General features: G+C 72.9%; 100 protein-coding genes, 1 tRNA gene and 2 pseudogenes (2 of these 103 running past the window's edge). 44 read left to right on the forward strand and 59 right to left on the reverse strand.

Annotation, left to right across the window (positions count from 1 at the left end; all coding sequences use genetic code 11):
- Together ACWC97_RS02745 and ACWC97_RS02750 are read left to right on the forward strand one after the other, a co-directional pair.
- A protein-coding gene (locus tag ACWC97_RS02745) for a DUF305 domain-containing protein (protein WP_352274832.1) crosses the window boundary here: on the forward strand, positions 1-189 show its end. It extends 426 nt beyond the left edge of the window; 189 of the gene's 615 nt are visible here — the last part of the coding sequence; its start codon lies off the left edge, out of view; it ends in the stop codon at positions 187-189.
- 289 nt (positions 190-478) lie between these two features.
- A complete protein-coding gene (locus ACWC97_RS02750; protein WP_450646997.1) occupies positions 479-3,538 on the forward strand; it encodes a Tn3 family transposase in 3,060 nt (1,019 codons plus the stop codon).
- 114 nt (positions 3,539-3,652) lie between these two features.
- Here the strand turns inward: ACWC97_RS02750 and ACWC97_RS02755 are convergent, their stop codons facing one another.
- The 5 genes from ACWC97_RS02755 to ACWC97_RS02775 form a co-directional block, all read right to left on the reverse strand.
- Complete coding sequence (locus ACWC97_RS02755; RefSeq protein WP_450646999.1) at positions 3,653-3,775, reverse strand: hypothetical protein; 123 nt, start codon at positions 3,773-3,775, stop codon at positions 3,653-3,655.
- A gap of 75 nt (positions 3,776-3,850) precedes the next feature.
- Positions 3,851-4,045 (reverse strand): hypothetical protein, encoded by a 195-nt coding sequence (locus ACWC97_RS02760; protein ID WP_450647001.1) that lies wholly within the window; start codon positions 4,043-4,045, stop codon positions 3,851-3,853.
- A 193-nt stretch (positions 4,046-4,238) separates the two neighbouring features.
- On the reverse strand, positions 4,239-4,925 hold the full coding sequence (locus tag ACWC97_RS02765; protein WP_450647003.1) for a TetR/AcrR family transcriptional regulator: 687 nt from the start codon (positions 4,923-4,925) through the stop codon (positions 4,239-4,241).
- Between the two features lie 180 nt (positions 4,926-5,105).
- Complete coding sequence (locus ACWC97_RS02770) at positions 5,106-5,432, reverse strand: hypothetical protein (protein WP_450647005.1); 327 nt, start codon at positions 5,430-5,432, stop codon at positions 5,106-5,108.
- 1 nt (position 5,433) lies between these two features.
- A complete protein-coding gene (locus ACWC97_RS02775; protein ID WP_450647007.1) occupies positions 5,434-5,949 on the reverse strand; it encodes a DUF6232 family protein in 516 nt (171 codons plus the stop codon).
- A gap of 234 nt (positions 5,950-6,183) precedes the next feature.
- Between ACWC97_RS02775 and ACWC97_RS02780 the strand changes: the two genes are divergently transcribed.
- Both ACWC97_RS02780 and ACWC97_RS02785 read left to right on the forward strand, forming a co-directional pair.
- Positions 6,184-7,230 (forward strand): tyrosine-type recombinase/integrase, encoded by a 1,047-nt coding sequence (locus tag ACWC97_RS02780; protein ID WP_450647009.1) that lies wholly within the window; start codon positions 6,184-6,186, stop codon positions 7,228-7,230.
- 78 nt (positions 7,231-7,308) lie between these two features.
- On the forward strand, positions 7,309-8,553 hold the full coding sequence (locus ACWC97_RS02785) for an ROK family protein (protein ID WP_450647010.1): 1,245 nt from the start codon (positions 7,309-7,311) through the stop codon (positions 8,551-8,553).
- Positions 8,554-8,578: 25 nt separating this feature from the next.
- Here ACWC97_RS02785 and xylA read toward each other — a convergent pair whose 3' ends face one another.
- Positions 8,579-9,748, reverse strand: coding sequence for a xylose isomerase (gene xylA / locus ACWC97_RS02790; protein ID WP_450647012.1), 1,170 nt, complete (start codon positions 9,746-9,748; stop codon positions 8,579-8,581).
- Between the two features lie 206 nt (positions 9,749-9,954).
- Between xylA and xylB the strand changes: the two genes are divergently transcribed.
- The 5 genes from xylB to ACWC97_RS02815 all read left to right on the forward strand — a co-directional run bounded on the left by xylB (position 9,955) and on the right by ACWC97_RS02815 (position 15,939).
- Positions 9,955-11,436: a xylulokinase gene (xylB, locus tag ACWC97_RS02795; protein ID WP_352274781.1), complete on the forward strand. Its 1,482-nt coding sequence runs from the start codon at positions 9,955-9,957 to the stop codon at positions 11,434-11,436.
- Between the two features lie 75 nt (positions 11,437-11,511).
- Positions 11,512-12,786 carry a VWA domain-containing protein gene (locus ACWC97_RS02800; RefSeq protein WP_352274782.1) on the forward strand — a complete coding sequence of 425 codons (1,275 nt, stop codon included), beginning with the start codon at positions 11,512-11,514 and terminating at the stop codon, positions 12,784-12,786.
- On the forward strand, positions 12,786-13,637 hold the full coding sequence (locus tag ACWC97_RS02805) for a hypothetical protein (protein WP_352274783.1): 852 nt from the start codon (positions 12,786-12,788) through the stop codon (positions 13,635-13,637). Before ACWC97_RS02800 ends, ACWC97_RS02805 begins: the two co-directional genes overlap by 1 nt.
- Before the next feature lie 218 nt (positions 13,638-13,855).
- On the forward strand, positions 13,856-15,223 hold the full coding sequence (locus ACWC97_RS02810; RefSeq protein ID WP_450647015.1) for a cytochrome P450: 1,368 nt from the start codon (positions 13,856-13,858) through the stop codon (positions 15,221-15,223).
- Positions 15,224-15,405: 182 nt separating this feature from the next.
- Positions 15,406-15,939: a DUF4232 domain-containing protein gene (locus tag ACWC97_RS02815; protein ID WP_450647017.1), complete on the forward strand. Its 534-nt coding sequence runs from the start codon at positions 15,406-15,408 to the stop codon at positions 15,937-15,939.
- A 19-nt stretch (positions 15,940-15,958) separates the two neighbouring features.
- Here the strand turns inward: ACWC97_RS02815 and ACWC97_RS02820 are convergent, their stop codons facing one another.
- Both ACWC97_RS02820 and ACWC97_RS02825 read right to left on the reverse strand, forming a co-directional pair.
- Positions 15,959-17,230: a cytochrome P450 family protein gene (locus tag ACWC97_RS02820; protein ID WP_450647019.1), complete on the reverse strand. Its 1,272-nt coding sequence runs from the start codon at positions 17,228-17,230 to the stop codon at positions 15,959-15,961.
- Positions 17,227-18,540 carry a cytochrome P450 gene (locus ACWC97_RS02825; RefSeq protein ID WP_450647020.1) on the reverse strand — a complete coding sequence of 438 codons (1,314 nt, stop codon included), beginning with the start codon at positions 18,538-18,540 and terminating at the stop codon, positions 17,227-17,229. Before ACWC97_RS02825 ends, ACWC97_RS02820 begins: the two co-directional genes overlap by 4 nt.
- Positions 18,541-18,825: 285 nt before the next feature.
- Between ACWC97_RS02825 and ACWC97_RS02830 the strand changes: the two genes are divergently transcribed.
- Both ACWC97_RS02830 and ACWC97_RS02835 read left to right on the forward strand, forming a co-directional pair.
- Positions 18,826-19,638 (forward strand): SAM-dependent methyltransferase, encoded by an 813-nt coding sequence (locus ACWC97_RS02830; RefSeq protein WP_352274788.1) that lies wholly within the window; start codon positions 18,826-18,828, stop codon positions 19,636-19,638.
- A 126-nt stretch (positions 19,639-19,764) separates the two neighbouring features.
- Positions 19,765-21,552 carry a hypothetical protein gene (locus ACWC97_RS02835; RefSeq protein ID WP_450647023.1) on the forward strand — a complete coding sequence of 596 codons (1,788 nt, stop codon included), beginning with the start codon at positions 19,765-19,767 and terminating at the stop codon, positions 21,550-21,552.
- Positions 21,553-21,574: 22 nt separating this feature from the next.
- Here ACWC97_RS02835 and ACWC97_RS02840 read toward each other — a convergent pair whose 3' ends face one another.
- On the reverse strand, positions 21,575-23,692 hold the full coding sequence (locus ACWC97_RS02840; protein ID WP_450647025.1) for a tetratricopeptide repeat protein: 2,118 nt from the start codon (positions 23,690-23,692) through the stop codon (positions 21,575-21,577).
- Between the two features lie 339 nt (positions 23,693-24,031).
- Between ACWC97_RS02840 and sph the strand changes: the two genes are divergently transcribed.
- The 6 genes from sph (at position 24,032) to ACWC97_RS02870 (ending at position 29,768) form a co-directional block, all read left to right on the forward strand.
- A complete protein-coding gene (gene sph / locus ACWC97_RS02845; protein ID WP_450647027.1) occupies positions 24,032-25,012 on the forward strand; it encodes a sphingomyelin phosphodiesterase in 981 nt (326 codons plus the stop codon).
- Positions 25,013-25,063: 51 nt separating this feature from the next.
- Positions 25,064-25,795: a response regulator transcription factor gene (locus ACWC97_RS02850; RefSeq protein WP_352274792.1), complete on the forward strand. Its 732-nt coding sequence runs from the start codon at positions 25,064-25,066 to the stop codon at positions 25,793-25,795.
- Positions 25,785-27,764, forward strand: a complete 1,980-nt coding sequence (locus tag ACWC97_RS02855; protein WP_450647030.1) for a sensor histidine kinase — start codon at positions 25,785-25,787, stop codon at positions 27,762-27,764. Before ACWC97_RS02850 ends, ACWC97_RS02855 begins: the two co-directional genes overlap by 11 nt.
- A gap of 101 nt (positions 27,765-27,865) precedes the next feature.
- Positions 27,866-28,312 carry a hypothetical protein gene (locus tag ACWC97_RS02860; RefSeq protein WP_352274794.1) on the forward strand — a complete coding sequence of 149 codons (447 nt, stop codon included), beginning with the start codon at positions 27,866-27,868 and terminating at the stop codon, positions 28,310-28,312.
- A 107-nt stretch (positions 28,313-28,419) separates the two neighbouring features.
- Positions 28,420-29,070: a class F sortase gene (locus ACWC97_RS02865; protein WP_352274795.1), complete on the forward strand. Its 651-nt coding sequence runs from the start codon at positions 28,420-28,422 to the stop codon at positions 29,068-29,070.
- A 206-nt stretch (positions 29,071-29,276) separates the two neighbouring features.
- Entirely contained in the window at positions 29,277-29,768 is a 492-nt protein-coding gene (locus ACWC97_RS02870) for a hypothetical protein (RefSeq protein ID WP_352274796.1), read from the forward strand.
- A gap of 81 nt (positions 29,769-29,849) precedes the next feature.
- Here the strand turns inward: ACWC97_RS02870 and ACWC97_RS02875 are convergent, their stop codons facing one another.
- Positions 29,850-30,656: an ATP-grasp domain-containing protein gene (locus ACWC97_RS02875; protein WP_450647033.1), complete on the reverse strand. Its 807-nt coding sequence runs from the start codon at positions 30,654-30,656 to the stop codon at positions 29,850-29,852.
- Positions 30,653-31,597 carry an ATP-grasp domain-containing protein gene (locus tag ACWC97_RS02880; RefSeq protein WP_450647035.1) on the reverse strand — a complete coding sequence of 315 codons (945 nt, stop codon included), beginning with the start codon at positions 31,595-31,597 and terminating at the stop codon, positions 30,653-30,655. The genes ACWC97_RS02875 and ACWC97_RS02880 overlap by 4 nt, the downstream gene beginning before the upstream one ends.
- A 455-nt stretch (positions 31,598-32,052) precedes the next feature.
- On the opposite strand from ACWC97_RS02880, the gene ACWC97_RS02885 reads away from it, so the two are divergent.
- Entirely contained in the window at positions 32,053-32,289 is a 237-nt protein-coding gene (locus tag ACWC97_RS02885; protein ID WP_450647037.1) for a tectonin domain-containing protein, read from the forward strand.
- A 148-nt stretch (positions 32,290-32,437) separates the two neighbouring features.
- On the opposite strand, the gene ACWC97_RS02890 is transcribed toward ACWC97_RS02885, so the two are convergent.
- The 3 genes from ACWC97_RS02890 to ACWC97_RS02900 form a co-directional block, all read right to left on the reverse strand.
- A tRNA-Leu gene (locus ACWC97_RS02890) sits at positions 32,438-32,525 on the reverse strand.
- A 188-nt stretch (positions 32,526-32,713) separates the two neighbouring features.
- A complete protein-coding gene (locus ACWC97_RS02895) occupies positions 32,714-34,075 on the reverse strand; it encodes a VWA domain-containing protein (protein ID WP_450647039.1) in 1,362 nt (453 codons plus the stop codon).
- Positions 34,076-34,142: 67 nt separating this feature from the next.
- Positions 34,143-35,093, reverse strand: coding sequence for a beta-ketoacyl-ACP synthase III (locus tag ACWC97_RS02900; protein ID WP_352281095.1), 951 nt, complete (start codon positions 35,091-35,093; stop codon positions 34,143-34,145).
- 293 nt (positions 35,094-35,386) lie between these two features.
- On the opposite strand from ACWC97_RS02900, the gene fdhD reads away from it, so the two are divergent.
- Positions 35,387-36,235 carry a formate dehydrogenase accessory sulfurtransferase FdhD gene (gene fdhD / locus ACWC97_RS02905; protein ID WP_352281093.1) on the forward strand — a complete coding sequence of 283 codons (849 nt, stop codon included), beginning with the start codon at positions 35,387-35,389 and terminating at the stop codon, positions 36,233-36,235.
- A 17-nt stretch (positions 36,236-36,252) separates the two neighbouring features.
- On the opposite strand, the gene ACWC97_RS02910 is transcribed toward fdhD, so the two are convergent.
- Positions 36,253-37,278 (reverse strand): bile acid:sodium symporter family protein, encoded by a 1,026-nt coding sequence (locus tag ACWC97_RS02910; RefSeq protein ID WP_450647041.1) that lies wholly within the window; start codon positions 37,276-37,278, stop codon positions 36,253-36,255.
- Positions 37,279-37,474: 196 nt separating this feature from the next.
- Between ACWC97_RS02910 and ACWC97_RS02915 the strand changes: the two genes are divergently transcribed.
- On the forward strand, positions 37,475-38,377 hold the full coding sequence (locus tag ACWC97_RS02915; protein WP_450647043.1) for a LysR family transcriptional regulator: 903 nt from the start codon (positions 37,475-37,477) through the stop codon (positions 38,375-38,377).
- A 287-nt stretch (positions 38,378-38,664) separates the two neighbouring features.
- Positions 38,665-40,464, forward strand: coding sequence for an AMP-dependent synthetase/ligase (locus ACWC97_RS02920; protein WP_352281087.1), 1,800 nt, complete (start codon positions 38,665-38,667; stop codon positions 40,462-40,464).
- 57 nt (positions 40,465-40,521) lie between these two features.
- Here ACWC97_RS02920 and ACWC97_RS02925 read toward each other — a convergent pair whose 3' ends face one another.
- Both ACWC97_RS02925 and ACWC97_RS02930 read right to left on the reverse strand, forming a co-directional pair.
- The gene (locus tag ACWC97_RS02925) at positions 40,522-41,646 is read right to left on the reverse strand and encodes a PQQ-dependent sugar dehydrogenase (RefSeq protein WP_450647045.1); all 1,125 of its coding nucleotides are present in this window, start codon (positions 41,644-41,646) and stop codon (positions 40,522-40,524) included.
- An 11-nt stretch (positions 41,647-41,657) separates the two neighbouring features.
- Positions 41,658-42,935 carry a glycosyl hydrolase family 8 gene (locus ACWC97_RS02930; RefSeq protein ID WP_352281083.1) on the reverse strand — a complete coding sequence of 426 codons (1,278 nt, stop codon included), beginning with the start codon at positions 42,933-42,935 and terminating at the stop codon, positions 41,658-41,660.
- A 340-nt stretch (positions 42,936-43,275) separates the two neighbouring features.
- Here ACWC97_RS02930 and ACWC97_RS02935 point away from each other — a divergent pair, with 340 nt between their 5' ends.
- The gene (locus tag ACWC97_RS02935; RefSeq protein WP_450647047.1) at positions 43,276-44,112 is read left to right on the forward strand and encodes an aldo/keto reductase; all 837 of its coding nucleotides are present in this window, start codon (positions 43,276-43,278) and stop codon (positions 44,110-44,112) included.
- Between the two features lie 79 nt (positions 44,113-44,191).
- Here ACWC97_RS02935 and ACWC97_RS02940 read toward each other — a convergent pair whose 3' ends face one another.
- Complete coding sequence (locus ACWC97_RS02940) at positions 44,192-45,142, reverse strand: class I SAM-dependent methyltransferase (RefSeq protein ID WP_450647049.1); 951 nt, start codon at positions 45,140-45,142, stop codon at positions 44,192-44,194.
- 170 nt (positions 45,143-45,312) lie between these two features.
- On the opposite strand from ACWC97_RS02940, the gene ACWC97_RS02945 reads away from it, so the two are divergent.
- Positions 45,313-46,275, forward strand: coding sequence for a LysR family transcriptional regulator (locus ACWC97_RS02945; RefSeq protein ID WP_352280701.1), 963 nt, complete (start codon positions 45,313-45,315; stop codon positions 46,273-46,275).
- A 7-nt stretch (positions 46,276-46,282) separates the two neighbouring features.
- Here ACWC97_RS02945 and ACWC97_RS02950 read toward each other — a convergent pair whose 3' ends face one another.
- Positions 46,283-46,588, reverse strand: coding sequence for a 4a-hydroxytetrahydrobiopterin dehydratase (locus ACWC97_RS02950; protein WP_352280699.1), 306 nt, complete (start codon positions 46,586-46,588; stop codon positions 46,283-46,285).
- Between the two features lie 62 nt (positions 46,589-46,650).
- Here ACWC97_RS02950 and ACWC97_RS02955 point away from each other — a divergent pair, with 62 nt between their 5' ends.
- On the forward strand, positions 46,651-47,445 hold the full coding sequence (locus tag ACWC97_RS02955) for a helix-turn-helix domain-containing protein (RefSeq protein WP_450647052.1): 795 nt from the start codon (positions 46,651-46,653) through the stop codon (positions 47,443-47,445).
- Between the two features lie 50 nt (positions 47,446-47,495).
- On the opposite strand, the gene secD is transcribed toward ACWC97_RS02955, so the two are convergent.
- The 6 genes from secD to ACWC97_RS02985 form a co-directional block, all read right to left on the reverse strand.
- Positions 47,496-49,889 carry a protein translocase subunit SecD gene (secD, locus tag ACWC97_RS02960; protein WP_450647054.1) on the reverse strand — a complete coding sequence of 798 codons (2,394 nt, stop codon included), beginning with the start codon at positions 49,887-49,889 and terminating at the stop codon, positions 47,496-47,498.
- Between the two features lie 30 nt (positions 49,890-49,919).
- Positions 49,920-50,501: a hypothetical protein gene (locus ACWC97_RS02965; RefSeq protein WP_450647056.1), complete on the reverse strand. Its 582-nt coding sequence runs from the start codon at positions 50,499-50,501 to the stop codon at positions 49,920-49,922.
- Between the two features lie 29 nt (positions 50,502-50,530).
- The gene (locus tag ACWC97_RS02970; protein ID WP_450647058.1) at positions 50,531-51,367 is read right to left on the reverse strand and encodes a rod shape-determining protein; all 837 of its coding nucleotides are present in this window, start codon (positions 51,365-51,367) and stop codon (positions 50,531-50,533) included.
- Between the two features lie 136 nt (positions 51,368-51,503).
- Entirely contained in the window at positions 51,504-53,606 is a 2,103-nt protein-coding gene (gene ligA / locus ACWC97_RS02975) for an NAD-dependent DNA ligase LigA (RefSeq protein ID WP_450647060.1), read from the reverse strand.
- Between the two features lie 38 nt (positions 53,607-53,644).
- Positions 53,645-55,696, reverse strand: coding sequence for an alkaline phosphatase family protein (locus ACWC97_RS02980; RefSeq protein ID WP_450647463.1), 2,052 nt, complete (start codon positions 55,694-55,696; stop codon positions 53,645-53,647).
- A 140-nt stretch (positions 55,697-55,836) separates the two neighbouring features.
- Positions 55,837-56,250, reverse strand: a complete 414-nt coding sequence (locus ACWC97_RS02985; protein ID WP_352280686.1) for a serine integrase family protein — start codon at positions 56,248-56,250, stop codon at positions 55,837-55,839.
- Positions 56,251-56,435: 185 nt separating this feature from the next.
- On the opposite strand from ACWC97_RS02985, the gene ACWC97_RS02990 reads away from it, so the two are divergent.
- Complete coding sequence (locus tag ACWC97_RS02990) at positions 56,436-57,218, forward strand: MBL fold metallo-hydrolase (RefSeq protein ID WP_450647062.1); 783 nt, start codon at positions 56,436-56,438, stop codon at positions 57,216-57,218.
- Positions 57,215-57,835 carry a DedA family protein gene (locus tag ACWC97_RS02995; protein ID WP_352280682.1) on the forward strand — a complete coding sequence of 207 codons (621 nt, stop codon included), beginning with the start codon at positions 57,215-57,217 and terminating at the stop codon, positions 57,833-57,835. Before ACWC97_RS02990 ends, ACWC97_RS02995 begins: the two co-directional genes overlap by 4 nt.
- Here the strand turns inward: ACWC97_RS02995 and ACWC97_RS03000 are convergent.
- The 3 genes from ACWC97_RS03000 to ACWC97_RS03010 form a co-directional block, all read right to left on the reverse strand.
- Positions 57,783-58,856, reverse strand: coding sequence for an MBL fold metallo-hydrolase (locus ACWC97_RS03000; protein ID WP_450647064.1), 1,074 nt, complete (start codon positions 58,854-58,856; stop codon positions 57,783-57,785). The two genes, ACWC97_RS02995 and ACWC97_RS03000, sit on opposite strands and share 53 nt — an antisense overlap.
- Positions 58,857-58,906: 50 nt before the next feature.
- Positions 58,907-60,142: an aminotransferase class I/II-fold pyridoxal phosphate-dependent enzyme gene (locus ACWC97_RS03005; protein ID WP_450647066.1), complete on the reverse strand. Its 1,236-nt coding sequence runs from the start codon at positions 60,140-60,142 to the stop codon at positions 58,907-58,909.
- 90 nt (positions 60,143-60,232) lie between these two features.
- The gene (locus ACWC97_RS03010) at positions 60,233-61,084 is read right to left on the reverse strand and encodes an SMP-30/gluconolactonase/LRE family protein (RefSeq protein ID WP_450647068.1); all 852 of its coding nucleotides are present in this window, start codon (positions 61,082-61,084) and stop codon (positions 60,233-60,235) included.
- A 220-nt stretch (positions 61,085-61,304) separates the two neighbouring features.
- On the opposite strand from ACWC97_RS03010, the gene ACWC97_RS03015 reads away from it, so the two are divergent.
- A complete protein-coding gene (locus ACWC97_RS03015) occupies positions 61,305-62,114 on the forward strand; it encodes a class I SAM-dependent methyltransferase (protein ID WP_450647070.1) in 810 nt (269 codons plus the stop codon).
- A 51-nt stretch (positions 62,115-62,165) separates the two neighbouring features.
- Positions 62,166-62,531, forward strand: coding sequence for a VOC family protein (locus ACWC97_RS03020; protein WP_352280673.1), 366 nt, complete (start codon positions 62,166-62,168; stop codon positions 62,529-62,531).
- A gap of 62 nt (positions 62,532-62,593) precedes the next feature.
- On the opposite strand, the gene ACWC97_RS03025 is transcribed toward ACWC97_RS03020, so the two are convergent.
- Positions 62,594-64,561: a DUF5107 domain-containing protein gene (locus tag ACWC97_RS03025; RefSeq protein WP_450647072.1), complete on the reverse strand. Its 1,968-nt coding sequence runs from the start codon at positions 64,559-64,561 to the stop codon at positions 62,594-62,596.
- Positions 64,562-64,794: 233 nt separating this feature from the next.
- Here ACWC97_RS03025 and ACWC97_RS03030 point away from each other — a divergent pair, with 233 nt between their 5' ends.
- Positions 64,795-65,148: a DUF6204 family protein gene (locus ACWC97_RS03030; RefSeq protein ID WP_352280669.1), complete on the forward strand. Its 354-nt coding sequence runs from the start codon at positions 64,795-64,797 to the stop codon at positions 65,146-65,148.
- 116 nt (positions 65,149-65,264) lie between these two features.
- On the opposite strand, the gene ACWC97_RS03035 is transcribed toward ACWC97_RS03030, so the two are convergent.
- The 5 genes from ACWC97_RS03035 to ACWC97_RS03055 are packed head-to-tail and all read right to left on the reverse strand — an operon-like array spanning position 65,265 to position 69,003.
- A complete protein-coding gene (locus ACWC97_RS03035) occupies positions 65,265-66,044 on the reverse strand; it encodes an aldo/keto reductase (protein ID WP_450647074.1) in 780 nt (259 codons plus the stop codon).
- Complete coding sequence (locus ACWC97_RS03040) at positions 66,041-66,652, reverse strand: AAA family ATPase (RefSeq protein WP_450647076.1); 612 nt, start codon at positions 66,650-66,652, stop codon at positions 66,041-66,043. Before ACWC97_RS03040 ends, ACWC97_RS03035 begins: the two co-directional genes overlap by 4 nt.
- Positions 66,646-67,248: a 3'-5' exonuclease gene (locus tag ACWC97_RS03045; protein WP_450647078.1), complete on the reverse strand. Its 603-nt coding sequence runs from the start codon at positions 67,246-67,248 to the stop codon at positions 66,646-66,648. The genes ACWC97_RS03040 and ACWC97_RS03045 overlap by 7 nt, the downstream gene beginning before the upstream one ends.
- Positions 67,245-68,423 (reverse strand): radical SAM protein, encoded by a 1,179-nt coding sequence (locus tag ACWC97_RS03050; RefSeq protein WP_450647080.1) that lies wholly within the window; start codon positions 68,421-68,423, stop codon positions 67,245-67,247. Before ACWC97_RS03050 ends, ACWC97_RS03045 begins: the two co-directional genes overlap by 4 nt.
- A gap of 19 nt (positions 68,424-68,442) precedes the next feature.
- A complete protein-coding gene (locus ACWC97_RS03055) occupies positions 68,443-69,003 on the reverse strand; it encodes a nucleoside-diphosphate kinase (protein WP_450647081.1) in 561 nt (186 codons plus the stop codon).
- A 374-nt stretch (positions 69,004-69,377) separates the two neighbouring features.
- Here ACWC97_RS03055 and ACWC97_RS03060 point away from each other — a divergent pair, with 374 nt between their 5' ends.
- Positions 69,378-70,805 carry a helix-turn-helix domain-containing protein gene (locus ACWC97_RS03060; protein ID WP_450647083.1) on the forward strand — a complete coding sequence of 476 codons (1,428 nt, stop codon included), beginning with the start codon at positions 69,378-69,380 and terminating at the stop codon, positions 70,803-70,805.
- A 38-nt stretch (positions 70,806-70,843) separates the two neighbouring features.
- Positions 70,844-72,030: pseudogene (locus tag ACWC97_RS03065) on the forward strand (dihydrofolate reductase family protein).
- Between the two features lie 84 nt (positions 72,031-72,114).
- On the opposite strand, the gene ACWC97_RS03070 reads toward ACWC97_RS03065, so the two are convergent.
- The 6 genes from ACWC97_RS03070 to ACWC97_RS03095 all read right to left on the reverse strand — a co-directional run bounded on the left by ACWC97_RS03070 (position 72,115) and on the right by ACWC97_RS03095 (position 80,479).
- Complete coding sequence (locus tag ACWC97_RS03070; RefSeq protein WP_352280665.1) at positions 72,115-72,732, reverse strand: helix-turn-helix domain-containing protein; 618 nt, start codon at positions 72,730-72,732, stop codon at positions 72,115-72,117.
- Positions 72,733-72,830: 98 nt separating this feature from the next.
- Positions 72,831-74,744, reverse strand: a complete 1,914-nt coding sequence (locus ACWC97_RS03075; protein WP_450647085.1) for an ABC transporter ATP-binding protein — start codon at positions 74,742-74,744, stop codon at positions 72,831-72,833.
- Entirely contained in the window at positions 74,744-75,601 is an 858-nt protein-coding gene (locus ACWC97_RS03080; protein WP_450647087.1) for an ABC transporter permease, read from the reverse strand. Before ACWC97_RS03080 ends, ACWC97_RS03075 begins: the two co-directional genes overlap by 1 nt.
- Complete coding sequence (locus ACWC97_RS03085; RefSeq protein WP_352280660.1) at positions 75,598-76,662, reverse strand: ABC transporter permease; 1,065 nt, start codon at positions 76,660-76,662, stop codon at positions 75,598-75,600. Before ACWC97_RS03085 ends, ACWC97_RS03080 begins: the two co-directional genes overlap by 4 nt.
- Positions 76,659-78,719: an alpha/beta hydrolase family protein gene (locus tag ACWC97_RS03090; protein WP_450647090.1), complete on the reverse strand. Its 2,061-nt coding sequence runs from the start codon at positions 78,717-78,719 to the stop codon at positions 76,659-76,661. Before ACWC97_RS03090 ends, ACWC97_RS03085 begins: the two co-directional genes overlap by 4 nt.
- Positions 78,720-78,829: 110 nt before the next feature.
- On the reverse strand, positions 78,830-80,479 hold the full coding sequence (locus ACWC97_RS03095) for an ABC transporter substrate-binding protein (RefSeq protein ID WP_352280656.1): 1,650 nt from the start codon (positions 80,477-80,479) through the stop codon (positions 78,830-78,832).
- A gap of 269 nt (positions 80,480-80,748) precedes the next feature.
- Between ACWC97_RS03095 and ACWC97_RS03100 the strand changes: the two genes are divergently transcribed.
- The gene (locus ACWC97_RS03100) at positions 80,749-81,837 is read left to right on the forward strand and encodes a hypothetical protein (RefSeq protein ID WP_450647092.1); all 1,089 of its coding nucleotides are present in this window, start codon (positions 80,749-80,751) and stop codon (positions 81,835-81,837) included.
- Positions 81,838-82,056: 219 nt separating this feature from the next.
- On the opposite strand, the gene ACWC97_RS03105 is transcribed toward ACWC97_RS03100, so the two are convergent.
- Complete coding sequence (locus ACWC97_RS03105; RefSeq protein ID WP_450647094.1) at positions 82,057-82,941, reverse strand: alpha/beta fold hydrolase; 885 nt, start codon at positions 82,939-82,941, stop codon at positions 82,057-82,059.
- Positions 82,938-83,588: a TetR/AcrR family transcriptional regulator gene (locus ACWC97_RS03110; RefSeq protein WP_450647096.1), complete on the reverse strand. Its 651-nt coding sequence runs from the start codon at positions 83,586-83,588 to the stop codon at positions 82,938-82,940. The genes ACWC97_RS03105 and ACWC97_RS03110 overlap by 4 nt, the downstream gene beginning before the upstream one ends.
- 47 nt (positions 83,589-83,635) lie before the next feature.
- On the opposite strand from ACWC97_RS03110, the gene ACWC97_RS03115 reads away from it, so the two are divergent.
- The gene (locus tag ACWC97_RS03115; RefSeq protein ID WP_450647098.1) at positions 83,636-85,054 is read left to right on the forward strand and encodes an amidase; all 1,419 of its coding nucleotides are present in this window, start codon (positions 83,636-83,638) and stop codon (positions 85,052-85,054) included.
- 157 nt (positions 85,055-85,211) lie between these two features.
- On the opposite strand, the gene ACWC97_RS03120 is transcribed toward ACWC97_RS03115, so the two are convergent.
- The 3 genes from ACWC97_RS03120 to ACWC97_RS03130 form a co-directional block, all read right to left on the reverse strand.
- Positions 85,212-85,496, reverse strand: a complete 285-nt coding sequence (locus tag ACWC97_RS03120; RefSeq protein WP_352280646.1) for a hypothetical protein — start codon at positions 85,494-85,496, stop codon at positions 85,212-85,214.
- A 383-nt stretch (positions 85,497-85,879) separates the two neighbouring features.
- Positions 85,880-86,626, reverse strand: a complete 747-nt coding sequence (locus tag ACWC97_RS03125; protein WP_450647100.1) for a GNAT family N-acetyltransferase — start codon at positions 86,624-86,626, stop codon at positions 85,880-85,882.
- 9 nt (positions 86,627-86,635) lie between these two features.
- Positions 86,636-87,496, reverse strand: a complete 861-nt coding sequence (locus ACWC97_RS03130) for a class I SAM-dependent methyltransferase (RefSeq protein WP_450647101.1) — start codon at positions 87,494-87,496, stop codon at positions 86,636-86,638.
- 168 nt (positions 87,497-87,664) lie between these two features.
- Between ACWC97_RS03130 and ACWC97_RS03135 the strand changes: the two genes are divergently transcribed.
- Positions 87,665-89,134: a N,N-dimethylformamidase beta subunit family domain-containing protein gene (locus tag ACWC97_RS03135; protein ID WP_450647103.1), complete on the forward strand. Its 1,470-nt coding sequence runs from the start codon at positions 87,665-87,667 to the stop codon at positions 89,132-89,134.
- On the opposite strand, the gene ACWC97_RS03140 is transcribed toward ACWC97_RS03135, so the two are convergent.
- Positions 89,082-89,840 carry an HAD family hydrolase gene (locus ACWC97_RS03140; protein WP_450647105.1) on the reverse strand — a complete coding sequence of 253 codons (759 nt, stop codon included), beginning with the start codon at positions 89,838-89,840 and terminating at the stop codon, positions 89,082-89,084. The genes ACWC97_RS03135 and ACWC97_RS03140 overlap by 53 nt on opposite strands.
- Before the next feature lie 2 nt (positions 89,841-89,842).
- The gene (locus ACWC97_RS03145) at positions 89,843-91,039 is read right to left on the reverse strand and encodes a serine/threonine protein kinase (protein ID WP_385208717.1); all 1,197 of its coding nucleotides are present in this window, start codon (positions 91,037-91,039) and stop codon (positions 89,843-89,845) included.
- A 315-nt stretch (positions 91,040-91,354) separates the two neighbouring features.
- Here ACWC97_RS03145 and ACWC97_RS03150 point away from each other — a divergent pair, with 315 nt between their 5' ends.
- The 4 genes from ACWC97_RS03150 (at position 91,355) to ACWC97_RS03165 (ending at position 95,626) form a co-directional block, all read left to right on the forward strand.
- A complete protein-coding gene (locus ACWC97_RS03150; protein WP_450647107.1) occupies positions 91,355-92,650 on the forward strand; it encodes an extracellular solute-binding protein in 1,296 nt (431 codons plus the stop codon).
- On the forward strand, positions 92,640-93,554 hold the full coding sequence (locus tag ACWC97_RS03155) for a carbohydrate ABC transporter permease (protein ID WP_352279614.1): 915 nt from the start codon (positions 92,640-92,642) through the stop codon (positions 93,552-93,554). The genes ACWC97_RS03150 and ACWC97_RS03155 overlap by 11 nt, the downstream gene beginning before the upstream one ends.
- Positions 93,551-94,408: a carbohydrate ABC transporter permease gene (locus ACWC97_RS03160; protein WP_352279616.1), complete on the forward strand. Its 858-nt coding sequence runs from the start codon at positions 93,551-93,553 to the stop codon at positions 94,406-94,408. The genes ACWC97_RS03155 and ACWC97_RS03160 overlap by 4 nt, the downstream gene beginning before the upstream one ends.
- A 117-nt stretch (positions 94,409-94,525) precedes the next feature.
- Positions 94,526-95,626 carry a radical SAM protein gene (locus ACWC97_RS03165; RefSeq protein WP_352279617.1) on the forward strand — a complete coding sequence of 367 codons (1,101 nt, stop codon included), beginning with the start codon at positions 94,526-94,528 and terminating at the stop codon, positions 95,624-95,626.
- Here the strand turns inward: ACWC97_RS03165 and ACWC97_RS03170 are convergent.
- From ACWC97_RS03170 to ACWC97_RS03180, 3 genes are read right to left on the reverse strand one after another with little or no spacing between them, the layout of a single operon-like run.
- Positions 95,608-96,597 (reverse strand): GHMP family kinase ATP-binding protein, encoded by a 990-nt coding sequence (locus ACWC97_RS03170; RefSeq protein ID WP_450647110.1) that lies wholly within the window; start codon positions 96,595-96,597, stop codon positions 95,608-95,610. The genes ACWC97_RS03165 and ACWC97_RS03170 overlap by 19 nt on opposite strands.
- Positions 96,594-97,154, reverse strand: a complete 561-nt coding sequence (locus ACWC97_RS03175) for an NUDIX domain-containing protein (protein ID WP_352279620.1) — start codon at positions 97,152-97,154, stop codon at positions 96,594-96,596. Before ACWC97_RS03175 ends, ACWC97_RS03170 begins: the two co-directional genes overlap by 4 nt.
- Positions 97,151-98,236: an NAD-dependent epimerase/dehydratase family protein gene (locus tag ACWC97_RS03180; protein WP_352279621.1), complete on the reverse strand. Its 1,086-nt coding sequence runs from the start codon at positions 98,234-98,236 to the stop codon at positions 97,151-97,153. The genes ACWC97_RS03175 and ACWC97_RS03180 overlap by 4 nt, the downstream gene beginning before the upstream one ends.
- A gap of 229 nt (positions 98,237-98,465) precedes the next feature.
- Here ACWC97_RS03180 and ACWC97_RS03185 point away from each other — a divergent pair, with 229 nt between their 5' ends.
- A complete protein-coding gene (locus ACWC97_RS03185; RefSeq protein ID WP_450647113.1) occupies positions 98,466-100,166 on the forward strand; it encodes a hypothetical protein in 1,701 nt (566 codons plus the stop codon).
- Here the strand turns inward: ACWC97_RS03185 and asnB are convergent.
- Together asnB and ACWC97_RS03195 are read right to left on the reverse strand one after the other, a co-directional pair.
- The gene (gene asnB / locus ACWC97_RS03190) at positions 100,079-101,986 is read right to left on the reverse strand and encodes an asparagine synthase (glutamine-hydrolyzing) (RefSeq protein WP_450647115.1); all 1,908 of its coding nucleotides are present in this window, start codon (positions 101,984-101,986) and stop codon (positions 100,079-100,081) included. The genes ACWC97_RS03185 and asnB overlap by 88 nt on opposite strands.
- 563 nt (positions 101,987-102,549) lie before the next feature.
- On the reverse strand, positions 102,550-103,107 hold the full coding sequence (locus ACWC97_RS03195; protein WP_450647117.1) for a GNAT family N-acetyltransferase: 558 nt from the start codon (positions 103,105-103,107) through the stop codon (positions 102,550-102,552).
- A gap of 173 nt (positions 103,108-103,280) precedes the next feature.
- On the opposite strand from ACWC97_RS03195, the gene ACWC97_RS03200 reads away from it, so the two are divergent.
- Complete coding sequence (locus ACWC97_RS03200; RefSeq protein ID WP_450647119.1) at positions 103,281-103,454, forward strand: hypothetical protein; 174 nt, start codon at positions 103,281-103,283, stop codon at positions 103,452-103,454.
- A gap of 140 nt (positions 103,455-103,594) precedes the next feature.
- Complete coding sequence (cutA, locus tag ACWC97_RS03205; protein ID WP_450647121.1) at positions 103,595-103,927, forward strand: divalent-cation tolerance protein CutA; 333 nt, start codon at positions 103,595-103,597, stop codon at positions 103,925-103,927.
- Positions 103,928-104,068: 141 nt separating this feature from the next.
- Here the strand turns inward: cutA and ACWC97_RS03210 are convergent.
- A pseudogene (locus ACWC97_RS03210) lies at positions 104,069-104,182 on the reverse strand (transcriptional regulator); the annotation flags it as partial.
- A 253-nt stretch (positions 104,183-104,435) separates the two neighbouring features.
- Between ACWC97_RS03210 and ACWC97_RS03215 the strand changes: the two are divergent.
- A complete protein-coding gene (locus ACWC97_RS03215) occupies positions 104,436-104,831 on the forward strand; it encodes a nitroreductase/quinone reductase family protein (protein WP_352274218.1) in 396 nt (131 codons plus the stop codon).
- 87 nt (positions 104,832-104,918) lie between these two features.
- Here ACWC97_RS03215 and ACWC97_RS03220 read toward each other — a convergent pair whose 3' ends face one another.
- Positions 104,919-106,358: a flotillin family protein gene (locus tag ACWC97_RS03220; RefSeq protein ID WP_450647123.1), complete on the reverse strand. Its 1,440-nt coding sequence runs from the start codon at positions 106,356-106,358 to the stop codon at positions 104,919-104,921.
- A 109-nt stretch (positions 106,359-106,467) separates the two neighbouring features.
- Positions 106,468-106,977, reverse strand: a complete 510-nt coding sequence (locus ACWC97_RS03225; RefSeq protein WP_352274216.1) for a hypothetical protein — start codon at positions 106,975-106,977, stop codon at positions 106,468-106,470.
- 316 nt (positions 106,978-107,293) lie between these two features.
- Between ACWC97_RS03225 and ACWC97_RS03230 the strand changes: the two genes are divergently transcribed.
- Together ACWC97_RS03230 and ACWC97_RS03235 are read left to right on the forward strand one after the other, a co-directional pair.
- A complete protein-coding gene (locus tag ACWC97_RS03230) occupies positions 107,294-107,566 on the forward strand; it encodes a DUF1876 domain-containing protein (protein WP_352274215.1) in 273 nt (90 codons plus the stop codon).
- Positions 107,567-107,625: 59 nt separating this feature from the next.
- A complete protein-coding gene (locus ACWC97_RS03235; protein WP_450647125.1) occupies positions 107,626-109,320 on the forward strand; it encodes a SpoIIE family protein phosphatase in 1,695 nt (564 codons plus the stop codon).
- A 41-nt stretch (positions 109,321-109,361) separates the two neighbouring features.
- Here ACWC97_RS03235 and ACWC97_RS03240 read toward each other — a convergent pair whose 3' ends face one another.
- From ACWC97_RS03240 to ACWC97_RS03255, 4 genes are all read right to left on the reverse strand, one after another.
- Positions 109,362-110,207 (reverse strand): GNAT family N-acetyltransferase, encoded by an 846-nt coding sequence (locus ACWC97_RS03240; RefSeq protein ID WP_450647127.1) that lies wholly within the window; start codon positions 110,205-110,207, stop codon positions 109,362-109,364.
- A 142-nt stretch (positions 110,208-110,349) separates the two neighbouring features.
- On the reverse strand, positions 110,350-110,988 hold the full coding sequence (locus tag ACWC97_RS03245; RefSeq protein WP_450647129.1) for a hypothetical protein: 639 nt from the start codon (positions 110,986-110,988) through the stop codon (positions 110,350-110,352).
- The gene (locus tag ACWC97_RS03250) at positions 110,985-112,256 is read right to left on the reverse strand and encodes an MAB_1171c family putative transporter (protein WP_450647131.1); all 1,272 of its coding nucleotides are present in this window, start codon (positions 112,254-112,256) and stop codon (positions 110,985-110,987) included. The genes ACWC97_RS03245 and ACWC97_RS03250 overlap by 4 nt, the downstream gene beginning before the upstream one ends.
- Before the next feature lie 36 nt (positions 112,257-112,292).
- Positions 112,293-112,458 carry the 3' portion of a toxin gene (locus ACWC97_RS03255; RefSeq protein WP_352274211.1) on the reverse strand. The gene runs 473 nt beyond the window's last position, so the window shows 166 of its 639 coding nt (coding positions 474-639); the start codon falls outside the window, past its right edge; the stop codon is at positions 112,293-112,295.

The raw sequence follows: 112,458 nt of genomic DNA on the forward strand, positions 1-112,458 counted from the left end.
GACGCCGAGGTGATGTACCTGAAGCTGATGACCGTGCATCACCGGGCCGGGGCCGAGATGGCCCAGGCGGCCGCCAACGCGGCGGGGACCGACGCGATCCGCGCCCTGGCGGCGGGCATGGTGCGCGGCCAGGAGTCGGAGATCGCGCTGATGGCCGACATGCTGAAGGAGCGCGGCGCGAAGCCCTGAGCGGCCGCCCGCCCCGGAGCCCCCGTCCTCCCCGCCGGGTACGGGGGCTCCAGCGCACCCGGCCGTTCGTAGGAGGGCAGCCGGAATACGCCGGAAACGTGCCGTAGGCCGGCTGCGGTGGTGATATGAAGCTCGCTGGCCCACCGGTGGGTCACCCGTTCGTGGGTTCTTCTGATGATTCGCCGCCGGGTGCCTGGACGGCTTCTTCCCTGGTCATGTGCTTATGGTGCCTGTGATCGGCTCGGCTGCGTGTGCTCCGTACGGGTGAGCGGCCGGGATCATGCGACGCATGGCTTCGGTGGAACGTACGGCGTACCCGCGGTTCAAGCGCACGATCTCCTCTCGCGAGTTGCACGAGGCGTTCACCCCCGGCACGGCCGAGGTGGCGTGGGCTCGCGGCAAGGCGCGCTCGCCGGAGCATCTGCTGGCGCTGGTGGTGATGCTGAAGAGCTACCAGAAGCTGGGCTACTTCCCGGACCTGGGCCAGGTGCCGGATCTGGTGGTCGGGCATGTGCGCGGCCTGCTGGAGCAGGACGAGAGCGTCCAGCCGCGGCACGACTCGGTGCGCACGGCCGCGCGGCAGCGGGACTTTATCCGTGAACGGCTCGGCGTGGTCTACGACATGGAGAAGGCCCGTCAGGTCGCCGCGGCGGCGATTCGGGAGGCCGTGCTGACCAAGGACAATCCGGCCGACCTGATCAACGTGGCGCTGGAGAAGCTGGTCCAGGCGAGGATGGAGCTGCCCGGCTACAGCACGCTGGACGAGATGGCCTCGGCGATCAGGACCGAGGTGAACGAGGACTTCTTCGCGGCGATCGTGTCGCGGATGGACGAGGTCGACCGCGCCCGGCTGCTGGGACTGCTGCGGGTGCCCGCGGGCGGTCGCAGCAGGTTCGACGAGCTGAAGCGCCCGGCGAAGGCGCCGACGGTCTCCCATCTGCGCGAGCACCTGGCCCACCTGGACAGGCTGGAAGCGCTGGGGGTGACGGCGACGTGGCTTCAGGGGGTTCCGCCGGGGAAGGTGGAGCACTTCGCCGGGCAGGCGAAGGTGCTGGACGCCGCCGAGATGTCCAAAGTCGGCGTGGTGAAGCGGTGTGCGCTGCTGGCGAGTCTCCTGCACATGGCGAAGATGCGGGCCCGGGACGAGCTGGTGACGATGCTGTGCAAGCGGATGGGGTCGATCACGAAGAAGGCGAAGGAGGATCTGGAGAAGATCCGTGAGCGGCACCGGGCGGAGTCCGAGCGGCTGATCGCGGTGCTGGGTGAGGTGCTGGAGGCGGCCAAGGACGCGGTCGGCTTCGACGGCGAGTCGGTCACCATCCCCACCAGTGCCCGCAGGCAGAAGGCGGTGCACGCCGGGTGCGGCAAGGCGGTGCTGGAGCGATTGGAGAAGGCCGGCGGGCTGGCCAAGCTCTCGGAGGACCACGAGCTGGTCTCCGCCCACCACGGCGACAACTACGCGCCGCTGATGCGGCGGCACTTTCGCAGCCACCGCAAGGTGCTGCTCGACCTGACCGAGACCTTGTCGATGGTCGCCACCTCCACCGACGACTGTGTGCTCCAGGCGGTGGAGTTCTGCCAGGCCATGCGGCACCGCGGCAGCCAGTGGGTGCCGGTGACGTGCGCCGTCACCGAGGAGGACGGCACCAAGAAGACGAAGATGGTCTCGGCCGACTTCGCCTCGCAGATGTGGCAGCGCATCCTGTTCGACAAGCACAAGCCGGGGAAGATCAACCGGCGGCACTTCGAGGTGTGCACGCTCTTCTACCTCACCCAGGAGCTGCGGACCGGAGACGTGGCGGTCATCGGCTCGGAGTCGTACGCCAACCTGCACGACCAGCTGCTGTCCTGGCAGGCGTGCGAGCCGCTGGTCGCCGACTACTGCGAGCAGGCCGGACTGCCCGCCACCGCCCCGGCGTTCACCGCGGCGCTGAAGCAGAAGCTCACCCAGGTGGCCGCGAAGGTGGACGCCGGGTACCCGGACAACGCGGACCTGACCATCGACGCCGCGTCGGGGAAGATCGTGCTCACCCCGCGCAAGGGCAAGGACCGCCGCAAGTCCGCGCAGGACCTGGAGGCGGAGATCCTGCGCCGGCTGCCCGAGTGGAGCCTGCTCGATGTGCTCGCCCGCACGGCGTACTGGATCCAGTGGTGGCGGCACTTCGGCCCGGCCTCCGGAAGCGATCCGAAGATCCGCGACAAACTCGCCCGCTACGTCCTGACGGTCTTCTGCTACGGGACGAACGCGGGGCCCGCGCAGGTCGCGCGGCACATGCGGCAGAAGGTCTCGGTGCACGAGCTGTCACTGGCGGGCAACCAGCACATCACCGCGGAGAAGCTGAACGCCGCCTCGGCGGACGTGATCGACATGTTCATCCAGCTCGACCTGGCGCACGTGTGGGGCGATGTCGGCAAGGCCGGGATCGACGGCTCCCAGTACGACACCTGGGAGAACAACATGCTGGCCGAGTCCCACATCCGGTATGGGGGATTTGGCGGCATCTCGATGAGACACGTGTCCGACACCTATATCGCGCTCTTCAGCCACTTCATCCCGTGTGGCGTGTGGGAGGCGGTGTATCTGTTCGAGGGCCTGCTGAAGAACCAGTCCGAGGTGACCGTGGACATCGTCCACGGGGACACGCAAGGCCAGTCGCTGCCTGTCTTCGGGCTCGCGCACATGCTCGGTGTGGAGCTGCTGCCGCGCATCCGCAACTGGAAGGACCTGACCTTCTACCGGCCCAGCCCGACGGTGAAGTACCAGCACATCGACCCGCTGTTCGGCGACCCGGAGAAGGACGTCATCAACTGGCGGCTGATCGAGAACCACTGGCAAGACCTCATGCGCGTGGTGCTGTCGATCCGCGAGGGCCGGCTGTCCTCGGCCGCGCTGCTGCGCAGGCTGGGCAACGAGTCCAAGCGCAACCGCATCTACCAGGCGTACCGCGAGCTCGGCCGGGTCATGAGGACGATCGTGCTGCTCAGGTTCTTGTCAGAGCCCGAGCTGCGCGAATCGATCCAGGCGATGACGAACAAGGTCGAGGCGTTCCACAAGTTCAGCAACTGGCTGATGTTCGCCTCCGACGTGCTCCAGGACAACGACCCGGACCATCAGGAGAAGACCATCAAGTTCAACGAGCTGCTGGCGAACTGCCTCATTTTTCATACCGCCGTGGACATCACGAAGGTGGCCAACGACCTCATCGACGAGGGGTGGGAGGTGGACCCGGTGGACCTGGCCACCGTTACCCCGTACATCACCAGCAAGACCCGCCGCTTCGGGACCTGGCACCTGGACATGGAGCCGCCCGAGAACGGGGCGGTAGGGCGGCTACGGATGGCCGCGTGACCGCTGGGTCTACGCGATGGACCGAACGCGGTCACGTTGGTACAGCCGAAAGGGGCGTCCGAAGCCACCTCCTGCGGCTTCGGACGCCCCCGCTTTTCCAGTCGGGCGGTCCCATCAGTTGGCGTCGGCCTCTTGCATCACCCCGTCAGTCTCGGCCGCGAGGTGGCGCCGGTACTCGTGGGCCTGGTCGAGGTTCACGCCCAGTTGCTCGGTGACGGTGGTGGAGTCGATGGTCAACAGCTCGACTGGGCGTGACCGGCGACGAAGATCGATTCGTACGCAGCGCAGCTCCAGCTACAGGATCGGCGCAGCTCAGGGACGTATCTGCTCGATGAGACGGACGTTGCAGGAAGCATGGCCCTTGCCGTTCTTCGGCAGCACCCAGAAGGACCCGTCGCTGTCACGTCCCACCACGGTTGAGGTGCTCTTCAGCGAGTCGGGCACATGACTCTTGGCCACGTTGCGCAGTTCGACGAGTGCCTGTTCCCGGGTCTTGTTTCCGTTCACGGTCCGAATGACCTTGATCTGCCGATGCGATGCCGCCCCATCGGCCGTGCCGGTCTCCTCTGAGATGATCAACCACGTAGACATCAATCAGCCTCCTTGTGACTGGTGTGGCGACTCGCTCATCACGAGCAGCGAACTGCATCGGGACTCGACATGACTCGCCCGGCGGTGGTGTCGATTCCAGGCCGCGGGCTTAACGGGTCGGCGGTTGATACTGGTCTTCGAGGCCCATGCCACGCATTAGTTCCTGCATCAGCAGCTCGAACATGGGCTCCTGGTCGGAGAACAGGGGGGCAAAGTGCCCGAAGACCTCCAGCGCGATCTGGCCGTAGAGCGACCGCCAGCAGCTCAGCATCACCACCATCGCGCCAGGAGGAAGGTCCACGCCGGTGTCTTCCCGGTAGGCCAGCATCTGCTGCCGCAGTCGCGGACCCATCTCGTCCTCGGCGAGAACCGGGAAGCGGCGCTCCGTCCACAGCTGTACGAAGATCGGGCCCCAGACGGCGGCGAGTCGCCGCACCCAGGTACTGGTCAGTTCGGCGTGGGCCTCGCCGGCGGCTGTGGACGGTGTGCCGAACAGCAGGTTGAATTCGGGCTGGTGCGCGATTGCCCAGCTTCGGAGCGCACGAACTGGCTCAATCATGCGCATCGCAAAGTTGTCCGCAGGATAAGAATCAGCCGCAGACTGAAGTTCTTGCAGCAGATTGTCGATGATGTCTTCGGCAACCCGGTACACAATCTCCGGGAGGCCGCCCTTGAAGTGGTGGTAGAGGGCGGCAGGGGTCACCTCCACACGCCGGGCGATCTCGGCCAAGGTGAGGGCTTCGACGCCTTGGTGCATGATGATGTGGCGGGCAACGAATCGCACTTCTGCGGACATCTGGGCCCGTAGCCGTTCACGACGCCCCGGTGTCGCCATTCACTCGCCCCTCTTGATTCTTATCTGCGCGGCTTTAGCTACGGAAACAAGACTTTTTCCGCGACAATTGCATCGCAGAAGTGCATTCACGGACCTCTGCCTTGCAGCGTGGCTGGGAAGACCGTGGCAGGCCGTCACGGATCAGGCCTCTAGGGCGGCTCTCACGCCGTTCACAGCCTCGATAACGGGGACACCGACCCCTCCGACCATCGTGGCGATGCCAGCGATGTTCGAGAGCGCCCGGCGTAGAGTGCCGCGAGGGACGTCCGGGCCGGCCTCGATCGTTTGGAGTGCGTCGTCGATGACCTGCTGGTCTTCAACAGGGACTTGGTCGTGCAGGAGCCGGACCGCTGCAACCAGCGTCTGAAGCGCCGCAGCAGGGTCAGCAGGCGCCTGGTTCTTGACGATTCCGGTGTTGTGGTCGCCGTGCTGGGTGACGGAGTCACCGATATGGAAGCTGTTGCTCACGCTACCCGACCTGCTTTCCGATGTTGTGGTTACCGTGTTGCGTGATCTTGTCGCCGATATGAGCGTTCTCGATCTGCAACTGGAACTCGACCTGTGGGTTATTGATTGCTTCCATGATTTGCTTGTCGAGTGCGCCAACCTTCATGAAGTCCGGGCTTGCTACCACAGTCTGCACCGAACTCGCCGTCTCAATGATCAGCTCGTAGAGTTCTGGTGCGCGAAGTCTTTTCACCAGCACAACGATCAGAATGACGAACATGGCCATTGCGGACAACGTGGCAAGTTCCTTGAGAGTGCCACTGACGGACTCCCCCACGATCATGGCGATGACCAGGAAGATGAACAGCGCCAAGAGGGACTTCAGGGACCTCTTTACAGCACCCCAACGGTCAGGCTCGATGACCGCTCGTCGGGTTGCCGTAACGTTGCGCAGCGGAAAGGCGTCAGTGCCGATCCACAGGACTTGCTCCTTGATCTTCGCCTCAACAAGATCAGTTTTGTAGGGCACCGCCGTCACCCCTCCACCCCCGCGATGGGGGCTAATCGCCCCAGAGTTAAACGCTCTTTAGAAAGTAGCGCATCTTTAGGCTCGCGCTCCGGCTGTGTGCAGCGTGAAGGACCGCCTTGGCGTGAACATTCAGTGGTTGCCGCAGTAAATAACGAATTTACTGCGGCAGAGCCTCTACCGTGATCACCGCGACCTGCGGCGGGCGGAACGGGGTGGGGCCGAGTGTCGGTCGAACTGCCGAGCGTGCCAGACGGCGGGGGCGTGCTGCCCTCGCCGCGCGCCCGGGTGGTGCCCCTGTCCGCCCCGCCCGCGTCGTACACCGCGGCGGTCGAGCGGTACCTCACCGGCGCGGGCATCGCGAAGTCCTCCGCACGGATCTACCGGATCTCGCTGACGACGTGGGGATGGATGCTCGCCGGCGAACCCGCGCCGACCGGACCCGCCCGCCGGGGCGCGAAGCCGCCCGTCTTCCCGGTGGCCGGGATCGACGACCCGGCGCTGCCGGAGGTGCTGGCGGAACTGGCCACCGCGCGGGCGGACGAGATGGACGCCGACACCGTCAACCGGGAGCTGTCCATCGCGCGCAAGGCGATCGGGTGGTGGCAGCGCCAGGGATGGATCGAATGCGATCCGACGATCGGCATCGAGCGGCGGCCGGCACCGCCGGACCGCACCAAGGCCCTCGCCGAGAACCAGATCGCCGCCCTGTGGCGCCTCGACGTCACCCTGCGGGAGAAGACGTTCTGGAAGATGCTCTACGAGTCCGCAGCCCGCGCCGACGAGGTGCTGTGCCTGAACGTCGAGGACCTGTACCCGCAGGACAAGCGAGGCAAGATCACCGCCAAGGGCGGGGCGACGGAGTGGATTCACTGGCAGTCCGGCACCGCCCAACTGCTGCCCCGCCTCATCGCCGGCCGCACCCGCGGCCCGCTGTTCCTCACCGGCCGCAGGGCCCCGGCAGGGACCGCGACGCTGGACGTGTGCGAGGAGACCGGCCGCGCCCGGCTCTCCTACCGCCGAGCAGAGGAGATCTTCGAGGAGTCCACCCGGCTGCTGGCCAACCCGCTCGCCCAGCCCGAGGACATCGAGGAGTTGGAGGGGTGGACACTGCACCGGCTAAGACACAGTGCGTTGACGCACGACGCGGAGAACGGCACGTCAACACCGATGCTGCTGGCCCGCTCCCGCCACGCCTCCGTCCGCTCCCTGGAGCGGTACGCCCGTCCCGGCGTCGACGCGGTCGCCCGGCACGTCGCTGAGCGCGACCCCGCCGCTCGCCGTCAGGGTTGATCACAGCGGCCTACGGCACGTTTCCGGCGTATTCCGGTTGACCTCCTCGTACGGGCGATCGCATAGGCTCGGCCCGACATGAAGAGGAACGTCACACCGCTGGGGCCCAAGGCCGACAAGGACACCGTGCGCCGGAGCAACCTCAGCCTGGTCCTGCGGGCGGTCCGCGACGAGCCCGACGGCGGCGCGACCCGGGCCACGGTCGCCGCCCGGGTGGGGCTGACCCGGGCCGCGGTCTCCTCGCTGGTCGAGCAGTTGCTGGGGATCGGTTTCCTGACCGAGTCCGGCAAGACCTTCAGCGGCCAGGCGGGCCGCCCCGGCACCGCGCTCAAGGTGGCCCGCACCGGGCCCGCGGGGCTCGGCGTGGAGGTCAACATCGACTACGTGTCGGTGTGCGTCGTCGATCTGGCGGGCACCGGACGGGTCCGGCTCACCGAACACCTCGACAACCGGGGCGCATCGCCCGGGGACGTGCTGGCGCGGGCGGCCGGGATCGCGGCGCGGACCCTGGAGTCGGCGCGCGAGCAGGAGCTGTTCCCGGTGGCGGCGACGCTCGCGCTGCCCGGTCTGGTCTCCGGGGGCACGGTGCGCCAGGCACCCAATCTGGGGTGGAACGCGGTACCGGCCGACGAGCTGTTCGCGGCCGCGCTGGCCGCCGCGCGCCCCGGCCGTCCGGCGCTGCGGGTACGGGCGGAGAACGAGGCCAATCTGGCGGCACTGGCCGAGCTGTGGTTCGGCGGGCTGGGGCCGGTCCGCGGCTTCCTCTATCTGACCGGGGAGATCGGCGTCGGCGGCGCCCTGGTCGTCGACGGCGAGCTGTGGCGCGGGGCGCACGGGTTCGCCGGGGAGATCGGGCACGTGGTGGTCGATCCGCAGGGCCCCCGGTGCCGGTGCGGCTCGCGCGGCTGTCTGGAGCGGTACGCCGGACAGACGGCGCTGCTGCGGGCCGCCGGGATCGAGGACGGCGGGGGCGGGGCCGGGGTCGCCGAGCTGGAGCGGCGGGCCCGCGCCGGGGACGGGCCCGCTGTGGCCGCCCTGACGGAGGCCGGCCGGATGCTGGGCCGGGTGCTGTCGGGGGCGGTGAATCTGCTGGACCCGGACGCGGTGGTGCTCGGCGGGATCTACCGGGGGCTGATGCCGTGGCTGGCGCCGCCCGCCGCCCGAGAGCTGACCGACCGGGTGGTGTCGGGGCTCTGGTCGCCGGGGAGCGGGCGGCTGCGTCCCTCGTCCGGTGCGGGGGACGCGGCCCGGGGCGGAGCCGCCCTGGTGCTGGCGGAGGTGCTGGCCGACCCGGTGGCGTACGCGGCCGGCCCGCCGCGCTGACCGGCCACCGGGCCCCGGCCACGGTTCAGGCGACGCCGAGCAGATGGTCCAGGGCCAGCTGGTCCAGGGCCTCGAACGCCATGCCGCGCTCCGCCGCCGCGTCCACGTCGAACTCCTCGAACGCCGAGCGGTCGGCCAGCAGCCCGCGCAGCCCGTCCTCGGCGGTGGTCCGGGCCAGGTCGTCGAGACGGGCGGCCGCGAGCGCCTCGCGGACGGCGGGGTCGGAACGGAACGCCGCGGCCCGCTCCTTGAGGATCAGATAGTTGCGCATGCACCCCGCCGCCGACGCCCAGACGCCGTCGAGGTCCTCGGTGCGCGGCGGCTTGAAGTCGAAGTGGCGCGGGCCCGCGTAACCGGCCGTCTCCAGCAGGTCGACGAGCCAGAAAGCCTGGCGCAGATCGCCCGCGCCGAAGCGCAGGTCCTGGTCGTACTTGATGCCGGACTGGCCGTTCAGGTCGATGTGGAAGAGCTTGCCCGCCCACAGGGCCTGGGCGATGCCGTGCGGGAAGTTCAGCCCGGCCATCTGCTCGTGGCCGGTCTCCGGGTTCACGCCGAACAGCTCGGGGCGCTCCAGGCGCTCGATGAAGGCGAGGGCGTGGCCTACGGTCGGCAACAGGATGTCGCCGCGCGGCTCGTTCGGCTTGGGCTCGATGGCGAACCTCAGGTCGTACCCCTGTTCGGTGACGTACCTGCCGAGCAGGTCGAACGCCTCCTTCATCCGGTCGAGGGCGACCCGGACGTCCTTGGCGGCGCCGGACTCGGCTCCCTCCCGGCCGCCCCAGGCCACGTAGACGGTGGCGCCCAGCTCGACGGCGAGGTCGATGTTGCGCAGGGTCTTGCGGAGCGCGTAGCGGCGTACGTCCCGGTCGTTAGCGGTGAACGCGCCGTCTTTGAAGACCGGGTGGGTGAAGAGGTTCGTGGTGGCCATGGGCACGACCAGTCCGGCCGCGTCCAGGGCCTGCCGGAACCTCTTCACGGTCCCCTCGCGCTCGGCCTCCGTCGCGCCGGGCGGGATCAGGTCGTCGTCGTGGAAGGTCACCCCGTACGCACCCAGCTCCGCGAGCCGTCGCACGGATTCGGCCGGGTCGAGCGGGGCCCGGGTCGCGTCGCCGAACGGGTCGCGCCCCTGCCAGCCCACCGTCCACAGCCCGAAGGTGAACCGGTCGTCCGGGGTGGGCGTGAAGCGTTCCGTCATCGTCTGGCCGCCTTCGCTGCCGTCGGGCCCGGTGTCGTGAGGGCACCCGGCTCTGATTTGTTCACTGACATGACTAATGATGCACGGGGCGCCTCCTTCTGGTAAGTACCGAGCACCGGGGTGTTCTTCGAACCTCCGCTCCCGTAATTTGTTCCGCGCACGATCGAATGCCGTGCCCCGCCCAGCGCCCCCAGGAATGAGGCCCCATGCCGCCGCGTACCGTCGTCATCGGCGTGGACAGCTCCACCCAGTCCACCAAGGCGGTCCTCGTCGACGCCGACAGCGGCCGGACGCTCGGCGTCGGCCGGGCACCGCACACCGTCACCGGGGAGGCGGGTGCCCGGGAGAGCGATCCCGAGCAGTGGTGGCGGGCGCTGTGCGCGGCCGTGCGCGCCGGGCTCGCGGAATCGGGCGCCGAGGCCCGGGAGGTGGCCGGCATCGCGGTCGCCGGACAGCAGCACGGGCTGGTCGTGCTCGACGCCTCGGGCCGCCCGCTGCGCCCCGCGATGCTGTGGAACGACACCCGCTCCGCCCCGCAGGCCGCCGCGCTCACCGCCGAACTGGGCGGCCCGGCCGCCTGGACCGCGCGGACCGGGACGGTGCCGGTGGCCTCCGTCACCGCGTCCAAGTGGCGGTGGCTGCGGCAGCACGAGCCGGAGACCGCCGCCGCGGCCACCGCGCTGCGCCTGCCGCACGACTTCCTGACCGAACGGCTCGCGGGCGCCGCCGTCACCGACCCGGGCGACGCCTCGGGCACCGGCTGGTACTCCACCGCGAGCGGCGGCTACGACCCCGTCCTCCTGGAACTCCTCGGCCTGGACGCCGACCTGCTGCCCCGGGTGGCGCGGACGGGCGCGGACCGCGCCGGCAGGCTGACCGCCGAGGCGGCCGGGGCACTGGGCCTGCCCGCCGGGATCGCCGTGGCCGCGGGCACCGGGGACAACATGGGCGCGGCGGTCGGCCTCGGCCTGGGCGCGGCCGGGCTGCTGGACCACCCCGTACTCAGCCTCGGCACCTCCGGCACCGTCTTCGCCGCCTCCCGGACGCGGCCCGTCTCACCGGCCCTGTCCGGTTTCGCCGCGACGGACGGCACCTACCTCCCGCTGGCCTGCACGCTGAACTGCACGCTCGCCGTGGACCGGATCGCCGCCCTGCTCGGTCTGGACAGGGAAGCGGCGGACCCCGGCGGCGAGGCGGTGCTCCTCCCCTACCTCGACGGCGAGCGCACCCCCGATCTGCCCCACGCCTCCGGGCTGCTCACCGGCCTGCGCCACGACACCACGCCCCGGCAACTGCTCGGCGCCGCCTACGAGGGGGCCGTCGTCACCGTACTGCGCGCCCAGGACGAGCTGGCGCGGGCCTGCGGGCTCGACCCGGCGGACCCCTCGGTGGCCGCCCGCCCGCTCCGGCTGATCGGCGGCGGGGCGCGGGGCCGGATCTGGGTGGAGACGGTACGGCGGCTCTCCGGGCGGCCGGTGATCGTGCCCGGCGGCGACGAACCGGTGGCGCTGGGCGCCGCCGCGCTGGCCGCCGCCGCGGCCGGCGGGGCCGACCCGGTCGCGGTCGCCACCGGCTGGGGAACCGGCAACGGACTCCAACTACCGCCCGTGCCGAGGGACTTGTCCACCTGGGAACGGATCGAATCGGTGCTGGAACGGGCCTCCGGCCCCCTGCTGGGCGGTTCCTGACGGTTCCCCAGCGGGCCCGGCGAGCGGCCCCACGCCGGTTTGGGGATGCGCCGCGAACTTCAATAGGATCCGGCGATGATCATAAGAAGAAGGCTGACGGTCGGGGTGGGCATTCTGCTCGCCACCCTGACCGCCGGGCTCGGTTCGGCGCTCCCCGCCGCCGCCGGCGAACCCACCGCCCAACCCTCCCCCAAGGTCGAGCTGGTGCTCGACGTCAGCGGTTCCATGCGGACCCGCGACATCGACGGCCAGTCCCGGATGACCGCCGCCAAGCAGGCGTTCAACGAGGTGCTGGACGCGGTGCCGGAGCAGGTGGAGCTCGGCATCCGCACGCTCGGCGCCGACTACCCGGGCAACGACCGCAAGGTCGGCTGCAAGGACACCCGGCAGCTCTACCCGGTCGGCCCGCTCGACCGCACCGAGGCCAAGACCGCCGTCGCCACCCTGGCGCCCACCGGCTGGACCCCGATCGGCCCGGCCCTGCTGGGCGCCGCCGACGACCTCAAGGGCGGTGACGCCACCCGGCGGATCGTCCTGATCACGGACGGCGAGGACACCTGCGGTCCGCTCGACCCGTGCGAGGTGGCCCGTGACATCGCGGCCCGGGGCATCCACCTGGTCATCGACACCCTGGGCCTGGTGCCCAACACCAAGATCCGCGAGCAGCTGACCTGCATCGCCGAGGCCACCGGCGGCACCTACACCGCGGTCAAGCACACCGACGAACTCTCCGGCCGCGTGAAGCAGTTGGTGGACCGTGCCGCCGAACCCGTCGTCACCCCGGTGGCGACCGAGGGCGCGAACAGTTGCACCGACGCGCCGCAGCTCAAGCCCGGCCTGTACACCGACCGCGAGACCTTCGGCCAGCACCGCTGGTACCGGGTGGATGTACTGCCCGGTCAGGAGCTGCGCGCCTCGGTCAGCGTCGCCGCCGACCGCGCCGTGAACAACGACTACGGCGTGCTGATGCGGGCGCTGACCGTGCACGGCCGCGAGATCGTACGGGGCTCGGAGTCCGGCACCGGACGCACCGACGTGATCTCCTCCGGTCTGCGCTACCCGAAGGCCGAACTGGACGACACCGACAGCGACAAGCCCGCCGCCGAGACGGTCTGTCTCCAGGTCGGCAACTCGTTCTCCGCCCCCGCCTCGGTGAAGACCGAGCCCGGCCTGCCGATCGAGCTGACCATCGACGTGGTGGACGGCCCGGACGACGCCGCCGACGTCGCCGCGTTCGGACTCGGCCGCGGCTGGTGGCTGCTGGGCGTGCTCGTCCTGACCGGACTGCTCGCCGGTCTGGTCTTCGGCTGGATCTCGCGCTGGCGCGTCGCCGTCTGGAGGACCAACTGATGCGTAGGACAACCCGTCTGCTCGCGGGCGCCCTGATCACCGGGCTCGCCCTGCTCACCCCGGCGGGCGCGGCGCTGGCCGACGACCCGTCGACGAGCCCGAGCCCCGGCGCCGCCGGCGACGGCTCCGCCCCCACCGAGGCCGGGACCGCCTTCCGGACCGCGACCGCCCTCCAGCAGGGCCAGCGCGCCACCGCCGAGGCATCCACCGGCGACTACCTGTACTGGGTGTTCCCCGCCGACGCGGGCCAGCGCGCCACCGTCACGGCGACGATCACCCTGCCGCAGGACACCGCCCGGCACGGTGCGTCGACCTGGCAGGTCGACGTGTACGACGGACTGCGCCGCCGCCAGGCGTGCATGTACGGCCGTCAGACCGGCAAGGCCGCCGCCGACGCGCCGACGGTCGAGCTGAAGTGCGTCCTGCGGACCGTCCGTGCCTGGTCGGAGCCGTGGGCCAACGACCCGCTGCCGGGCAGCTACTACGTCCGGCTGACGGTCGTGGACCTGCCGTCGACGGACCTCGGTCTGCCGGTGCGGGCCGAGGTCGAGGTCACCTCCGTCGACAAGGGCGGCTCCGCCGACGTGGACGGCACCCTGTCGAAGCCGCTGGTCCCCGGGATCTCCTCCGTCGCGCAGGCCGCGGACGAGTCGTCGGACGACGACGGCGACGGTTCCACCCGCACGGTCTCGCTCGGCAGTGAGCCCGAGGACGGCTGGGCCTCGGGCTGGTGGACCGACCGCTGGCTGTGGACGGTCGGCGGCGGGATCCTCGGGGCGCTCGCGGGCGTCTTCGGGTACTCCCTCACGCGCGGGCGCGGCCGCCCGTCGCACGTACCGCCGCACGTCTGACCCGCGGCTCCGTGACCGCCGGACAGCCGTCCGGCGGTCACGGACCGCCCATTCTCCGCCACCAGCCGCCCGCCCCGTCCCCAGGCGGGCGGCACGCGACTAGGCTCGTCAACCCACGTACCGCACAAGGCCGATGGTGTTTCCGGACGGCGGGCGGTGCGGCTGGATCCAGTCGCCGCGTACCGGTTCGGGCGCGCCATGAAGAGCGGAGACCTCCCATGTCCACGCAGACCGGCCCGGCCGTCGGCGGCCGGGCGCGCGAGCACCGGATCGTCCCCGGCCCGAAGGGGCTGCCGTTCCTCGGCAGTCTGCTCCGGTTCGGGAAGGACCCGCTCGCCTTCTTCGGCCGGCTGCGCTCGTACGGGCCGATGGTGAGCTGGCGGTTCGGCCCCAATCCCTGTGTGTTCGTCTCCGATCCGGAGTGCGTGGGCGAACTGCTCACCGAGACGGAACGTTCCTTCGACCAGCCTGCCCTGGGCATCGCCTTCCGCACGGTGATGGGCAACGGCGTGGTGGTCGCCCGCGGCGCCGACTGGCGGCGCAAGCGCTCCCTGGTGCAGCCCTCGGTACGGCCCAAGCAGGTGCGCTCGTACGCGGCGACGATGACGGACAGCACGGTGGAGCTGGCGGACGGCTGGTCGGACGGCGACCGGATCGACGTCAAGCGGGAGATGGCGGCGCTGACCCAGCGGATCGCCGTGCGCACCATCTTCGGGGTGGACACGGCGGCCGACGCGGAGTCGATGGGCCGGGCGATGGACGTGGCGCAGCGGGAGATCGGCAAGGAGTTCGCCGGGCTCGGAGCCGTCCTGCCGGACTGGGTGCCGACGCCGGGCCGGGCCCGGATCAGGAGGGCCGCCGCGGTCATCGACGCCGAGGTGGCCCGGGTCGTCGCCCGCCACCGCGACGGCGGGGAGGACCGCCCCGACCTGCTGAGCCGGCTGCTGACCGCCGTCGACGAGAAGGGGGCCCGGCTCAGCGACCGGGAGATCCGGGACGAGACGGTCACGCTGTACATCGGCGGGCACGAGACGACCAGTTCCACCCTGGTGTGGGCCTGGTACCTGCTGTCCCGCGCACCCCGGGTGCGTACCGCGCTCGTCGAGGAGCTGGACCGGGTGCTGGGCGACCGGGAGCCCGGGATCGAGGACTACGCGCGGCTCACGTACACGCAGTCCGTGGTCAAGGAGACGCTGCGGCTGTATCCGACGATCTGGCTGGTCACGGGGGTCGCGAAGGAGGGGGCGCGGATCGGCGGCGTCCCGATGCCGGAGGGCACCCGGGTGTGGAGCAGCCAGTGGGTGACGCACCGCGACGCGCGGTGGTTCCCGGAGCCGGAGGAGTTCCGCCCCGAGCGCTGGGACCCGGAATCCGGCGACGACATCCCGGAGTACGCCTGGTTCCCGTTCGGCGGCGGCCCCCGGGCCTGCCTGGGCACCCGGTTCGCGATGGTCGAGGCGGTGCTGGTGCTGGCCGTGCTGGCGCGCCGCTTCGAGCTGGTGGTGGACCCGGGAGTCGTCAACCCCGTGCCGTCGCTGACCCTGCAGCCGGACCGGGACGTCCTGGCGACGGTCCGCGCACGGTAACGGGGGCCTCCGGTGCGGGTGCGCGGGCGGTCCCGCACCGGGCGCGGTGGCGCACCCATGCCCGATCTGTCGCGGAGATCGGGTCCCACGGTCCACACTGTCCATGTCGGCCGCCCCGGCCTGCGGGCCGTCGACGCATGTCGATGCGTGCCGACGCATGCCGATCGAAGGGGAGAACCACCATGCGCCTCCGCTCCGCACTCACGCCCGCCCTCTGCGCCGCGGCCGCCCTGGCCCTGACCGGCACCGCGGCGGCGGCCGCCGCCGGATCCGCGTCCACCGCGACCGCCGCCCCCGAGACCTGCCGGGAGAAGAACCTCGACGTACGCGCCGCGCCCGGCGGACAGCGGAACGTCGCCCGGATCAGCGTCACCAACACCGGTGACCGGTCCTGCACGGTGGACCGCATCCCCACGATCACCTTCCGCGGACTGGACGGCTCCGCCCTGCCCGTACCGCCTTCCGAGAGCGGCCCGTACGTGCTGTCCGGCGGCGAGCGGGCCTACGCCGCCGTGCGCACCGCGGACTCTTCGGCCACCGAGGGCCGGGTCGTCGGCAGCCTGTCCGTCGCGGCGGACCCCTCCCACTACGGCGTGACCTTCGGCGCGGCGGCCGTGGGCATGCCCCGGGGCGTCCATGTGTGGGAGCCGGTCACCACGCTGTGGCAGGAGTCGGCCGCCGCGGCGGACCGTGCGCTGGGGAACGCGCCGAACTGACCCCGGGAGGGCCCCGGGCTCAGCCGTTCAGCAGGACGGGGAAGGCGGCCATGTCGTTCTGCGTCATGACCGGAAGCTTGGTCACGTCCTCGTCCGGGACGGCGGCGCGCAGCTTGGGGAAGCGGGCGAACAGCGCGGGCAGGGCGATCTGCGCCTCGACCCTGGAGAGCGCGGCGCCGGGGCAGATGTGCGGACCGTGGCCGAAGGTCATGTGCCGGATCGGGGCCGGGCGTCCGCAGTCGAAGGCGTCGGCGTCCGCGCCGTGCTGCTCGGTGTCGCGGCCGATCGCCCGGTAGGAGATGACGACCCCCTCGCCCCGGGGGATCGTGACGTCGCCGATCTGGATGTCCTCGGTCGCGAACCGCATCAGCAGATGGGTGGTGGGCGTGTCCCAGCGCAGCGTCTCCTCGATCACGTTCTCCCAGGAGATCTCCCCGTCGAGGACCCGGCGCAGCTGGTCGGGGTGGGTGAGCAGGGCGCGTACGGCGTTGAGGACGAGCCCGATGGTGGTCTCGTGCCCGGCGGCCACCATAGCCTTGAGGTTGCCGACGACCTCCTCCTCGGTGAGCGGTTCGCCGCCCTCATCGGCGAGGATCAGCGCACTGGTGAGGTCGTCGGCGGGGTGCGCGGTCCGCTCGCGCACGAGGGCGGTGTAGAAGACGTCCAGCTCGGCGAGGAGCGCGAGCCGTTCCTCCTGCGGGGTGAGCATCGAGAAGAACGCCTTGTAGCGGCTGAGCAGCATGGGGTGCTCGGTCTCGTCGACGCCCATCAGCATGCCGACGACCCGCATCGGCAGCGGCTGGGCGAAGACCGACTTGAGGTCGACCACTCCGTCCTCGCTCCGGGCGGCCTGTTCGGCGAGGGCGTCGAGGAGTTCCGCGGTGAACCTCTCGATGTCCGGACGGATCTCCTCCAGCCGGCGCGGGGTGAGCGCCTGGGAGGTCTTGCTGCGCAGCCGCCGGTGCTCGGCGCCGTCCACGGTGAACATGGACCGTCCGGCGTCGATCATGCCGATCAGGGGCCACTCGTGGGTGACCTCGCCGCGCCGCCAGAGGTCCCAGGCGTCGAGGTCCTTCACCAGGCGCGGGTCGACGAGCAGTTGGCGGGCGAGGGCGTGCCGGGTGACGGCGAGGGCCGGTACGCCGAGGAGTTCGATCCGGGCGAGCGGGCCCGCGTCACGCAGCCGGGCGGTCTCGCCGTCGAGGTCCTGGACGAGCGGGTCGATGACGACGGCACCGGTGGGGACGGCCCCGGTGGTGCCGTTCGCGGCGGCGGCGTGCGGGCAGGTCACGGCAGGTCTCCTGTCGGGCGTACGGGGGCGAAGCTCACGGGCAGGGCGGTCATCCCGCGCAGGAAGGCGGACTGCCGCCGGACCAGTTCCGGCACCGGTACGGCCAGTTCCAGGTCGGGCAGGCGGTCCAGCAGCACCTCGATGCCGGTGCGGGCGATGATCTCGGCGATCTCCTGCGCGGGGAACGGGCAGCGGTACTCGCCGTGGCTGAAGGCCAGGTGGGCGCTGTTGCCGCTGCGGCCGGAGGGGCTCTGCGCGGTGGCGAGGTGCTGGCGGATGTGCGGATCGGAGTTGGCCGCGCCGAGGCCCAGCAGCAGCATGTCCCCGGCACGGATGTTCCGGTCGGCGAGCCGGGTGTCGCGGGCGGCCCAGCGCCCGGCGAGGATCTGGGTCGGCGCCTCCTCCCAGAGCACCTCGTTCATGGCCTCGGCGACGCTGTGCCGGCCGCCGGTGAGCGCGACGGCGAACTGGTCGTCGGTGAGCATCAGCCTGAGCGAGTTGCCGATCCAGTCGGCCGTGGTGAGGTGGCCCGCGGCCGTGATGGCCATCAGGTCGAGGACGTACTCCTCGTCGGTGAACTCCCCGGCGTGGGCGAGCATGCGCGAGGTCACGTCGGTGCCGGGCGCGGCCCGGCGGGCCGCCAGCAGCCGCCCCATGTGCTCGCCGAACCGGAGATGGGCCTCCTGGGCGCCGGGGCCGCCGTCGGCCAGGTCCCGGAGCACCTCGGCGATCAGCGGGCCCTCCTCGTCGGGGAACCCGAGGAGCCGGGCGAGGACGAGCACGGGCAGCGGTACGGCGAAGTCGGCGATCAGGTCGGCGGTGCCCCGGTGGCAGAATCCGTCGACCAGCCGGTCCGCCAACTCCTCGCACCGCGTGCGGAGTTCGAATTGCTCGACCTCCTCCAGCGCCTGACCGACCATGGCGGCATGGCGCCGGTGCTCGGCGCCCGCGGTGAAGTAGATGGACGGCATCGGGCGGCCGACCATGGGCAGCAGCGGCCAGTCCTCGGGGATGTTCCCCCACTGGTTCCACAGTCCGACGTCCCGGGGGAACAACTCGCCGTCGGTGGTGACCTGGTGGAGTTCCCGGTAGCCGATGACCAGCCAGGCGGGGATTCCGCCGGGCAGTTCCACGGGCACGACGGGCCCGTGCTCGGCGCGCATCGCGCGGTGGACCTTGTGGGGTTCGGTGTGGAATCCGGGCCCGCTCAGCGGCACCCGGGACGCGTCGCCCCCCAGGGGACAGCGACCCGTGACGGGCGGCGGAAAGGCGGAAGGGTGTTCGGGCACCGCGGATGCGGGCGTCGTCATCGTACGGAATCTCCTGCAACGAGGGCTTCGCTCGGTCTGCGGTGGTCGGCCGATCAACGCGGCTTCACTATAAGGACGTTCAGTGACTCTTCGTATGCTGTTTCTGATCATTCCTTTTACTTCTTCGACCGAAGGCACCCCGAAAACTCCCCCCCCCACTCCCCGTCGGACCTCCCTTCCCGTAGGCGGAAATCGAAACCCTGAACCTGTTCAGCTCTGCCGTTCCGTCGGGCGTAGGTTGTGCGGTGAACAGATTCCATCTCGGCCGAGAGACGGGCGATACCCATGACCGACCACACAGCGGTGTCCGGCCCCGAGCGGCAGAAGATCGACACATCGGTGCCGCACTCGGCCCGGATCTGGAACTACTGGCTGGGAGGCAAGGACAACTACCCGGTCGACGAGCAGGCCGGGGACGCGTACAGCGCCGTCTTCCCGGGCATCACCACCGTCGCCCGCAGCAGCCGGGCCTTCCTGGGCCGGGTGATCACCCATCTGGTCACGGAGGCGGGGATCCGGCAGTTCCTGGACATCGGCACCGGCCTGCCCACCGTGGACAACACGCACGAGGTGGCGCAGCGGCTCGCCCCGGAGGCGAGGATCGTCTACGCCGACCACGACCCGATGGTCCTCGCGCACGCCCGCGCCCTGCTCACCTCGACCCCCGAGGGCACGACCGCCTACGTCGACGCCGACCTCACCGACCCGGACCGCATCCTGTCGCTCGCCGCCGGGACACTGGACCTGTCCCGCCCCACCGCCCTCATCCTGAGCAACATCCTCGGCCACATCGCCGACCACGACCAGGCGCGCGCCATCGTCACCCGGCTGATGGACGCACTGCCCTCCGGCAGCTACCTGGCCGTCAACGACGGTTCGCGCGGCGTCGACACCGATTACGAGCGGGCCCAGGACGCCTACAACGAGACCGGGGCCATCCCCTACTTCCTGCGCCCCGTCGACCGGATCACGGCGTACTTCGACGGCCTGGAGCTGCTGGACCCCGGCGTCGTGTCGGTCCCCTTCTGGCGACCGGACCCCGCCGCCCCCGCCGCCCGCCCGGTCGGCGAACACGGCGGCCTCGCCCGCAAGCCGTGACGCTCCCGGGCGGGCCGCCGTCCCCCTGCGGTGGCCCGGCCGCCGGATGTGCTGATTGACTGTCACGGCCGGACGAATGCCCGGAGGTCCGCCCGGCCGACCGGACGAAGGACGAGGAGCGTACGGATGGAACAGGGGCGGACCGGGTGGCTTCGCGTGCCGGTGGGGGACGACGCGGCACGGTGGGCGACCCGGAAGGAGTGTCTGCGGGTCCTCGTCGTCGTGCACAACGTGACCTCCGCGACCCGGCTGCTCGACGTACTGCCCCTGTTCGACGACGATCTGCGCGTCCAGCTCCTGGCCACCTGCACGGGCTCCTCCGCCTTCACGGCCGGCACCGCCGAACTGCTGGCCGATGTCGGGGTGCCGGTGCTGCCGTGGGAGCAGGCCCTCGAAACCGACGCGGACCTGGTGATCTCCGCCAGCTTCGGCGGCCGACTGGAGGCGTTCTCGGGGCGGTTGGCCATCCTCTCGCACGGCATTGGCTACACTAAAAGGCTGGCAACACCGGACACCGGACACCGGACACCGGACACCGGACAGGGGTCGGGGTCGGCGCCCGCGCCGGTTTTCGGGCTCGCGCCGTCGTGGCTGCTCTCGGACCGGGGCGCGCCCCTCGCGGACGCGCTCGTGCTCTCCCACCCCGAACAACTCGACCGGCTGCGCGCCGCCTGTCCCGAGGCCGCGCCGACCGCGGTTCTCGCCGGTGACCCCTGCTACGACCGGATGCTCGCCGCCCGCCCGTACCGCGAGCGCTTCCGCCGCGCGTTCGGTGTCCGGCCGGGGCAGCGGCTCGTCCTGCTCAGCTCGACCTGGGGCGCCGCCTCCCTCCTCGGCGACGGCGATGATCTGGTCGCCGCCCTGCTGGGCCGGGTCGCCGACGAGTTCCCCGTGGACGAGTACCGGTTCGCGGCCGTGCTGCACCCCAACATCTGGCACGGACACGGCCCGGGGCAGATCCGCTCCTGGCTGGACCGCGCACGGCGCGCCGGGCTGACCCTTGTCGATCCGCTGCACGGCTGGCGGCAGGCCCTGCTGGCCGCCGACGCGGTGATCGGGGACCACGGCTCGGTCACCTACTACGCCGCCGCCCTCGGCATCCCCGTCCTGCTGGGCGCCACGCCGCTGGACGACCTCGATCCGGACGCGCCGATCTCGGCATTCATGCGCGAGGCGCCCCGGCTCGACCCGGCCGCCCCGCTCGCCACGCAGATCGAGGACGTCGTGGACCGGCACCGCCCCCTGCTCGGGCCCGCCGAGTTCACCACCTCCGTGCCCGGCGAGTCCGCCGCCCGGCTCCGGCGGCTCTTCTACTCGATGATGGCGGCGGCCGAACCCGCCCGGCCCGCCTCCCTGGAGCCGCTCCCGCTGCCCGCCCTGGAGCCCGGGACGGCGACGGTGCCGCTGCGGGTCCGGTCGCGGGTGCTCGGGCCGGGCGAGGTGGCGGTCCGGCGGTGGGCGGGCGACCGTTCGGCGGCAGGCCCCCGGGACGACGCGGAACTGCACATCGCCGTCCACGAGGACACCCGGGACGTGGGCCTGCTGGAGCTGGCGGACGTCGTCTTCCGGCACGGCGCCCCCGACGATCCCCGCTTCGGCTCCCCGGAGCGGTGGACCGCCGAGGCGCTCCGCCGCTTTCCGGGGTGCTCCCTGGCGGCCTATGTGACGGGTCCGGCCACGTGCGTGGTACGGGTGCGCGGCGGTGAGCCCCTGTCCCTGGCGGCGGACGAACCCGGAGCGGACCCCGCCGCGTACGCCTCCGCCCTGCACGCCTGGCTGGCGGGCGGCGGCCACGGCCCGGCGGCGGAGCGGCGGCTCGCCCGGGTGGTGTCCGAGGGCCTCGTCGTGCGGACCGGTGACCGCGCCCATCGCGTACGGGTGGTGCCCGGCGGGTCCGGGCGCTCCGGCCGCTGAGCCGGGCGCCCGGAGCGCGGCCTCAGCTCCCGGCGCAGCTCTCCCGCAGATGCCGGAGGTAGGCGAGCTGGTACGTGGCGTTCTGTCCGTCCAGCTCGGTGATCGCGGCGTCGATCAGCGGCAGTGCTGCCCCGGTGTCCGACTCGTCCAGCCGGGTCTCGGCGAGATCCGTGAGCGTCCGGGCCGTGTTGTACGTGTCGCCGCTCGCCCGGAAGTCCCGCAACGCGGCCTCCAGCTTCTCCCGGGCGGCGGCCGTCTCCCCGGAGACGCGCAGCGCCCGCCCCCGGTGCCGTTCCAGCAGCGTCCGGGCCCGGGGCAGGTCGGCGACGCCGGGGTCCCCCTCACCGATCGTGTCCAGAACGGCGCCCGCCTCCTCGAAGTAGTCGTACGCCTCGCGGCCGCGCCACTCGCGCAGGCGCAGCAGCCCCAGGAACTCGACGGCCGAGGCGTGGCCCCGCTTGTGGCCGGCCGCTTCCTCGGCCCTCGCCGCCGCCCGGGCCGCCGTCTCCGCCTCGCGCCAGCGCTTCAGCTCGGTCAGTGTGTGGGCGAGTTGGGCGTGGAGCGCGCCGGCGTCCGGGCTGTCGGGGTCCCGCTCGTCGGCGAGCCGCGCGCCCGTGCGGAGTGTCGGCAGCAGCCTCTCGTGGTGACCTGCCTTGAGCTGGAGCGGCCACAGCGCTCGGCACAGGCGCACGGCGGTGTCCGGGTCGCCGGACTCCTCGGCGCAGCGCACCGCCTCCGTCAGGTTGCCGAGCTCCGCGAGGAGTACGCCGAGGGCGACGCCCTCGTTCTCATGGCGCGGCCCGGTGGCGGGCCCGGTCGGGGCGGGGACGCGCCAGCTCTTCGGGAGCGCCTGGTGGGCGGCGGACGCCGCGAGGTCGGCGTAGCCGCTCAGGGCCTTGGCGAGCGCCGCCGAGCAGACCGCGATGCCGTCCTCCTCGATGGCGGTCGCCTCGGCGTGGACACGGACCCCCGGGCGGTAGTGGTAGCGGCCGTGGCCGGTGGCGTACTCCAGGAGCATCCGGTCGGCCAGCTCCTCCAGGAGGTCCGCCGTCCTCCCCGCGTCCAGACCGGTGGTCCGGGCGGCCGCGGCGGCGTCGAAGGCGGGCCAGGGACGCAGGGCCATCAGCCGGTACACCCGTGCGGCGTCCGGTGTCAGGAGCCGGTAGTTGTCCTCGGCGGCGGCCCGCACCGCGTCGCCGCCCGTCGTGGCGGGCCGGGGCGGGAGCGCGGAGGCGGTGAGCTGGTGGGCGGCGGCGCGCAGGGCGTACGGGGAGCCGCCGCACCGCTGGAGGAGCGAGGGCAGCGTGGCGCGGGCGGCTGCGACGGTGGACTTGTCGGTGAGGGCGGTGAGCAGGCGCTCGGCGTCCCGGTCCGGGAGCGGGCCGACGGGCACCCGTACGGCGTCGACGGAGGGGAAGGGCGTACGGGCGACCAGGATCGTGAAGACCCCGGGCGCCGGGGTGAGGAAGGGCCGCACCTGCGCGGCGGAGTACGCGTGGTCGAGCACGACCAGGAGCCCGAGGTCCGCCACCCGGTGGCGGAAGGCCTCGGCGAGGTCGTCGACTCCGGTCGGCATCTCCTCGTCCGGGACGCGGAGTTGGCGCAGGAGGGCGCGCAGCGCGCTGCCGACGTCGCGGCCGCCGCCCCGGGCGCCGAGGTCGGCGTAGAGGGTGCCGTCCGGGAAGAGGCGGTTCGGCTGCGCGCCGAAGTGCACGGCGAGGGCGCTGGACCCCATGCCGTCCGGGCCGTGCACCAGGGCGATGCGGGGCCGTCCGTCCGGGCGCCGGGACGCCTCCCGCTGGAGGTCGCGCAGAGCGTCCTTGCGGTCCGTGAAGAACCTGATGGAGGTGGGCAGGTCGGAGCGGACGGCGCCGGTCGGGGAGGGCGCGCGGCGCACCCGGGCGGCCAATGCGTTCCAGTGGACGGCGCGTCGCGGGTCGGCGCGGATCTGTTCGTGGAGCAGGCGGGCCAGGGCGTCCCGCTCCTCCGGGTTCGCCGGTGCGGATACCTCACGGCCGATGATTCTGAGCACGGCGCCACCGGTGGTCTCCCAGGCCCACTTCCCGGCCTCGCCGGCCATTCCCGAGCCGACCGCACCGAGCACAGCCGAGATCGCCGCCACCGACGTGGGGTCCAGCATGTCGCGCACTCCTCGTTCCCGGTGTTTGGCTCGGTCGCCCTCCCCGGCGCCGTCGCTGTCACCGTGCGGGTCACACGTTAGCGTCCGCAGGGCCGGACTCCCCCGGCTTCCCGCCGGTGCCGTCGGCGGTGCCTCGGCGGACCGGCCACGGAACGCAACTCACCGGCCGCCGTTCCGGATTGGCTGCGAGCGACCGTCCCGGGGCGTTCGCCGGGCGCCCCGGTGTCCGTCCGTTCCGGCAGCGGCCAGACCGGCGGCACCCGATGTCTACCCACGGGTAACTCCCTTTGCTTTGATGGTCGGCGCCACCACCCGCCCTCTTCCCCATCAGGAGAAACCGTGCCGAACCCCGTGATCCGCCGTCTCTCCGGCACCGTTCTGGCCGGCGCGCTCGCCGCGGCGACCCTGGCCGTCAACGCTCCGCAGGCCGCGGCGGCGGACACCCCGTCGCTGCGCGTCCTCACGTACAACACGTTCCTGATGAGCAAGAACCTCTATCCGAACTGGGGCCAGGACCACCGGACGGCGGAGATCCCGAAGACGCCGTTCTTCCAGGGCAATGACGTCGTCGTGCTCCAGGAGGCGTTCGACAACTCCGCCTCGGACGCGCTGCTGCGCGCCGCCTCGGACCGGTACCCGTACCAGACGCCGGTGGTGGGCCGGAGCAGGAGCGGCTGGGACGCGACCGGCGGGGCGTACTCGGCGCTCACCCCGGAGGACGGCGGGGTGACGGTGCTGAGCAAGTGGCCGATCGTGCGCAAGGAGCAGTTCATCTACAAGGACGCCTGCGGCAGCGACAGTTGGTCGAACAAGGGATTCGTCTACACCGAGCTGGACGTGAACGGCGCACGGGTCCACGTCGTCGGGACGCACACCCAGTCGACCGATTCCGGCTGCGGGGCGGGCGAGGCGGCCGCCAAACGCGCCCTCCAGTTCCGGCAGATCGACGCCTTCCTCGACGCCAAGAACATACCGGCCTCCGAACAGGTCCTCGTGGCGGGCGACTTCAACGTCGACTCCCGCTCCGCCGAGTACCCGTCGATGCTCGCCGACGCCGGTCTGGTCGCCCCCGACGCCCGGACCGGGCACCCGTACTCCTTCGACACCCGGGACAACTCGATCGCCGCCGACCGCTACCCGGACGACCCGCGCGAGGACCTCGACCACGTGCTGCACCGCGCCGGGCACGTGCGTCCGGCCGGGTGGACCAACGACGTGGTCAAGGAGGAGAGCGCGCCCTGGACCGTGAGCAGCTGGGGCAAGAGCTACACGTACACCAACCTCTCCGACCACTACCCGCTGGTCGCCTCGGCGCGGTGACCCCCCGGGCCCCGGCGGCCGATGACGGGGCGGCCCTCTACGATCGTACGGATGTGCGCACATGTCATGGTCGCCGAGGACGACGAGAAGCAGGCCGAGCTCGTCCGCCGCTATCTCGAACACGAAGGCCACGCGGTCACGGTCGTCGGTGACGGGCTCGCGGCCCTCGCCGGGGTCCGGCACCGCGAGCCCGATCTGCTGGTGCTCGACGTGATGATGCCGCGGGCCGACGGTCTCGACGTGGTCCGGGTGCTGCGGGCCGAGCGGCGCGAGCTGCCGGTGCTGATGCTGACGGCCCGGTCCACCGAGGACGACCTGCTGCTGGGGCTGGACCTCGGCGCGGACGACTACCTCACGAAGCCGTACAGCCCCCGCGAGCTGATGGCCCGGGTGCGGACCCTGCTGCGGCGCACCCGCCGGGGCGGGACCGGCGGCGCTCCCGTCCCCGGCGCGGATTCCGCGCTGCGGGTCGGGGAGCTGCTCGTCGACCCGGACCGGCACGAGGTCCGGGTCGGGGACCGGGCCGTGGACTGCACACCGGGCGAGTTCCGGATCCTGGCCGCCCTGGCGGCCGAACCCGACCGGGTCTTCACCCGGCAGCGGCTCCTGGAGGAGTTGCACGGCTTCGACCGGTACGTCAGCTTCCGCACGGTCGACGTGCACATCATGAACCTGCGCAAGAAGATCGAGCCCGCGCCGCGCCGCCCGGTCCGGCTGCTGACGGTCTTCGGCGTCGGCTACAAGCTGACGGACCCGGCCGGGAGCACCCCCCGTGCGTCGTGAGCGGCGGCGGGCCCGACTGCCGTTGCGCCGGAGCCTGTTCGGCCGGCTGCTGACGGTGTCCGCGCTGGTGGCCGCGTGTTCGGTGGCGGCGACCGCGTGGATAGCCGTACAGACCACCTCCGGCGCCATCAAACAGGAGCAGGGCCAGAACCTGACGGCGGACGCCCGCATCTACAACACCCTGCTCGGGTACGCGGCGACCCATCCCACCTGGGACGGGGTCGGCGGCACGGTCCGCGAGCTGGCGCGGCAGTCCGGGCGGCGGATCGCGCTCACCACCCAGCGGCGGGTACCGCTCGCCGACTCCGCCGCCCCGTCCTCGCCGTCCGCGCTGCCGCCCCAGGTCTCGGCGATCGTCGATCCGCTGTCGGTGGACACCGCACTGTCCCGGACCGTCGAGGGGACGGGCGGCACGGCGGGGGAAACCGGTGGCGCCGCAGCCGGGACCGCCGAGCGGGTCGACCCGAGGGCGGTCGGCCCGTTCCGCCTGCCCGCCGCCGAGCGTACGGCCCTGCTGCGCACCGCCGAACGGTACGCGGCCTGTCTGAACCGGACCGGGGTCGCGGCGGACGTGGTCCGCGGCCCCAGCGGACGCCCCCGGGTGCAGCGGGTCGGCGGCGGTCCGGACCGGGCGGGGGACGACCGGTGCGGTTCCGAGGCGCTGGACACCCCGACCGCGACCGAACGGAAGGCGCTGGACGCGCTCGACGCCCTCGCCAACGCCTGTCTGAAGCGCCAGGACCGCTCCGTCATCCATCTCAACCCGGACCTTTCCTGGGACGACGGCGCCCGGCCCCGGGAGGCCGCGGGCGCGGCCACCCGCGCGGTCCCCTCCCCCGTACCGACGGTGCGGACCGGTGACGACGACCGGGCCACCGCCTCCTGCGTGGACACGGCGCGGCGGGAGCAGCTCAGCTCCTACGTCGCCTCGCCCGCGCTGCTGTTCATCGGCGCGGAGAACGGCACGACCGTTCCGGGTTTCGACCTCTCCCCCGCGAACACCGCGAAGATCGCGGGCGCTGCGGCGCTCGTCCTGGCGCTCACGGTCGGGGCCACCGTGCTCGCCGGCTCACGGCTGGTGCGGCCGCTGCACGCCCTGACCGGTGCGGCGCAGCGGATGCGGGACGGGGAGGACTCCGAACCGGTGCTGGTCAGCGACGACAACGAGATCGGGCGGCTCGCCGCCGCGTTCAACGACATGGCCGGCCACCGGGCGCGGCTGGAGGCGCAGCGCAAGGACATGGTCAGCGATGTCGCCCATGAGCTGCGGACACCGCTGAGCAACATCCGGGGCTGGCTGGAGGCCGCGCAGGACGGTCTGGCGGAGCCGGACCCGGCGTTCATCGCCTCGCTGCACACGGAGGCCGTGCAGTTGCAGCACATCATCGACGACCTCCAGGACCTCGCCGCGGCGGACGCCGGCGCGCTGCGGCTGCATCCCGAGCCGGTGCGGGTCGAGGACGTGGTGGCGCGGGTCGTCTCGGCGCACCAGGGGCGGGCCGAGACGGCGGGGGTCGCGCTCACCGCCGGGGCCGGCTCCCCCGGCATGCTGTGGGCCGATCCGGTCCGGCTGCGTCAGGCGATCGGCAACCTGGTCTCCAACGCGGTGCGCCACACCTCGCCCGGCGGGCGGGTCACCGTCCGCGCCCATGTGGACGGGGCGGACGGGGACGCCCCAAACGTGGTGATCGAGGTCGCGGACACCGGCAGCGGCATCCCGGCCGAGCATCTGCCGTACGTCTTCGACCGCTTCTGGCGGGCCGAGAAGTCGCGCAGCCGCCGCACCGGGGGCAGTGGGCTGGGGCTGGCGATCGTACGGAAACTCGTGGAGGGGCACGGCGGTTCGGTGGACGTGACCAGCGTCGAGGGGGAGGGCTCGGTGTTCACGCTCCGGCTGCCCGCCGACACCGGCGCCCATATACCGCGACCGCCCTCGACCGGGCCTGATGCGATGACCACAAGGATCTGACAGCTTCCTCACAACTCCACGCCAGCCTGTCGGCATGCCTCGCGCCCGGCGCCGAACGCGTACCGGGCAGCAACGAGGCCGACCTGGAATGGAGTCACCCCATGCCCCACCGTCTCCTGCGCACCGCCGTCCTCGCCGCCGTCGCGGCGGGCGCGGTGCTCGCCCCCTCCGCCGCGGCCTTCGCCGACAGCACGCCCAAGCCCGCCACCCCGTCGGTGGAGCCGTCCGCCGTCCCGTCGAAGGAACGGGCCCGGGCGGCGGCGGCCGAAGCGGCGGCCGGGCAGTCCGCGACCCCGTCGGCGATGCCCCGTGGCGGGGTCGCCGCGGGCGAGAGCCCGAGCCCGGTCCCGGCCAGGGACGCCGCCGCCGAGCCCACGGTCCGGGAGGGCGCCGCTCCGCGCGGCGGCGTCGACGCCGGTGAGCGCCCGGCCGGGACCTCCGGCGACAGCACTCCGGCGCTCGCCGGGTCGGCCGCCGGGGCGCTGCTGCTCGCCGGGGCGGGCACCGTCGTGCTGCGCCGCCGCTCGGCGGCCCGCCAGAACGGCTGACCGGCCCGGAACCCGTGTGTGGCGCCGCCCGTTCCCGGGCGGCGCCACCGTCGCTTCGCCGTCCAGCCCGTCCGCCCCGTCCAGCCTCGTCCCGCCCTGGAGCGCCCATGCCCCGTACCCGCCCCCGTGTCCCGTCCCCGCTCCGGTGGATCGCGCCGCCGCTGCTCGCCGCCCTGCTCCTGGCCGGCTGCTCCGCCGCTCCGGACGCCCCGTCCACCGCACCGCCCCGCGACGGTACGGGGACGTCCGCCCCCGGCACCGGGCAGCGGACCGGCGCGGCGGAGAGCGGCACGCGGACGGGCTCCCGTTCCCCGGCGGCCGCCCCCGTCCGCGTCCGCATCCCGTCGCTCGGGATCGACAGCGAGCTGATGCGCCTCGGCCTCAACCGGGACGGCACCGTCGAGGTCCCGCCCGCCGAGAAGGGCATGACGGCGGGCTGGTACACCGGGGGCGCCACACCCGGCGCACCCGGCGCGGCCGTCATCATCGGGCACAACGACACCCGCTACGGCAAGGCCGTCTTCCACGACCTGCGGAAGATCGCCAAGGGGGCGGACATCACCGTCCGCGACGAGCACGGCGCGGAGCTCCGCTTCACGGTCACCGCCACCGAGTCGGTGGCCAAGAAGGCGTTCCCGGCCCAGAAGGTCTACGGCGCCACCCGCACCAGCACCCTGCGCCTGATCACCTGCGACGGCGCCTTCGACGCCCAGGGCCACCCGGTCGACAACCTCATCGTGTACGCGGACCGGAGCTGAGAACGCCGGGGCCGGGGCCACCCGCTCCCGGCCCCGGCGCCGTCCTCGGCCCCGGAGGACACCATCCAGCCAATTCTTGACGCGCACCTGACATTTGACGGCGTTTCTGGGACCGTCCCTGGCACGCCCGTCCGTACCCCCGCCGCGCACGCGGACGAGGCGCCGCTCGTCCCCCACACCCATACGGACGCGGCACGAGGAGTGACATGAGACTCACACCGAAAATCTCCTGCGTCACCGCCCTGACCGTCGCGGTCATCGCCGGCGCCGCCACCGCGGCGAGCGCCCTGGGCCCCCAGGCCTCGCAGGTGGACGGCAGCATCACGGCCGCGGGCTCCACCTGCACCTGGGCCAACGCCACCGCCAGCGCCGCCGCGCCCACCACGCTCACCATCGACCGCACCACCGTCAACAGCGGCGTGAGCTGCGGCGGCGGCGCGAGCGCCACCCTCAACAACAACCCGACGGTCACCTTCAACGACACGGCGGGCACCGCGACGTCCGACCTCATCGACATCACGGTGAAGCAGAGCATCATCTCGTGCAGCTACCGGGCGACGAACGTCGGCTGGTCCCGAGACGGTTCCACCCGCACCTACAAGAACCAGGCGTTCACCGCGTCGAAGAGCTCCGGCAGCTTCCTCTGCCCGGGATCGATCACCGCCGACCCCGGCTCCGCCTCGCTGAACTTCCACTGATCGCCGCACCCCCGCCCCACCGGCCGGGCGCCTCCCCGCCGCGTTCCTGCGGGAGGAGGCGCCCGGCCGCCGGGCCGGGCTTCAGGGCCGCCGCAGCGCCAGGGCAGCCAGGGCCCCGGGTGCCCCCTCCGGGCCCCGGACGCCCGGGAAGGCGTTGACGTCGACGACGACGGGCTCGCCCTCCCGGTCCAGCAGGTCGACCCCGTAGACGTCCAGGCCGAAGACCTCGCCCGCGCGCAGCGCCGTCGCGACCCAGCCGGACGGCAGGTCGCGGACCAGCGGCGTGGGGTGCGCATCCCGGGGCGGGCCGCCCACCGGCGTGGGCCGCACCGCGCTGAACACCTCTCCGGAGATCACCCACAGTTTGTGGTCCCAGCCGCTGTTAGGGACGAATTCCTGCAGGACGACCGGCTCGTCGGGCCAGGCGGCGGCGAGTTCCCGCAGCGCGTCCGGGCCGTCGACGCGGGCCACCAGGTCGGCGCGACGGCTGTGCCGGCTCTTGACCATGACCGGATAGTGCTGCCGCTCCGCTCCCGGGAGCGCCTCGGACAGCGTCGGCAGGGTACGGATGGGAGGCATCGGCAGGGCCCCGGCCTCGGCCGTCCCGGCGATCCGGTGCCGGTCCTGGCACAGCTCGGTCGCGGCGGCGGAGTTCACCACCCGGGCGCCGTGCGCTTCGAGGCGGCGGGCCAGGGCCAGGGCCGCGGGGGTGTGCGCCTTGAGGAGGAAGACCTCGGCGGGGCCGTCCGCGGCGATCCGTTCCCACGGGTCACCCGGCCCGCCGTCCGGGTCGAGGAAGGTCACCCGGTGCCCCGCCCCGGTCAGCAGGGCCGCCGTCGCGGCGAGCAGCGGGTGGCCCGGTTTGTCGGTCAGCAGGCACACCCTCATATCTGGACGCCCCCCGGCGCGCCCACCGGCAGGCCCGCCCCGGCCCCCGGAACCGGCCGGGGGTGGGGCAGTCCCAGGGAGAGCCGCGGCCGGGCCGGCGGCGCCGCCGGGACCCGTACCCCGCGCCCGGCACCGCCGCCGGCCCTGGCCAGGTCGAGCACCGCACCGGCCACCCGGGACACCGCGTCGGGCACCTGGCGGAAGCTCGGGAAGTCGTTGATGTCGACGACCACCGGACCGTCCGGGCCGAGCACCACGTCGATGCCGTACAGATCGAGGCCGAAGACCGCGCCCACCTCGGCCGCCACGGCGGCCACTTCGGAGGAGAGCGGGACCGGACCCGCGTCGGCCGGTCCGTCCGGGTGGATCGGGGAACGCCGCAGCGTCGCGTGGAACTCGCCCGCGAGGCAGTAGACCTTCAGGTCCGTGCCCGGGTTGGGCACGTAGGGCTGCGCGATCAACTGGCCCTCGCCCGGCTGCTCCGCGTCCGCCAGCCCCGCCGGGTCCGCCACCAGCCGCACCCCGCGCCCGGAGCTGCCGTCGGCGGGCTTGACCACCAGCGGGAACAGCTCCTCGGGGACGTCCGCGAACATCGAGGCCCGCGGCGCCGAATAGGTCGGCGGAACCGGCAGCCCGTGCTGGGACGCGATGATCGAGGTGAGGACCTTGTCCCGGACCGCGCGTATCGACCGCGCGTCGTTCACCGTGGTCAGGCCCACGGCCGCGGCGGCCTCCAGCAGGGCGAGCCCCGGCCCGCCGGACACCGTCTTGAGCACCCAGGCGTCGTGGATCCCCGCCCTGACCTCCTCCGAGACCCGCAGCAACGAGCCGCCCGGCCGCACCACGTCCACCTGGTGGCCCCACGACACCAGCCGCCGGACCACGTCGAGCGGCATGCCGTCACACCGATACAGCTCCTCGACGAGGAAGCAGAGCTTCATCCCAACACCCCTCGAAGCCCCCACGGCGGTGAGGGCACAACGATGCTCCACGGTGCCCTGCGAGCACCGTCAAAAGGTCAACGCTACGTCACGCTCAAGCCAACACCATGACGACCAGACCATCCTGACGGTACGTTGCCCGGTCGTCGGCCCGGGTGCGCGGCCGGGGCGTACGGCCGGTGTGGCCCGGCGGATCTCTTCTCGGGGCCCTCCGCCCGGGCGGTACGCGTGGGAGTCAACGCGGTACCCACGCGTAACCCACAGTCGGGAACCGCGTTCAGGTCGTCCATGGCGAACCTCCGGGCCCGACAGGTCCGACCCGGAGGCCGCTCCGTCCGACAAACGCAGCTCTCCGGACAAACGAAGAGCCGTGCCGCGAAGGCGCTCGCATGCTGAATCGTTCCGTCGCGGGAGCGTCCGTATGCAGCAATCCCAGAGGGAAAGGGGCCGGTGAAATGGCCGACTGGAAGCAGATCAGCGGTGTGCTCGTCCGGATCTCGGCCGGATCCAGGACCAACGTGTGGGGCGTCAACGCGGGCGGAAACATCTACCGCTACACCAACAACGACGCCAACCCCTGGGTACAGATCCCCGGCGCCCTGACCGACATCGGCGCAGCCGCGGACGGCACCGTCTGGGGCGTCAACTCCGCCGGAAACATCTACCGCTACACCGGGGACCAGCCCAGCTGAGCCGTGTCCGCCCACACCCCGTACCGGGCCCGGTTACGCCATCGTGGCGTGACCGGGCCCGGCATCCGGTCAGCACGCCGACCTCTTCGAGCATCGGCCGACCAGCCGGAAAAACAGAAAACCCCAGATGAACTGGGGTTTCTGCTGGTGGTGTCCGAGGGGGGACTTGAACCCCCACGCCCGATAAAGGGCACTAGCACCTCAAGCTAGCGCGTCTGCCATTCCGCCACCCGGACTAGGTGGTCGGCCCCGGTTTCCCGCGGCGACATGGAAAACAATACCAGGGGTTCGGGGTGGCTCTCACCCACGTTTCCGGTGGTCAGTGCGGTGCGGCCGGTACGGGTGGCCCGGTCCCGCACCGCCGCCTGCCCCGGCGGCACCGTACGCGTTCATGTCACTACGGACGGTGCCCCGGGTCGTCCGGTCAGTGCAGGATCCCGGCCTGCCGGGCGGCTCGCAGCCAGGACGGGAACTCGGACAGGACCCGGTCGTAGAGCTCCTGGTCGGCGATCCTCTCGATGTCGTCGACCGCGAAGAAGCCGACGTTGTCGACCCGGCGGCCCGGCATGGTGTCGAACCGTTCCAGCACCCCGTAGTCGGACTGGCCCAGCCCGACGAACTGCCAGAAGACCGGTTCGTCGGCGGCCGCCCGCAGCTCCTGCTCGATCTCGCGGTTGCGGTGCACCCCGCCGTCCGAGAAGAACAGCACCAGGGTCGGTTCGGGCAGCGGGTGGGCGCGCACGAAGTCCCGCACCTCGGCGATGACCTTCTGTTCCTCGTTCTGGATTCCGACCGTACGCATGTCGATCTGGCCGGGCAGGTGGCCCTTGGGCGGCTTCCTGCGGCCGAAGCCGTAGAGCTGCCCCACGCGTACGTGCAGCCGGATCCAGTCGGGTAGTTCCCCGATGGCGAGATCGGGGAGCCGGGCGGAGTTGCTGGCGAAGGTCCACGCCTGCATCCGGCCGTCGTCGTCGAGCTGGGCCGCGACGGCCACCATCCGTTCGACGACACCGGCGACCGTGCCCCGCCGGTAGAGCGCGCTCATCGAGCCGGAGGCGTCGAGGACGAGGACGACCCGGGCGCTCACCTGCGGCAGGCCGTGCTTGCTCAGGCTGACCCGGACCTGCTCCTTGCGCAGCGACAGGCGCTCCCGCATCTCCACGGGCAGCCGCTCCTCCCCCGGCACCGGCGCCGCGGGGGCGTGCGCCGGGGGCGGGGGGACCTGGGCGCGGACCGGCGGTACGGGGGCCGGGGCGGCGGCCGGCGGGGGTGCGTCGTCGACGCTGATCCCGAAGTCGGTCGCCAGTCCGGCCAGTCCGCTCGCGTACCCCTGACCGACCGCGCGGAACTTCCAACCGCCGTCGCGGCGGTAGAGCTCGCCGCCGACCAGCGCCGTCTCGGTGGCGGCGGCGATCTCGAACCGGGCCAGCTCCGCCCCGGACGCCGCGTCCAGCAGCCGAAGACGGAGCCCCGGCACCTGGCCGAACGTGCCGCCGTCGGCGGAGGCGCAGAGCACGACGCGGTCGATCTCCGGCTCCAGCGCGGACAGGTCGGCGTCGAGCGTGTCCGCGCCGGGCCGCTTGCCGGCGTGGCGCACGGCGCCCGAGGCGTGCCGGGGCTGGTTGTAGAAGACGAAGTCGCCGTCGGACCGCACCCGGCCGTCCCCGCCCAGGAGCAGGGCGGAGGCGTCCACGTCCGGCACTCCGCCCCCGGCCGACCATTCGAGCACGGCCCGGGTAGCGGTGGCCGTGACCGGTATGTTGGCGCCCTTGCTCAATGTCGTCATACCGGTCAGTCTGCCCTGAACCCTCGGCGGACGGTGCCCGCCTCCCCGGACGCGCCCCTGTCCGGGGTCAGGGGCAGCGGATGACCTGGCCCCCGTACGAGAGGTTCCCGCCGAAGCCGAAGAGCAGGGCCGGGGCGCCGCTCGCCACCTCGCCGCGTTCCACCAGCTTCGACAGCGCCATCGGGATCGAGGCGGCGGAGGTGTTGCCGGAGTCCACCACGTCCTTGGCGACGACGGCGTTGACCGCGCCGATCTTCCGGGCGACGGGCTCGATGATCCGGAGGTTGGCCTGGTGGAGCACGACGGCGCCCAGCTCCTCGGGGGTCACCCCGGCCTTCTCGCACACCCTGCGGGCGATGGGCGGCAGCTGGGTGGTGGCCCAGCGGTAGACGGACTGCCCCTCCTGCGCGAAGCGCGGCGGGGTGCCCTCGATCCGGACGGCCCGGCCCATCTCCGGCACCGAGCCCCACAGCACCGGGCCGATGCCGGGCGGGCCGTCCCCGTCCGGCTCCGCGACGACCACCGCCGCGCCGGCGCCGTCGCCGAGCAGGACGCAGGTGGAGCGGTCGGTCCAGTCGGCGATGTCCGCCATCTTGTCGGCGCCGATGACCAGGGCGCGGGTCGCCGCCCCGGCCCGGACGGCGTGGTCGGCGGTGGCGAGGGCGTGGGTGAAGCCGGAGCAGACCACGTTGATGTCCATCACCGCGGGCGAGCCCATCCCCAGCCGGGCGGCGACCCGGGCCGACATGCTCGGCGAGCGGTCCATCGCGGTCGAGGTGGCGACCAGCACCAGATCGATCTCGCCCGGCGCCACCCCGGCCGCGGCCAGCGCCTTCCCGCCCGCGTACGCGGCCATCTCGTCCACCGGCTCGTCCGGGCCCCCGATGTGCCGGGTCCGGATCCCGACCCGGCTGGTGATCCACTCGTCGCTGGTGTCGACCATCGTGGCCAGTTCGTCGTTGGTGAGTACCCGGGCGGGCTGGTAGTGGCCGAGCGCCACGACACGTGAGCCGGTCATGTACGAAGTCCCCTCGCTACATATAGGGCAGGAACCATCCAGTCTTGGTCGCTACCGTCCAGTACGGGGTCAAGGGTTCCCACAGGAATCACGGCGGGGCGTTGGAGACTTGACAACAGCATGTGCCTGACATCGTCCCTGGTACGGCAGTTCTCGCCGGGTACAGGACAATGGGCATTCCAGGGCCGCGCCCGGGGAGACACGAGCCAACACCCGGGCAGGTCACGGGAACAGCTCCGGCACGCACGGGAACAGCGTCGGACACGCACAGAGACAGGGATCGGTTCACCGCTATGGGACGGGCCACCACGCGCCACCGCACCATCCGCATCCGCGACGGTGCCGTATCCACCCGCCCGGACACGCTCGTCGCCGAGGAGCCCCTGGAGATCCGGCTGAACGGCAGACCGCTGGCGATCACGATGCGCACACCGGGCGACGACTTCGCGCTGGCCGCCGGGTTCCTGGTGAGCGAGGGCGTCGTCGGGGACGGCTCCGAGGTCCGGTCGATCGTCTACTGCGCCGGGGCGACCGACGACGGCGTCAACACGTACAACGTGGTGGACGTGCGGCTCGCCCCCGGCGTCCCGGTCCCCGACATCACGCTCGAACGCCATGTGTACACCACGTCGTCCTGCGGGCTCTGCGGGAAGGCCAGCCTCGACGCGGTGCGCACGAGGACCCGGCACCCGGTCTCCGACACACCGCCGCTGCGGGTCGCGCCGGCCCTGCTCTCCGCCCTCCCCGACCGGCTGCGCGCCGCGCAGCGGGTCTTCGACCGGACCGGCGGGCTGCACGCCGCGGCGCTCTTCTCAGAGACGGGCGAGCTGCTGGACGTCCGGGAGGACGTGGGGCGGCACAACGCGGTGGACAAACTGGTCGGCCGGGCGCTGACCGACCACCGGCTGCCGCTGTCCCGGGCGATCCTGCTGGTGTCGGGGCGCGCCTCGTTCGAGCTGGCCCAGAAGGCGGTGATGGCCGGGATCCCGATGCTGGCGGCGGTCTCGGCGCCCTCCTCGCTCGCCGTGGAGCTGGCGGCCGAGACCGGACTGACCCTGGTCGGCTTCCTCCGGGGCGCCTCCATGAACGTGTACGCGGGCGAGCACCGCATCGATCTGGACCCCGCCACCGACGGGTCCTGAGGGCTGCGGCCACGCGCTCAGCCCACCGCGGCGGCCTCCGGCCCCCGCACGGCCTCCTCGGCCTCCTCGGGCGCGTCCCCCGCGCGGCGCCGGGCGATCACCGCGCACACCATCAGCTGCATCTGGTGGAAGAGCATCAGCGGCAGCACGGCCAGCGACGCCTGCGCCCCGAACAGCACGCTCGCCATCGGCAGCCCCGAGGCCAGGCTCTTCTTCGATCCGGCGAACTGGATGGCGATCCGGTCCGCCCGGCCGAAGCCGAGCCGCTTGGCCCCGTACCAGGTCAGTGCGAGCATCGCGGCGAGCAGCAGCGCCTCGACGACGAGCAGCACCCCGAGCCGGGCCGGGGTGATCCGGTGCCAGATGCCCGCGACCACGCCCTCGCTGAACGCCGTGTAGACGACGAGCAGGATCGATCCCCGGTCGACGTATCCGAGGACCTTCTTGTGGCGGGCGACGAAGCCGCCGATCCAGCGGCGCAGCACCTGCCCGGCGGCGAACGGCAGCAGCAGCTGGACCCCGATCCGCAGCAGCGCGTCCGCCGAGAAGCCGCCGCCGTCGCCGCCGAGCAGGGCGGCCGCGAGGAGCGGGGTGAGGAAGATCCCGGCGAGGGAGGAGAAGGAGCCCGCGCAGATCGAGGCGGGCACGTTGCCCCGGGCGATCGAGGTGAAGGCGATCGAGGACTGGATGGTGGACGGGACGAGGCAGAGGAAGAGGAGGCCCTGGTGGAGATCGGGGGTCAGGGCGTACGGGACCAGCCCCCGGGCCGCCAGCCCGAGCAGTGGGAACACCACGAAGGTGCAGACCAGCACGGTGAGGTGGAGGCGCCAGTGCCGCAGCCCGTCCATCGCCTCGGCGGTGGAGAGGCGGGCCCCGTACAGGAAGAAGAGGAAGGCGACCGCCCCGGTCGAGGCGTCGCCCGCCACCCGTGCCCCGGTGCCCGACGCGGGCAGTACCGCCGCGAGCACCACGGTGCCGATCAGCGCCAGGAGGTACGGGTCGAGCGGCAGCCAGGACGGCGGCTTCGGGATGCGGCGGGTCATCACTTCCACATGTTCTTCCGGTCGCGGTCGGGTTCGCCCGGCCGCCGTCGGTCTCTGCCGGGTGCGGCCGGTTCGTCCGGCCGCCATCGGTCCGTGACGGGGCGGCCGGGCCCGCCCCATGCTGCTCCGGAACGGTGCGATCGGGAATCCCGTACACCGCTCTCACTGTCATCACGTATCGCGATAGCCTGTCGCCGTGTACGACCCCGCGCAGCTGCGCACGTTCCTCGCCGTGGCCCAGACGCTGAGCTTCACCCAGGCCGCCCGGCGGCTCGGGCTGCGGCAGTCCACGGTGAGCCAGCATGTGCGTCGGCTGGAGGAGGCGACCGGGCGGCAGCTGTTCGCCCGGGACACGCACCGGGTCGATCTCACCGTGGACGGCGAGGCGATGCTCGGTTTCGCCCGGACGATCCTCGCGACCCATGAGCGGGCGGCGGCCTTCTTCGCCGGGACACGGCTGCGCGGGCGGCTGAGGTTCGGGGTCTCCGAGGACTTCGTGCTGACCCGGCTGCCGGAGATCCTGGAGGCGTTCCGCCGTGACCATCCGGAGGTCGAGCTGGAGCTGTCGGTGGAGCTCTCCGGGACGCTGCACCAGCGGCTCGCGGCCGGCCGGCTCGATCTGGTGCTGGCCAAGCGGCGCGTCGGCGACTCGCACGGCGAGCTGGTCTGGCGGGACACGCTGGTCTGGATCGGCGCGCCGCAGCTGCGGATCGACCCGGACCGGCCGGTTCCGCTGGTGCTCTTCCCGCCGCCCGGGATCACCCGGGCCCGCGCCCTGGAGGTGCTGGAGGAGCACGGCCGGTCCTGGCGGGTGGCGTGTACGAGCACGAGCCTGAGCGGGCTGATCGCGGCGGCCCGCGCCGGTCTGGGCGTGATGGCGCACAGCCGGGGGCTGGTCCCGCCCGGCCTGGTGCCCCTCCCGTCCCGGGCGGGGCTGCCGGAGCTGGGCGGGGTGGACTTCGTGCTGTCGCACGACCGCCGCCGGGGCGCGGCGCAGGAGGCCGCGGACGCGCTGGCGGCGGCGATCCTGGCCGGTGCCGACCGGCTGGTCCGGGGCGCGGGCACGCTCGGCCCGGCCGACGGTACGGACATCGCCTGACCCCGCCCATCCTCCGCTTATGGGGTGAGCGGGCGGATTCCACCCCGGAATGGGAATGGCCGAGGCGTACAGATTCGGTGGAGATTCCCCCTCCCGTCGCTTACGTGGCGGCCTCAGCCGCGCCCGCGCCCTGCCCATCTGGCCGGATTTCGGCGGCCGGGCAGTGCATATGCCACCTTGTCCGCCGGTACGGGGCCCTCCCGCCGCGCCGCCGGTTGGGGTAGCGTCACGGCGCCGTGCGGAGCGCCACAAGGAGCAGGTCATTGCGCGAGTTCACTGTCCCCCCGATGGCGGCCGCGCCCCTCGTGGGCGGCCTGGCCGACACCGTGTTCGACCATGCCGAGGAGGATCCGGGCCGGGTCGCGCTCTGCCGCAAGGACGCGCACGGGAACTGGCGGGATGTCACCGCCGCGGCCTTCCGTGACGAGGTGCTGGCCCTGGCCAAGGGGCTGATCGCGCAGGGCACCAGGTTCGGTGACCGGATCGCCCTGATGGCGCGCACGTGTTACGAGTGGACGCTCTTCGACCTCGCGCTGTGGACGATCGGCGCCCAGTCCGTGCCGGTCTATCCGACGTCCTCGGCCGAGCAGGTGCTGTGGATGCTGCACGACTCCGGGGCCTCGGCCGTCGTGGTCGAGCACGAGGACCACGCGATGACCGTCGCCTCGGTGATCGACCGGCTCCCCGGGCTGAAGCGCCTGTGGCAGCTGGACGCCGGAGCGGTGGCCGAACTGACCGGGGCGGGGGCCGACGTCGAGGACTCGGTGGTGCACCGGCACCGGCGCGCGGTGACCCCGGACTCCGTGGCCACGGTCATCTACACCTCGGGGACCACCGGGCGCCCCAAGGGCTGTGTACTCACGCACGCCAACCTCATGTTCGAGACGGACACCATGGTGGCCCGGTGGAAGTCGGTCTTCCGTTCCACCCCGGGCGACGAGGCGGCCACCCTGCTCTTCCTGCCGCTGGCCCATGTCTTCGGCCGGATGGTCGAGGTCGCGGCGATCCGGGGGCGGGTGAAGCTGGGCCACCAGCCGCAGTTGTCGGCGAAGGCGCTGATGCCGGACCTGGTGTCGTTCCGGCCGACGTTCGTCCTGGCGGTGCCGTACATCTTCGAGAAGGTCTTCGACGCCGCCCGGCGTACGGCGGAGGCGGAGGGGCGGCTCGGGCCGTTCGACAAGGCCGTGGACATCGCGGTGAAGTACGCCGAGGCGATGGAGGCCCGGGCGTTCGGAACGGGGCCGGGGCCGTCCGCCGGGCTGCGGATGCAGCACCAGTTCTTCGACAAGGTCGTCTACAAGAAGGTCCGTGACGCGATGGGCGGCCGGATCAGGCACGCCATGTCCGGCGGTTCCGGGATGGAGCGGCGCCTCGGACTGTTCTTCGCGGGCGCGGGCGTCACGGTGTACGAGGGCTACGGCCTGACGGAGACGACCGCCGCGGCCACGGCCAATCCGCCGGAGCGCACCCGGTACGGCACGGTCGGGCTGCCGATCCCGGGGACGACCGTGCACATCGCGGAGGACGGCGAGGTGTGGGTCCACGGCGACCATGTGTTCTCGGGCTACCTCGGCGCCCCCGAGGCCACCCGGACGGTGCTGCGCGAGGGCTGGCTGGCCACCGGGGACCTGGGCGCGCTCGACGCCGACGGCTATCTGACGATCACCGGGCGGAAGAAGGAGATCCTGGTGACGTCGGGCGGCAAGAGCGTGGCACCGGCCGCGCTGGAGGAGCGGGTGCGGGCGCATCCGCTGGTCGCCCAGTGCCTGGTGGTCGGCAACGACCGGCCGTACATCGCGGCGCTGGTCACGGTGGACCAGGAGGCGGTGGACCACTGGCTGGCGATGCAGGGGCGGGCGCCGCTGAAGCCGGAGGAGCTGGTGCGCGACCGGGAGCTGGAGACGGAGATCCGGCGGGCGGTGGTGGCGGCCAACACGGCCGTCTCGAAGGCCGAGTCGATCCGTACCTTCCGGATCCTGGCCCACCCCTTCAGCGAGGAGCACGGCCTGCTCACCCCGTCGCTGAAGCTGAAGCGCCGGGCGATCGAGACGGCTTACGCGGCGGAGGTCGCCGCGCTGTACCGCTGAGGCGACCCGGGCGCCCCGGCGGTACAGCGGTACGACACGGCCCGTTCCGGGCCCGTTCTAGGTGATCGAGACCCGGAACAGCTTGTCCGAGCCGGCCGGCTGCTTCCCGTTGTTGTCGCAGTTGGTGGTGGAGAGCCAGAGCCGGTCCGCGCCGGGCACCTTGGTGACCGTGCGCAGCCGCCCGTACGTGCCGACGTAGTAGGCGCTCGGTGTGCCGACCTCCTCGGTGTCACCCGTGATCGGGATCCGCCACAGCCGCTGCCCCTTCAGGGCGGCCATGTAGATGACGTTACGGACGATGGCGATCCCGCTGGGCGACGCCTCGGCCACCTTCCACGTCTTCTTCGGGTTGGTCATGCCGGCGGTGGTGCAGTCGCCCTCGCAGACCGGCCAGCCGTAGTTGCCGCCCGGCTCGATGAGGTTGAGCTCGTCCTTCTTGCTGTCGCCGAGCTCCGCCTCCCACAGCCGTCCGTTGCGGTCGAAGGCGAGCCCCTGTGGATTGCGGTGCCCGTAGCTGTAGACGTAGGTGCCGAAGGGGTTGCCCGGGGCGGGCTCGCCGTCGGTGGTCAGCCGCAGGATCTTGCCGTTCAGCGAGTCCTTGTCCTGGGCGAGGTCGGGGGTCTGCGCCTCGCCGGTCGACGCGTACAGATAGCCGTCCGGGCCGAACAGCAGCCGTCCGCCGTTGTGGTACTTGTTCTTCTTGATCCCCTCGAGCAGGACGGTGTACCCGCCGAGCGAGGTTCCGTCGTACGTCATGCGCGCGATGCGGTTGCCCTCGGCGGCGGTGTGCATGACGTACACGTAGTGGTTGTCGGCCCATTCCGGGTCGGCGGCGATGCCGAGGAGTCCGCCCTCGCCGCCGGTCGTGACGGCCTCGGGCACGGTGCCGACTTGGGTCCTGGTGCCGTCGGGGGTCGCCCTGAAGACCTTGAAGCTGTCCCGTTCGGTCACCAGCGCACTCGTGCCGTCCGGCATCCAGTGGATGCCCCACGGGATGGTCCAGCCCTCGGAGACGGTGGCGACGCCGGACGGAGCGCCGCCGTCCGGGGGCTCCGCCCCGTACCGGGTGGTTCCGGCCGCGGCGGCCGGCCCGGGCGCCGCCTGCACCAGTGCGGCGCAGAGCAGCAGGGACAGGGCCGCGGCCACCCTCGTCCGTGGCGTCGCCGGTATTCCGGTGCGCATCCCGGCGCCCGTCACGGGACCCAGTAGTTGCCGGACGCGACGATCATCGACTGGAGCTGGACGCTCCCGCCGTAGTACTGGTCCGGGTCGATCGAGGTGCCGGCCAGCTTCTTCCACAGGGCGTCCAGCCATGCCTGGGAGCCGGAGTCGGTCATCGCGGTGACCACGAACGGGGCGGTGAAGGCCATGTCCTTGCCGCTGTCGAAGGCGGAACCGTTCAGGTGGTAGCCACTGACGATCTTGTCCGGGTTGCCGCCCGTCTTGGTCTTGATCCAGGAGTTCAGCTTGCGGGCCGAGGCGAGCGAGGCGCTGTCGCCGCTGGTGACGGCGTCGGCGCCGATGCGCCACGGGTCACGGCAGGCGTTCCAGGAGTAGTCGCCGTCGTTGGGGCCTTCCAGCACCTCGCCGGGGGCGGGCTTGGCGGTGCCGTTGGTGTTGACGACGAAGTCGGCGAGCAGCCCGGTGGAGGAGGCGTACGAGGACTGCTGACCGGTGATCAGCTTCTGGTGGGCGGTGCGGACGGTGTCCCAGGTGGAGTCGCCGGTCGCGGTCTTGAAGGCGCGGAAGTGGTCGATCATCCAGTCCGAGGAGCGGGTCATCCAGTAGTGCTCCTCCCCCGAGTCCGACCAGTCACCGAGGAGCGTCAGACGGGTGGTCGGGTTGATCTCGCTCTTCTTGATGGCGTTGATGTGCTTGACCGCGAGGTCCTTGTAGTTGTACGTGCCGCCGGAGCCCCACTGCCGGTCGGCCAGGAGCAGCCCGTACGCGACGTCCAGGTCGCCGTCGGTCGCCGAGTCGGAGCCGTCGACGCTCTTGCAGGAGGCGTCCTGCTCGGCGGCGAGGAGGTTGGCGTTGTTCACCGAGGGGTGCGCGAGCATGTACTTGACCATGCCGTCGAAGACGGTCTTCGCCTCCGGGTCGGCGCCCGCCATCGTGGCGGTGACGACCATTCCGTAGCCCTGTGCCTCGGCGACGTAGGGGTGGTCGGCGTCGGGCGAGATGACCTCGTACCAGCCGTTGCCGCAGTTCTTCTTGACGAACGCGGCCTTCCAGGCGTTGTAGGCCTTGATCACGGCCTGGTCGAGCGCCGACTGCGTGCCCGAGGGCTTCAGGGTCCCGGCGGCGTAGGGCTTGGTGTGGCTGCCGAAGGGCACCGCGGGGGTGTCGGCGGCGGCCTTCGCGGGGTCGACGGCGGCGGTCGCCGCGTGGGAGCCGAGCAGGGGCAGGAACAGACAGCTGACGCCCGCGAGTGCGGCCGTCAGACGGCGTCGGGGGGTGGCAGGGTGCACAGTGGTCCCTTCCGATCCGGTGTTAGGAAAGGTTCCTAACCGATACAGCATGGGATTCCCTGCGGAGCCTTCTGTCAATGCCTCTCGCGGGCCCAAATCCCAAGTGCCGAGGTGGCGGGGTGCCCTCAACACACGGTCAATCCCCCGGACGGATGACGCCGGAGGGACGATTCCGGACCGCCGACCGCGGGCCGACGGACCCGGTCGGGAGTGACGGACGGGGAGACGTACCCGCGAGGCGCCCGCAGCACGGGACGGCGGCCCGGCGGGCGGGAATGCTGGGCGGTCGATGATCGTTGGGTTGGTTGAACCAGACCGACGACGTAAGGATCGACCGCTCGTGAGCAAGGTCCCCTCCATCACCCTCAACAATGGCGTCGAGATGCCTCAGCTCGGTTTCGGGGTCTGGCAGGTGCCGGACGACGAGGCCGCGAAGGCGGTCGCCACGGCCATCGAGGCCGGGTACCGGAGCATCGACACCGCGGCGATCTACGAGAACGAGCGGGGCACGGGCAAGGCCGTCGCGGCCTCCGGCGTCCCCCGCGAGGAGCTGTTCGTCACCACCAAGCTCTGGAACAGCGAGCAGGGTCACGACTCGACGCTGCGCGCCTTCGACGCCTCGCTGGACCGGCTGGGGCTGGACTACGTCGACCTCTACCTGATCCACTGGCCGGTCCCGGCCAAGGACGCGTACATCGACACCTACCGGGCCCTCGAGAAGATCAGCTCCGAGGGCCGGGCCAGGGCCATCGGCGTCTCCAACTTCCTGCCCGAGCACCTGGAGCGCCTCATCGGCGAGACCTACGTGGTCCCCGCGGTCAACCAGATCGAGCTCCACCCCCAGCTCCAGCAGGCCGACTCCCGGGCCTTCCACGCGAAGCACTCCATCGCGACCGAGGCATGGTCGCCGCTGGGCCAGGGCAAGGGTCTGCTGGAGGTCCCGACGGTCGTCGCGGTCGCGCGGAAGCACGACCGCTCGCCCGCCCAGGTGGTGCTCCGCTGGCACCTCCAGACCGGCAACGTGGTGATCCCCAAGTCCGTGACGCCCTCCCGGATCAGGGAGAACCTGGACGTGTTCGACTTCGAGCTGGACGCGGACGACCTGGCCGCCTTCGCCGCGCTGGACGAGGGCAGGCGCATCGGCCCGAACCCCGGCGAGTTCAACGTCGGCGCCTGATCCCCGCGCCCGTACGCGGCGGCCCGCCGCCCGGCTCCACGGCCGGGCGGCGGGCCGTTGTCGTCCTTCGGCGCTCCGTTCAGCCCCGGCGGCCCAGGTGCACGGTGCGCGCGGAGAGCAGGAAGAGATCGGGGCGCAACCGCAGCCCGGCCGGGTCCTCGGGGTCGAGCAGCCGGTCGAGCGCGGCGGCGTCCTCGGCCGGGAGCTCGTCCCGGAACATCTCGCGCCGCCGGGCGAACTCGACGGTGACGTACTCGCGGGCCCGGTCGTCGAGCGGTGCCGGAAGGTCCAGCAGGAAGCTCCGCACGCCCTGCGGGGTCAGCCCGACCGCGGCGAGGAGCGCGCTCCAGTCCTCGGTCTCCCGCCTGCTGCCGGGCAGCGCCGCCCGCATCTCCTCGAACCGGTCCACATGGATCGCTTCGAGCCTGGCCTCCAGTCCGGGGCGGCCGAAACCGAGGTCGCGCGGGAGCCGGCGGGGCTGGAGTCCGCCCTCGGCCAGGGCGACGATGCCGCCGGGGCGCAGCAGTCCGGCGAATCCGGCCAGCACGGCGCGCTGGTCGCCGACGTGGTGGAGGGAGTTCCCGGCCCAGATCAGGTCGGCCTCGCCCAGTCCGTCGAGGCCGTCCTCCAGGTCGGCGTGGTGGGTGCGGAACCGGTCGCCGAGGCCGAGGCGCTCGGCGTGGTCCCGGGCGCGCTCCAGGAGTGCGGGGGTGCCGTCGACGGCGACGGCCTCCGCGTCGGGGAACACCTCGGCGAGCAGGCAGGTGATCAGCCCGGGGCCGCTGCCGATGTCGAGGATCCGGCGCACCTTCGGCGCCTCGGGGAGTCCGGCGATCCAGCGCGCCGCCTGCTCGTACTGGGGCCTGCTGATCTCGGCCTCCAGTTCCAGTACCGGCCCCATCACGTCCCAGTCGATGTCACCCGCGTCCCGCTGGTGACCGTGGCCGTGGTGGTGACCCGCGTGGGCGGCGCCGTGGTGGTGGCTGGGCGCGGTGGATGCGTGCGGTCCGTGTCCGGTGTGCTGGCTCATGGCAACAGCGTCGCCACGCCCCCAGGGTTACGGCAAGTTTTGTTGCCGGTCCGGCAAGCAGCCGTTTCCGTACGCGCGCGACCGTCCGGCACCGGCCGACTCCGGGGCGTATCCCACACAATGGACACCTGCATATTGCCGGTAGGCCTCCGGGCCCATAACTTGCGTTTATGGAGCTGGAGTTGCGCCATCTGCGAACCGTACGTGCCATAGCCGACACCGGCAGCCTGACCAAGGCCGCCGCGGCGCTCGGGCTTGCCCAGCCCGCGCTCAGCGCGCAGTTGCGCCGGATCGAGAAGGCGCTCGGTGGTCCGCTCTTCGACCGCGACCACACCGGGGCCCGGCCCACGATCCTGGGCGAGCTGGTGCTGGAGCGGGCCCGGGTGGTGCTGCCTGCGGTCAGCGAGCTGCAGGAGGAGGCCGTCCGCCTCGCCAACGCGTGGGGGGCGATGGAGCGCTTCCGGCTCGGCGGAACGCACGGTCCGCTGCTGGGCGGTCTGGTGGACCGGCTGGTCGCCTCGCACCCGGCGGCCCCCGTGTCGACGTACACCTCCTGGTCGGTCACGGAGATCGCCACCCAACTGGTGGACGGGCGGCTGGACTTCGCGCTCATCGGGACGTGCGGGGAGAGCCCGCCGCCCGCCCACGACCGGCTGACCTGGCAGGTGATCGGCGTCGACCCGGTCTTCGTGATGTTGCCGGAGTCCCATCGGCTCGCCGGGGAGGCGGAGCTCGACCTCGCCGAGCTGGCGCGGGAGTGCTGGGCGGACGTGCCGGGCGAGGGCTGCTTCGCCGACTGCTTCGTGAGTGCCTGCGCCCGGGCCGGTTTCAGCCCCGTCTCGGTGTACGAGACGGACACCGCGTCCGTCGTCCATCTGGTGCAGGTGGGGCGGGCGGTCGGGCTGTGCCGGGCGACCTTCCCGCCGGCTCCGGGGGTGGTGACCCGGCCGATCACCGGCTCGCCGCTGAGCTGGCGCCATCTGCTCGGCTGGCATCCGCGTTCGGCGGCGGCCGGTGCGGCGGCGGGCTCGGTGAGCGGGTACACCCGGGCGGCGTACGACGAGGCGGTGCGGCGCAGCGGGAGCTACACCGACTGGCTCGCCGCGCACCCCCGCTTCGGCCCGGCGGCGTGACGCGGCGCTACCGCGCGCCGTGGGCGGGGGCGATCGCCGCCACCCGTGCGGCCAGCTCCAGGTCGTGGGCGGTGACCGCGCCGCCCGCGTCGTGCGTGTGCACCGAGAGGGAGACGGTGTTGTAGCCGAGGGTCAGGTCGGAGTGGTGGTTGAGCTCGTTCTGGACCGCGGCGACGTGCTGGACGAACGCGGCGGCGGCGACGTGGTCGCCGAGCCGGTAGACGCGCGTGATCCGGTCGCCCTCCAGCGACCAGCCGGGCAGATCGCCCAGCCGGTCCTCGATCTCCTGCCGGGACAGCGGTACGGCGGGCATGGGGCGGCTCCCTCTTCGGTGTTCGGTACGGCCGGGGGTGCCGGTGACGTTACGGTCTGGGTATGACGACTGTCGCGCTCGACACGGGGGTAGGGACGCTGCTGCGCAGTTGGCGCGAGCGGCGCAGGATGAGCCAGCTCGAGCTGGCGCTGCGCGCCGAATCCTCCGCCCGGCACATCTCGTTCATCGAGACGGGCCGCTCACGCCCCAGCGAGGAGATGATCCTGCGGCTGGCCGACCGTCTCGACGTTCCGGTCAGGGAGCGCAACGCCCTTCTGCTGGCGGCGGGTTACGCGCCGCACTACGCGCAGACCCCGCTGGACGACCCGGCGTTCGGCCCGCTGCGCGAGGGGATGGAACGGCTGCTGGAGGCGTACGAGCCGTATCCGGCGATCGTCGTCGACGGCACCTACGACGTGGTGGCGGCCAATCGGGGGATGGCGGTGCTGGCGGAGGGGGCGGCCGAGCATCTGCTGACGCCCCCGGTGAACGCGATGCGGCTGACACTGCACCCTCGGGGGCTCGCCCCGCGGATCCGGAACCTGCGGGAGTGGCGGGCCGACCTGCTGGGCCAGATGGAGCGTCAGATCGCCTTGGTGCGGTCGGCGGAGCTGCGTGCGCTGTACGAGGAGGTCGCGGCCTATCCCGTACCGGAGGGCGGCGCCGCCGGTCCCGTGCCGTCGCTGCCCTTCGCGCTGCCCCTGCTGATCGAGCACGGCGGGCGGACGCTCTCCTTCGTCTGCTCGATCGCGACGTTCAACACACCGATGGACGTGACGGTGGCCGAGCTGGCGATCGAGACGTTCCTGCCCGCCGACCGGGCCACCGCCGACCATCTGCGCGCCCTCATGCCCTGACGTCCGCCGCCCCGACGGCCCCGGGGAGCCGGGGCCGTCGGGGCGCGGTGCTACACGCGTGCCCCGTTGTCGTACGGGTCGCGCTGGGGCTTCTTCGCACCGGAGCGGCGGCCCGGGGACCGTTTGCGGGCGGGCGGCGGGGCCTTGCTGCTGCGTTCCAGGACCAGGGCGGCCGGTACGGCGGTCAGCACCGAGGAGTAGGTGCCGACGCAGATGCCGATGAGCAGGGCCAGCGCGAAGTCCGCGAGGGAGTCGCCGCCCAGCACGGCGAGGGCGACGAGGATGAAGAGCGCGCCCATCCCGGTGTTGACCGTGCGCGGGACGGTCTGGACGACGGCCCGGTCCGCGACGACGGACAGCGGCGTGCGGCGGGCCTTCGCCCAGATCTCGCGCACCCGGTCGAAGACCACCACCGAGTCGTTGACGGAGTATCCGATGACGGTGAGGAGCGCGGCCAGGAAGATCCCGTCGACGGTCCGGCCGAGCCAGGCGAAGGCCCCGACCAGGATGATCACGTCATGGACCAGCGCCGCGACCGAGCCCAGGGCGAAGGTCCAGCGGAACCGGACGGCCAGGTAGGCCAACTGCACCAGCACGGCGATGCCGAGCGCGATCAGCGCGTTGCGCCGCAGTTCGTCGCCGAGGCTGGGGCCGATGAGCTCGTCGCGGACCTTGGTGGTCTCGCCGCCCTCCTTCGCGAGGGCGCCGCGCAGGGCGTGCTCCTCGTCGTTGTCGAGTCCGGCGGTGCGGACGGAGAGGTCGCCCGCGCCCGCCGTGGTGACCTCGGCGTCGCCGAAGCCCGCGCCCGCCAGGAGGGTCCGGGCCCGCTCCACGTCGACGGGCCGGCTGGTCGAGTACTCGACCAGGCGGCCGCCGGTGAATTCGACGCCCAGGTTGACCCCGCGCACGACGATGCCGAGGACGGCGACCGCCACCAGGACGGCGGAGACCGTCAGCCAGCGGCGTGGGGACTTCATCAGCCGGGGGTCGCGGCGGGTCAGCCAGGTGCGGACCCGGCCGGGGATCCCGATGCCGTTGACGCCCCGGTAGTCGTTGACGAACCGGGAGCCGGTGGCGATCTCGGTGAGCGCACGGGCGATGACCAGTGCGGAGAACATCGAGGCGAGCACACCGATGGCGAGGGTGACACCGAAGCCCTTGACCGGCCCGGAGCCGAGGAAGAAGAGCAGCCCGGCCGCGATCAGCGTCGTCACGTTGGAGTCGGCGACGGCGCTCCAGGCGCCGCGGAATCCGGCGGTCAGCGAGGAGCGCAGGGTCCGGCCGGGATGCAGGGCGTGCTCCTCCCTGGCCCGTTCGAAGACCAGGACGTTGGCGTCGACCGCCATCCCGATGGCCAGCACGAAACCGGCGAGGCCGGGCAGGGTGAGGGTGACGCCGAGTGCCACCAGGGCCGCGTAGGAGATCAGCCCGTAGGCGGCGAGCGCGACGGCGGCCAGTGCGCCGAAGAGCCGGTAGACGATGGTGATGAAGAGCGCGGTGGCGGCGGCGCCGATGAGGGCGGCGCGGGCGCTGGCGTCGATGGCGGCGGCCCCGAGCGTCGGGCCGACGGTCCGCTGTTCGACGATCTCGACCGGCAGCGGCAGGGCGCCGCCCTTGATCAGCAGGGCCAGTTCGCGGGCCTCGTCCGCGCCGAACGATCCGGTGATCTGGGTGGAGCCGGAGGGCAGTCCCACATTGCAGGCGACCGAGGGGGAGACCTGCGGCGAGGAGATGATCTGCTGGTCGAGGACGATGGCGACGCGACGGCGCTCGTCCCCCTCGGGGGAGCAGGCGGCCTCGCCGGTCAGCCGGGTCCAGTCCCGCCCGGCCTGCTTGTGGAAGTCGAGGGAGACGGTCCAGCCGGCGCCCTGCTGGGCGTCGAACTCGGCGGTGGCGTCCTTGACGCCCGCCCCGGTGAGCCGGACGGGGCCCAGGTCGAGGGCGCGTCCCTGCTCGTCGCGGAGGGTCGGACCGTCCTTCTTGTCCTTCCCGGCGTCCTTCGCCTCTCCCGCGTCCTTCGCCTCACCTGCGTCCTTCTCCTTCCCGGCGCCGTTCTTGGTGCCGTTCTCCTTCTCGGCGCTCTCCTCGGTGCCGGGGCCCCGGACCGCGTGGAAGCTGAGCTGGGCGGTACGGCCGATCACCTCGGCGGCCTTGCGCGGGTCCTGGACGTCCGGGAGCTCGACGATGATCCGGTCCTCGCCGGAACGGGTCAGGGTGGGTTCGGCCACGCCGAGGGAGTCGATGCGCTGGCGCAGCACTTCGAGGGTGCGGTCGGTGCTCTCCCGGTCCGCCTTCGCGGTGTCCGATTCCTTGGCCTGGAGCACCATCCGGGTGCCGCCCTGAAGATCGAGGCCGAGTCTGGGTGACATGGTCAGCGTGATGAGCACGGAGACGAGCAGTACGGCCGCAGCCAGAACCGCCCGCACCGTGGTGGCGCGAGTCATGGGTTTCCTCCGAGGGGGCGCCGGCCGCCCTCACCTCGGCGGGGACGGAACGGCGGTGCTGTGGGACGGGACCGGTGGCAGGACCGGTGGCCGGGGGACGGCCGTCCTCGGAGGTCCCCGTACGCCGGGGAGCGCGACGCGGGGGCGCCCGGCGGCGCGCGGCGACGCGGCGGGGGCGGGCTGGTGGAGACGGAGCGGGGGAAGGCTGCCGGGGGTGCCGGGCAGCAGGGCGCCGTGCCCGGGGGGTGGCGGGAGGTGGTGCGCGGTACGGACCTGGTCGCGGCCGGCCCGGGGCTGTGGGGCGGGACCGGTCTGCGGGTGGACCGTGTGCCCGGCCGCCGCGGCCGTACGGGCACGGCGGAGGTCCTGGGCGGTACCGGCGCCGGTGCCGGCGGTGCGGTCGCTGTGCGGGGTGGGCCGGTGGGCCCCGGGGGTGTACGCGGCGGAGGACGGCACCCCGGCGGAGGGCCGGGCGGGCAGCACGGAGCCGGTGGCGGAGGGGGCGCCGCCGGTGACGGCGAGCGCGGTGAGCAGGAGGGCGGCGAGGAGCAGCCGGGCCGCCCGGGCGGCGCGATGGTGTGCCGGGGCGTCCGGCCGTGCCCTCGGGGGCACGTTCCCCGGGGGCGGCCCCGGGAGGGGGGTCACCCTGCTCGGCCGGTCGGGAACGCGACCGTGGCGGCCTGGCGGAGCACGGAGCTGAGGACCATCCCGGCGCCCCGGACGACGGCGGTCGCCGGATCGTCGGCGAGGCGGACCGGGGTGCCGAGACGGGCCGCGATCCGGTCGGTGATGTCGGGGCGGGCGGCGCCGCCGCCGGTGAGCAGCGGGCCCTTGCGCAGGGCGCCGAGGACGGCGCCGTGCCGGTCCTGCTGCCACATGTCCAGGACCATCTCCAGAACGGCGTGGACGACGGCGGTGGGCGGCCCGGCCGGGTCGAGATCGCCCAGCCCGGTCTCCGCCTGGCGGGCGTCGCGGACCCGGTCGTCGACGAGGAGGGTGGCCTCGGTCAGCCCGGCGCCGATGTCGACGACGAGCAGCGGGCCGCCGTCCCGGGGCCCGGCCGACGCGGCGGCGGCCCGCGCGCTGTCGAGGGCGATCACGGTGGACGGCCCGAGGGCGGCGAGCAGTTCGCGCGCCGCCGCGCGGTGCCGGGGGCCGGCGAGGACGGGGTGGCTCAGCACGATCACGGTGCCGGTGCGGTCGGTGCCCAGGGCCGTGTCGGCGATCCGGCCGAGCATCCGGCCGCAGGAGTCGGGGTCGACGATCCGGCCGCGCCGGACCGGGCGGCCGTGGCCGGCCCCCGTACCGGACGCGCCGTCGGTCGCGCCACGGACGTCCGGGTCGGCCAAGACGCCGTGGCCGGGCACCCAGACCCGGGTGCGGGAGCTGCCGAGATCGAGGGCGAGGCCGCGGGTGGCGCCCCGGTGGTCGCGGTGGGCGGACGGGCCGAGCCGCGGTCCGCGGTGCAGTGAACGCATCGTCCCTCCCCCGGCTCGCCCACGCGGCCGCACACACTCATGCGCCCGCTGATTGCGAGGCATGGCCGAGCCCTCACTATGCAATAGGGAGGCAAAGAAAGCCACTCCCGATCAGATTCCAAGGGCTCGGCCGGGCTCATACCGGCTGCGGCAGGAAGTCGGCGATCAGCCCGGCGAACTCGTCGGGCGTGACCGTCCGGACGCCAAGGTCCTCCGCCTTGGTGCGCTTGGAGCCGGCCTTCTCCCCGGCGACCAGGAGCGAGGTGCGCTTGGAGACGCTGGAGGAGGACTTGCCGCCGGCCCGCTCGATCAGCTCGTTCATCTCGTTGCGGGAGAGCTTCTCCAGGGCTCCGGTCATGGCCCCGGTGACCACCACGGTCATCCCGTCCAGCGGCAGCCCCTCCCCGGCCCCGGCGCCTTCGTCCGCCCCGGTCTCCTCCCCCGGCGGGGGCGGCGGCGTGGCACCGGGCTCGGTCATGTTGACCCCGGCGGCCCTCAGCTTCTCGATCAGCGGGGCCAGCTCCGCAAGCTCGGCGACGACCCCGGCGGCCTTCTCCTTGCCGATGCCGTCGACCCGCTGGAGCTCCTCGGCGTCGGCCGCCCTGATCCGGTCCATCTCCGCGAAGTGGCGGGCGATCCGCCGGGACATGGAGCGCCCCGTGCCGCGCACCCCGAGCGCGCAGAAGACCCGGGAGAGCGGCTGCGTCCGGGCCGCCCCGATGGCGGCGAGCAGGTTGTCGGTGCTGGTCTCCCCCATCCGCTCCAGGCCCAGCAGTTGCTCGCGGTCGAGGGTGAACAGGTCGGCGAAGTCCGTCACCAGGCCGGCGTCGACGAGCTGGACGACCCGGGTCGTGCCGAGGCCCTCGATGTCCAGCTGGTCGCGGCCCGCCGCGTACGAGATCGAGGCGACCAGGCGGCAGGCGCGGCCCCGGACGCAGCGCCAGCGCTGCTCGCTGGTGTCTATCTCCGAGCCGCACTGGGGGCAGGACCCGGGGAACTCGATCGGCTTCTCCTCGCCGGTCCGCAGATGGGCGACGGGCGCCTCGATGCGGGGGATGATGTCGCCCGCCTTGTAGACCATCACCCGGTCGCCCAGGCGCAGATCACGGCGGGTGATGTCGGCGGGGTTGTGGAGCGTGGCGTAGCTGACGGTCGAGCCGTCGATCTCGACCGGCTCCAGTACGGCGCGCGGCGCGATGATGCCCGTCCGGCCCACGTTCCACTCGACGTCGAGGAGGCGGGTGACCTTCTCCACGGCCGGGAGCTTGTACGCGATGGCCCAGCGCGGGGCCCGGGTGCCGGAGCCGGCTTCGCGCTGGTCGGCGGCGAGGTCGGCCTTGATCACGATGCCGTCGATGCCGAACGGCAGGGTGGCGCGCCGGGCGGCGATCTCCTCGACGCCGCTCTGCACCTCCTCGACGGTGGCGACCGTGCGCGGCGCGACGTCCGTGTCCGCGGCGGTGTGCACGCCGAGGCGGGCGACGTGTGCGAGGACCTCGCTGTGCGGGAGCTCGGCGAGGGTGTCGGTCAGCTCGCCGGACCCGGGCAGCGGCAGCGCTCCGTAGGCGAAGAACGTCGTCTCCACCGTGTACGCCCGGTCCTTGGCGCGCAGGGTGCCGGCGGCGCCGTTCCTCGGGTTGGCGAAGGGGGCGCCGCCGTGCTCGGTGCGGACGGCGTTGGCCCGCTCGAACTGCTCGGTGGTCATGAGGATCTCGCCGCGCATCTCGATCGTCACCGGCTCGGCGAGCTGCTCGGGCAGGCCGACCACCGTACCGATCGCGTGCGACACGTCCTCGCCGGCGGTGCCGTCGCCGCGGGTGATCAGCTGCTCCAGGCGGCCCGCCCGGTAGCGCGCCGCGACGGCCAGCCCGTCGAGCTTCGGCTCCACGCTCCAGGCCGCGACGGGCCTGCCTATCCGGCGCTCCAGCGAGGCCGTCCACGTGACGAACTGCTCGGCCGAGAAGACGTTGTCCAGGGAGAGCATGGGCACCGTGTGCGGGACGTCGCCGCTCGCGGCGCCGCCCGCCACCTTGCCGGTGGGCGAGGCGTCGAGCACCTCCTCCGGGTGGTCCTCCTCATAGGCGGCGATCCCCCGCACCAGCCGGTCGTAGGCGTCGTCGTCGAGGGTGCTTTCACCCGTGGCGTAGTACGCGGCGGCGGCCCGCGTCGCCTCCTCGACCGCGGCGGCGTAGGCGGCGGTGTCGGCGAGCACAACAGCTGAGTTCGTCATGGCCCCCATCCTGCCGTCCACCACTGACAACGCCCCTCGGCCGCCCGTCAGCCGGCCGCCCGGAGCGGGGGCTCCCCCTCGTCCTCCTCGCCCGGTACCAGCGGGACCTGAGGGCCGGAGCACTCCCGCAGCCAGCGGCGCAGCACCCGGTGCACCTGCTCGGCGCCGACCAGCTCCTCCCCCGGCGCGACCGGTGCGGACAGTCCGGCCGGCCACAGCAGGAAGGGCCGGGACTGCTCGCCGCCCAGGCCGCCGTGCGAGCCGATCTGCTCCTCGAAGGCGTGGACGCGGCCCGTGGCGCCGTCGTACATCGAGTTGACCATGATGTCGGCCACGTGCGGGAAGGTGTCCGTGCGCCGCACCGCGTCCGCCGCGCCGGGGCCGAACGGGGCCAGCGGCCCCTCGCCGTCCACCAGCTCCGCCACCGGGACCTCGGTGCCGCCGCGCCCCAGCACCACCGATCCGTGGCGCTCGCTGCGGACCAGCAGGAAGCCGATGCCCGGATGGTTGGCCAGGGTGCCGAGGAGGGCCGGGCGGCCGCGGTCGAGCTGTTCGCGCGAGGCGCGCCCCCGGATGTCGGGGAAGGAGATCAGGCCGAGGTTCCCGGAGGCGAGGACCACGGGGTCGGACGGCTTGGCGAAAGGTTCCGCCACCCCTTCGTCGACCGGCCGGTGCAGGGCGATCCTTACCGCGTCGCGTGCCTCGGACGCGCTGGGGGTGCGCTGGGCCCGGCGGGGCACCGGCAGCCCGCAGCCCGCCCGCACCAGCTCCTTGAGGCTCAGCCCGTACGCCCCCTCGAAGGTCTCCCCGGGGCTCTGCCCGTGGTCGGAGAGGAGCACGATCCGGTAGGTGCGCGGGGTGTGCTCGGCGACCTTGGCGATCAGCGCGAGCGAGCGGTCCAGCCGGGCGAGCACCTTCTCCGCGTCGCGGCTGTGCGGCCCGGAGTGGTGCGCGACCTCGTCGTAGGCGACCAGGTCGGCGTAGACGGCGGTGCGTCCGGCGAACATGTCCCCGATGACGGCGGAGACGACCACGTCGCGTTCGACCACGGTGGCGAAGGCCCGGATGAAGGGGTACAGGCCGCCGCGCTTGACCCGGGGGCCCTCCTTCCGTATCCGGGCCCGGGTCGACTGGCCGATCTCCCGGCCGACCTCGGCGGCGAAGGAGAGCGCGGTGCGTACGGCGTTGGCCGGGTCGGAGAAGTACGCGAAATACCCGGCCCGGGAGCGGCGGCCCTTGCCGAACCGGGCCGCCATGGACAGGACGAGGGCCAGCTGGTCGGCGCCGCCGCTGAAGAGGTTGCCCCGGCTGGCCCCGTCCAGGGTGAGCAGCCCGCCGTCACGGGTGCGCTCGACGGCCCGGCGCTGGAGCTCCAGGGCGCTGGCGGGGCGGCTGGAGACCATGACGTCGCCGGTCTCCTTCTCGTACCAGCGGAAGGCGGGGACGTCGTGGTTGCTGCCGTGCAGGATGCCGAGCTGGCTGGCGCCGGTCTGGCTGGACCAGTCGGTGCGCCACGGGGTGAGCCGGTGGCCCTGGTCCTTGTCGGCCAGCCAGCGGGCGACGGTCGGCATCAGCCCCGTGTCGGCGGCGTGGGCGAGCGTGTCGTGGCCGACCCCGTCGAGCTGGAGGAAGACCGTGCCGGGCGGGCCGCTGCGCCCGCCGTCCGCGCCGCTGCGCCGGCGGCGCCGGTCGGCCAGCCGGGAGAGCCTGCGCCGGTAGGCGTTGTCGTCGCGGACGGCGAGCGCGGTGGAGGTGGCGGAGGCGACGGCGGACATCACGGCGGCGACGACGACCGCGGTCTCCGGGTTGGCGGCGCCGCGCCCGTCCGGGATGAGGCGCAGGGCGAGCAGCAGCAGCGAGCCGTTGAGGAAGAAGACGAGCAGGCCGAGGACGAGCGCGGGCACGATGAGCAGGGCCCGTACCAGGACCGGCCAGACCAGGGCGGAGAGCAGGCCGAAGGCCCCGGCGCCCCAGGCCGCGGTGAACGCGGTCTTGGTGATGCTGTCGCCGTCGGCCGACTGGAGGTGGAAATCGGGCAGGATCCCGGCGAGAACCAGCATCGTGAGCGTCGAGGCCGCCCACACCAGGACCACGCGCATCAGGGCGCTGCCGGCCGTCCGCCATCGCCCGTCGACCACGCCGCTCCACCTCTTGTCCGGACCCCTCCGTTCCGGGCCCTGGGCCCCCAGCTTTTCACAGCGGGTCCGCGGGGTGCCGGGCACGGCGGCCGGTGGTCCGGTCAGCAGCCGTCGTAGCCGGCCGTCGGCATGGAGAGTCTGCGGTGCACGTTCGCCTTGGTGCGGGGGGTGTAGCGGGGCTCGTCCAGCCCCGCGATCTCCAGTCCCACCCCGCGCCGCTCGCACTCGGCGGCGAACTCCGGCACCGAGGAGAGCGCGCGGGCGAGGACGCGGTCGCTGGCGGCCACGAAGAGCTCCACCTCACCGCTCTCCACGTCGGCCCATAAGGCGTGGTGGTCCGGGCGCAGCCCGTACAGGCGGAGCTGGCGGGTGACGACGTACCCCTTGTCCGCGGCCCAGCGGGCGCACATGTCGTGCTGGCCGCGGGTGTCCACGAGGAACGGATCGTCGTCGAGCTCCTCCAGCGGCGTGAGGCTGGCGATGGCCGCCACCCGTACGTCCGTCCTGTCCCCCATGGCCGTCCCCCCTGCTGAGCCCTGTCGGCGACCCTACCGTTCGCACGGCGGCGCAAGAAGGCGCGTGCCGGGACCACGGGGAGGTGCGGGGCGCAGTCCGGGAACGCCTCTGTGCGCCCCCACCCGGTTCGTTAGGCTCGACAGCAGGACGCGGCGGGATGGGCCCGGGAGCGAGGAGGCGGCACGTGCCGGTGGAAGTCACCTGGTGGGGTCATGCCACCTGCACCATCGAGGACTCCGGGGTGCGGGTGCTGACCGATCCGCTGTTCGCGCGGCGCTTCGCCCATCTGCGCCGCCGCCGCGGTGAGCTGCCGGGTCCGGAGGCGGCGGTGGCCGATGCCGTGCTCGTCTCGCATCTGCACTCCGACCATCTGCACCTGCCGTCGATGGCCCGGCTCGCCCCGGGCAGCCGGCTGGTGGTGCCGCGCGGCGCGGTGCGCGCGGTGCCGGGGCTGCGGTCGCTGGGTGCGGCGCTGGAGCTGCGGATCACCGAGGTGGTCCCGGGCGACACGGTCCGGCTCGGCGAGGTGCGGGTGCGGGTGGTTCCGGCGCTGCACGACGGGCGGCGGCTGCCGATGGGCCGGCACCGCTCCCCGGCGCTCGGTTTCGTGGTCGAGGGCGAGGCGCGGACGTACTTCGCGGGCGACACCGGGCTCTTCGACGGGATGGCGGACGCGGTCGGGCCGGTGGACGTGGCGCTGCTGCCGGTGGGCGGCTGGGGTCCCTACCTGGGCCACGGCCATCTGGACGCGGGCCGGGCGGCACAGGCGCTGGCCCTGCTGTCGCCCCGGTCGGCGGTGCCGGTGCACTACGGCACGTACTGGCCGATCGGGCTGGACGGGGTCCGGCCGCACGAGTTCCACGCGCCGGGTGACGAGTTCGTCCGGAAGTCGGCGCTGCTGGTTCCGGAGGTGGCGGTGCACCGGCTGGCGCACGGCGAGCGGATACGGCCGGAGACCGCCGGGTGATCGCGCAGGTCGTGGGGCAGTTGCCCCCGGAGTCGACGCAGCAGGCGGTCGGCTATCCGTCGCTGTTCCTGCTGGTGTCGCTGGGTGCGCTGGTGCCGGTGGTGCCCACGGGGGCGCTGGTGAGTTCGGCCGGGGTGGTGGCGCTGCACCAGTCGTCGCCGTTCTCCCTGCTGATCGTCTTCCTGGTGGCATCGGCGGCGGCGTTCGTCGGTGATCTGTGCCTGTACTGGCTCGGTCAGCGCGGGGTGCGGTCGCGGAACGGGTCCCGCTGGCTGAACACGATCCGGGACCGGGCCGCCCCGGAGCGGCTCGCCCAGGCGCAGCGGAAGCTGGACGAGCACGGTGCGATGGTGCTGGTGCTGTCCCGGCTGGTGCCGGCGGGCCGGATACCGGTGATGCTGGCGTGCCTGCTGGGCCGGATGCCGCTGCGCAGGTTCGCCCGTGGCGATGTGCCGGCGTGTCTGGCGTGGGCGGCGACGTACCAGTTGATCGGGATCCTGGGCGGTTCGCTTTTCCCCGAGCCGTGGCAGGGCGTGGTAGCGGCGGTCGGGCTGACGCTGCTGGTCAGCGGCGGTCCGGCGGTGTGGCGGCGGACGCGGGCCCGGTTCGGCCACTGACCGGCGACGGCTCCGGGCCGAGGATCCGCGAGGCGCCGACCGGCAGGTCCCAGAGCAGTTCCCGGGGGTGGCCGGCCCGTTCCCAGGCGGTACGGAGCCGGGTCAGCGGTTCGAGCACGGGCTCCGCGGAGAGCAGGAAGGTGGCCCAGTGCATCGGCGCCATCGCCCGGGCGCCCAGGTCCCGGTAGGCCAGTACGGCCTCCTCGGGGTCCAGGTGCACGTCGCCGAGCCACCAGCGCGGCTCGTACGCCCCGATCGGCAGGAGGGTCAGGTCGATCCCGGGGTGGCGGCGGCCGATCTCGGTGAACCAGTGCCCGTATCCGGTGTCCCCGGCGAAGTGGACGCGACGGCCGCCGGGGGCGCCGATGATCCAGCCGCCCCAGAGCGAGCGGCAGGTGTCGGTGAGGGTGCGCCGGGACCAGTGGTGGGCCGGTACGAAGTCGAAGCGGACGCCGCCGAGTTCGACCGCCTCCCACCAGTCGAGTTCGGTGACGTGGGTGAAGCGGCGCCTGCGGCACCAGCGGCCGAGCCCGGCGGGGACGAGGAGCGGCGTGTCCCGGGGCAGTCGGCGCAGGGTGGGGGCGTCGAGGTGGTCGTAGTGGTTGTGACTGATGACGACGGCGTCCACCGGCGGCAGGTCCTCCCAGCGGACGCCGACCGGGGTGATCCTGGCGGGCGTGCCGAGGATGCGCCGGGACCAGACGGGGTCGGTGAGGACGGTCAGCCCGCCGGTGCGGACGATCCAGCCGGCGTGCCCGGCCCAGGTGACGCAGGTGCCGCCGGCGGAGACGGCCGGGAGCGGTGCGGGGGCGTACGGGAGGTGCGGGATGCCGCGCAGTCCCTCGGCGTCGGGCCGCAGGGCGCGCTCGCGGAGCAGCCGGGACATGGCCATGACCCCAGGGAGGGGTGCGGTGAGCCGGTCGGCGAAGCTCCTGGGCCAGTGTCGGATCTCGCCGGGCGGGCGCGGGGCGGTGCGCGGGAGCGTGGTCGCGGCGCGGGGGCGCCGGGTCCGTTCCGTCATCGGTCGACTCCCGTCTCGCGGTTCCTCGCCCGGAACCGCCCGGCGGATGGTCAGCGCAGTTCGGCCAGGGCCGTCCCGAAAATGCTCAGCGCTTCGGCCACGTGCGGCAATTCGAGGGGCGCCACAGCGGTGAGCGACTCCCGTTGCCGTTCCGGCGTCGTCCCGAGCAGCGGGCCGGTGCCCAGCCGTACGCGCAGCGCCCCCAGTTCGTCGCCGAACCGGTGCCCGCCCGGGGTCGGGGTGGAGAGCCGTTCGGTCAGGTACTCCTCCAGTTCCAGCGAGTCCGTGACGCCGCGTTCGGCCAGCCGGGCCCGGAGCGGGCCGAGGTCGGCGTAGAGGTGACGGCCCGCCTGCGGGGGTCTGGCCAGCGCGCCGGAGGCCAGGACCGCGCGGTGGGCGGCGGCGGCGACCCGGGCCTGGAGCGCGGCGGCCCGGCGGACCCGATCGGTCACGGCGTCCGGTTCGCGCAGCGCGTGGGCGGCGGCCCGGGCGACCGGTCCGGCGACGTGCGCGCCGAGCGCGGTGAGGATGTCGAGCGTACGGGCGTGGCGCAGCGCGGCCCGTGCGGTGCCCGGGAAGCGGGCGACCGCGACCGGCCAGGCGGCGGGGGTCAGGGCACCCGCCAGGTCGCAGAGGACGGTGACGTCGTCGGGGAACATCTCGGCCGGGCTGAGCAGGACGGTGTCGCGCGGCCGGTGCAGGGTGTCGCGCCAGGTCTCGTCGCTGATGACGTGCATCCCCTCCGCGATCGCCGCCTCGCACGCCTCGCTCACCAGCTCGGGCGGGGCGACGGTGGCGGTCGGGTCGTCGACGACGGAGACCAGCAGCAGCCGGGGCCTGCCGCCCTCGGCACGCACCCTGCGCACGGTCTCCAGGAGCGCGTACGGGTCCGGCACGCCGCCGCACTCGGCGGGGGTCGGCACCTGGTAGGCGGGCCTGCCGAGCAGCCGGGCCTGCGGGATCCAGCTCGCGGGGCAGGGGCGCGGTACGAGCACGTCGCCGCCGTGCGCGGCGATCAGCGCGAGCAGCAGCGGCGAGGCGCCCGGGGCGGCGGCGACATGCTCCGGACCGCCGTGCAGTCCGCGCCGCCGCCAGTAGGCGGTCGCGGCCTCGCGCAGGGGCGCGCCGCCGCCGGTCGGTTCGGGCGCGCCGGAGTCGGCCGCCGAGGCGAGCACCGCGGCCAGTTCGGGCAGGACGGGCAGGCCGGGGTCCGGGGCGGGCGGCCCGTAGCGGACCGGGCCCCGGTCCTCGCGCACGGAGCGGTCGTCGGTCGGCCGCCGCGCCATCCGGTCCTCCTTCGCCGCCGCGCCGTCACATCAGGCCCTTCGCACATCAGGCCCTTTATACGAGGGATCGGGCGGGCGCGCCCGGTGGCGTCAGCCCGCGAAGGCCGCCTGGGGCAGTCCGCGTCCCGCGTCGGGCAGCACCAGCAGCGCGCCGGAGAGCGGGTGCGGTGCGGTGAGCCCGGTGCGGGCGGTCGAGATGTAGAGGTCGCGCAGGGCGGCGCCGCCGAAGGCGCAGGCGGTCGGGCGGCGCACCGGCAGCGGGACGACCCGGTCCAGGGCGCCGTCGGGCGTGTACCGGCGCACCGCGGCGCCGTCCCAGAGCGCGACCCAGACGGCACCCTCGGCATCGACGGTCAGCCCGTCCGGGAAGCCCGCGCCCTCCTCGACGGTGGCGAACGGGCGGCGTCGCACGGCGTGCGGGCCGTCGACGTCGAAGACGTCGATCCGGCGCGTGGGGGTGTCGATGAAGTACATCAGCCGCCCGTCGGGGCTCCAGCCGATGCCGTTGCCGCAGGACACGGCGGGCAGTACCTCGCTCACCGTGCCGTCGGCCGCGAACCGGGCGAGGTTTCCGCCGCCCTCGGCCCCGTCGTACCGCATGGTGCCCGCCCAGAGCGATCCGTCCGGGGCGACCGCCGCGTCGTTGCCCCGCCGGCCCGGCACCGGGTCGCGGACCAGCCAGCGGAAGGCCCCGTCGGGGTCGTACAGGCCGATGCCGTCGCGCAGATGGACCACGAGCCCGCCGCCCGCGCGGGGTTTGGCCGCGCCGACGTGCTGTTCGGTGGCGAGCACCGTACGGCGGTGGTCGACCGGATCGTAGGTGTGGACGCGCGCGGAGAGGATGTCGACCCAGATCAGCCGGCCGGTGGCGGCGTCCCAGGTCGGGCCCTCGCCGAGCTCGGCCCGTTCGGGCACGGCCACGTCCAGGTGTGGTGCGTTCACTTCTGCCTCTCGTGCGGTGCGGGGGCGGCCGGAGCGCCGAACCCAGCGTAGTCAGCCGCCTTCTGACCCGGCAACGGGCGGTTGTCCACATAACAAGACGCACATCTCATCATGCGACACGTCGGCGTACGGTGGGCGCACCGGTCGGCGTTCCGCCGTCCGTGCCCCGGCCGTCGCACGCCGGGGCGCGCCCGCCCACATTCCGGAAGGACGTACGGCCATGCCCGAGGAGACCGCCGTCTACACCCACGGCCACCACGAGTCGGTGCTGCGCTCGCACCGCTGGCGCACCGCCGCGAACTCGGCGGCCTATCTGATCGACCGGCTCGCCCCCGGCCTCTCCGTCCTGGACGTCGGCTGCGGCCCCGGCACCATCACCGCGGACCTGGCCGCCCTGGTCGCCCCGGGCCGGGTGACCGCCGTCGACACCTCGGCCGAGGTGCTCTCCGGGGCGGCCGCGGTGGCGGCCGAACGCGGCCTGGAGAACGTGGAGTTCGCGACCGCCGACGTCCACGACCTGGACTTCCCCGACGACTCCTTCGACGTCGTCCACGCCCATCAGGTGCTCCAGCACGTGGGCGACCCGGTGCGGGCGCTGCGCGAGATGCGGCGTGTGTGCCGCCCCGGCGGCATCGTCGCGGCCCGCGACAGCGACTACGCGGCGATGAGCTGGTACCCCGAGGTGCCCGGCCTGGACGACTGGCTCGCCCTGTACCGCCGGGTCGCCCGGGGCAACGGCGGCGAGCCGGACGCGGGCCGCCGGCTGCTCTCCTGGGCCCGGCAGGCCGGTTTCACCGACATCACCCCGTCCGCCGGGAGCTGGTGCTTCGCCACCCCGGAGAGCCGGGCCTGGTGGAGCGGGCTGTGGGCGGACCGCACGGTCGGCTCGGCGTACGCGGAACGGGCCGTCTCCGGCGGCTTCGCGAGCGCCGGGGAACTGGCGGCGGTCGCCGACGCGTGGCGCGCCTGGGGCACCCGGGAGGACGCCTGGTTCATGGTCCCGCACGGCGAGGTGCTCTGCCGGGCCTGAGCGGGCCGGAACCGGTTCCACCGCATGACACCGGCAACTACCCTGGGCCGCATGGACATTCAGGGAACCACGCTCCGGATCTGCGTCGACGACCTGGAGGCCGCCACGGCCTTCTACCAGGAGCTCACCGGCAGTCCCGCGCTCCGCTTCGAGCGCGGCGGGGTGTCGGTCGCCGCGATCGGCTGCTTCCTGCTGATGAGCGGCCCGGAGTCGGAGCTGGAGATCCTCCGCAAGGTGACGGCGACGATCGCGGTGAAGGACGTCGACGAGGCGTACGCCGACCTCACCCGGGTCGGCGCCCGCATCCTCGCCGGGCCGGTGCCGACGCCGGTGGGCCGCAACCTGATCGCCGTCCACCCGGACGGCTCGGTCTTCGAGTACGCCGACCGCAACCAGGCGCCCGACGAGGCCCGCTGAGCCCGGCGGGAGCGGCGGAACCCCCGCCCCGGGCCGGTCCGGCCGGCCCGGGGGTTCCGCGCTCAGCCGCTCGGGCGCATCCGGAAGTCGTACGCGTCCGGCAGCGGCTCGTCGGTGATCCGGGCCCACACCTCGCCCAGGATCTCCGCGCCCTCGCGCAGGTCGGCGACCTCGAAGCCCGCGTCGAAGACGGCCCGGGCGGCACCCCGGTCGCCCTCGGCGAGCAGCAGCCGGGCCTCCAGCAGCCGGAATCGGCCACGCCCTCGGACCTCCGGGGGCAGCGCGTCCCACACGGTCCGGGCCGCGGCCGGGCGCCCGGCCGCCAGCAGCGCCTCCATCGCCTCCCGGCCCAGCGCCGCCGCGACCGCCGTCCACTCCTCGCCGCCGTCGCGCCGCGCGCCCAGGTCGTCGAACGCCTCGGCCAGCAGGTCCGCCGCCCGCTCCCCCTGCCGCCCGTCCCCGGCGGCGACGGCCAGGCACCGCAGCAGCGGCCAGCGGGACGGGGCCGCCGTCAGCCCGCGCTCCCAGCTCCGCACCGCCTGGGCGCGGTCCCCGGCGTGCCACTGGGCGATGCCCAGGTGGTATTCGGTCAGCGGGTCGGCCGGGGCCGTCTCCAGCATGTCGCGCCAGTGCGGGGAGACCAGGGAGGGCCCGGGCGGGACCGGGCGGTCCGGCTCCGCGAAGGCGCCCCGGTCCAGCAACTCCAGCCAGGGGCGCTGCTGTTCGCCGAGGGTGGACTCGGCGAACGGGGTGCCGGGCAGCTCGTACCCGCCGCGCCGGACCTCCAACGCGCCCCAGCCGGAACCGGTGGCGAGCGTCTCGCCGGGGGCGGTGTCGGCGCAGCGCCGCCAGGCGGCGTACGCGGCGTCGACATCGGCGCGCGGCAGCGCCTTCGCGAGCCGTCCCTCGGCCTCGGCACGGGCCGCGGCCCAGTCCTCGCCGTGCACGGTGTCCGGGTCCGCGGAGAGCGGACCGTACGACTCCAGCCAGCTGAACTCGCCGCCCGGCTCCAGCGGTACGTGCTCCAGCTGGGTGCGGGCGAGCCCGGCCTGGATCTCGGCGTAGCCGACGGTGCCGGGCTCGGTGAGCCACTCCTGCCAGCGGCGGCCGCCCGCCCCGCCGCCCCAGACGAACAGCTTCCGGCCGCGCAGCAGGTCGGTCGAGGTCTGGACGAGCCCGTGGCCGTGCTCGTCCAGCGAGGCTATCCAGCGGCGGGCGCCGTCGGGGACCTCGTAGAAGTAGTCGGCGGGGAAGTCGCCACGCAGCGGGTACGTGCGGTCCACGGAGCCGGAGACCGGGACCGGCACCCGGGTCAGGGACCGTTCGTACCCGAAGTGCCACGCCTCGTCGGCGGGGGCCAGGACGCGGGTGCGGTCCCCTTCGGGGACGGCGATGTTGGACCACCAGTACACCGGTGCGGTGTGCTCGTGCGGATTGCGGACGCGGACACCGACGTGCAGGAAGTCGGAGTCCTCCGGGAGCCACAGGTCGACCTGGAACGGCAGGTCGCGCAGGCGCTCCCACTCCCAGAGGCGGACCATCTCGCCGCCGTCCGGCGCGGGGACGCGGGCCGCGTGCACGGGGGCGCAGGAGAGGGTGGTGTGGCCCGTGGCGCCGATGTTCCACTCGATGCCGCCGGAGAACCAGGCGCCGTTGAGCGCGAAGTCGGCGGGCTGGAGGACCGGGTTGGTGTAGAGCAGTTCCCGGCCGGTGGGTTTGTGGTGGAGGGAGTGGATCCGGCCGCCGAGGCCGGGCAGCACGGTGGCGCGCAGCCGGTCGTTCTCGATGACGATCGTGTCGATCGCGGTGGGGGTGCGCTCGCGGCCGTAGCCGTCGAGGACGCGCACCGGCAGCACGGTGGTCAGGGGCTGGTAGCCGATCTGGCGTGCCATGTCGCGCGGCAGCGCGGCCCGTTCGCGTTCGTCGATGGTGTGCGTCTCGTCGAGCGGCCGCAGCGCGGGCAGCGGATTCTCCGGGCCCAGCGGTGCGGCGGGCAGGGTCAGTACGGCACGTCGTACGGTCGTGGCCAAGGCAACCTCGTTCCCTCACGCGGGCCGCCGCGGGTCCGGGCGCCCGATGACCATGGAACACGCTCGGCAATTCCCTGACCAGGGGCGCCGCTGTCAGACTTCGGCAAAGGCGGCCGCCGCCTGGGGCGCCCGGAAATTCGGATGCGCCGCGCCCGTACCGCCGTACCCTGGCCCCGACCCCGCCCGCGCCGCGAGCGGCGCGGCACACGCACCGGAACGCGGAGTGGAAGACGATGAGCACGCAGCACACCTACCGAGTAATCGTGCGCGGCACCTGGGACGGGCTGACGGACACGGCGCGCGCCCGGCTGCTCGCCGAGGTGGACGACCACGGGCTGAGCGCGATGCGGTTCACCGAGGAGGGCACGCTCGCCTACGACCGGGTGCTCAAGCACTTCAGCTTCCGCTACGTGGTCGTCTCCGACGCCGAGGACGGCGAGGAGATGGCGGGCGCCATCGCCGAGGACCGCGCGGAGACGTACCTGGACGGGCAGGGGTACGGCCACGGCCCGCTGCGCTCCACGGTGACGGACATGGACACCATGAAGGTCAACCACAAGGGGAGGCGGGCGCCGGGGGCGGCGTGACAAGACCCCGGCGTGGCAGCTCACGGAGGAGCCCGGCCCGGGAGCTGCTCCATGTCGGTTATGCGGGCGCGGAGTCCTGTGCCGTGGCCAAGCGACAACCGGAGCCGCGAGGAGCGTCATGCTCGGCTCCCGGTTATGGCTTTGACGTTGCGGGCCAGGTGCTCCGGCTTGCTGGTTCCCGGGATGACGGCGATGTTCGGGGCGCGGGCGAGGAGCCAGCACAGCGGGCCGGTCGCGTCCCCGTCCAGGAGTGCGGCTCCCGCGTCGAGCGGCCGGTAGGCGACGTAGGGGATCTCCGCGTGGATGCACGCCTCCAGGACCGCGTCGTAGCGGGCGTGGATGTTCAGTACGTTCTGAACCGCGGCGACGGGGATCTGCTTGCGGGCCAGTGTGAAGTCGTCGTGCGTGACCTTGGAGAGGCCGATGTGCCCGATCTTCCCTTCGTCGCGCAGTTCCGCGAGGGTTCCGAGCTGGGCTGCGAGGGGGACGGCGGGGTCGATGCGGTGCAGGTAGCACAGATCGAGCCGTTCGACGGCGAGGCGGCGCAGGCTCGCTTCGACGCAGGCGCGGAGGTAGACAGGGTGGCCGTGCGGCACCCACACGTCTGGTGCCGGTCTCGCGAAGCCGACCTTGGTCGCGATGAGGAGGTTGCCCGGGTAGGGGTGGAGAGCGTCCTTGATCAGGTGCTCGACGGTGTGGGGGCCGTAGGCGTCGGCGGTGTCGAGGTGGGTGATGCCGAAGGCGTCGACCGCGCTGCGCAGCATGCCGATGGCCCGGTCGCGGTTGTCGGGGTCGCCCCAGGTGCCGGGGCCGGTGAGGCGCATGGTGCCGAAGCCGAGGCGGGAGACGGTCTTTCCGGCGATGTCGACGGTGCCGCCGGGTGGCTGGGTGGTCATACCGGCGTCTCCGTGAGGCAGAGTTCGACTGCTCGGTCGATGGCGTGCTGCCGGCTGGTTTCGTCGCTGGTGACTCGCAGGTGCGGCAGGTTCTCCTCGCGGAGCAGGGCGTGGGTGTGGTGGTCGACCAGGTGCCGGTACCGGGGGTCGTAGTCGTGCTTGCGCCGGACGGGGAGGTGGGGGTCGAGGACGGTGCTGAGGAGGAGGTCGTACTGGGGGTTCGCGGCGGCGAGCTGGTGCAGGGCTTCGCGTTCGGTGCGGTGGGTGCTCCGGCCGCTCCATTCCTGGGCGGCGCGGAAGTAGCCGATCGCGTCCCAGCAGGCCCGGTCGGCGAGGACGACCTGTACAGGGGTGTCCCCGACCGGGCGTGCGGCGGCGGCGACTTCGTCCGCGATCCCGGTGGCGATGACCCACCGGGTGGAGTCCGCGGTGTGGTGCATCATCTTGGGCAGCGGGACGAGCGCCGCGCGCCGGCCGAGCTGGCCGGTGCGCGCGACGGTGATGTCCCGGGCGAACAGTTCCCTCTCGATCCGGCGCAACAGCAGGGTTTTACCGGTGGAGTGGGTACCCATCACGCCGATGCGGATGGGGCGGTGAGTGGTTACCACAGAGTGGACTCCTGTTCGGGTTCGGGTGCGCCGGGGAGGCCGGGCGGTACGGCGACGGCCACAAGCTGGTCCCAGGTCTCGTAGTGGTCGGCCATGGTGATGAGGAGTTGCGCGGTCGCGTAGGCGTCGTACGTGGCACGGTGGCGCTGGGCGGGGGCCTGGCTCAGGTCGGGGGCGGTGTGCTCGATCAGGGCGTCCAAGCCGTACTTCGGCAGGTCGGGATAGGTGGCCTTGGCCAGCCGGAGGGTGTCGATGACCCCGGCCGGCCTCCACTGCGGGAGGTGTGCGGTCAGGGCCCCATAGTCGACGTGCGCGTGGTGGGCGGCGATCCACGCCGTGCCGAGGAGGGCGTGGACCGCGTCTTTGGTCTCCTCCCAGCCCGGCTTGTCGGCCAGGACCTGGTTGGTCAGGCCGTGCACCCGTACCGCGAACGGTGTCACCGGGCGGGCGGGCCTGATCAGCCAGGCACCCGCCGTGCTGGTGTCGGGATGTCCGTCGCGTACCGGGAGCGCGGCGATCTCGACGAGGTCGGGCGGGTTGGTGCCGTTGCCCTCGACGTCGACGACGAGGAGCGGGGGCCAGGAGGAGAAGTTCATGGGGTCGGTGTTCCGTTCTCCGCCGTCCAGCCGATGTCGGCGCGGCCGTGCTGGCGGTGGTGGTGGGGCTTGGCTCGGTCGTGGCACTGGTAGCCGAAGCCGTGCTGGAGGTAGTAGCGCGGCGGTTCGTCCAACCCCTCAACGACGATGGCCCGGTCATTGACTTCGATCTCGCCGGTCGCGCCGAGCCCGCGCGCCTCCCGCGTCACCGCCGCGAGATCCGGACGGACCCACGCGGCCTCGCACCTCTCGATCTGCTCGGGCGGGCACATGTCGCACAGTTCGCGGATGCCGTAGTGCCCGTTGTAGTCGGCTTCTCCGTGCGCGTAGGCGACACCGCACGAGGTCTTGCGGAACAGCGGCCCCCAGGAGGTGTCCTCCTCGAAGGCGGCCAGTAACCGGCGCTCGGCGGCCTTGGGCATGATCTTGCGCCGGGCGGTGTCCTCGTACGGCATCTCCAGGCCGTGCGCCTCGTAATACGCGGCGATCTCCTTGCGGAAAAACAACCCGGTGAAGACGGTCGCGTGAGCGTGCTGGGACAACTCCTTGGCACGGGCGATGTGTTGGCCGGTGTCGTTGAGGCCGGGCACGATGGGCCGCCAGTACAGGACCGTACGGTACCGCTCGGCGTGCATGTGAAGGGTGCGCAGGGACGCGGCGGCGATGTTGCTGTCCACCGGTTCGATCGCCGGGTTGTCGATGCCGGAGTGGGTGACCAGGACGGTCAGCCGCAGATGGGTGAAGCTGTTCAGGACGGCGCAGTCCACAGGATCAACGCGCCAGCGGGTGATGATCAGGACGTGGTTGGTCAGCCCCTGGTCGTCGAGCTGACGCAGCACGTGGAAGAGATGTGGCTTGACGACGGGGAGCATCGGGTCGGTGGCCCGGTTCAGCAGCTGGATCGGGGTCCGGTGCGGGCGGAAGTACGGGTGGCCTACGAGGCGGCGGACGGCTTCCTCGTCGCTCATCAGGCGGCGGGGGACCTTCATCTCGAAGTTGTCGAAGAGATGGCGCACGCAGTAGCCGCAGTCGAGCGGGCACCCGACGATCCAGTTCAGCGAGAGTCCCGACTTCCGGTACTCGATGACGTCGGCGAGTTCTTGCTTGAGGCCGCCGATCTGGTCGGGGGTGAGGATCGGCAGGGCGCGCCGGGCACCGGTGATGGGCATGCTCATCAGGGTCTCCAGGTGGGAGTCAGGCTTCGACGGACGTGCTCTGTACAGGAAGGACCGGAGCAAGGAGGTCACGGCGGCCGGCGCCGAACCAGGTGCCGAAGTCACGACGGGCGGCGGCTTCGTCGTCGCTGGTGTGGACGAGGTTGCGCACGAGCCGGCTCTCCGCGAGCGCGGCGCGGAGGCTGTCGTCGCCGAGGTCGCCGCGGATCGTGCCCGGCGCGGCCTCGGTGGGGTCGAAGTGGCCCAGCACGGCCCGCAGCCGGGCCTGAATGCCCGAGGCACCGTGGGCGAGCGCGACGACCACGGTCCGCCCCGCGTACTCCGCGTCCAGGCACGCGGGGATGTCCCGGCCGGGGAACCAGTCGCGGTCCACCAGGACGTCCCAGTAGTGGACGTGGGCCTGCCACGCCCCCGCGACGATCTGCTCACGGTGCACGATCGTGGCGCCCGTCGCGGCAATCCGCTCCAGGACAGCGTCGACCAGACCGCGCTCCACCGCGTCCGGCTTGCACAGCACGACGGACCAACGGCCGAAGTCGACCCCGTCGACCACCGCCCCGGGCGGCGGCTTGCCGTTCACCACGGGCCTCTGCCGGAACGGGGCTCCCCCAGGCCAGCGCATGAATCCGTGCCGAGCCCACTCGCGTTGGGCAGGTCAGCCCACGCAGATCTGCTGTGCGGATAGAGCGCCAGGGACATGATGTGCCTCCCAAATGAGAAAGAAGCGCGGGATAGGATCGCTGACTCTCGCGTCTCACGACGCGGTTCCGGAGCACCACGTGGACCCTTCGGATACCGTGTGATCAGCTCGTACGGACGATGAAAGCGGCTCGAGCGCCTGCTCGGGAGCCTCTGGATGGAGCCCCACGAGCTGGCTCCGCAGGCCCCGTCGGGATGCGGCCTTCCCGATGGCATCAATCCACAGGGCAACCCGAAATTGGCAGTGGGGGAAGCATGGGGCAGCGACCGAATGAGCTGACTCCCGGTGCTGGCCCGTGGCACCGGTGGGGTTACGAACTTCGCCAGTTCCGTGAGGCCCGCCGCATGTCACAACAGGTCCTCGCCCGGAAGGCGCTGATCGACCGCTCTCATCTCGGGCGCTTCGAACGCGCCGAACGTCCCGTCCCACGGGAGGCAGCCGTCGTCCTCGACAGAGTGCTCGACACCGCAGGCGCATTGGTGCGTCACTGGGACGAGGCAGAGTGCCAGGCTCCCCAGAACGGATCGGTTCTCCTGTCCAGAGGTGAGACAACTGCCCATGGGGCCAATGAACTGGGCCATGGGGCCAGCAACAGGACACCTCTGGCCGTGTACGTGCCCAGTCGGCCAAGCTCACTGGATGACGAGGCGAACTTGGTCGTCGTCCCCGCTCGAATCCTCGGAAGGATCCACTTCGTGCCCATGCCCCGCCGTGCCGTTCTCGCCTCCGGGATCGCTGGCCTGGCGGCATCGGCCCTCACAGCCCCAACAGTGGCAACCATCGCCGAACTCGCGGACATGGGCTCGCCCATCGAATACTTCGCACTGCTCCGCCGGACGTTGATCCAGACCGACAACCTCATCGGCCCCCGCCACGTGCTGCCCGCGTTACAGCAACATCTCGCCCACCTCGTTGCCAGACGCCGGGCAGCACGGGGCGCCGACGCCGTGAGGCTTCGCGGGCTGGAAACCCGCTACGAAGAGCTGGCAGGTTGGTTCGCCCAGGACATCGGCGACACACGTACCGCCCACGGCCACACGGCGAAAGCACTCGACGCCTCCCACGTCGCAGGCGATACGAACCTCACCGCGTACGTACTCGCCCGCAAGGCTCAGCTCGCGGTCGACACCGGGCATCCCACCGATGCCCTCGGGCTCGCCTCCGCCGCCCGACGCACGGCCCGGCCCGGCAGTCGGCTCGAAGTAATCGCCGTCCTGCACGCAGCACACGCACATGCCGTGCTCGGCGAAGGAGACGAAGCACACAGGGCGTACGACACCGCACTCCTGATGCTCGGCCGATCGGATAGCGATGGTGTGTGGGGCTCATGGCTCGACACGGCCTACATCAACACTGCCAGAGCCCGTTCGCTCGCCGCGCTCGGCGACTACGAACGGGCCGCAGCGGGCTTCGACGCCGCTCTCACGGTGCTTCCTTCCACATACCGGCGGGACCGTGGCGTCTATCTCGCCCGCGCCGCCCGTTCCCACGCGGGTACCGGCAACGTGACACTGGCCGCACGAATCGGCCGGCAGGCTGTGGGAATCGCTGCCGAAACCGGTTCCGCACGGATCTTCGTTCAGCTCGACCGGCTCGACCAGGCATTGGCCCCGGCAGTCGGTGAGGACGACGTAGCCGAATTCCGGTCCGCGCTCGACCGTATCGTTCTGCATCCAGCCTGACCCGACCCGTGCGCACCTTCTGGAGATCTGGAGATAGCGTGTCCCGCCCCTACGTCCTGCTGTCCGCTGCCGTATCGATTGACGGCCACCTCGACACTCGTCCGGGCGACGCACGGCTGCTGCTGTCCAACCAGGACGACTTCGACCGGGTCGACTCCGTACGAGCCGACGTCGACGCCATCCTCGTCGGCGCTGGAACACTCCGCGCCGACAACCCCCGCCTCCTCGTCAACTCTGCCGAGCGCAGGGCGTCCCGGGTCGCCGCCGGCAAGCCGGAGTACCCGTTGAAGGTCACCCTCACGGGAACGGGCGATCTCGACCCGGACTGGAAGTTCTGGCACCACGGCGGCGACAAGCTCGTCCTGGCCGTCGGGGATGAGGCCGCCACGAAGGCCCGAGCCAACCTCGGCAACCTGGCCACCGTACGGAGCATCCCTGCCGAGGCCGTCTGGCCGACCTCACTCGGCCTCCTCGGTGAGGTGTACGACGTCGAGCGGCTCATGATCGAAGGCGGCGGCACCATCCACACACAACTCCTTGAGGCAGGACTCGCCGACGAGCTGCAACTCGTCGTCGCCCCACTGCTGGTCGGCCAGCCGGACGCGGTACGCATGTTCGGCCCGGCCGGATACCCCGGTGGTCCGACCGCGCGACTCAGGCTCCTCGAAGTCCGTCGGATCAACGACGTGGTACTCCTGAGGTACGCGCCCAAGGACACATCGACGGAGCCCCGATGAGCACGCCCTTTCAAGCCGGTCCACCCGGCACCGGCCGTACAGCCGAGGCGACGGACCGGGCCTGGCTTGCCCTCGCCTGCGAGCTGGCCACCTGCTGCCCACCCTCGGTCACCGCATTCAGTGTGGGGGCCGTCATCGTCGCCGCCGACGGAACCGAGCTCGCCCGCGGCTACTCCCGCGAGAACGACCCGCACGACCACGCCGAAGAAGGCGCCCTCGCCAAACTCCCCGCCACCGACCCCCGCCTCGCCACCGCCACGATCTACAGCTCCCTCGAACCCTGCGCCAAGCGGGCATCCCGCCCCCGCCCCTGCGCCCAGCTCATCAAGGAATCCGGCATCCACCGCGTCGTCACCGCCTGGAGCGAACCCGACACCTTCGTCACCGATGCCGAAGGCACCGAGATCCTCGAAGAAGCCGACGTCATGGTCGTCGCCCTGCCGGAATACGCGGACGCCGCGCAAGCCCCCAACCGGCACCTGCTCTGAGTAACGGGTCAGCCCATGATCGCCCGTTGGCGCCGGACATGGATCACCGCGGAGGCCGACGCGGGGCGCCGTGACGCCCCCGTGTCAGCCGAGCGGGTAGCCGACGATGCTGTGGGTGGCGGCCGGGCTGTCCTCGGTCGTGTAGTAGTGGCTGACCCGGCCGTCGAAGCGGGCGCTGTCCCCGGCGTGGAGGTCGTAGGGCACCTCGTCGACGACGAGGGTGACCCGGCCCGAGACGACCATGACGTACTCCACGGATCCCGTGCCGTGCGAGCTGATCTGGCTCTGGGCGTGCGGGTGGAGGCGGGAGCGGTAGACCTCGAAGCGGCTGTGGCCGTGTGCGGCGAAGAGGAGGTTGACGGCGCTCTCGCCGTCGGGCTCGTCGATCTCGCCGGCCCGCAGGATCTCCGGTTCGCGCAGCGATCCGCGCAGCAGGTCGGCGGGGTCGGTGCGCAGGACGGCGGCTATGCGGGTGACGACGTCCAGCGTCGGGTTGGCCTCGCCGCGTTCGATCTGGGAGAGCAGCCCCTTGCTGATCCCGGTCTCGGCGGACATCTCGCGCAGGCTCCAGCCCCGGGCGAGACGGCGGCGGTTGAGGTTGACCGACAGCGCGGTGCGGACCACGTCGCCGGTGGCCGGGCGGTTCGTCGCCGGGGTGCGGGCGGGTGCGGCGGCGGGTGGCGGGCCTTGGGGCACGGGCATCGCGGACGTCTCCTTCGGCCGGGCGGCGGTCCCGGTGGGCGGCGCCCCTGCTCCTCCGGCTCGTCGGTGCGGTGGCACGGGCCTGGGCGGGCGTCAGTTTAGGACGGGGACACGGACGGGTCCAAGCCCGGTACGGCGTCCAGCATCCGGCGGGTCCACGGATGACGCGGGTCGTCCAGGACCTCGGACACCGTGCCGCGTTCGACCAGCTCGCCCCGGACCATGACCGCGACCTCGTCGGCGATCTGGCGCACCACCCCCAGGTCGTGGGTGATGAACAGCACCGCGAACCCTTCGGTGCGCTGCATGTCGGCCAGCAGGTTGAGGAGTTGGGCCTGGACGGACACGTCCAGCGCGGCGACCGCCTCGTCGCAGATCAGCAGCCTGGGCCGGACGGCGAACGCGCGGGCCAGGGCGACCCGTTGGCGTTCCCCGCCGGAGAGCGCGGCGGGGCGCCGTTCGGCGTAGGAGCGTTCCAGGCCGACCTGGTCGAGCAACTGGCCGACGAGTTCGGTGCGCCGGGCGCGGCGCGCGGCCGCCGAACCGCCGGTGATCCGGCCGGCGGCGGTCAGCGCCTCGGCCAGGGTGGCTCCGACGGTGCGCAGCGGGGGCAGCGAGGAGAACGGGTCCTGGAAGACGATCTGCACCTGCGGGGCGAGCCGTGCCCGCTCCGCCCGGGTGGGCAGCCGTCCGGCGGTCAGCGGGACGGGGCCGACGTCCACCCGGCCCTCGTCGAAGGTCTCCAGGCCGACGGCGATGCGGGCCAGGGTGGTCTTCCCCGAGCCGGATTCCCCGACCAGTGCGGTGATCCGCCCGGCGGGCACGGTCAGGTCCACGTCGCGGACGGCGGGGTGGCCGCCGTCCCGGAAGGTGCGGCGCACTCCGCGTATCCGCAGGGCCGGTACGGCGTCCTCGTCCACGGCGGGAGCGGTGCCGGGGGCGGCCGGTACGGGGGACGGCGGGGTGAGGTCGGCGCCGATCCCGGCCAGCCGTACGCAGGCGGAGCGCCGTTCGCCGCTGTCCGGGCGGCCCGGGAGCGGGGGCGGCACCCGGAGCGTGACGGCGGTGGTGCGGCATTCCGGGGCCGCGTGCGGGCAGCGGTCGACGAAGGGGCAGCCGCCGGTCCGCCGCCCCGGCGGGGGTACGGAGCCGGGGACCGTGGGCAGCCGTTCGTGCCGTACGTGGGCCGAGGGTTCGGCGGCGAGCAGCGCGGCGGTGTACGGGTGGCGGGGGGCGCGGCGCAGGTCGGCCGCCGGGCCCTCCTCCAGGACGGTCCCGGCGTACAGGACGTAGACCCGGTCGCAGGTGGCGAAGGCGACCGACAGGTCGTGCGTGATGAGCAGCAGTCCCATGCCGCGCCGGTCCAGCAGGCCGCGCAGGAGTTCCAGGACGGCTCGCTGGTTGGCGGCGTCCAGGGCGGTGGTGGGTTCGTCGGCGACGAGGAGTTCCGGGTCGCCGGCGAGGGCGGCGGCGGTGGCGACGCGCTGGCGCATGCCGCCGGAGAGTTCGTGGGGGTAGCGGTCGGCGACGTCCGGTGCGAGACCGACCTCGGCGAGCCGGCGTACCGTCTCGGCGCGCAGGGCCGCGCGGCGGGCGCGCCGTCCGCGGGCCGCGGCGAGGGCGGGCAGGTCGGCGCGGAGCCCGTCGGCGATCTGCTGTCCGCAGGTGAGCTGCGGGTGGAGCATGGTGAACGGGTCCTGCATGAGCAGGGAGATCCGGCGGCCGCGCAGGGCGTGCCGTTCGGCGCGGGGCAGTCGCCCGGCGTCCTGGCCGGCCAGGCGGACGGTGCCGCCGGTGACGGCGACGCCCTCGGGGAGCAGTCCGGCGACGGCGCGCACGGCGAGCGACTTGCCGCTGCCGGACTCCCCGACGACCGCGACGCACTCCCCCGCGGCGACGGTCAGGGCGATCCCGTCGAGGACGGTGGCGGGTCCGGACGCGGCCCCGGTCGTGGCGATCCGCAGGCCGGTGACTTCCAGGAGGGGCGCGGTGGCGGTGTGGACCTCGGTCATCAGGGCCTCCGGTCGGAGAAGTACTCGAACAGCCGGTCGCCGAGGAGGTTCACCACGACCGCGGAGACGATCACGGCGACGGCCGGTGCCAGGGCGGCCGCCGGGTTGTCGTACAGGAGGGTGCGGTTCTCGGCGAGCATCCGGCCCCAGTCCGGGGCCCCGGGCGGTACGCCCAGGCCGAGGAAGGAGAGCGAGGCCAGGGCGACGATCGCGCCCGCGAAGTTGAGCATCGTGTTGGCCACGACGACCGGGAGCACGGTGGGCCAGATGTGCCGCACCATGATCGTCCGGGCGGGCAGGCCGAGGGTCCGGGCCGCTTCCACGTACGGGCGGTGGCGCTGCTCCAGGACGGCCGACCGGACCAGTCGGATGTCCCCGGGCGAGGTCAGCACGATCAGGACCCCGACCGCGAGCGCGTACCCGCCGCCGCCGATCCCGGCGACGACGATGGTGACGAGCAGGGCGGGCAGGGCCAGCAGCAGGTCGGCCAGGCGTCGTACGGCGGTGTCGGCGGGGCCGCCGAAGTAGCCGCCGGTCAGGCCGAGCAGATTGCCGATGATCATGGAGCCGACTGCGACCAGGGCGGCCCCGGCGAGGGTGCTGCGCGCTCCGGCGATCAGCATGTGCCAGATGTCGCGGCCGAGTTCGTCGGTGCCGAGGAGGGGTCCGGCGCCGGGCATGGCGCCGGTGGCCAGCAGGTCCTGCCGGTTCCAGTCGGGGAACAGCCACTGTCCGGCGACGGCGGCGGCGACCAGGAGGACGGCGACCACGGCGCAGACGGTGGTGAGCGGGCCGAACAGGCGCCGCCCGGTCCGCTTCGCGGGCGTGGTGGCGACGGTGGCGGAGGGGGTGGTCATGCCGTCACCTCGGCGGGCTCGTCCGGTGCGGTCCGGCCGGGGGCGCGGCGGGGGTGGCCGGTGCGCAGCCGGGGGTCGACCAGGGGGTGGGTGAGGTCGGTGGCGAGGTTCGCGAGGCAGATCAGGGCGGCGAGCAGGAGCGCCTCGGCCTGGACGACGGGGATGTCCTTGAAGGTCACCGACTGGACGAGGAGCTGTCCGAGCCCCGGCAGCGCGAAGACCTGCTCGACCAGCACGGTTCCGGCCAGCAGATAGGCGAGGACGAGTCCGATGCCGGTGGTGACCGGCACGGCGGTGCCCCGGAGCACGTACCGGACGAGCACGGTGCGGGTCGGCACGCCGCGGGCCAGGGCGAACGTGACGTGTTCCCGGGCCAGTTCGCGGATGACGGCGGCCCGGACGAGCTTGATCAGCACGGCGGTCACGGCGAGGCCGAGGGTGATGCCGGGCAGCAGCAGATGGAGCAGCCGGTCGGTGCCGCCGGTGCCGGGCCCGTACGCGGGCAGCCAGCCCAGCATCAGGGAGAAGACGTAGATGAGGAGCAGGCCGCCGGCGAAGGCCGGGGTGGACAGGGCGAGGACGCCGAGGCTCTGTACGGCGCGGTCGACGGGCCGCCGGGCGCGCAGCCCGGCCAGCACGCCCAGCGGGATCCCCAGCAGCAGGGCGACGGCGAAGCCCGCGCACACGAGCTGGCCGGTGAGTGCCAGCCGTTCGCCCAGTGCGGCGGCGACGCTCTCGCCGGTACGGATGGAGGTGCCGAGGTCGCCGCCGAACGCGCCGGTCAGCCAGCGCGCGTACTGCGTGACGAACGGTTCGTCCAGGTGGTGGGCGGCCCGGACGGAGGCCAGCGCCTCGGGGGTGGCGCTGCGGGTGCCGAGGAGGGTACGGGCGGGGTCGCCGGGGGCGAACCGGAGCAGGGCGAAGACGGCCAGCGAGAGGACGAGCAGCAGCCCGGCGGTGCCCGCGAGCCGCCGCGCGACGTGGCGCAGGGGCAGGGCGTCGCGCAGCCGGGTGTGCCAGGGGGGCGGCGGGGCGGCCGGGGGGAGGCCGGTGTCGGTCACGGGGTGTCCTTCGTGCCGTGGCGGGGCGCCGCCTCGGGGGCGGTGTGCCGGGCGAGCCACTGCTCGGCGCGGGCGGTGGCGTCCAGCAGGTGGGCGGGGTCGGTGAACTCGTGGCCCTCGGCGGGGTAGACGTGCAGTTCGACGGGGGCCCCGGCGCGGCGGGCCAGGGCGCGGTACAGCTCGTGCGCCTGGCCGGGCGGGGTGATCCGGTCGTGCTCGCCGTGCAGGACGAGGACGGGGGTGGCGCCGCCGCCCTCGGCGAAGAGCGGGGAGTGGTCGAGGAGGGCGGTGCGGCCCTCGGGGGTGCGGGCGTCGCCGAGGGCGTACGTCTCCTCGTACCCGCCGCCGATGACGGAGGTGTGGGCGAAGCTCAGCCAGTCGGTGGGGGCGGAGACCACGACTGCGGCGCGGAAGGCGTCGGTGCGGGCGGCGGCGAGCGCGGCGAGGAATCCGCCGTAGCTGTGGCCGAGTACGGCGGACCGGCCGGGCAGTGCCTCGCCCCCGGCGACCAGGTGGGCGACGCCGGTGAGGACGTCGTCGAGGTCCACCTCGCCGCAGGCGCCGACGACGGCGCGGGCGTGGTCCAGGCCGTAGCCGCTGCTGCCGCGCGGGTTGGGCAGGAGCACCAGCCATCCGGCGGCGGCCAGGGCGGGCGCCAGTCCGAGTACGTCGGCCGGGGCGTATCCGGCGGACCACTGCCAGGACGGGCCGCCGTGCAGCACCACGGCGAGCGGGCGGGGGCCGGGCTCCGGGGAGGGGTCGTCGAGCAGCAGGCCGTGTACGGGGGTGCCGTCCGAGGCGGTCCAGGCGGTGTCGCGGGTCCGGAGCCGGGCGAGGTCGCCGTGGCCCGCGTCGCGGCGGGCGGCGGCCGGGTCCGGGGCGGTGACGGGCCGCCAGGTCCAGGCGTCGGGGCCGGAGGTGGCTGCGACGACGGCCCGGGGCGGTTCGCCGGGGGCCTCGCGCACGGTCGCGGCGGTCCGGCCGTCGGCGCTGAGGCTGAGGGCGGGCTGGGCGCCGGCCCCGCCGAGCACGGCCCGCTCCTCGTGGAGCACGGTGACCGCCCCGGCCCGGAACTCCGCGATCCGGCTTCCGGTGCCGCTCCATCCGGCGGTAAGGAGCCGGTCCTCGTCGTCCGGGCGGAATCCCGTCCAGGTGACGTCCTCGGCACCGGGGGTTCCCACGGCCGTGGCGGTGGGGTCGTCGAGGTCGAGGAGGAGCGGGCGGCCCGCGACGATGGAGATGCCTTCGGCGACCGCCGCACGGCGTCCGTCCCGGGCGAGCGCGGGCGCCGCGAGCTGGCCCAGGGGTTCGTGGAGGGTGACGGCGGAACCGTCGGCGAGGTCGATCCGGGCCAGCCGGGCGTGGTAGTAGCCGGCGGGCAGCGGTTCCGCGGAGACGGTGGCCACGGCGGTGCGGCCGCCGCGCCAGGCGGCGTTCCAGACGGTCAGCCCGGCGGGCCCGGCGTCCCGGAGTTCGACGGGCGCGGGCAGCCCGGATCCGTCGGCGGGCCGGAGCGGGGCGTGGAGCAGCCGGCGCCGTCCGGCGTCCGGGTGGTGGGAGACCGGTACGGGGGGCGGGCCGAGCCGGACCGGCAGCCCCAGGTTCATCCCGTCGCGCTCGGCCCCGTCGTCGGCGGCCAGCAGCAGGATCTCGGTGCCGTCGTCGGAGACGTACAGCTCCTCCACCGCACCGGGAACGGTGGCGAGTTCGCGGTGTTCGCCGGTCCGGGTGTCCCAGGCGGTCAGCACCGGGGGGCCGGGCCGCACCGGTTCGGTGACCAGCAGGACCGTCCGGGAGTCGGGCAGCCAGCGCGGGGTGTGCCGGGACCGTCCGGCGGGGTCGGACGGGGCGGTGGGCAGCGGGAGTCCGGGGCCGTCGACCGGTGCGATCAGGACGTCGCTGCCCCAGGGCCCGTAGACGGTGACCGCCACTCCGCGTCCGTCCGGACCGATCCGGCTGTCCGACGGCACGGTCTGCTCGGACATGGCGGTACGGACGCGGCGGACGGCGGCGGCCGGTTCCCCGGCGGTGCCGGGTACCGGGAGGGCGGAGGGCATGGGCGTTCCGTTCGTGCTGCTACGGGCGTGGGGGCGGACCGGCGGTTCCGAAGGGGTGCGTGCCGGGCGGGCTCGGGGGAATTGAGGGGGTTCCCGCCCGGCACGCGGTCTCAGGCGGCCGCCTTCTTGACCCGGGTGGCCCAGGGGCCGACGAGGGCGAAGGGGCCGGGTTCCTCGAACACGAGGTCCTTGGAGAAGGCCGTCGCGGTCTGCGCCCACCACAGCGGCAGGTAGGGCAGATCGGCGGCGGCGGCCGTGACGGCGGTCATCAGGTGGGTGCCGCGCACGGCCGGGTCGACGGTCTTCCGGGCGGTGGCCAGGGCCTTGTCGACGGTCCTGTTGGCGTAGTGCGGCAGGTTGGTCGGGGTGGCCCCGCTGTCCAGGTAGGCGTTGGTCAGCTCCGCCGGGTCGCCGGTGACGGGGTAGTACCAGAGGAACTGGAGGGGCTTCTTGCCGGGCACCAGGTCGGCGATCCACTGCTCCAGCGTGGTCTCCTTGACGTTCAGCGTGATGCCGAGCTCCTTCAGCGAGGCCGCCAGCGCCAGGGCCGCCTTGCCCAGCTGGGGTCCGCTGCTCGGGTACGTGAGGTCGACGGTGAAGCCGTCCTTGTGGGCGGACTTCGCGAGTTCCGCCCGGGCCAGGTCGAGGTCGAAGTCCCAGGCGGGGAGCTTGTCGTAGGCGGTGCCGACCGCGTCGGCGGTGAGCAGGTCGCCCCACATGTCGGGCGAGACGAGGGTGGAGGCCACCTCTGCCTTGCCGTGCAGGATGCCCTTGGTCATCCCGGCCCGGTCGGCCGCGTGGGCGAACGCCCTGCGCACGTGCACGTCGTCGAAGGGCGCCCGCGCGGTGTCGAAGGCGAGGGCCACCACGGAGCGGTCGCCGGTGTAGGTGACCCGGGCCTCCCGCTCCCAGCTGCGCGCCTCGTCGGACGGGAGGCTCAGCGCGCCGTCGACGGAACCGGACTTCATGGCGACGAGCCGGGTCCCGGCGTCGGGGACGAACGACAGCTTCAGCGTGCGCACCGAGGGGCGGTCGCCCCACCAGTGGTCGTTGCGCTCCAGGGCCACGTGGTCGTCGGCGGCGAAGGACGTCACCCGGTACGGTCCCGACCCCAGCAGCAGCGTCTTCGGCGTGCCCACCTTGCCCTTGTTCCGGGTGAGGAACGCCTTGCTGCTGATCAGCAGGGTGCCGGGGGTCGGCGTCCAGGCGAAGGCCGCGTCGGGGTGCTTCAGCCGTACGGTGATCTCGCGGGCGCCGGTCGCCCGGACGGAGGCGACGTCGGCCCAGGCGTAGGCCAGTCCGCTGCCGGTGTCCCGGGCGGCGTCGATGGAGGCGAGCACGTCGTCGGTGGTGACCGGGGTGCCGTCGGAGAACTTGGCGTCGCGGCGCAGGGTGTAGACGTACGTGGTGGCGTCGGGCTGCTTCCAGCTCTCGGCGAGACCGGGGCCGAGCTTGCCGGTGGGCCCGACCGAGAGCAGCGACTCCTGGGCCAGGCAGGCCACGACGTAGTTGAGGATGCCGGACTCGCGGCTGACGTCCAGGGTGGAAAGGGACGACGGCAGCGCCAGGGTCAGTGTGCGGATCGGGGCGTCGGAGCCCTGGGCCGCGGTTCCGTCGGCCGGTTCCCCGCCCTCGGGCCGCTGCGGCGCACAGGCCGAGAGGATCGCCGAGAAGGCGAGCACACCGGCACCCGCTCCCGCCGCGCGGAGCACTCCGCGCCGCCCGATCCGACCGTACTGTCCTGTGGGTTCCGCATGCATGGGAACAGCCCCTTCGTCCACATCGAGCGTCCACTGAGGAAACCCAACTGGGCATGGAAGGTATACGCGAAACTTTGAGGGTGTCAAAGGAGTCCTAGGATTCGAACAGAACAGTCCCCTTTGGCGCTTATTTGTCCGCTCTGGTCGGCTACTGCCGTCTCCCCTAGGCCGCCACCGCCCCCGATCCGGCCAAACTCCTGGCACACCCGGGTCCGCCCGGCCCCGCTCTGCGACCATGACCGGCGACCACCCCTGACGAGGAGCGCAGCGTGCCCCAGCCCCACGTGAGTTCGGCCGTCATGACCCACCCCGTCCGCCTCGCCCAGGCCCGGGATCTCGCCGCCCGGCTCCGACTCGACGGCCTCGCCCTCGACCCGGACCCGCAGGGGCCGCCCTCCGCCCTGCGGACCGCCCTGGTCGCCTGGGCGGCGGTGGCCCCGGGGGCCGGTCACCACCTGGTCGTGCAGGACGATGTCGACGCCCCGGCCGAACTGCTGGAGATCGTGGGCCGGTCCGCCGCCCGGTTCCCCGACGAGGCCCTGGTCTTCTACACCAACTGGCACGCCCGCAACGGCGCCACCGCCCGGCTCGCCGCCCTCGCGGGCGCCTCCTGGGTACGGGCCGTGCCGGACGAGTTCACGCCGTCCCTCGCCCTCTGCCTGCCGGTCGAAAGCGCCGCCGCGTTCCGCGCGTACGCCCGCGACAGCGCCGAGCGCCACGACGACGAACTGCTCTCCGCCTTCTTCCGGGGGCGCGGCCGGATGAGCCTGCTCGCCGTGCCGAACGTCGTCGAGCACATCGGCACGACGAGCATCAACGACCACGCCGCGCAGGGCATCCGGCTCGCCGTCTGCCCCACCTCCGCCGCCGACGCCGCACCGCTGCTGGACCGGGGGCGGGTCCTGGAGGAGCCGGGCTGGATCCCGTACATGCGGTACGGCGAGGGGTACGTCCGGCTCGTCGGGCAGGAGAACGGCGCCGACGGCGGACGCGGCCACCACCGCTGGCGCGACGCGCTCCCCGCGACCGGCCTCACCGAGGAAGCCGTACGGGCCCCACGGATGCCGAAGGACCTCGCGACGGAGGTGGCCCGGACCTTCGGCGACGCCTTCGCCGAGGAGCTGTGGATCCACTGCCTGCTCCTCGGGCGGCAGGCGGCCCGCGCCGCCCGAAGCCTGGGGCCGCTGCCCGACGGCGTCCCCCCGGACGCGCTGGACCGGCTGCGGCACTCCGCCGTCGCCACCGCAGGCCCGGCCGGCCTCCCGCCCGAACGCCGCCCCGAGGCGGGCCCGGACGAGGCCCGCGCGATGACCGCCCTGGCCTGGGCGGGCGTCCGCGCGGGCGAGTCGGTGGGTTAGCGTCCTTCGTCCGGATCAGGCCGGGCTCGGCTGTGACCAGCGGGTACGGACGGGGGTGTGCCCGGCGGAATATGGGCACACCCCCGGAGGCGACGCGACGCGACGCGACGCGACGCGACGCGGCGCTCGCCAAGCCTTGAGCCGATCGACCGTCCGCCCCGGCTTCCTCGCGGCGTCCGCGACCGCCCCCGCCCGGACCCGCGCGGCCGCCGGTACCGCTCAGGCCAGTTCCCGCAGGAGCGGCCCCGGGTCCGCGAGCAGGAACAGGTGACCGCCGTCGGGGACGGTGCGCAGTTCGGCCCCCGGGATCTGCGCGTGCGCCCAGCGCGCCACTTCCACGGGGACGTTGCCGTCCGCCTCGCCATGGAGGAAGAGGGTCGGCACCGAGACCGAGCGCAGCGGGTCCGGCAGCGGGCGGGAGTAGCCGGCGAGGTCGGCGACGGCCGCGTCCGCGCCCTGGCGCTGCCCCTCGGACGTGTCCGCCTCGGACAGCGCCCGGTAGGCGGGGTCGGCCATGATCAGCCGGTCGGAGCGGGGCCAGGCATCGAGGTTCGGCTCGTTCCTCGCCTTCTTGAAGACGCCTTTCCCCGCAAGCATCCGCCGGGCGACCGCCGGAGCCCGGACGGCGACCATGTTCACCAGTTTGACCAGCGGGATCCGGTGCGCGTACGCCTCGCGGGGAGCTCCGGGAACGGCGGCACAGGCGAGGATCAGCCTCGTCACCCGCCCGGGAAGCCGCTGGGCCGCCGAGAGCGCGTACCCGCCGCCGCCCGAGATCGCCACGAGTACGGCCCGCTCGTGGCCGAGGTGGTCGAGCAGGGCCACGAAATCGTCGTTCCAGCGGTGGAAGCCGCAGCCGGGCACCGGGTCGGTCTCGCCGTACCCCGGACGGTCCGGGAAGACCAGGCGCAGGCCCGCCTCCGTCGCCGCCTGCCGCAGGGCGAGGCCCTCGTAGCGGCTGCCGGGGCTTCCATGGAGCACGATCACGGGCGGCGCGGCCGGGTCGCCGTAGGAGCAGTACGCGATGCGGCGCCCGCCCGGGACCGTCAGATGATGCGTCTCGGGCAGCTCGACCCGCGGCAGGTCCGCCCGGGAGGGAGTCATCGCCGCTCCTCGGGGGTCACGGGAGCCTCGGCAGCCGCGGCGATTCCGCCGATGACGACGTCGAGGCCGAAGGAGAACCGGCGGTCGTAGTCGTGGTGGTCCGCGAACACCGACGCGTCCCGGCGTTCCGGCGGGAGGTGGTGCAGTTCCAGATCGCCGCGGCCCAGGCGGATCGCCACATGGCCGGTGACGAAGTCGTGCACGGTGCCGTACGCGTACGCGGCGGCCTCCTCGTCGAGCCCCGCGCCGCGCAGCGCCGCCACGACCCGGAACGCGGTCTCGTCGGCGCCCGGCCCGACCAGCGGGGCCCGGCGATGGGCCTCAAGGATCACGGGGTGCCGCATGAGCAGATCGTGGAGCGCGTTCGCGAAGACCCGGACGGTGCCGCGCCAGTCCTCCGGCCACTCCACCGCCCGGGTCGCCTCGCCGACGATGCGGGACACCAGCGCGTGCTGGAGCGCGTCGACGCCTCCCGTCGTGCGGTGGATCGCCATGGGCGACACGCCCAGCCGGTCGGCCAGCGCGCGGAAGCTCACGGCGTCGAGCCCCTCGTCGTCGGAGAGTTCGGTCGCCGCGTCCAGGATCGCGTCGAGCGCCACCGCCCGGGGACGGCCGTTCTTCGGAGTCCTTGCCTTTTCGGTCACCATGCCCGCACCATATCGATACGCGTAACGAAACTTCAACGGGAGTGCGGATGACGGAGTTGCACGACCTCACGGCCCTGGAACTGGCCGCCGCCTACGCATGCGGCGAGACGAGTCCCACCGACGTCGTGGAGCACCTGCTGGCCCGGATCGGCGACGGCGACGGCGACCGGGTGGGGGCGTTCACCACCGTGTCGGCCGACCGGGCCCGTACCGCCGCGGCCGAGGCCGAACGTGTCCTGCGGTCGACGGATCACGCCGTGCTGCCGCGCCTGTTCGGCGTACCCACCGCGATCAAGGACCTGGAGGCCACCGCGGGCGTACGCACCACGCTGGGGTCCACACTGTTCCGCGACTGGATCCCCGAGCACGACGACGAGATCGTCGACGTCATGACCGGCGCCGGGCTGATCAGCCTCGGCAAGACCACGGTCCCCGAGTTCGGAGCCGCCTGCTACACCGAACCCGAGGTGTCCGCCCCGGCGCGCAGCCCGTTCGACCTCAGCCGCAGCGCGGCGGGCAGCAGCGGAGGCGCGGCGGCCGCCGTCGGCGCCCGGCTGGTCCCGATCGCGCAGGGCAGTGACACCGCCGGTTCGATACGTTCACCCGCGAGCGCCTGCGGTGTGGTCGGGCTCAAGCCCAGCCGGGGACTTGTCACCGCGGGCCCGGCGGGCAACGACGGAATGGGCCTCTCCGTACGGGGGCCGATCGCCCGAACGGTCCGCGACACCGCGGCGTTCCTGGACGCACTGACCGGCCGCACCGGGGCCGGCACCGTGCATCCACCTCGGTGCGACAGCTACGAGCGCGCATGCGACGCGCCCGTGCCACGGCTCCGGATCGCACTCGCCCAGGGCTCGGTCTCCGGCGGCCCCGTGGATCCCGAGGTCGCCGCGGCCGCGGAGCTCACCGCCCGCACACTGGCCGGGCTCGGACACGAGGTCTTCGCCCGGGACCAGGCACCGGACCCCGAACTGACCGAGGGGTTCCAGATGATGTTCGCGGCACTCGTCGGGTCGAGGACCATGGCGCTCGACGCATCGTCCCTGCGGCCGATCGTCCGCCATCTCCGTTCCCGTTCGCAGGAGTTCACCTCGGGCGAGCTGGCCGCCTCGATCGGCACCGTCCAGGCCCGCGCCCGCGCCTGGGCGCTCGACCACGCCGACGCGGACGTAGTGATCACTCCGACGGTGACGAACCCGCCGACGCCCATCGGCCGACTCCGCAACGACGCGGACCCGGCGGCGGAACTGGCCGCGATGACCGCGTTCACGGGCAACACCGTACTGGCGAACGCCACCGGCTTCCCGGCCATCAGCCTTCCGCTGAGCTGGAGTTCGCAGGGCCTGCCCCTCGGGGTCTCACTGACGGCCGGCTGGGGGCGCGAGGACCTTCTGCTCGGTGTATCGGCCTCACTGGAAGAGGCCCTGCCCTGGGCCCACCGCTACGGAGAGCACGGCAAGGCATGAACCTCGACGCCGAATCGGCCCCGGCCGGTCCGGAACCCCGGGGCGGCGACCACACCGCCCCGGCGTCCACGAAACACCGCCCGCAACCGCGTCCACCCCCGTTCTCCGGGCGCCCGGCCCCCTTCCGGTCCGGCGGAACACACTCCTGGCGCGACACTCACTCAAGGGCCAGGTACTCGGACGACGGGCTACCCAGGTCGGGGCGCTCGACCGCGTACCGGTCACCATGAATCGCGAGCATCGCCCAATGCCACGCCTCGTCATGGAAAACGAGCCCGCGGTACGGAGCACCAGGGTCCTCGTACGGGTACCAGGCCAGAGCGGCCGCCTCGGCCTGCTCCCGCGTCATCCCGCCATGACGCCTCATCACCCACGCGTACCCGCGCCGCTCGGACCGCAGACAGTCGAGATACTCCGCCTCGTCCCACTCATTCCATCCCATGGTCCGCAACTTTAGGCAAACTGCTTCACGAGGCGAGAACGGGATACGTTACGACCCTGCGGGAGTTCGCGAAGCCCGATTCCGCCGTCGAGGGTTCGGCCGTAGGCCGGGGACGCAGGCCACTTCTCGTGAAACCTTGGGCGGGGCAATGATGTTGGGCGACCGACGGCCAGACACCGCAAGAGAGGGATTATGACGCTTATGCCCCGGATGACGGATTCAACGAAGTTGGATCAGGACAGCTCCCTCGCTCGATAAACTCGCAGGTCACGAAGAGTGTTCCCCGCGCGTGCGGGGGTGGTCCCTGGCCGACGTCGTTCTGTGCGGCCTGAAGGAGGTGTTCCCCGCGCGTGCGGGGATGCTCCCTCTGACCTCACCCCCGTCTACCGAACCGTGTGCGCGATCCACACCCCCGGCTCCCAGTACGCGGCCACGTCACGTTCCCGGTCGACGTGGAGGGGAGCGAGGCCACCGGGGAAGGTGTATTCGCCGGTCTCCGGGAGTGGGAGGCCCGTCCAGCTCTCCCATTCGGCGACCGTGCCCGTGATCCGGGAGGAGTGCGCGGAGGCTCCCGCGAGGGTGCCGCCGGCGCCGGTCTGGGTTCGGATCCAGGGGTCGAACGGGGTTCCGTCGTCGCGGGTCCACGCCGCGTACCGTTCGATCGGTACCAGGGGGTAGCGGTCCTTCCAGGTGGGGCGGACGGGCACCAGGACGGTCCCGAGTCCGGCCCGCCGGGCGGTGTCCGTCATCGCGTCGAGCAGCACCTTGGACAGGCCGCGCCCCTGGTGGTCCTGGGCGACCTCGATGCCGAGCGCGACGAGCGCGTCCGGGGCGCGGCCGGCGTCGCGGTCGGCGAAGGCGCGGGCGATCGAGTCGTCGAGTCCGGGGCCGAGGTCCGCCTCGGTGCCGTCCCAGGTGCGGGGCAGTGAGCGGCCGACGCCGGCGATCTCCTCGTGCTCGTCGTCGTACAGGAGGAACTGGAACTCCGGGAAGTCCTCGAACAGCCGGTTCCAGTAGTCGCCGTTGATGTCGCCGTGCAGGTTGTACTCGGGCACCACTCCGGCGAACCGCTCGGGGATGCGGTCCCACAGCTCGGGCCGCTGCGCGTGGCGTACCAGGTCCAGGGGCATGGGTTCTCCTCAGCTTGCGGGGACCTCGACGTCCCAGACGACGACGATCGGGAGGCCGTCCCAGGCGGCGCGGGCCGCGTCCGCGATGAACTCCTCGTAACCGCCGGGCGCCAGGCTCCCGTTGAAGAGGGGTTCGCGGCAGCCGCGCACCCGCAGCCCGGCCCGGCCGAAGGCGTCCAGGTAGTGGCTCGGCAGGTGGACGTGGTTGCGGACGAAGGCCAGTTCCTCGGCGCCGTGCACGAAGAGGCACTGGCCCTGGAGCGCGATCACGAAGGGGTGCAGGTCCGTGACGACGATCCGGCCGCCCGGCCGGACCACCCGGGCCAGTTCCGCCACGGCGGGGGCGAGGTCCGGGAGATGGGTCATCGCCAGCGAGCAGACGGCGAGGTCGACGGAGTCGTCGTCGACCGGCAGCCGCTCCAGGCGGCCCACCCGGTACTCGGCGTCCGGGGTGTGTTCACGGGCCTTGGCGATCATGTGCCGCGACTGGTCGACGCCGATGACGCGGTGGCCGCGCGCGGCCAGGGTCCGGGTCTGGCGGCCGGTGCCGCAGGCGGCGTCGAGCGCCGTGCCCGGTGCGAGGCCGTCGAGGATCGCGGCGACGACCGGCTCCTCCACCTCGATGTACGAGCTGGGCAGCGAGTCGTAGACCGTCGACCACGAGGCGTACCCGGCCGCCGCGTCCAGTTCGCTGACCCGGGCGCCGCCGTCCGGAAGCCGCTCCTCGTCGACGGCGAAGCGGCGTATGTCGGCCACCCGTTCGCGCAGGAAGGCCTCGTCACCGTCCACGGCGTTGCGCAGCAGCGCCAGCCCCTCGATACCCAGCACCAGTTCCCGTACACGGAATTCACCGCGGAATTCTTCACCCATGCGAGCCCCTCAGCGGTCGATCGACGGCTGTGTCATTTCCGGATTCCGCCCTACCCAGAAGAGCGGGCGGAAAGTCCCGCCCCGCCGTGCGTGGCCGAAAACAGCGGATCGGGTGGCCTGTTGGCGGTGGCGTTGTCGGGTCCGGGGCGGCTGCCTAGCATGACCGGCATGATTGAGGGATATCTCGGCCGTGAAAGCGTCACCGTCGGCGAGGAAATGACGTTCCATCTCTCCACCGACGCCCCCCGATTCCGTCTCCGTTTCTACCGGCTCGGCAGCGAACTCTTTCCCGTCGGGGAATCCGGGGAGTTTCCCGGTACCCGGCACGAGCCGCCCGCCCATCCCGACGGATTGCCCGGGCTCGCCTCGCCCGCCGACGACTGGGGCTGGCCGCCGCTCACCCTTCCCGTTCCCGGGGACTGGGAGCCGGGAATCCATGTGGTCGAGTTCGTCGCATGCGGACCGGGCCGCCCGGAGAATCCACCGCTTCTGGACCTCGCCGGGCTGGAGGGGCCCGCCCAGGAGTTCTTCGTCGTACGCCCCCGGGTCCCCGCCGGCCGCTCCCGCATCCTCTACAAGAAGTCGACCTTCACCCGGCACGCCTACAACCGTGCCGACCTGCCGGGGGCGGACCGGGGCGCCAGCCTGTACGACCATCCGGTGCACCGGGCCGGTGGCGACGGCGAACCCCGAGGTCACAAGGTCGGCTTCCATCGCCCGGGGGGTGTGATCGACCTCGCCTACTGGGACGCTCCGTTCATCGGCTGGCTGGAGCGGAACGGCTACCCGGTCGAGTACTGCACCGACCTCGACCTGCACGAGGACCCCGCCCTGCTCGACTCCTACGACCTCCTGCTCAGCGTCGGCCACGACGAGTACTGGAGCGCGGAGATGCGCGAGCACGCCGAGCGGTTCGTCCGGAGCGGCGGGAACATCGCCTTTCTCAGCGCCAACACCTGCTGGTGGCGGGTGCGTCCGGCGGACGGGAACACCGCTTTCGTCTCCGACACCGATCACCATGTCGGCGAGGAATATCCGCATCTTCCGGCCACCGACCAGTGGTGGGTGCCCGCACCGGACGGGGTCGGCCGCCCGGAGAACACCTTGACCGGGGTGAGTTTCCGCAACGGCGGAATGTGGCCGGCCACCGAATGGCCGGGCGACCGCCCGCGCGTCGGATACACCGTGCAGCACGCCGGTCACTGGCTCTACGAAGGCACCGGCCTGCGCGACGCGTCCGGCGGCGGAACACCGGACCGGCTGGGGGCCGGAACACCGCTCATCGGATACGAATGCGACGGGGCGGCGTTCTTCCGCGACACGGACGGAATCGCCCGCGTCACCGGCGAGGACGGAACTCCGGAATCCTTTCTCATTCTCGGGATATACGTCCTCGATCCGGTGCACGAGAATTTCCATGACGGCAAACCGGGGCACTGGAACGTTCCGGTGCGCGAGCCGTCCGTCCGCAGCCCGCGCGCCGCCACCATGGGCCTCTACACCGCGGGCGGCACCGTCTTCACCGCGGGCACCACGGACTGGCCCGTGGTCTGCGGGCACGAGCAGGACCCCGCCGTCGTGCGCGTCACCCGCAACCTCCTGGACCGGCTGCGCCACCGGGGTCCAGCAGCGGGATGAGGCCGGACAGTGACGTGATCCGCGCCGCCCCTTCGGGCAGGGGCGGCGCGGCCTCCCGTACCGCCCGGTCGGGCCGGTGCAGATGGACCGCGCGCATCCCCACCGCCAGCGGGCCGAGCACATCGGGCGTCCACATGTCGCCGACGAACAGCACCCGTCCCGGCGGCAGCCCGCACCGCTCGGCCACGGTGCGGTAGATCAGCGGATGCGGCTTGCGGGCGCCCGTCCGCGCGGAGCCCACCACCACGTCCACCAGGCCGTCGATGCCGGCCCCGGCGAGACACTCCTCCAGGTTCCAGAACCAGTTGGAGCAGATCCCGACCAGCAGCCCGCGCTCCCGCAGCCGGGTGAGAACGCCGGGGACGTCCGGGTAGAGCGCGAGCCGGACCGCCTTCATCGCCGCGTCCAGCTCGGCGACCAGACCGTCCAGCTCTTCCTCCGGCACTCCGCAGCCCCGGGCCCGCCGCCGCAGCCGGTCCCGCTCCCAGGTGACGTACGCGGTCTCGTCGGCCGAGTGCGCCAGATGCTCCTCGCCCTCGGCGGGGCCCACCGACCACTGGTCGCCCCAGCGTTCGCCCTGGTCGGTCAGGCCCCGGCGGGCGAAGATCGCGCGGTGGTCCGGCGGCAGGGGCTCGGCCATCCGCACCAGCGTCCCGTAGAAGTCGAGAACGACCGCCCCGGTCCCGCCCCCGCCCGCCGTCGCCATCCCTAGAACCGGCCGTACCGGCGCGGGAAGTAGTCCTGGAGGGAGCCGTCCCGTTCGATGTCGACGGTCGCGCAGTGCAGCCCGCCGCCGAACGGGCCGACCGCCCGGAACGGCACGGGCACGATCTCGAAGCCGTAGGAGGAGAGCTGCTCGGCGAGGCGCACCTCCTTCTCCTCCACGCACAGGGTGTTCTCGTCGAGGTTCAGCATGTTCCCGGCGAGCCAGGGGCTGCAGAACGACAGCTTCGGCGGGTGGTCCCAGCTGGCGGGCTGCACCGCCTCCACGATCTCCCAGTCGTTCAGCTTGAAGAACTCCATCAGCTCGGCGTCCGCCAGCCGCTCCCCGCAGTGCAGCACCAGACCGGGCCGCAGCGGCACCCAGGTCGCGTCGATGTGTAGCGGATGGGTGTTGGTCGAGGTCACCGCGTGCACCCGGTGGTCGGGGAAGTGGCGGCGCAGCCAGTCGTAGCCGCTGCGGTTGGTGACGAACGACAGCTGGACGAAGAGGTCCTTGCCGAACCGGGCCACGTCCGCGGCGTCGAAGAGCGGTTCCGCCTCGGTGAGCACCAGGTCGTAGTCGCGGACCCGGGCCAGCTGCACCTCGGTGGGCAGCTCGTTGTACGTGTCCCAGAACCCGGTCTTGTACGAGGCGTCCGTGAGCCGGGGTTTGGGCGCCGCCTCCCAGCGCATCCGGTCGTCGGCGTCGAAGAGTTCCTGGAGCAGCGGCCGGTAGCAGAGGTACTCGAACCAGCGGCTGCGGTACGACATGGTCGCTTCGAGGACCTCGTTGCCGACGGTGAGCAGCAGGTCCCTGGGCGGCATGCAGCCGAACATGGAGTCGTGCTCCCACTCCGGCGTGGAGACCCGCTGGGTGAAGTCGACCGGGGTGGGGCGGTCCACGCGGATGCCGCGCCTTCGCAGCATCTCGGCGAAGTCGTCGAGCTGCTGGTCGGCCTCGGCCACCATGTCCGCCGGCATGGGGCCGTAGGTGCCGAGCGGGAAGCCGTCGTCGGGGTAGTCGCGGCGTACCGCGTGCTCGGGGGCCTGCACCACGGTGCCTTCCGCGCGGCCGACGATCACATGGCGCAGGGGGTCCCACCCGTTCCAGGCGTTGACCCGTACGGGACGTTCGGAGCCGGCGGGAGCGGTGGCCCCGCGGGAGGCGGGGTCGGTGGACGCGGTGGTGCTCTGCTCGGTCACGTACAAGCCCTTCGATCGGGGTCGTGGGGTGCCGCAGGGGCCAAACTGCGGGCAGTGCGCCGTCACCGTCAAGAGCCGTCCGGCTACCGAACGTGCCATTCGCGTCAGCGTGGCCGGAGTACGGCTGTCGCCGCCGGGGTGGGATCCGGCATCGGCGCAGCACAGCCGGGGAGCGCCCCGTCCTCGGCCCGGGGCGCATCGTTGTCTTCCGGCCGAAACTCCGTGCTATGGCGGGGAGTCCCGGTCGCCGGGGTAGTGATGAAGACCGTCGCAGCAGTCCCGTACGTCCCCCACGAATCCCGCACGGAGGAACTCATGACACCGCGCCTGCCCCGCCGATCCGGGATCCTGGGTGCTTTGCTGCTGTTGGCGCTGACGGGCTGTTCCTCGGGCGGGGGCGACTCCTCGGGAGGGTCGGGGGGCGGTGGTGATCTGACGGTGTGGCTGACCGTGGACGCCAAGGAGAGCTGGCCGGAGATGGTCGCCGACGCCAACCGGCGGTTCACGGAGAAGCACCCGGGCGTGAAGGTCGCCGTCCAGTACCAGCAGTGGACGACGAAGAACCAGAAGCTCGACGCCGTCCTCGCCGGGCGAAACGCTCCGGACGTGGTGGAGATGGGGAACAGCGAGACCACCAACTACCTGGTCAACGGGGCGTTCGCGGAGCTGGACCCGAAGTCGTTCGAGCGGTCCGGGCAGTGGCTGCCCGCGCTCGCCGACGCCTGTCGCCTCGACGGGAAGACGTACTGCGTGCCGTACTACGCGGGGGCGCGTGTCGGGGTCTACCGCACCGACTACTTCAAGGCGAGCGGGATCACCCGCGCCCCGCGCACCTACCCGGAGCTGATCTCCGACCTGGACCGGCTGAAGGCGAAGTACGGGGCCGACGACCCGCGTTTCTCGGCGCTCTACCTGCCCGGCCGGTACTGGTCGGCGGCGATGGCCTTCGTGAAGGACGCGGGCGGCGAGATGGCGGTGCAGAAGGACGGCCGCTGGCAGGGGGCGCTCTCCTCGCCGAAGTCCGTCGCCGGGCTCACCACCTGGAAGAAGCTGATGGACGACTACTACGTCGGCGACCGGGCGAAGGACAACGGCGACGAGCCGGCCGTGGTCGGGCAGGGCAAGGTCGGGGTCTTCTACGGGAACACCTGGGAGGCCGAGGCCGCCGCCGACGCCCGTTCCGGGGGCGATCCGGCGCTCAAGGGCAAGTTCGCCACCTTCGCCTTCCCCGGCCCGTCCGGGAAGCTGCTCCCGCCGTTCCTCGGGGGATCCACGCTGGCGGTTCCCGCGAAGTCGAAGAACCAGGAGCTGGCCGCCGAATGGATCCGGCTCTTCACCGACAGCGAGTCGCAGCGGAAGCTGATCGCCGCCAACACGCTCCCGAACAACACCGTGCAGCTCGCCGACGTGGCCGCCGGGGGTGTCAACGGCCCGGCCGCCCAGGCGGCCACGCGCGGCTGGGTCACCCCGCTCGCGCCCGGCTGGACCGCGGTGGAGAAGTCCAACATCCTGCCCGAGACGCTGGAGCGCATCGCCACCGGGAAGGCGTCCGTCCAGGACGCGACGCGCGAGGCGGACCGCAGGATCGACGCGGTGATCAATGAGCGCTGACCCGCCCGGCCGCGGGCGGCGCCGCCCCCTGCCCTATCTGCTGATCGCTCCGGCGTTCCTGTCCCTGCTGGTGGTGCTGGCCTATCCGCTCGCGGACATGGTGGCCCTGGCCTTCCAGGACATGACCCGCAAGGAGCTGTTCAGCGGCCAGTCGCCGCCGTGGGCCGGTCTCGGCCAGTTCCGGACGATCCTCGGCGACGGGTTCTTCTGGACGGTGGTGGCCCGCACCGCCCTGTTCACCGTCGTCTGCGTCACCCTCACGATGGTGCTCGGCCTGTTCGTCGCGCTGCTGATGCGGCGTACGTCGACCTGGGTGCGGGCGGTCCTGGCGGGGGTGCTGGTCGCCGTGTGGGCGATGCCGGTGATGGTGGCCGCGGCCGTCTTCCGCTGGCTCTTCGACACGGACTACGGGGTGGTCAACTGGCTGCTGTCGACGCTGCCCGGTGTCGATCTCTCCCGGCACAACTGGTTCACCGACCCGTGGCAGGGCTTCGCCGTGATCGTCGCGGTGGTCGTCTGGGGGGCGCTGCCGTTCGCCGCGGTCAGCCTGCACGCGGCGCTCACCCGGATCCCGGCGGAGCTGGAGGAGGCCGCGCTGATCGACGGCGCCCGGCCCGGCCAGCTCTTCCGGTTCGTCACCTTCCCGTCGATCAAGCCCCTCTTCGTGATGGTCACCACCCTGATGGCGATCTGGGACTTCGGGGTCTTCAACCAGATCTGGCTGATGCGCGGCGGGCAGCCGGAGCGGGAGTACTACCTCCTCGGCGTCTACTCCTTCATCGAGTCGTTCGCCGTCAACCGCTACAGCGCCGGGGCCGCCATCGCCCTGGTCACCGTCGTGCTGCTGCTCGTGGGCGCGGTCGTGTACCTGCGGCAGATGCTGCGGCTGGGGGAGGTCGAATGAGCCGGGCACGCACCGGGCGGCGGACGGCCGGGGTGCGGCGCCACCGCCTCCGCCACGACCTGCTCGGCCTGCTCACCGCCGCCGTCCTCGGTTTCCCCGTCTACTGGATGGTGCTCACCGCGTTCCGGCCCGCGAGCGAGATCCTCGGTGTGCCGCCCGAGTTCTGGCCGAGCCACCCCACGCTCGACAACTTCGCCCGCGCCATGGGTACGGACAACTTCTGGGCCAACGTCCGCTCCAGCGCCGTCATCGGTCTGGGCACCGTCCTGGTCTCGCTGCTGGTCGGCACCCTCGCCGCGTTCGCCCTCGCCCGATTCCGGTTCGCCGGGCGCAAGGCGTTCGTCCTGGTGATCCTCACCGTCCAGATGATCCCGCTCGCCGCCCTGATCATCCCCGTCTACCTGCTGCTCAACGACGCCGGTCTCACCGACAGCCTGGGCGGGGTGATCCTCGTCTACCTCGTCTTCACCCTGCCGTTCACTGTGTGGATGCTGCACGGCTTCATCGTCGCGATCCCGGCGGAGCTGGAGGAGGCGGCGATGGTCGACGGCTGCGGCCGGCTCGGGGCGTTCGTCCGGGTCGTCCTGCCGCTGCTCGCCCCCGGGCTCGTCGCCACCTCCGTCTTTGCGATGGTGCAGGCGTGGAACGAGTACGTCCTCGTCTACGTGCTGCTGTCCACCCCGGAGAAACAGACCGTCAGTATCTGGCTGGTCTCCTTCCAGACCAGTTTCGGCACCGACTACGGCGGGCTGATGGCGGGCGCCACGCTCACCGCGCTGCCCGTCGTGGTCTTCTTCCTGGTCGTCCAGCGCAAGATCGCCGCGGGGCTCGCCACCGGAGCGGTCAAGGGCTGAGCGAGGGGGCCGGCGGGCGGGTGCGGACGTCGCACGCGTCCGCCGGACACCCCCGAGGCCCTGCCGGGACCGGTGCGCCCCGCGACGACACCCGTACACCCCGCAGAGGAGAACCCTGTGACGCACGACCGCCTCGATCTCGTCTCCAAGCTGTACCAGCCCACCGACTGGCCCCGGGTCGTCGGGGCCGCCTCGGGCGAGCCGTCGGCCGCACCGCTCGTCGTGGACCTCGACCCCACCACGTTCTGCGACCTGGCCTGCCCCGAGTGCATCAGCGGAAAGCTCCTCAACCAGGGCCGGTTCACCCCCGAGCGGCTCGCCTCGCTCGCCGAGGAACTGGTCGACCTGTCCGTGCGCGCGGTGGTCCTCATAGGCGGCGGGGAACCGCTCGCCCACCGCGGCACCCGCAAGGTCTTACGCATCCTCGGCGAGGCGGGCCTGGCCATCGGGGTCGTCACCAACGGCACGATGATCCGGCAGAACCTCGCCGAGCTCGCCCGGTACGCGAGCTGGGTCCGAGTCTCCGTCGACGCGGGCACCGCCGAGACGTACGGACTGTTCCGGCCCGACCGCAAGGGCCGCAGCGTCTTCGACAAGGTGATCGGGAACATGCGGCTTCTGGCCGCCGAGAAGAAGGGCGCCCTCGGCTACTCCTTCCTGGTGATGTCGCGTCAGGAACCGGGCGGGCCGACCGTGACCAACCACCACGAGGTGGGGCTGGCGGCCGAACTCGCCCACGACATCGGCTGCGACTACTTCGAGACCAAGGCCATGTTCGACGACGACCACCACATCGTGCAGGTCCCCGGCGAGATGCTGGAGTCCGTGGACCGCCAGCTCGCCGAGGCCGCCCGGCTGGAGAGCGACCGCTTCCAGCTCGTCAACTCCTCCACCCTCACCTCGCTGCGCGGCCACGTCGGCCCCGTCCAGCCCAAGGCGTACGACCGCTGCCGGGTCGCCGAACTCCGCACGCTGATCACCCCGTCCGGGGTGTACGTGTGCTCCTACCACCGGGGCAACCCGCTCGCGAGGATCGGGGACGCGGTCACCGACGACCTCGCCGACATCTGGCGGGACGCGGACCGCCGGGGCATCGTCGACCCGAGCCGGGACTGCCGGTTCCACTGCGCACGGCACCGCTCCAACCTGGAGCTGGACCGCATCGCCGACGGAACCGGCGAGCCCCCGCTCCCGGAGGACTACGACCCCTTCATCTGACCTCCCGCCGCCACCGGCTCCGGGGCCCGCCGCACACCCGGAGCCGCCGCGGCGGGCACCACCCGGGCCCCCGGGTGCGCGGTGCGCAGCGCCGCCGTCAGCCGGGCGGCCGTCTCCTCCAGCGCGTCCGCCCGGCAGACGCCGACCAGCGCACCGCCCCCGCCGGCCCCGCTGAGCTTCAGCGGCAGGCCGGCGGAGCCGAGTGCGAGGGCCCGCAGCTCCTCCAGGAGCGGTGTCGACATCCGCTGGTGGTCGCGCATGGCCGCGTGGGCGTCGGACATGGCGTCCCCGAGCGCCGCCAGGTCCCGGCCCCGCAGCGCCGCCCACACCCGGCCCGACGCCGCGTCGGCGGCGGCCCGGTAGGCGGCCAGCGCGGGGTCGCCCGCGGCGAGCTGCGCCCGGACGTCCCGGATGTGGTGGCGGGTGTCCTTGCGGGTGCCGGAGTCCACGACGAGCACCCGCCACTCCTCCGGGAGGTCGAGGCGGTCCCGTACGGCGGGGAGCCCCTCCTCCCGGCCGTCGATGAGGAGCGCGCCGCCCTCGACGACCGCGAGGTGGTCCATGCCGCCCCCGTTGAAGACGGCGAACTCGAACTCGTACGCCCACCGGGTGACCGTGGCGTCCGGGACCCGCTCGCCGGGCACGGCGTGGTCCGCGTACGCCCGGAACAGGGCCACGATCCGCGCCGTGGACGAGGACAGTCCGCTCGCCGCGGGCGCCTGGCTGCGCACGGTCACCGCGGGCGGGCGTGGGGCGAGCCCGGCCAGCCGACCACGCAGGAACGTCCACACCTCCCGCTGCCAGCCGTCCGCGGGCCCGTCGTCGGGCGCGGGGCCGGGCCGCACCTCCACGGTCGTCGGCAGGGCGAGGGCGAGGCTCACCGAGCGGCCCTCGCCGAGCCAGTCCAGGTCCTCACCGGACAGGCAGGCCCGGCAGGGCACCTCGGCACGTATCGGATCCGTGGCGTTCACCGGGCCTGGAACCTTCCTTCCGCACGGTAGGTCTCGTACATGGACAGCACCACTTCCGTGGGCGGGTGCAGGGGTCGGGGCGGGGCGTCGAGCGGCCGGAAGACGGCCCGGCGCACCTCGTCGGCGCCGGGGGCCAACTCCCCCGACCAGCGCCGGGCGGTGAAGCAGAGCGCGAAGCAGTGCGTCACGTCCCCGTTGGGGTAGGTCAGGGTGTGCACCCGGGGGTCGGAGAGGGTCCCGAACGCCTCCAGGTCCTCCCTCGCCACCCGCAGACCGGTCTCCTCGGCGAGTTCACGGACGGCGGCGTCGGCGAAGTCGCCGTCCTCCTCGCAGGCGCCGGCCGGCAGCTCCCAGACCCCGGTGTCCGCGCGCTGCTGGAACAGACCGCGCCCCGCCCCGTCGATCAGCAGCACCTGTGCGCCGGGCACCAGCAGCTTGCGGGAGCCGACCCGCTGACGCAGTGACCAGATGTGGGAACCGGTGTAGCCCATGGTGTGCGTGTCGCCTCCGTCGCCGCCGGTGCGCCCCGTGGGGGCCGTCGGTGCGCAGCGTGTCACGCCCGGTCCGCCTCCCCGTACTCCTCGGTCAGCCAGCGTGGCGTGGCGTCCGGAGTCGCCAGCAGCCAGCGCACGTACCGGTCGACGCCCTCCTCGACGCCGATCCGGGCCTGCCAGCGCAGGAGTTCACGGGAGCGCGTGGTGTCGGCGTAGCCGCCGAGCGGGTCGCCCTCGGGGCGCGGGGTGACGATCCGCCGGGCGCCGGGGAAGTACGGGGCGATCAGGTCGGCGACCTCGCGGACCGAGGTGGGGCGGCCGGTGCCGACGTTCACGGTCCGCTCGGCCATCTGCTCCTCGATCAGGGCGAGCGCGGTGGCCTCGGCGATGTCGTCGACGTGGACCAGGTCGCGGACCTGGTTCCCACCGCCGTTGAGCCGCATGGGGCGGCCGAGGCGGGCCTGGAGCGAGAGCCAGGGCACCATCCAGGAGTGGCTGCCCGGCTTGGGTATCTGGGGGTCGCCGTAGACGGAGAAGTAGCGGACCACCGCGTACTCGGTGCCGCCACCGGCCCCGAGCATCAGCCGGGTCTGGTGCTCCGCCCAGAGCTTGCCGTTGGCGTAGACGGAGACCGGGCTGAGCGGCATGTCCTCGTGGAAGACCTGCGGCCCCTCGATGTCCGGGTCGCCGTTGCCGTACACCGACGCGGAGGAGACGAGGACCAGGCGCCGGACGGGGAAGCGGGCGGCCTGCTCCAGGACGACCTGGGTGCCCTCGACGTTGGCGCGGAAGGCGATGTCGGGGCGGCGGGTGCAGGCCGCGACGTCGGCGTAGGCGGCCGCGTGGACCACGAAGTCGGCGTCCTTCAGCAGGGCTCCGACGGTGTCGGCGTCCCGGACGTCCCCGACGACGAGCCGGGCGCCGCTGCGGGCGGTGCCGAAGGTCTCGTGGCCGGTGCCGGGGTAGGCGTCCATCCGGTCCAGGGCGGTGACGACGGCCCCGGCGCCGTGCAGCAGGCGGACCAGCCTGCTGCCGACGAGTCCGCCGCCACCGGTCACGACGATCCGGGCGTCGCGGAGCTTGCCGAGGCGGGAGTGGACGGACTCGTCGCCGTCGGTCCGCTGCGGAGGGGGTAACGCGGGCATGGGAAGCCTCTTTCTGCGTCGGGGGGGATGGGGTACGCGGCGCTCGGGCCCCGGGCTCCGGCGCATACCGGCCCCAGCATTCCCGGGCTCGTCGTCCCTCTGCCAGAGGGCCGTTTCGGCACTCTTGCGGGCCGTCCGCGCCGCCCGTACTGTCCGAATCCGGCTGGCGGATCCGGTCCCCGCGGGGTGTCCGGTGCGGGCCGGGCCGGTTCGGACCCAGGGAGGACCTATGGCACGCCCACGGCTCAGCGCGGTGGTCATGACCCACCCCAGACGCCGCGCGGCGGCCGAGGAACTGGCCCTGAGCGTGGACGGCGGCCTCTTCCGGGTCGTCATGGACCCCGATCCCACCGGCACCCCGTCGGTGCTGCGCACCGCGCTCGCCGCCTGGTCCTCGATCGAGGAGGGGGCCACCCATCAATTGGTGGTCCAGGACGACATGGTGTTGTCCGAAACCTTCCTGGACCGGGTGCGGTCCGCCGTCGAGGAGCTGCCGGACGCGGCGCTGGCCCTGTTCGCGCTCTGGGACTCGCGCAACGGGGCGGCGGTCCGGATGGGGACGATGGCGGGCGCCCGCTGGGTCGGGGCGGTCAACGAGTACTTCCCGTGCGTGGCGATCGTGCTGCCCCGCCGGGTCGCCGAGGGATTCGTGGCGTACGGGCGGCAGCGGCTCGGCGGCTGGCCGGACGACATCCTGATGCACCGCTACCTCACCGCCCGGGGCGTGCCCCGCTATGTCGCGGTGCCCAATCTCGCCGAGCACGAGGACCGCGGCTCGATCTCCGGGAACGCCTTCCGGGGCCCGCGCCGCTCGGTCTGCTTCGTCCCCGGCGACCTGCCCGGCCAGGAGGGCCGGACGCTGACCGGCCTGTCGGTGGTGCCGTTCTTCAAGCACTCGGTGGCGCAGTGCGCGGTGCGGGTCGCGGGGCCCGGCCCCGAGCGGTGGCTGCATCTGGACACCGAGCAGTACCTGCGCGGGGCCGGGCTGCCCGGCACGCTGCTGCGCCCGCCGGGTGCCGGGGCGCCCGGACCGGATGTGCGGGGGACCTGGCTGACCGCCCTGGCCATGGGGTTCGAGGCGGTCCGCGCCGGGCTCGACGTCCCGCCCGGGGCGTCGGCGGCGTACGCGGAGTCGGTGGCGACGATCGGCACCGGCGGCATCAGCAACAACAGCACGGAGGAGCACCTCGCGCACCGTCGCGCACCCCTGGCCGAGGTGGCGCACCGGGCGCTCGAGGCCGGGCGGGAGGCCGCCGACGGCCGGCGCCCGCCCCGTCGGCGGCCGGGCGGTCCCGTCTGGCACGGGGCCGCGAACCCGCTCGGGGAGCACCTCGCGCGCAGGCTGGCCGATCTGTCGGAGCGGTCCGCCTCGGTGATCGACCTGACCGCGCTGGGCTCCCCCGAGCCCCGGGTCACGGTCCGTCCGCCGGACGAGCAGGTCCCGTACACGCTGCACGTGGGCGAGGTGTACGGTCCCGGCTGTTCGCGCCGCTCCCCCATCGGCCGGATGGTGTGGGACGCGCTGCGCAGCCGCCCGGTGGTGGCCGAGGGCGACCCGGACGCGGAGGTGTGGCCGGTGTACGTGACCGACCTCGCCGACGCGATCGCGGTGGTGCTGCGCACCCGGCCCCGGGGGCGGGATTTCGCGGTCGTGCCGGAGAAGCCGTGCACGGCGGCGGAGTTGGCGCAGGCCGTGCACGACGCGGTGCGGCCCGTACCGGTGCGGCCGGTGGCGGGCGCCCGGCCCGGGTGGCGCCGCCCGGTGGCGGCTCCGCTCCCGGCGGGCTGGGCGCCCGCCACCGGGCGGGCGCGCGGGCTGCACGCCTTCGCCCAGTGGCTCGCCTACGAGGAGGTGCCCGAGGACTCCGGCCGGCCGTCTCCGGCCGGGGAGGGTCCGGCCGGTTCGTCCAGGACCAGTTCGGGGTCGTAGAGCTCCATCCAGGCGGCCAGGTCCAGGGCGCGTTCCAGGCCGCGCCGGGAGGCGGCGGTGATCTGCGGGGCCTGGCGCTCGGCGGCCCTGCGGAGCCGGTCGCGGTCGACGAGTTCGAAGACGCGGTGGTCCGGGTCGGCGAGGAGTGCGCGGGCGTGTTCCTGGAGGGCGACGGCGTACTCGGGGTCCTGGGTGGAGGGGTAGGGGCTCTTGACCCGGTCGTACACCGAGCGGGGCAGTACGTCGGCTGCGGCCTCGCGCAGCAGGCTCTTCTCCCGGCCGTCGAACGACTTGAGCGCCCAGGGCGCGTTGTAGACGTACTCGACGAGCCGGTGGTCGCAGAACGGCACCCGGACCTCCAGGCCGACCGCCATGCTCGCGCGGTCCTTGCGGTCGAGCAGGACGCGGACGAAGCGGGTGAGGTGGAGGTGGCAGATCCGGCGCATCCGGTACTCGAAGTCGCTCTCGCCGTCGAGCCGTTCGATGTCGGCGACGGCGGTGCGGTAGCTGTCCTGGATGTATCCGCCGAGGTCCAGGGCCTCGCCGAGGTCGGGGCGGAGCACATCGGCGTCGTCGCCGAAGTGTTCGGCCATCCGCACCAGCCAGGGGAAGGTGTCGGCGGTGCGGGCCTTCTCGTCGAAGAACTGGAGGTAGCCGCCGAAGACCTCGTCGGCGGACTCGCCGGACAGGGCGACGGTGGAGTGCTCGCGGATGGCCCGGAAGAGCAGGTAGAGCGAGGAGTCCATGTCGCCGAGGCCCATCGGCAGATCGCGGGCCCGGATCATCCTGGCCCGTACCCCCGGGTCGGCGAGGGTGCCGGGGTCGAGCACGATGTCCTGGTGGAGGGTGCCGGACTGCCGGGCCACGTCGTGGACGAACGGGGTGTCGGGGGTGGTGCGCAGTTCGTCGGCGACGAAGTTCTCGGTGCGGCCGACGAAGTCGACGGCGAAGGTGCGGACCTTCTCGCCGGTCTCGGCGAGCTGCCGGGCGGCGAGCGCGGTGACCGTCGAGGAGTCGAGCCCGCCGGAGAGCAGGACGCACCGGGGGACGTCGGAGACCAGCTGGCGGCGGACGATGTCGTCGAGGAGCGCGCGGACGGTGGCGACCGTGGTGTCCTGGTCGTCGGTGTGCGGACGGGTCTCCAGCCGCCAGTAGACACGGGTGCGCAGTCCGGAGTGGTCCACGGTGACGACCGTGCCGGGTTGCACCTCGTACATGCCGTCCCAGACGGCATGGCCGGGGTTCTTGACCATGGTGAAGAGTTCCCGCAGCCCGTCGAGGGTCACCCGGGGACGGGCCAGCGGGTTGGCGAGGATCGCCTTGGGCTCCGAGCCGAACAGGACCCCGTCGGGCGTCGGCCAGTAGTAGAAGGGCTTGACGCCCATCCGGTCACGGATCATGACGAGCCGGTCGTGGCGGCCGTCCCAGATCGCGAAGGCGTACATGCCGTTCAGCCGCTCGGCGAGGTGCTCCCCCCACTCCAGGTAGCCGCGGAGCACCACCTCGGTGTCCGAGTCGGTGGTGAACCGGTGTCCGCGTGCGATCAGCTCCTCGCGGAGCTCGGTGTAGTTGTACGCCTCGCCGGAGTAGACGAGCGCGACCGCGCCCTCGGGGGTGCCGGCGCTCATGGGCTGGCGCCCGCCGGGCAGGTCGATGATGGCGAGCCGCCGGTGGCCGAGCGAGGCGTGCGGGGCGTTCCAGACGCCCTGGTCGTCCGGGCCCCGGCAGGCCATGGTCTCCGTCATCGCTTCCACCGCCGTGACCTGCTCGGCCGCCCGTAGATCGCGGTCGAAGGAGACCCAGCCGACTATGCCGCACATGCGCGTCCTCCTGATCCGGTCCGTCCCGGATGCCCGTACGCACGGTGCCGCCCCTCTCGTGGGCGTACCGGGCGACGGCGGCCGGCCGAACCAGTTGTATTCAGCAGCTATATGGCGAGCGTCCGCCCGTGCCCGCTCGCGGTCAACACGAGCGCGACCGGTCCAGGTGGTCGCGTCGGCTGCTTTCGGCCGCGGTTTTCCGCTTCGTAGAACGATTCGTATACGGCTGCCGGACCTCCGTAACCCCTGCGAGCACGGCTTTCACGCCCCGCGGGCAGGCGATATTCGGCCACGGGCAAATTCTTGCCCAACCGGGGCGGCGGCTCCCCCGCACGGCCCGCGCCCGTGCCGCCCCGCTCTCCCCAGTATGCGACCGGGGAGCGAGGACGGCAGCGGACGGAAAGGCGCAGGTCAGCGGGTGGGAGGATAGCCGTCGACGGCACGGTGGCGATGCCGGAGGTCGGGGTGCCGGTGCCGTCGACGACGTACGCGTTACCGACCCTGGCCACCGGGCGGGACGGCCAGGAGACGGTGGAGCCGCACGGTCCCGCCCCGCCGCACCCCTATCGGCCGGTCATCTCCGCCGTGACGGCCCACCGTTCGTGATCGCGCCAGGCGCCGTCGATGAAGAGGAAGTCCGGCGAGAAGCCTTCGAGCCGGAAGCCGGCCCGCCGGACCAGCGCGATCGAACCGGCGTTGCCGGGCTGGATGTTGGCTTCCAGGCGGTGCAGTCCGAGCGGGCCGAAGGCGTGGTCCAGGACCAGGCGCAGCCCCTCGCCGAGCAGGCCGCGCCCGGCCGCGTGGGCGAAGGCCCCGTAGCCGAGGGCGCCGCAGCAGAACGCCCCGGCGACGATGTTGTTGATGTTGATGAATCCGGCGATCGCGTCCGCCCGGCCGTCCGTGCCGCCGCGCTCGCAGACGAGGAAGCCCGCCCTGGCCGGGTCGCCGGTCAGCCGGTCCGCGTACGCGGTGTACGCGGCGGGGTCCTCGGGCGGGAAGAGCCAGGGCCGGTGCAGCTCCCGGCTCTCCCGTGCGCGGGCGGTGAACTCCTCGGCGTCGCCCGGGGTGAAGGGGCGGATCCCCACCCTCCGCCCCTCGGCCAGATACTCACGTTCGGTCATCCGGCCACCCTAGGACCTGTCTTCGAACTGCCGTCGTCCGGCCGGAGGCCGGGCCGTGCGGTGTCCGGTGCGTGCGATCGCAAGGCGGAGGGTCGCTCCGATACTGGATGTATCGGGGTGACCCCGACAACGCGGCGAGCGTGCGTGCCGGGCGCCGCACGGCAGGCGGCAGTTTGAAGACAGGTCCTAGCCCCACCTACTCCAACGCCAACGCCAGTGCCGGCTACGTCCAGAAGACCATCGACCTGTCCGCCTTCAAGGGCCAGACGGTGAAGCTGGAGATCGCCGGCACCGAGGACGCCTACCTGTCGACCATCTTCCTGGTCGACGACATCGCGATCGGCTGACCGCTCCGGCCCACCACCCGAACTCCCGCGGCCGAAGCCCCTGCTCAGGCGCTCCGGCCGCGGGAGCCACCGCATGCATGGGGAGCAACCTCTCCGGCGCCGGGTACGGTCCCGGGGACACCGTACGAAGGAGACCGCCCGTGGCCGAGTACCTGACCGTCCTGACCACGACCGACACCGCCGAGAACGCCCGCGCGCTCGCCGCGAGCGCAGTGGAGGCGAGAGTGGCGGCCTGTGCGCAGATCGACGGACCGATCACCAGCGTGTACCGGTGGGAGGGCGAGGTGCGGGCGGACCAGGAATGGCGCGTCCTGTACAAGACGACCGCCGACCGCTACCCGGAGCTGGAGGCCCACCTCTCCCAGGCCCACGACTACGACACCCCGGAGATCATCGCCACCCCGATCACCCGGGGCAGCGACGCCTATCTGTCCTGGGTGCGCGAGGAGACGGCCACCGGCCGACCGGGGTGACGCCGTCCCTCTGGGCGCCGTCTGCCCGGCCGGTCAGGGTGTCGGGCGGGCGCCCGGACGCGTCTGGGTCTCCGCCTCCCCGAGTGCTGTCCGGAGGCAGTCGAGGGTTCCCTGGGCCAGGAGCTCCACGGTCTTCTCCTCTCACGCCTCTGCGAGGCGGATCGCGTACCGGATGCCCTCCAACTCCCGCCGCGCTCGCGCCGACAGCTCCCGGTCATCCAACAGCACGGGGAGGACCGCACGTAGCTGGTTCCCGACCGGGGTCCTGGGGCGCGGCGGGAGACCCAGTCGGGCAACCCTGTCCTGGACGACCTGGAGTGGCTGCAGCGGACCCGGTCCATGCGCCTGGCCGAGATGCGGGGCCAGAGCTGAGAGCTCCCGTCCGCGACCTGTCGCGCCGAGAGCCCGCGAGCGGGGCGCCACGCCCGGTTTCGGCTGCGGCGTGGGGGCGGGGGCCGGGTCGTAGGCTCGCGGGGACGGAGGCGTGGAGCCACGGGAGGGGTACGCGATGGCGGACTTTCGGGAGCTGAAGTTCAAGGCGGTCACCGCGCTTCAGCGGAACGTCGTCAATCCGCTGGCCAGACGGTCGAAGACGCAGATCCTGCTGGAGACCACGGGACGCAGCTCCGGCCGGCCGCGCCGGACGCCGGTCGGGGGGCGGAAGGTGGGGCAGGAGTTCTGGCTGGTCTCGGAGTACGGGACGAAGTCGCAGTACGTCCGGAACATCCAGGCCGATCCCCGGGTCCGGGTGCGGATCGGCGGGCGCTGGCACAACGGCACGGCCCACCCGCTGCCGGACGACGACGCGCGGGCCCGGCTCCGTACCCTGCCGCGTTACAACAGTGCCGTCGTCCGGGCGGTCGGTACGCGGTTGCTGACGGTGCGGGTCGATCTGGCGGACTGAGCCCGGGGGTGTCGTGCGCACATGGGTGTGCCCGGACGGTCGACTCCCGTCCGGGCACGTGGTGTTGGCGGTGCGGTGGCCGCTTCGTCAGTCGGTGATCTCGATGGGGGTCTCGGCGGCCGGGGCAGGGGCCTGGGACGGGGTCCCGGGCTTCTTGCCGGACTTGGACTGGAGGTTCTGGAGCAGGGCGCCGAGGTCGACTCCCGTGGTGGAGCTGAGGAGTTCCATGCCCTGGGCGACGTTGTCGGTGACCGTGCGGGACAGCTGGCTCGCGCCGTCCGTGGAGATCACGGTCATCTTGTCGACCGCGCTGAGCGGCTCGGACGCCTTGGCGACGACCTGCGGCAGCACCTCGACGAGCATCTGGAGCACGGCCGCGTCGCCGTACCGCTCGAAGGCGTCGGCCTTCTTGTGCATGGCCTCGGCCTCGGCGGAACCCCTCGCCGCGATGGCCGCGGCCTCCGCCTCGCCCTCGATGCGGACGGCGTCGGCCAGCGCCGAACGGTGCAGCTTCTCACCCTGGCCGGTCAGCCGGGCGCGCTCCGCGTCGGCCTCGGCCTCCTTGACCTGGGCGATCCGGCGGGCCTCGGCCTCCTGCTCGGCCTGGTAGCGGGCGGCGTCGGCGGGCTTGCGGATCTTGGTGTCGAGTTCGCGGTCGGTCAGGGCGGCCTGGCGCTCGGCGACCTTCTCCTGCTCCGCGAGGATGTCCTGCTGGCGGGCGGCCTCGGCGAGCGGGCCCGCCGCGTTCGCCTGGGCGGCAGCGGCTTCCGTCTCGGCCTTGATCTCGGCCTGCTTGAGGTAGAAGGTCCGCTCGGCGATGGCGATCTCCTCGGCCGCCTTCAGCCGGGCCTGCTCGGAGGCGCGCTTGGCGATCGCCTCGGCGATGTCCGCCTCCTGCTTGGCGCGGGCGGCCTCCGGGCGGCCGAGGTCCTCCAGGTAGGAGCCCTCGGTGGTGATGTCCTGGATCTGGAAGGCGTCCAGGATCAGGCCCTGGCCGGAGAGGCTGGCCTCGGCCTCCTCCGCGACCTGTCCGGCGAAGGCGGCGCGGTCCCGGATGATGTCCTCGACCGACATCCGGCCGACGATGGCGCGCAGCGCGCCGGAGAGCACTTCCTGGGTGAAGCCGACGATGCCGTCCTGCTGCTGGAGGAAGCGCTGGGCGGCGGCGCGGATCGCTTCCTCGCTGCCGCCGACCTTGACGATCGCGACGCCTTCCAGGTTGGACTTGACCCCGCGCAGGGTGACGGCGCCGCGCACCGCGATCGGGATGTGCCGGCTGGAGAGGTCCAGGGTGAACTTCTGCTGGACGAACGGGACGACGAAGACTCCGCCGCCGACCACGACCTTCTGGCCGCTGTTGTCGATGCTGGTCCGGCCGGTCACCGGGTCGGTCGACTTCTTGCCCCGGCGGCCGGTGATGATGAACGCCTCGCTGGGCCCGGCGACCTTGTAGCGGGTGATGACGACGAGTGCGAGCAGCACCAGGAGTACGACGACTCCGGCGACCGCGGTCACGACTGGGCTCATGAGGTGTCCCCCCTGTCGCCTCTCGGGGCGGCAGCTAGGTTCGGGCAGTGCGCCGCGCGCGGGCGAGGGTGCGTGTCCGGGCGCGGTGGGTGGTCGGTGCGGGTGGCGGTCAGTGTTCGACGGGGCGGACGGCGACCGAGGTGGTCGACAGCGCGGCCTCCACCCAGATCTCGGTGCCCCGGGCGATCGGCGTCGGGCTCTTCGCCGCCAGCTTCACGGGCTGGCCGGCGAGGCTCAGCAGGACCTCTCCGTACCCCTCGGCCGGGATGGCCGTGACGACCGAGCCCGACGTGCCGACGAGGTCGTCGCCGCGCGGGGTGACGCTGGTCTGGTCGCGCATCAGGGCCCGGCTCAGCTTCCAGGTCAGCCAGGCCGCCACCAGCCCGGCCAGGACTCCGGCGGCGGTCGCCACGACCGTACCTGCGCCGGTGGTACCGAGCACGATCGCGCCCCCGAAGCCGAGCATCGAGAGGAACCCGGCGATGACCGGGAGCGAGAGGAGCCCGTCGAACAGGCCGTCCAGAACGCCCCCGAGGAGACCTTCGAGTATCCCGTCGAAGATCAGGGACAGGACGAGCAACACGATCCCGGCAATGCCGAGACCCAGGAACACGTTCATGCGAACATCACCCTCCCCGATCCCCCGGTCGGAATCCATCGAATCCCGGACATCGGACGCCGGACATCGGAGCCGGACGCCGGACATCGAAACAATTCCGTCGAACTGGCTGGATGGTCCCATACGTACACCCGGTCGTCACTGCCGGGTTCCGGCAATCTTTTACGCGCCCTTTATGCCGGGGTTGCGCGGCCGGAGCACGGCCGGAGCACGGCCGGGCGCACCATCGGAACACACTGTCCACAGGCTGTGGACAACACCTGGTCATGGTGCGCGGGCGGGGGAACGGGCGCACGCTGGTAACGAGGTGATCGTCATGGTGATGACAACCGTCGGATGGCATGTGGAGCTGGAGTTCGAGGAGGACACCCACCGCACCCGCGCGGCCGCCCTCGTACGACTCCCGGACGGGTCCGAGGTGCGGGCCCATGGTTACGCCAGCCGCCATCCCTCCGACCAGTCCCAGCCACGGGTGGGCGAGGAGATCGCGGGGGCCAGGGCCCTCAACGAGCTGGCGATGAAGATGCTGACGAAGGCACACGACGAGATCGACGAGGCGTCCGGCCGGACCTCGCACCCGCTGACCTGAACCGGGCAGACGACCCGCACCGGGCCGACGCGGACGACGACCGCCCCGCACCACTCGAAATGGAGGCGCTGGCGGCGCTGCTCGACGGAACCCCGGCGGGGGTGGCCGTCCTCGACGACCGGTTGCGCTACCGCTACGTCAACCCGGCACTCGAACGGATCAACGGCCTCCCCGCCTCCGAGCACCTGGGCCGCACCATCGACGAGGCGCTGCCCCGGCTCGACGCGCGCGAGGACCTGATGCGTGCGGTGCTGGCGGACGGGAAGCCCCGGGAGGTCACCATCAGCGGGTTCACCGCCCGCGACACGCGCGTACGGCGGTACTGGCAGGGGGCGTTCCACCGTCTGGAGTCCCACGGGCGGGTCATCGGCGTGGCCGCGATCGTGCTGGAGGTGATGGCCGCCGACCGCCGCCAGCGGGAGCTGGAGCAGGCCCGGCGCCATCTGAACCTGCTGGACACCGCGACCACCCGGATCGGCACCACCCTCGACATGGACACGACCTGCGCGGAGCTGGCCGGGCTGGTCGTGCCGGGACTGGCGGACGTCGCGATCGTCGAGGTCTTCCCGCCGGACGTCGCCGCGCCCGTGCGGCGCGCGCCCCCGGGGGTGCTCCGGCTGCGACGGGCGGCGTTGCGGGCCACGCCGGAGCTGGCGGAGGATCTGGAGAGCTTCGGCTTCGGGGTGGCCGGTGAGTACATCGACTACCAGGAGAGCGCGGCCGTCCCGCGCTGCCTGGCCAGCGGCCGGCCGGTGGTGGAGAACTACACCACCGACGCGCAGCTGCTGCGCTCCGCGCCCGGCCCCGAGCGGCTGGCCTCCTACCGGGCCCTGGAACTGCACTCGGCGCTCATCGTGCCCGTCGCGGTGCGGTCCGGTCCGCTCGGCGTCCTCGGGCTGATCCGGTCGGGGGACTCGCCGGTCTTCACCGACGAGGACGTGGTGATAGCCCGGGAGCTGGCCGCGCGGGCCGCCGTCGACATGGACCACGCCCGCCGGTACGCGCACGAGCACACCATCGCCCTGGAACTCCAGCGCTCCCTGCTCTCCGAGCCGCGTCCGCCGCATCCGCACATCGAGATCGCCACCCGCTATCTGCCGGCCGACCGGAGCGTCATGGTGGGCGGCGACTGGTTCGACGTCATCCCGCTGCGGGACGGGCGCCATCTGAAGGCGATGGGCGATGTGATGGGGCACGGGGTGGAGGCGGCGGTGGCCATGAGCCACTACCGCTCCCTGCTGCGGATGTTCGCCGACGACGAGCTGGAGCCGCACCAGATCCTGGAGCAGCTGGACCGGATGGTCGAACGGTCCGGGCTGGACCGGGCCGCGACCTGTCTGCTGGCCGTCGTCGACCGGTACGGCGCGGCCTGCGAGGTGTCGAGCGCCGGGCATCTGCCGCCGGTGCTGATCGACCCGCTCGCGGGGACCCGGGTGTGCGAGGAGATCGCGGTGGGGCCGCCGCTCGGGGCCGGGTTCGGGGGCTACCGGACGACCCGGCTGGAATTCGATCCCCGTACGGTGCTCTTCCTGTACACGGACGGGCTGGTGGAGCGGCGGGGCGAGGACATCGACACCTCGGTCCGCCGGCTGCGGGAGCTGACCATGCCGTCCGACGGCAGCCTCGACGACCTGCTGGACGGGGTCCTGGACCGGTTCGGTCCGGGTGCCGAGGACGACATAGCCGTACTCGCCTCCCGGACCCGGTCCCGGGATCCGGTCCCGCCCCGGCCGGAGACGTACGACGCCACCTGAGCCGGGCCGGTCCGTGCGGCCGGGGCCGGCTCAGGGCCGGTTCAGCCGAGTTCCAGGCTGGTGACGCCGAAGAGGCCGGAGCGGTCGAACTCCGGCACCGGTCCGGTGTACATCCGGGCGGTCTCGAACGACGGGCTCAGGCCCAGCTCCTCGGCGAGCCGCACCGCCGCCGGGTTGACGTCGGGCACGTCGACCGCGACCGGCACCCCGGGATCGGCCGCCGCCAGCGCGCCGACCAGCGCCCCGGCCACCTCCGGCGACTCCGCGTACACCGGGCCGATGCGGGAGGCGGCCCGGCAGGGGCGCGTCACGGCCAGCCCGCACAGCTCGCCGTCGCGGACGGCGGCGAGCGAGACCCGGGTGGGGTGGGCGATCCACGGGGCCAGGAAACTGTCGCGCTCGGCCGGGAAGAAGCGGCGGTCGTACGCGGCGAGCCGGTCGAAGGCGACCGCCCGCCCGTCGACCAGCTGCACCCCGTCCGGGACCGGCCGGGCGGGCGGCAGCCCCTCGTAACGCATCGTCGTCCAGGCCGAACGGAAGCCGGACTTACGGTAGTTGGCCTGCTGGTCCACCACCCCGTCCAGGCCCACGTTGCGGCCCGCCAGCCGCGCCATCCCGGCCCGCCAGGTCCGGATCCCGTACCCCTGCCCGCGCAGGTGCGGCCGGACGAGGTAGAAGCCGAGGAACCCGAAGTCGGGGCCGTAGCGGACGACGGAGACGCAGGAGACGGGCTCGCCGTCCAGCCGTCCGATCAGGAAGCCGCGGGGGTCGGCGGCGTGGAAGGCGTGACGGTCGGTCAGCCCGGGGTTCCAGCTCTCCTCGTGGGCCCACTCGGTGAGCAGGGCGAGGTCGTCGGCGCTGGCGATGGTGATCTCGAAGTTCGGCACGGGGCAAGCCGTACCCCACGGGCCGACCGTTCAGCGGCGGGTTTCGGCCGAGCGGGGGATCCGGGCGGCCGGAGCCCCGGTCTCGACCTCCTCGACCCCTTCCGCCTCTTCCGCCTCTTTCGCCTCTTCCGCCTCCTCGGCCTCAGCCGAAGAGGAGCGCGGTCGCGGTGGTGGCCCCCAGCGACGCACCGGCGATCACCTGCGCGACCGTGTGGTACCGGAGCGCCACGCGCGACCAGCAGACCGCGACCGTCATCGTGTAGCCGAGCAGCCACCACGGCGAATGGACCGCGGCGAGCAGCGCGACGACGGCCGAGGCCACCGCCGCGTCCACCGAGATCTTCCACACCGTGTTGACGGCCAGCAGGACCACGGTCATCGCCCACAGGGCCAGCATCGCCAGCAGGATGCCGGTCGGCGCGTGGCCGAGGACCATCACGACCGAACCGGTGCCGATGGAGCCGAGGATGACGAAGAAGATCGGGGCCCGTTTCGTCCGGTCGACGACATGGCGGTCGCCCCAGGTGCCGCGGCCGCGCTCCCACTCGATGTACCCGGCGGGCACCAGTCCCGCGCAGAGGGCCCCGAGGAAGCCCCAGAGCAGTCCGGTCCAGTGGCCGGCGGCGGCCAGCCCGATGCCGAGCATGCCCACGAGCAGGACGTTGCGGGGCTGGAAGACGTCGGTGACGGTGCGGGCGGTGCCGGTGGTGTCGGTGGTGTCTGCAGCGGCTGCGCTGTCCGTGAGTCCCGTGGGTTCCGTGGTGCCGTCGGTGGTGGTCATGCGGTCTCCTCGATGGCGGAAGGGGCGGCGGTGGCGTCCGCCAGTACCCGCGCCGCACGGTCCTGGTCGACGGTCCGGTAGGCGGTGGCCACCCGGACCAGCCAGGCCACCTCGCCCTCCTGGTCGGTGGCGTGCTGGGTCTCCACGGCCGCCGCGGTGGTGGCGGGGGCTCCGTCGTTGCGGGCGGTGAGCGCCGCCTTGATCCAGTACGCCTCGGTGAGCGGGCCCGCCCGGCCCGGGGCGGTGACGCCGTCCGCCGCGGCGGCGGCCTTCGCGGCGGGCAGCAGGGCGTCGGGCACGTAGTGGCGCAGCTTCTCCACCGCGTCCGCGATGTCGGCCGCCCAACGGTCCACGCGCAGGTCGGCGGGGGTGCCGAAGCGGGTGATGTCGCGGACCAGCGAGGCCGGCGGGTCGAAGGGCTGCTCGGGGAAGGCGGTCATCAACTCGCGCCAGAGGCCGTGCAGTCGGACCTGGGCCCGCCAGAGCCTCGCGCGCCGCCGCACCTTGCTGAGGGCCGGGATCGAGGCGCCCACGGCGAAGAAGGCGAACAGCACCAGTTGGGCGGCCTCGGTGATCTCGTCGAAGCGGAGCGCGAAGGACTCGCTCGGGGTGTCGACGACACTGACCCACAGGAACAGGGTCCGGCTGACGGTGTAGCCGACACCGATGACCATCGCGAACGTCATCATCCCCAGGCCGACGCGGAGATGGCGCGTCCCGGCCCCGGCGGTGGCCAGCGCCCACTGGTACGCGCAGACGGCCGACGCGGCGCCGAGGTAGAGGTAGAAGACGCTCATGTACAGCGTGGCGCCCCACTGCCCGGCGTGGTCGGAGACGAAGCGGTCCGAGGGCACGGAGCGGTCGACGACGGTGAAGAACAGCACCGTGAGCAGGATCAGCGTGGCGATCGACGCCTTGGCCGCCACGTGCTGGATGGCGCGGGCGAAGCGCACATGGCGCGGCACGGTCCCGCCGTCCGGGTAGCGGCCGTAGATCGCCACGATGTAGCCGAGGATCGCCAGGATCGCGATCGTCGCCGTGTAGTGCTTGATCAGTACGGCGAGGTCGGTGACGGCGCTGTCGTTGAGCGCGATGCGCACGGCCCGGGTCTTGGTCCACAGGGCGGCGGCGAAGCCCGCGTAGCAGCCCCACAGGGCCCGGCGGCGCTTGTCCTCCTCGTCGCCCCACAGGGCCGAGGGCATGCGCCACAGGGCGACGGCCGTCATCAGGGCGGCTATGAGGTAGCCGGCGAGGTCGAGCGGGGTCACGGCGGGTCCTTGGGGGTGGGGGACGGGGCGGCGGGGTCAGTCTCGGCGGAACAGGCCGCGGCGGCGGTTGGCGACCGGGCGGGAGAGGGAGTTGGCCAGCCGCCCCACCATGTCGTCGCTCGTCACGTCCAGGGCCATGCGGGGGATGAGCGAGGCGCCGAGTTCGGCCATCCGCTCGTCGTGGGTGTCGTACTGCGCGCGG

The sequence above is a fragment of the Streptomyces sp. NPDC001108 genome (assembly GCF_053598535.1).

Excerpts from the sequence above, each read along its gene's own strand:
- ACWC97_RS02750 (WP_450646997.1), top strand. The coding sequence starts at position 479 with ATGGCTTCGGTGGAACGTACGGCGTACCCGCGGTTCAAGCGCACGATC.
- ACWC97_RS02765 (WP_450647003.1), bottom strand. The coding sequence starts at position 4,925 with ATGTCCGCAGAAGTGCGATTCGTTGCCCGCCACATCATCATGCACCAA.
- ACWC97_RS02785 (WP_450647010.1), top strand. The coding sequence starts at position 7,309 with ATGAAGAGGAACGTCACACCGCTGGGGCCCAAGGCCGACAAGGACACC.
- xylA (WP_450647012.1), bottom strand. The coding sequence starts at position 9,748 with ATGACGGAACGCTTCACGCCCACCCCGGACGACCGGTTCACCTTCGGG.
- xylB (WP_352274781.1), top strand. The coding sequence starts at position 9,955 with ATGCCGCCGCGTACCGTCGTCATCGGCGTGGACAGCTCCACCCAGTCC.
- ACWC97_RS02800 (WP_352274782.1), top strand. The coding sequence starts at position 11,512 with ATGATCATAAGAAGAAGGCTGACGGTCGGGGTGGGCATTCTGCTCGCC.
- ACWC97_RS02805 (WP_352274783.1), top strand. The coding sequence starts at position 12,786 with ATGCGTAGGACAACCCGTCTGCTCGCGGGCGCCCTGATCACCGGGCTC.
- ACWC97_RS02810 (WP_450647015.1), top strand. The coding sequence starts at position 13,856 with ATGTCCACGCAGACCGGCCCGGCCGTCGGCGGCCGGGCGCGCGAGCAC.
- ACWC97_RS02815 (WP_450647017.1), top strand. The coding sequence starts at position 15,406 with ATGCGCCTCCGCTCCGCACTCACGCCCGCCCTCTGCGCCGCGGCCGCC.
- ACWC97_RS02825 (WP_450647020.1), bottom strand. The coding sequence starts at position 18,540 with ATGACGACGCCCGCATCCGCGGTGCCCGAACACCCTTCCGCCTTTCCG.
- ACWC97_RS02830 (WP_352274788.1), top strand. The coding sequence starts at position 18,826 with ATGACCGACCACACAGCGGTGTCCGGCCCCGAGCGGCAGAAGATCGAC.
- ACWC97_RS02835 (WP_450647023.1), top strand. The coding sequence starts at position 19,765 with ATGGAACAGGGGCGGACCGGGTGGCTTCGCGTGCCGGTGGGGGACGAC.
- ACWC97_RS02840 (WP_450647025.1), bottom strand. The coding sequence starts at position 23,692 with ATGCTGGACCCCACGTCGGTGGCGGCGATCTCGGCTGTGCTCGGTGCG.
- ACWC97_RS02850 (WP_352274792.1), top strand. The coding sequence starts at position 25,064 with ATGTGCGCACATGTCATGGTCGCCGAGGACGACGAGAAGCAGGCCGAG.
- ACWC97_RS02860 (WP_352274794.1), top strand. The coding sequence starts at position 27,866 with ATGCCCCACCGTCTCCTGCGCACCGCCGTCCTCGCCGCCGTCGCGGCG.
- ACWC97_RS02865 (WP_352274795.1), top strand. The coding sequence starts at position 28,420 with ATGCCCCGTACCCGCCCCCGTGTCCCGTCCCCGCTCCGGTGGATCGCG.
- ACWC97_RS02870 (WP_352274796.1), top strand. The coding sequence starts at position 29,277 with ATGAGACTCACACCGAAAATCTCCTGCGTCACCGCCCTGACCGTCGCG.
- ACWC97_RS02875 (WP_450647033.1), bottom strand. The coding sequence starts at position 30,656 with ATGAGGGTGTGCCTGCTGACCGACAAACCGGGCCACCCGCTGCTCGCC.
- ACWC97_RS02880 (WP_450647035.1), bottom strand. The coding sequence starts at position 31,597 with ATGAAGCTCTGCTTCCTCGTCGAGGAGCTGTATCGGTGTGACGGCATG.
- ACWC97_RS02885 (WP_450647037.1), top strand. The coding sequence starts at position 32,053 with ATGGCCGACTGGAAGCAGATCAGCGGTGTGCTCGTCCGGATCTCGGCC.
- ACWC97_RS02895 (WP_450647039.1), bottom strand. The coding sequence starts at position 34,075 with ATGACGACATTGAGCAAGGGCGCCAACATACCGGTCACGGCCACCGCT.
- ACWC97_RS02900 (WP_352281095.1), bottom strand. The coding sequence starts at position 35,093 with ATGACCGGCTCACGTGTCGTGGCGCTCGGCCACTACCAGCCCGCCCGG.
- fdhD (WP_352281093.1), top strand. The coding sequence starts at position 35,387 with ATGGGACGGGCCACCACGCGCCACCGCACCATCCGCATCCGCGACGGT.
- ACWC97_RS02910 (WP_450647041.1), bottom strand. The coding sequence starts at position 37,278 with ATGACCCGCCGCATCCCGAAGCCGCCGTCCTGGCTGCCGCTCGACCCG.
- ACWC97_RS02920 (WP_352281087.1), top strand. The coding sequence starts at position 38,665 with ATGGCGGCCGCGCCCCTCGTGGGCGGCCTGGCCGACACCGTGTTCGAC.
- ACWC97_RS02925 (WP_450647045.1), bottom strand. The coding sequence starts at position 41,646 with ATGCGCACCGGAATACCGGCGACGCCACGGACGAGGGTGGCCGCGGCC.
- ACWC97_RS02940 (WP_450647049.1), bottom strand. The coding sequence starts at position 45,142 with ATGAGCCAGCACACCGGACACGGACCGCACGCATCCACCGCGCCCAGC.
- ACWC97_RS02945 (WP_352280701.1), top strand. The coding sequence starts at position 45,313 with ATGGAGCTGGAGTTGCGCCATCTGCGAACCGTACGTGCCATAGCCGAC.
- ACWC97_RS02950 (WP_352280699.1), bottom strand. The coding sequence starts at position 46,588 with ATGCCCGCCGTACCGCTGTCCCGGCAGGAGATCGAGGACCGGCTGGGC.
- ACWC97_RS02955 (WP_450647052.1), top strand. The coding sequence starts at position 46,651 with ATGACGACTGTCGCGCTCGACACGGGGGTAGGGACGCTGCTGCGCAGT.
- secD (WP_450647054.1), bottom strand. The coding sequence starts at position 49,889 with ATGACTCGCGCCACCACGGTGCGGGCGGTTCTGGCTGCGGCCGTACTG.
- ACWC97_RS02970 (WP_450647058.1), bottom strand. The coding sequence starts at position 51,367 with ATGCGTTCACTGCACCGCGGACCGCGGCTCGGCCCGTCCGCCCACCGC.
- ligA (WP_450647060.1), bottom strand. The coding sequence starts at position 53,606 with ATGGGGGCCATGACGAACTCAGCTGTTGTGCTCGCCGACACCGCCGCC.
- ACWC97_RS02980 (WP_450647463.1), bottom strand. The coding sequence starts at position 55,696 with ATGCGCGTGGTCCTGGTGTGGGCGGCCTCGACGCTCACGATGCTGGTT.
- ACWC97_RS02985 (WP_352280686.1), bottom strand. The coding sequence starts at position 56,250 with ATGGGGGACAGGACGGACGTACGGGTGGCGGCCATCGCCAGCCTCACG.
- ACWC97_RS03000 (WP_450647064.1), bottom strand. The coding sequence starts at position 58,856 with ATGACGGAACGGACCCGGCGCCCCCGCGCCGCGACCACGCTCCCGCGC.
- ACWC97_RS03005 (WP_450647066.1), bottom strand. The coding sequence starts at position 60,142 with ATGGCGCGGCGGCCGACCGACGACCGCTCCGTGCGCGAGGACCGGGGC.
- ACWC97_RS03015 (WP_450647070.1), top strand. The coding sequence starts at position 61,305 with ATGCCCGAGGAGACCGCCGTCTACACCCACGGCCACCACGAGTCGGTG.
- ACWC97_RS03020 (WP_352280673.1), top strand. The coding sequence starts at position 62,166 with ATGGACATTCAGGGAACCACGCTCCGGATCTGCGTCGACGACCTGGAG.
- ACWC97_RS03030 (WP_352280669.1), top strand. The coding sequence starts at position 64,795 with ATGAGCACGCAGCACACCTACCGAGTAATCGTGCGCGGCACCTGGGAC.
- ACWC97_RS03035 (WP_450647074.1), bottom strand. The coding sequence starts at position 66,044 with ATGACCACCCAGCCACCCGGCGGCACCGTCGACATCGCCGGAAAGACC.
- ACWC97_RS03045 (WP_450647078.1), bottom strand. The coding sequence starts at position 67,248 with ATGAACTTCTCCTCCTGGCCCCCGCTCCTCGTCGTCGACGTCGAGGGC.
- ACWC97_RS03050 (WP_450647080.1), bottom strand. The coding sequence starts at position 68,423 with ATGAGCATGCCCATCACCGGTGCCCGGCGCGCCCTGCCGATCCTCACC.
- ACWC97_RS03060 (WP_450647083.1), top strand. The coding sequence starts at position 69,378 with ATGGGGCAGCGACCGAATGAGCTGACTCCCGGTGCTGGCCCGTGGCAC.
- ACWC97_RS03070 (WP_352280665.1), bottom strand. The coding sequence starts at position 72,732 with ATGCCCGTGCCCCAAGGCCCGCCACCCGCCGCCGCACCCGCCCGCACC.
- ACWC97_RS03075 (WP_450647085.1), bottom strand. The coding sequence starts at position 74,744 with ATGACCGAGGTCCACACCGCCACCGCGCCCCTCCTGGAAGTCACCGGC.
- ACWC97_RS03080 (WP_450647087.1), bottom strand. The coding sequence starts at position 75,601 with ATGACCACCCCCTCCGCCACCGTCGCCACCACGCCCGCGAAGCGGACC.
- ACWC97_RS03090 (WP_450647090.1), bottom strand. The coding sequence starts at position 78,719 with ATGCCCTCCGCCCTCCCGGTACCCGGCACCGCCGGGGAACCGGCCGCC.
- ACWC97_RS03095 (WP_352280656.1), bottom strand. The coding sequence starts at position 80,479 with ATGCATGCGGAACCCACAGGACAGTACGGTCGGATCGGGCGGCGCGGA.
- ACWC97_RS03105 (WP_450647094.1), bottom strand. The coding sequence starts at position 82,941 with ATGACTCCCTCCCGGGCGGACCTGCCGCGGGTCGAGCTGCCCGAGACG.
- ACWC97_RS03110 (WP_450647096.1), bottom strand. The coding sequence starts at position 83,588 with ATGGTGACCGAAAAGGCAAGGACTCCGAAGAACGGCCGTCCCCGGGCG.
- ACWC97_RS03115 (WP_450647098.1), top strand. The coding sequence starts at position 83,636 with ATGACGGAGTTGCACGACCTCACGGCCCTGGAACTGGCCGCCGCCTAC.
- ACWC97_RS03120 (WP_352280646.1), bottom strand. The coding sequence starts at position 85,496 with ATGGGATGGAATGAGTGGGACGAGGCGGAGTATCTCGACTGTCTGCGG.
- ACWC97_RS03125 (WP_450647100.1), bottom strand. The coding sequence starts at position 86,626 with ATGCCCCTGGACCTGGTACGCCACGCGCAGCGGCCCGAGCTGTGGGAC.
- ACWC97_RS03130 (WP_450647101.1), bottom strand. The coding sequence starts at position 87,496 with ATGGGTGAAGAATTCCGCGGTGAATTCCGTGTACGGGAACTGGTGCTG.
- ACWC97_RS03135 (WP_450647103.1), top strand. The coding sequence starts at position 87,665 with ATGATTGAGGGATATCTCGGCCGTGAAAGCGTCACCGTCGGCGAGGAA.
- ACWC97_RS03140 (WP_450647105.1), bottom strand. The coding sequence starts at position 89,840 with ATGGCGACGGCGGGCGGGGGCGGGACCGGGGCGGTCGTTCTCGACTTC.
- ACWC97_RS03150 (WP_450647107.1), top strand. The coding sequence starts at position 91,355 with ATGACACCGCGCCTGCCCCGCCGATCCGGGATCCTGGGTGCTTTGCTG.
- ACWC97_RS03155 (WP_352279614.1), top strand. The coding sequence starts at position 92,640 with ATGAGCGCTGACCCGCCCGGCCGCGGGCGGCGCCGCCCCCTGCCCTAT.
- ACWC97_RS03160 (WP_352279616.1), top strand. The coding sequence starts at position 93,551 with ATGAGCCGGGCACGCACCGGGCGGCGGACGGCCGGGGTGCGGCGCCAC.
- ACWC97_RS03180 (WP_352279621.1), bottom strand. The coding sequence starts at position 98,236 with ATGCCCGCGTTACCCCCTCCGCAGCGGACCGACGGCGACGAGTCCGTC.
- ACWC97_RS03185 (WP_450647113.1), top strand. The coding sequence starts at position 98,466 with ATGGCACGCCCACGGCTCAGCGCGGTGGTCATGACCCACCCCAGACGC.
- asnB (WP_450647115.1), bottom strand. The coding sequence starts at position 101,986 with ATGTGCGGCATAGTCGGCTGGGTCTCCTTCGACCGCGATCTACGGGCG.
- ACWC97_RS03195 (WP_450647117.1), bottom strand. The coding sequence starts at position 103,107 with ATGACCGAACGTGAGTATCTGGCCGAGGGGCGGAGGGTGGGGATCCGC.
- ACWC97_RS03215 (WP_352274218.1), top strand. The coding sequence starts at position 104,436 with ATGGCGGACTTTCGGGAGCTGAAGTTCAAGGCGGTCACCGCGCTTCAG.
- ACWC97_RS03220 (WP_450647123.1), bottom strand. The coding sequence starts at position 106,358 with ATGAGCCCAGTCGTGACCGCGGTCGCCGGAGTCGTCGTACTCCTGGTG.
- ACWC97_RS03225 (WP_352274216.1), bottom strand. The coding sequence starts at position 106,977 with ATGAACGTGTTCCTGGGTCTCGGCATTGCCGGGATCGTGTTGCTCGTC.
- ACWC97_RS03230 (WP_352274215.1), top strand. The coding sequence starts at position 107,294 with ATGGTGATGACAACCGTCGGATGGCATGTGGAGCTGGAGTTCGAGGAG.
- ACWC97_RS03235 (WP_450647125.1), top strand. The coding sequence starts at position 107,626 with ATGGAGGCGCTGGCGGCGCTGCTCGACGGAACCCCGGCGGGGGTGGCC.
- ACWC97_RS03245 (WP_450647129.1), bottom strand. The coding sequence starts at position 110,988 with ATGACCACCACCGACGGCACCACGGAACCCACGGGACTCACGGACAGC.